Origin of the sequence: Agromyces mariniharenae (assembly GCF_008122505.1) — a bacterium.
Lineage (GTDB): Bacteria > Actinomycetota > Actinomycetes > Actinomycetales > Microbacteriaceae > Agromyces > Agromyces mariniharenae.
This window is the reverse complement of record NZ_VSSB01000001.1, coordinates 294,891-408,224: the sequence shown is the minus strand read 5'-3', so window position 1 is coordinate 408,224 and position 113,334 is coordinate 294,891. Positions and strand designations below refer to the sequence as shown.

The 113,334-nt window shown below is 72.1% G+C and carries 102 protein-coding genes (1 of these 102 cut by a window edge); 60 read left to right on the top strand and 42 right to left on the bottom strand.

What is annotated here, in order from left to right; translation table 11 throughout:
* Nucleotides 1-537: the end of an LCP family protein gene (locus tag FYC51_RS01885; RefSeq protein ID WP_148731998.1), read on the top strand. The gene continues 828 nt to the left of window position 1, outside the view; the window shows 537 of its 1,365 coding nt (coding positions 829-1,365); the start codon falls outside the window, past its left edge; the stop codon is at nt 535-537.
* Between the two features lie 64 nt (nt 538-601).
* Here FYC51_RS01885 and FYC51_RS01880 read toward each other — a convergent pair whose 3' ends face one another.
* Nucleotides 602-1,744, bottom strand: coding sequence for a glycosyltransferase (locus FYC51_RS01880; protein WP_148731997.1), 1,143 nt, complete (start codon nt 1,742-1,744; stop codon nt 602-604).
* 174 nt (nt 1,745-1,918) lie between these two features.
* On the opposite strand from FYC51_RS01880, the gene rffA reads away from it, so the two are divergent.
* The 3 genes from rffA (at nt 1,919) to FYC51_RS01865 (ending at nt 5,348) form a co-directional block, all read left to right on the top strand.
* The gene (rffA, locus tag FYC51_RS01875) at nt 1,919-3,073 is read left to right on the top strand and encodes a dTDP-4-amino-4,6-dideoxygalactose transaminase (protein ID WP_148731996.1); all 1,155 of its coding nucleotides are present in this window, start codon (nt 1,919-1,921) and stop codon (nt 3,071-3,073) included.
* Complete coding sequence (locus tag FYC51_RS01870; protein ID WP_148731995.1) at nt 3,070-4,314, top strand: rhamnosyltransferase WsaF family glycosyltransferase; 1,245 nt, start codon at nt 3,070-3,072, stop codon at nt 4,312-4,314. The genes rffA and FYC51_RS01870 overlap by 4 nt, the downstream gene beginning before the upstream one ends.
* A gap of 71 nt (nt 4,315-4,385) precedes the next feature.
* Nucleotides 4,386-5,348, top strand: a complete 963-nt coding sequence (locus tag FYC51_RS01865) for a glycosyltransferase family 2 protein (RefSeq protein WP_222863190.1) — start codon at nt 4,386-4,388, stop codon at nt 5,346-5,348.
* On the opposite strand, the gene FYC51_RS01860 is transcribed toward FYC51_RS01865, so the two are convergent.
* Nucleotides 5,341-6,300: a glycosyltransferase gene (locus FYC51_RS01860; protein ID WP_148731993.1), complete on the bottom strand. Its 960-nt coding sequence runs from the start codon at nt 6,298-6,300 to the stop codon at nt 5,341-5,343. The two genes, FYC51_RS01865 and FYC51_RS01860, sit on opposite strands and share 8 nt — an antisense overlap.
* A gap of 93 nt (nt 6,301-6,393) precedes the next feature.
* On the opposite strand from FYC51_RS01860, the gene FYC51_RS01855 reads away from it, so the two are divergent.
* Nucleotides 6,394-6,627 carry a hypothetical protein gene (locus FYC51_RS01855; protein ID WP_148731992.1) on the top strand — a complete coding sequence of 78 codons (234 nt, stop codon included), beginning with the start codon at nt 6,394-6,396 and terminating at the stop codon, nt 6,625-6,627.
* Entirely contained in the window at nt 6,624-8,138 is a 1,515-nt protein-coding gene (locus FYC51_RS01850; protein ID WP_148731991.1) for a glycosyltransferase family 2 protein, read from the top strand. Before FYC51_RS01855 ends, FYC51_RS01850 begins: the two co-directional genes overlap by 4 nt.
* A gap of 70 nt (nt 8,139-8,208) precedes the next feature.
* Here the strand turns inward: FYC51_RS01850 and rfbD are convergent, their stop codons facing one another.
* Both rfbD and rfbB read right to left on the bottom strand, forming a co-directional pair.
* Complete coding sequence (gene rfbD, locus FYC51_RS01845; protein WP_148731990.1) at nt 8,209-9,060, bottom strand: dTDP-4-dehydrorhamnose reductase; 852 nt, start codon at nt 9,058-9,060, stop codon at nt 8,209-8,211.
* A gap of 4 nt (nt 9,061-9,064) precedes the next feature.
* Nucleotides 9,065-10,060 (bottom strand): dTDP-glucose 4,6-dehydratase, encoded by a 996-nt coding sequence (rfbB, locus tag FYC51_RS01840; protein WP_148731989.1) that lies wholly within the window; start codon nt 10,058-10,060, stop codon nt 9,065-9,067.
* Nucleotides 10,061-10,186: 126 nt separating this feature from the next.
* Between rfbB and FYC51_RS01835 the strand changes: the two genes are divergently transcribed.
* Complete coding sequence (locus tag FYC51_RS01835; RefSeq protein WP_238476163.1) at nt 10,187-11,137, top strand: class I SAM-dependent methyltransferase; 951 nt, start codon at nt 10,187-10,189, stop codon at nt 11,135-11,137.
* A gap of 6 nt (nt 11,138-11,143) precedes the next feature.
* On the opposite strand, the gene FYC51_RS01830 is transcribed toward FYC51_RS01835, so the two are convergent.
* Complete coding sequence (locus FYC51_RS01830; RefSeq protein WP_148731988.1) at nt 11,144-12,571, bottom strand: hypothetical protein; 1,428 nt, start codon at nt 12,569-12,571, stop codon at nt 11,144-11,146.
* Between the two features lie 115 nt (nt 12,572-12,686).
* On the opposite strand from FYC51_RS01830, the gene FYC51_RS01825 reads away from it, so the two are divergent.
* Complete coding sequence (locus FYC51_RS01825) at nt 12,687-13,295, top strand: dTDP-4-dehydrorhamnose 3,5-epimerase family protein (RefSeq protein WP_148731987.1); 609 nt, start codon at nt 12,687-12,689, stop codon at nt 13,293-13,295.
* Nucleotide 13,296: 1 nt separating this feature from the next.
* The gene (rfbA, locus tag FYC51_RS01820) at nt 13,297-14,163 is read left to right on the top strand and encodes a glucose-1-phosphate thymidylyltransferase RfbA (RefSeq protein ID WP_148731986.1); all 867 of its coding nucleotides are present in this window, start codon (nt 13,297-13,299) and stop codon (nt 14,161-14,163) included.
* Nucleotides 14,164-14,225: 62 nt separating this feature from the next.
* Here the strand turns inward: rfbA and FYC51_RS01815 are convergent, their stop codons facing one another.
* Genes FYC51_RS01815 through FYC51_RS01805 form a run of 3 tightly spaced genes read right to left on the bottom strand, consistent with a single transcriptional unit; the run spans nt 14,226 to nt 17,214 of the window.
* The gene (locus tag FYC51_RS01815) at nt 14,226-15,092 is read right to left on the bottom strand and encodes a glycosyltransferase family 2 protein (RefSeq protein WP_148731985.1); all 867 of its coding nucleotides are present in this window, start codon (nt 15,090-15,092) and stop codon (nt 14,226-14,228) included.
* Nucleotides 15,089-16,288 carry an ABC transporter ATP-binding protein gene (locus tag FYC51_RS01810; protein WP_148731984.1) on the bottom strand — a complete coding sequence of 400 codons (1,200 nt, stop codon included), beginning with the start codon at nt 16,286-16,288 and terminating at the stop codon, nt 15,089-15,091. Before FYC51_RS01810 ends, FYC51_RS01815 begins: the two co-directional genes overlap by 4 nt.
* Nucleotides 16,289-16,299: 11 nt before the next feature.
* The gene (locus tag FYC51_RS01805; RefSeq protein ID WP_148731983.1) at nt 16,300-17,214 is read right to left on the bottom strand and encodes an ABC transporter permease; all 915 of its coding nucleotides are present in this window, start codon (nt 17,212-17,214) and stop codon (nt 16,300-16,302) included.
* Between the two features lie 231 nt (nt 17,215-17,445).
* On the opposite strand from FYC51_RS01805, the gene FYC51_RS01800 reads away from it, so the two are divergent.
* The 3 genes from FYC51_RS01800 (at nt 17,446) to FYC51_RS01790 (ending at nt 23,069) form a co-directional block, all read left to right on the top strand.
* The gene (locus FYC51_RS01800; protein WP_148731982.1) at nt 17,446-19,680 is read left to right on the top strand and encodes an LGFP repeat-containing protein; all 2,235 of its coding nucleotides are present in this window, start codon (nt 17,446-17,448) and stop codon (nt 19,678-19,680) included.
* 133 nt (nt 19,681-19,813) lie between these two features.
* Nucleotides 19,814-21,052, top strand: a complete 1,239-nt coding sequence (locus FYC51_RS01795; RefSeq protein ID WP_187432447.1) for a glycosyltransferase family 4 protein — start codon at nt 19,814-19,816, stop codon at nt 21,050-21,052.
* 82 nt (nt 21,053-21,134) lie between these two features.
* Nucleotides 21,135-23,069 carry a DUF7657 domain-containing protein gene (locus tag FYC51_RS01790; protein WP_148731980.1) on the top strand — a complete coding sequence of 645 codons (1,935 nt, stop codon included), beginning with the start codon at nt 21,135-21,137 and terminating at the stop codon, nt 23,067-23,069.
* A gap of 30 nt (nt 23,070-23,099) precedes the next feature.
* On the opposite strand, the gene lhgO is transcribed toward FYC51_RS01790, so the two are convergent.
* On the bottom strand, nt 23,100-24,341 hold the full coding sequence (gene lhgO, locus FYC51_RS01785; RefSeq protein WP_338014703.1) for an L-2-hydroxyglutarate oxidase: 1,242 nt from the start codon (nt 24,339-24,341) through the stop codon (nt 23,100-23,102).
* A gap of 48 nt (nt 24,342-24,389) precedes the next feature.
* Here lhgO and FYC51_RS01780 point away from each other — a divergent pair, with 48 nt between their 5' ends.
* Genes FYC51_RS01780 through FYC51_RS01770 form a run of 3 tightly spaced genes read left to right on the top strand, consistent with a single transcriptional unit; the run spans nt 24,390 to nt 26,944 of the window.
* Nucleotides 24,390-25,526 (top strand): DegT/DnrJ/EryC1/StrS family aminotransferase, encoded by a 1,137-nt coding sequence (locus FYC51_RS01780; RefSeq protein WP_222863189.1) that lies wholly within the window; start codon nt 24,390-24,392, stop codon nt 25,524-25,526.
* Between the two features lie 57 nt (nt 25,527-25,583).
* On the top strand, nt 25,584-26,510 hold the full coding sequence (locus FYC51_RS01775; protein WP_148731977.1) for an NAD-dependent epimerase/dehydratase family protein: 927 nt from the start codon (nt 25,584-25,586) through the stop codon (nt 26,508-26,510).
* Nucleotides 26,511-26,512: 2 nt separating this feature from the next.
* Entirely contained in the window at nt 26,513-26,944 is a 432-nt protein-coding gene (locus FYC51_RS01770; RefSeq protein ID WP_148731976.1) for an acyltransferase, read from the top strand.
* 84 nt (nt 26,945-27,028) lie between these two features.
* Here the strand turns inward: FYC51_RS01770 and FYC51_RS01765 are convergent, their stop codons facing one another.
* A complete protein-coding gene (locus tag FYC51_RS01765) occupies nt 27,029-27,988 on the bottom strand; it encodes a Gfo/Idh/MocA family oxidoreductase (RefSeq protein ID WP_148731975.1) in 960 nt (319 codons plus the stop codon).
* Nucleotides 27,985-29,088, bottom strand: coding sequence for a DegT/DnrJ/EryC1/StrS family aminotransferase (locus FYC51_RS01760; protein ID WP_148731974.1), 1,104 nt, complete (start codon nt 29,086-29,088; stop codon nt 27,985-27,987). Before FYC51_RS01760 ends, FYC51_RS01765 begins: the two co-directional genes overlap by 4 nt.
* A gap of 148 nt (nt 29,089-29,236) precedes the next feature.
* Here FYC51_RS01760 and FYC51_RS01755 point away from each other — a divergent pair, with 148 nt between their 5' ends.
* The 4 genes from FYC51_RS01755 to FYC51_RS01740 all read left to right on the top strand — a co-directional run bounded on the left by FYC51_RS01755 (nt 29,237) and on the right by FYC51_RS01740 (nt 33,803).
* Nucleotides 29,237-30,262, top strand: a complete 1,026-nt coding sequence (locus tag FYC51_RS01755; RefSeq protein ID WP_187432446.1) for a lysylphosphatidylglycerol synthase domain-containing protein — start codon at nt 29,237-29,239, stop codon at nt 30,260-30,262.
* A complete protein-coding gene (locus FYC51_RS01750) occupies nt 30,255-30,962 on the top strand; it encodes an LbetaH domain-containing protein (protein WP_148731972.1) in 708 nt (235 codons plus the stop codon). Before FYC51_RS01755 ends, FYC51_RS01750 begins: the two co-directional genes overlap by 8 nt.
* Before the next feature lie 77 nt (nt 30,963-31,039).
* On the top strand, nt 31,040-32,653 hold the full coding sequence (locus tag FYC51_RS01745) for a DUF2142 domain-containing protein (RefSeq protein WP_148731971.1): 1,614 nt from the start codon (nt 31,040-31,042) through the stop codon (nt 32,651-32,653).
* Nucleotides 32,646-33,803 carry a glycosyltransferase family 4 protein gene (locus FYC51_RS01740; protein ID WP_148731970.1) on the top strand — a complete coding sequence of 386 codons (1,158 nt, stop codon included), beginning with the start codon at nt 32,646-32,648 and terminating at the stop codon, nt 33,801-33,803. Before FYC51_RS01745 ends, FYC51_RS01740 begins: the two co-directional genes overlap by 8 nt.
* On the opposite strand, the gene FYC51_RS01735 is transcribed toward FYC51_RS01740, so the two are convergent.
* Genes FYC51_RS01735 through FYC51_RS01725 form a run of 3 tightly spaced genes read right to left on the bottom strand, consistent with a single transcriptional unit; the run spans nt 33,790 to nt 36,958 of the window.
* Entirely contained in the window at nt 33,790-34,881 is a 1,092-nt protein-coding gene (locus tag FYC51_RS01735; RefSeq protein ID WP_148731969.1) for a glycosyltransferase family 4 protein, read from the bottom strand. The genes FYC51_RS01740 and FYC51_RS01735 overlap by 14 nt on opposite strands.
* The gene (locus FYC51_RS01730; RefSeq protein ID WP_148731968.1) at nt 34,878-36,089 is read right to left on the bottom strand and encodes a hypothetical protein; all 1,212 of its coding nucleotides are present in this window, start codon (nt 36,087-36,089) and stop codon (nt 34,878-34,880) included. The genes FYC51_RS01735 and FYC51_RS01730 overlap by 4 nt, the downstream gene beginning before the upstream one ends.
* Nucleotides 36,086-36,958 (bottom strand): glycosyltransferase family 2 protein, encoded by an 873-nt coding sequence (locus FYC51_RS01725; protein ID WP_148731967.1) that lies wholly within the window; start codon nt 36,956-36,958, stop codon nt 36,086-36,088. Before FYC51_RS01725 ends, FYC51_RS01730 begins: the two co-directional genes overlap by 4 nt.
* 53 nt (nt 36,959-37,011) lie before the next feature.
* Between FYC51_RS01725 and FYC51_RS01720 the strand changes: the two genes are divergently transcribed.
* Both FYC51_RS01720 and FYC51_RS01715 read left to right on the top strand, forming a co-directional pair.
* Complete coding sequence (locus tag FYC51_RS01720) at nt 37,012-38,187, top strand: glycosyltransferase family 2 protein (protein ID WP_148731966.1); 1,176 nt, start codon at nt 37,012-37,014, stop codon at nt 38,185-38,187.
* Entirely contained in the window at nt 38,187-39,185 is a 999-nt protein-coding gene (locus tag FYC51_RS01715; protein WP_148731965.1) for a glycosyltransferase family 2 protein, read from the top strand. Before FYC51_RS01720 ends, FYC51_RS01715 begins: the two co-directional genes overlap by 1 nt.
* A gap of 10 nt (nt 39,186-39,195) precedes the next feature.
* Here FYC51_RS01715 and FYC51_RS01710 read toward each other — a convergent pair whose 3' ends face one another.
* The 3 genes from FYC51_RS01710 to FYC51_RS01700 are packed head-to-tail and all read right to left on the bottom strand — an operon-like array spanning nt 39,196 to nt 43,064.
* Entirely contained in the window at nt 39,196-40,509 is a 1,314-nt protein-coding gene (locus tag FYC51_RS01710) for an O-antigen ligase family protein (protein WP_148731964.1), read from the bottom strand.
* Complete coding sequence (locus FYC51_RS01705) at nt 40,506-41,861, bottom strand: O-antigen ligase family protein (RefSeq protein ID WP_148731963.1); 1,356 nt, start codon at nt 41,859-41,861, stop codon at nt 40,506-40,508. Before FYC51_RS01705 ends, FYC51_RS01710 begins: the two co-directional genes overlap by 4 nt.
* A 24-nt stretch (nt 41,862-41,885) precedes the next feature.
* Nucleotides 41,886-43,064, bottom strand: coding sequence for an acyl-CoA dehydrogenase family protein (locus FYC51_RS01700; RefSeq protein WP_148731962.1), 1,179 nt, complete (start codon nt 43,062-43,064; stop codon nt 41,886-41,888).
* A 107-nt stretch (nt 43,065-43,171) separates the two neighbouring features.
* Between FYC51_RS01700 and manA the strand changes: the two genes are divergently transcribed.
* Nucleotides 43,172-44,443: a mannose-6-phosphate isomerase, class I gene (manA, locus tag FYC51_RS01695; RefSeq protein WP_148731961.1), complete on the top strand. Its 1,272-nt coding sequence runs from the start codon at nt 43,172-43,174 to the stop codon at nt 44,441-44,443.
* Nucleotides 44,444-44,460: 17 nt separating this feature from the next.
* Here the strand turns inward: manA and FYC51_RS01690 are convergent, their stop codons facing one another.
* Nucleotides 44,461-45,417, bottom strand: a complete 957-nt coding sequence (locus FYC51_RS01690) for a GlxA family transcriptional regulator (RefSeq protein WP_148731960.1) — start codon at nt 45,415-45,417, stop codon at nt 44,461-44,463.
* Nucleotides 45,418-45,501: 84 nt separating this feature from the next.
* On the opposite strand from FYC51_RS01690, the gene FYC51_RS19075 reads away from it, so the two are divergent.
* The 5 genes from FYC51_RS19075 to FYC51_RS01670 all read left to right on the top strand — a co-directional run bounded on the left by FYC51_RS19075 (nt 45,502) and on the right by FYC51_RS01670 (nt 52,156).
* Nucleotides 45,502-45,651 carry a hypothetical protein gene (locus tag FYC51_RS19075; protein WP_187432445.1) on the top strand — a complete coding sequence of 50 codons (150 nt, stop codon included), beginning with the start codon at nt 45,502-45,504 and terminating at the stop codon, nt 45,649-45,651.
* A gap of 159 nt (nt 45,652-45,810) precedes the next feature.
* A complete protein-coding gene (galE, locus tag FYC51_RS01685; protein WP_148731959.1) occupies nt 45,811-46,779 on the top strand; it encodes a UDP-glucose 4-epimerase GalE in 969 nt (322 codons plus the stop codon).
* Between the two features lie 223 nt (nt 46,780-47,002).
* Complete coding sequence (locus FYC51_RS01680) at nt 47,003-47,323, top strand: WhiB family transcriptional regulator (protein WP_148731958.1); 321 nt, start codon at nt 47,003-47,005, stop codon at nt 47,321-47,323.
* Nucleotides 47,324-47,553: 230 nt separating this feature from the next.
* Nucleotides 47,554-50,721 carry a glycosyltransferase gene (locus tag FYC51_RS01675; RefSeq protein WP_187432444.1) on the top strand — a complete coding sequence of 1,056 codons (3,168 nt, stop codon included), beginning with the start codon at nt 47,554-47,556 and terminating at the stop codon, nt 50,719-50,721.
* A complete protein-coding gene (locus FYC51_RS01670) occupies nt 50,705-52,156 on the top strand; it encodes a DUF5719 family protein (protein ID WP_148731956.1) in 1,452 nt (483 codons plus the stop codon). Before FYC51_RS01675 ends, FYC51_RS01670 begins: the two co-directional genes overlap by 17 nt.
* A 79-nt stretch (nt 52,157-52,235) precedes the next feature.
* Here the strand turns inward: FYC51_RS01670 and FYC51_RS01665 are convergent, their stop codons facing one another.
* Entirely contained in the window at nt 52,236-52,604 is a 369-nt protein-coding gene (locus FYC51_RS01665) for a hypothetical protein (RefSeq protein ID WP_338014659.1), read from the bottom strand.
* 117 nt (nt 52,605-52,721) lie between these two features.
* On the opposite strand from FYC51_RS01665, the gene FYC51_RS01660 reads away from it, so the two are divergent.
* The 3 genes from FYC51_RS01660 to ahcY all read left to right on the top strand — a co-directional run bounded on the left by FYC51_RS01660 (nt 52,722) and on the right by ahcY (nt 55,910).
* The gene (locus tag FYC51_RS01660; RefSeq protein WP_148731954.1) at nt 52,722-52,937 is read left to right on the top strand and encodes a DUF3499 family protein; all 216 of its coding nucleotides are present in this window, start codon (nt 52,722-52,724) and stop codon (nt 52,935-52,937) included.
* Nucleotides 52,934-54,367: a phosphomannomutase/phosphoglucomutase gene (locus tag FYC51_RS01655; RefSeq protein WP_148731953.1), complete on the top strand. Its 1,434-nt coding sequence runs from the start codon at nt 52,934-52,936 to the stop codon at nt 54,365-54,367. Before FYC51_RS01660 ends, FYC51_RS01655 begins: the two co-directional genes overlap by 4 nt.
* Before the next feature lie 64 nt (nt 54,368-54,431).
* Nucleotides 54,432-55,910: an adenosylhomocysteinase gene (gene ahcY / locus FYC51_RS01650; protein WP_148731952.1), complete on the top strand. Its 1,479-nt coding sequence runs from the start codon at nt 54,432-54,434 to the stop codon at nt 55,908-55,910.
* Nucleotides 55,911-56,011: 101 nt separating this feature from the next.
* Here the strand turns inward: ahcY and FYC51_RS01645 are convergent, their stop codons facing one another.
* Nucleotides 56,012-56,854, bottom strand: coding sequence for an RDD family protein (locus FYC51_RS01645; protein WP_148731951.1), 843 nt, complete (start codon nt 56,852-56,854; stop codon nt 56,012-56,014).
* 17 nt (nt 56,855-56,871) lie between these two features.
* Here FYC51_RS01645 and FYC51_RS01640 point away from each other — a divergent pair, with 17 nt between their 5' ends.
* Nucleotides 56,872-57,867 (top strand): stage II sporulation protein M, encoded by a 996-nt coding sequence (locus tag FYC51_RS01640; RefSeq protein WP_148731950.1) that lies wholly within the window; start codon nt 56,872-56,874, stop codon nt 57,865-57,867.
* Between the two features lie 18 nt (nt 57,868-57,885).
* On the opposite strand, the gene FYC51_RS01635 is transcribed toward FYC51_RS01640, so the two are convergent.
* The 5 genes from FYC51_RS01635 to FYC51_RS01615 are packed head-to-tail and all read right to left on the bottom strand — an operon-like array spanning nt 57,886 to nt 63,550.
* Nucleotides 57,886-59,223 carry a DUF58 domain-containing protein gene (locus FYC51_RS01635; protein ID WP_148731949.1) on the bottom strand — a complete coding sequence of 446 codons (1,338 nt, stop codon included), beginning with the start codon at nt 59,221-59,223 and terminating at the stop codon, nt 57,886-57,888.
* A 1-nt stretch (nt 59,224) separates the two neighbouring features.
* Nucleotides 59,225-60,199, bottom strand: a complete 975-nt coding sequence (locus FYC51_RS01630) for an AAA family ATPase (RefSeq protein WP_148731948.1) — start codon at nt 60,197-60,199, stop codon at nt 59,225-59,227.
* Nucleotides 60,196-61,494, bottom strand: a complete 1,299-nt coding sequence (locus FYC51_RS01625) for a DUF4350 domain-containing protein (protein WP_148731947.1) — start codon at nt 61,492-61,494, stop codon at nt 60,196-60,198. Before FYC51_RS01625 ends, FYC51_RS01630 begins: the two co-directional genes overlap by 4 nt.
* Nucleotides 61,491-62,147 (bottom strand): DUF4129 domain-containing protein, encoded by a 657-nt coding sequence (locus tag FYC51_RS01620; protein WP_148731946.1) that lies wholly within the window; start codon nt 62,145-62,147, stop codon nt 61,491-61,493. The genes FYC51_RS01625 and FYC51_RS01620 overlap by 4 nt, the downstream gene beginning before the upstream one ends.
* Complete coding sequence (locus FYC51_RS01615; protein ID WP_148731945.1) at nt 62,138-63,550, bottom strand: hypothetical protein; 1,413 nt, start codon at nt 63,548-63,550, stop codon at nt 62,138-62,140. The genes FYC51_RS01620 and FYC51_RS01615 overlap by 10 nt, the downstream gene beginning before the upstream one ends.
* 171 nt (nt 63,551-63,721) lie before the next feature.
* On the opposite strand from FYC51_RS01615, the gene mtrA reads away from it, so the two are divergent.
* From mtrA to secA, 6 genes are all read left to right on the top strand, one after another.
* Complete coding sequence (gene mtrA, locus FYC51_RS01610; RefSeq protein ID WP_148731944.1) at nt 63,722-64,402, top strand: MtrAB system response regulator MtrA; 681 nt, start codon at nt 63,722-63,724, stop codon at nt 64,400-64,402.
* A 10-nt stretch (nt 64,403-64,412) separates the two neighbouring features.
* Complete coding sequence (gene mtrB / locus FYC51_RS01605) at nt 64,413-66,086, top strand: MtrAB system histidine kinase MtrB (RefSeq protein ID WP_148731943.1); 1,674 nt, start codon at nt 64,413-64,415, stop codon at nt 66,084-66,086.
* The gene (locus tag FYC51_RS01600; RefSeq protein ID WP_148731942.1) at nt 66,076-67,752 is read left to right on the top strand and encodes an LpqB family beta-propeller domain-containing protein; all 1,677 of its coding nucleotides are present in this window, start codon (nt 66,076-66,078) and stop codon (nt 67,750-67,752) included. Before mtrB ends, FYC51_RS01600 begins: the two co-directional genes overlap by 11 nt.
* A gap of 115 nt (nt 67,753-67,867) precedes the next feature.
* Nucleotides 67,868-68,659: a ComF family protein gene (locus tag FYC51_RS01595; protein ID WP_148731941.1), complete on the top strand. Its 792-nt coding sequence runs from the start codon at nt 67,868-67,870 to the stop codon at nt 68,657-68,659.
* Nucleotides 68,660-68,682: 23 nt separating this feature from the next.
* Nucleotides 68,683-69,384: a ribosome hibernation-promoting factor, HPF/YfiA family gene (gene hpf, locus FYC51_RS01590; RefSeq protein ID WP_148731940.1), complete on the top strand. Its 702-nt coding sequence runs from the start codon at nt 68,683-68,685 to the stop codon at nt 69,382-69,384.
* Nucleotides 69,385-69,578: 194 nt separating this feature from the next.
* Nucleotides 69,579-72,371 (top strand): preprotein translocase subunit SecA, encoded by a 2,793-nt coding sequence (gene secA, locus FYC51_RS01585; protein WP_148731939.1) that lies wholly within the window; start codon nt 69,579-69,581, stop codon nt 72,369-72,371.
* A gap of 87 nt (nt 72,372-72,458) precedes the next feature.
* Here the strand turns inward: secA and FYC51_RS01580 are convergent, their stop codons facing one another.
* A complete protein-coding gene (locus tag FYC51_RS01580; RefSeq protein ID WP_187432443.1) occupies nt 72,459-72,905 on the bottom strand; it encodes an Rv3235 family protein in 447 nt (148 codons plus the stop codon).
* Nucleotides 72,906-73,080: 175 nt separating this feature from the next.
* On the opposite strand from FYC51_RS01580, the gene FYC51_RS01575 reads away from it, so the two are divergent.
* Entirely contained in the window at nt 73,081-73,677 is a 597-nt protein-coding gene (locus FYC51_RS01575; RefSeq protein WP_148731938.1) for a hypothetical protein, read from the top strand.
* Here the strand turns inward: FYC51_RS01575 and FYC51_RS01570 are convergent.
* Nucleotides 73,674-74,405 carry a 4a-hydroxytetrahydrobiopterin dehydratase gene (locus tag FYC51_RS01570; protein WP_148731937.1) on the bottom strand — a complete coding sequence of 244 codons (732 nt, stop codon included), beginning with the start codon at nt 74,403-74,405 and terminating at the stop codon, nt 73,674-73,676. The genes FYC51_RS01575 and FYC51_RS01570 overlap by 4 nt on opposite strands.
* Nucleotides 74,406-74,459: 54 nt before the next feature.
* Nucleotides 74,460-74,753 (bottom strand): helix-turn-helix domain-containing protein, encoded by a 294-nt coding sequence (locus FYC51_RS01565; protein WP_148731936.1) that lies wholly within the window; start codon nt 74,751-74,753, stop codon nt 74,460-74,462.
* A 119-nt stretch (nt 74,754-74,872) separates the two neighbouring features.
* Between FYC51_RS01565 and FYC51_RS01560 the strand changes: the two genes are divergently transcribed.
* The 3 genes from FYC51_RS01560 to FYC51_RS01550 are packed head-to-tail and all read left to right on the top strand — an operon-like array spanning nt 74,873 to nt 78,292.
* Nucleotides 74,873-75,502: a hypothetical protein gene (locus FYC51_RS01560; RefSeq protein WP_148731935.1), complete on the top strand. Its 630-nt coding sequence runs from the start codon at nt 74,873-74,875 to the stop codon at nt 75,500-75,502.
* Nucleotides 75,502-76,749, top strand: coding sequence for a CpaE/TadZ family protein (locus FYC51_RS01555; RefSeq protein ID WP_148731934.1), 1,248 nt, complete (start codon nt 75,502-75,504; stop codon nt 76,747-76,749). Before FYC51_RS01560 ends, FYC51_RS01555 begins: the two co-directional genes overlap by 1 nt.
* 49 nt (nt 76,750-76,798) lie before the next feature.
* Nucleotides 76,799-78,292, top strand: a complete 1,494-nt coding sequence (locus FYC51_RS01550; RefSeq protein ID WP_148731933.1) for a sensor histidine kinase — start codon at nt 76,799-76,801, stop codon at nt 78,290-78,292.
* A 45-nt stretch (nt 78,293-78,337) separates the two neighbouring features.
* Here the strand turns inward: FYC51_RS01550 and FYC51_RS01545 are convergent, their stop codons facing one another.
* Nucleotides 78,338-78,586 (bottom strand): WhiB family transcriptional regulator, encoded by a 249-nt coding sequence (locus tag FYC51_RS01545; RefSeq protein ID WP_055859573.1) that lies wholly within the window; start codon nt 78,584-78,586, stop codon nt 78,338-78,340.
* Nucleotides 78,587-78,789: 203 nt separating this feature from the next.
* Here FYC51_RS01545 and FYC51_RS01540 point away from each other — a divergent pair, with 203 nt between their 5' ends.
* The gene (locus FYC51_RS01540) at nt 78,790-79,248 is read left to right on the top strand and encodes a hypothetical protein (protein WP_187432442.1); all 459 of its coding nucleotides are present in this window, start codon (nt 78,790-78,792) and stop codon (nt 79,246-79,248) included.
* A gap of 46 nt (nt 79,249-79,294) precedes the next feature.
* Here the strand turns inward: FYC51_RS01540 and bcp are convergent, their stop codons facing one another.
* The 3 genes from bcp to aroA form a co-directional block, all read right to left on the bottom strand.
* Nucleotides 79,295-79,765, bottom strand: coding sequence for a thioredoxin-dependent thiol peroxidase (gene bcp, locus FYC51_RS01535; RefSeq protein ID WP_148731932.1), 471 nt, complete (start codon nt 79,763-79,765; stop codon nt 79,295-79,297).
* A 79-nt stretch (nt 79,766-79,844) separates the two neighbouring features.
* The gene (gene rsgA / locus FYC51_RS01530) at nt 79,845-80,882 is read right to left on the bottom strand and encodes a ribosome small subunit-dependent GTPase A (RefSeq protein WP_148731931.1); all 1,038 of its coding nucleotides are present in this window, start codon (nt 80,880-80,882) and stop codon (nt 79,845-79,847) included.
* A complete protein-coding gene (gene aroA / locus FYC51_RS01525) occupies nt 80,879-82,249 on the bottom strand; it encodes a 3-phosphoshikimate 1-carboxyvinyltransferase (protein WP_148731930.1) in 1,371 nt (456 codons plus the stop codon). The genes rsgA and aroA overlap by 4 nt, the downstream gene beginning before the upstream one ends.
* A 110-nt stretch (nt 82,250-82,359) precedes the next feature.
* Here aroA and FYC51_RS01520 point away from each other — a divergent pair, with 110 nt between their 5' ends.
* From FYC51_RS01520 to FYC51_RS01510, 3 genes are all read left to right on the top strand, one after another.
* The gene (locus FYC51_RS01520) at nt 82,360-83,022 is read left to right on the top strand and encodes a sigma-70 family RNA polymerase sigma factor (RefSeq protein WP_187432441.1); all 663 of its coding nucleotides are present in this window, start codon (nt 82,360-82,362) and stop codon (nt 83,020-83,022) included.
* A complete protein-coding gene (locus tag FYC51_RS01515; protein ID WP_148731929.1) occupies nt 83,019-83,279 on the top strand; it encodes a zf-HC2 domain-containing protein in 261 nt (86 codons plus the stop codon). The genes FYC51_RS01520 and FYC51_RS01515 overlap by 4 nt, the downstream gene beginning before the upstream one ends.
* A 125-nt stretch (nt 83,280-83,404) precedes the next feature.
* Nucleotides 83,405-85,681, top strand: coding sequence for an MMPL family transporter (locus FYC51_RS01510; RefSeq protein ID WP_148731928.1), 2,277 nt, complete (start codon nt 83,405-83,407; stop codon nt 85,679-85,681).
* A 74-nt stretch (nt 85,682-85,755) separates the two neighbouring features.
* Here the strand turns inward: FYC51_RS01510 and FYC51_RS01505 are convergent, their stop codons facing one another.
* Nucleotides 85,756-89,592, bottom strand: a complete 3,837-nt coding sequence (locus FYC51_RS01505; protein WP_148731927.1) for a multifunctional oxoglutarate decarboxylase/oxoglutarate dehydrogenase thiamine pyrophosphate-binding subunit/dihydrolipoyllysine-residue succinyltransferase subunit — start codon at nt 89,590-89,592, stop codon at nt 85,756-85,758.
* A gap of 146 nt (nt 89,593-89,738) precedes the next feature.
* Between FYC51_RS01505 and guaB1 the strand changes: the two genes are divergently transcribed.
* The 4 genes from guaB1 (at nt 89,739) to FYC51_RS01485 (ending at nt 94,337) form a co-directional block, all read left to right on the top strand.
* Nucleotides 89,739-91,178, top strand: a complete 1,440-nt coding sequence (gene guaB1 / locus FYC51_RS01500; RefSeq protein ID WP_148731926.1) for a GMP reductase — start codon at nt 89,739-89,741, stop codon at nt 91,176-91,178.
* A gap of 262 nt (nt 91,179-91,440) precedes the next feature.
* Nucleotides 91,441-92,775, top strand: a complete 1,335-nt coding sequence (locus tag FYC51_RS01495) for a hemolysin family protein (protein WP_148731925.1) — start codon at nt 91,441-91,443, stop codon at nt 92,773-92,775.
* On the top strand, nt 92,772-93,809 hold the full coding sequence (locus tag FYC51_RS01490; RefSeq protein ID WP_148731924.1) for a hemolysin family protein: 1,038 nt from the start codon (nt 92,772-92,774) through the stop codon (nt 93,807-93,809). Before FYC51_RS01495 ends, FYC51_RS01490 begins: the two co-directional genes overlap by 4 nt.
* Before the next feature lie 93 nt (nt 93,810-93,902).
* Nucleotides 93,903-94,337, top strand: a complete 435-nt coding sequence (locus tag FYC51_RS01485) for a VOC family protein (protein ID WP_187432440.1) — start codon at nt 93,903-93,905, stop codon at nt 94,335-94,337.
* A 9-nt stretch (nt 94,338-94,346) separates the two neighbouring features.
* On the opposite strand, the gene FYC51_RS01480 is transcribed toward FYC51_RS01485, so the two are convergent.
* Together FYC51_RS01480 and FYC51_RS01475 are read right to left on the bottom strand one after the other, a co-directional pair.
* The gene (locus FYC51_RS01480) at nt 94,347-95,531 is read right to left on the bottom strand and encodes an NADH:flavin oxidoreductase/NADH oxidase (RefSeq protein WP_148731923.1); all 1,185 of its coding nucleotides are present in this window, start codon (nt 95,529-95,531) and stop codon (nt 94,347-94,349) included.
* The gene (locus FYC51_RS01475) at nt 95,528-96,163 is read right to left on the bottom strand and encodes an HAD family hydrolase (RefSeq protein ID WP_148731922.1); all 636 of its coding nucleotides are present in this window, start codon (nt 96,161-96,163) and stop codon (nt 95,528-95,530) included. Before FYC51_RS01475 ends, FYC51_RS01480 begins: the two co-directional genes overlap by 4 nt.
* Before the next feature lie 23 nt (nt 96,164-96,186).
* On the opposite strand from FYC51_RS01475, the gene FYC51_RS01470 reads away from it, so the two are divergent.
* From FYC51_RS01470 to FYC51_RS01455, 4 genes are all read left to right on the top strand, one after another.
* The gene (locus FYC51_RS01470; RefSeq protein WP_148731921.1) at nt 96,187-97,029 is read left to right on the top strand and encodes an ADP-dependent NAD(P)H-hydrate dehydratase; all 843 of its coding nucleotides are present in this window, start codon (nt 96,187-96,189) and stop codon (nt 97,027-97,029) included.
* Nucleotides 97,030-97,099: 70 nt separating this feature from the next.
* Nucleotides 97,100-98,374, top strand: a complete 1,275-nt coding sequence (locus FYC51_RS01465; protein WP_148731920.1) for a glycosyltransferase 87 family protein — start codon at nt 97,100-97,102, stop codon at nt 98,372-98,374.
* A gap of 69 nt (nt 98,375-98,443) precedes the next feature.
* Complete coding sequence (locus FYC51_RS01460) at nt 98,444-98,764, top strand: thiamine-binding protein (RefSeq protein WP_148731919.1); 321 nt, start codon at nt 98,444-98,446, stop codon at nt 98,762-98,764.
* Between the two features lie 81 nt (nt 98,765-98,845).
* Nucleotides 98,846-100,120, top strand: coding sequence for an MFS transporter (locus FYC51_RS01455; protein ID WP_148731918.1), 1,275 nt, complete (start codon nt 98,846-98,848; stop codon nt 100,118-100,120).
* Between the two features lie 42 nt (nt 100,121-100,162).
* Here the strand turns inward: FYC51_RS01455 and FYC51_RS01450 are convergent, their stop codons facing one another.
* The 6 genes from FYC51_RS01450 to FYC51_RS01425 all read right to left on the bottom strand — a co-directional run bounded on the left by FYC51_RS01450 (nt 100,163) and on the right by FYC51_RS01425 (nt 107,377).
* The gene (locus tag FYC51_RS01450) at nt 100,163-100,813 is read right to left on the bottom strand and encodes a response regulator transcription factor (protein WP_148731917.1); all 651 of its coding nucleotides are present in this window, start codon (nt 100,811-100,813) and stop codon (nt 100,163-100,165) included.
* Nucleotides 100,806-102,074, bottom strand: coding sequence for a hypothetical protein (locus tag FYC51_RS01445; protein WP_148731916.1), 1,269 nt, complete (start codon nt 102,072-102,074; stop codon nt 100,806-100,808). The genes FYC51_RS01450 and FYC51_RS01445 overlap by 8 nt, the downstream gene beginning before the upstream one ends.
* Nucleotides 102,071-103,231: a sensor histidine kinase gene (locus FYC51_RS01440; protein ID WP_148731915.1), complete on the bottom strand. Its 1,161-nt coding sequence runs from the start codon at nt 103,229-103,231 to the stop codon at nt 102,071-102,073. The genes FYC51_RS01445 and FYC51_RS01440 overlap by 4 nt, the downstream gene beginning before the upstream one ends.
* A 122-nt stretch (nt 103,232-103,353) precedes the next feature.
* Nucleotides 103,354-104,559: a homoserine O-acetyltransferase MetX gene (gene metX, locus FYC51_RS01435; RefSeq protein WP_148731914.1), complete on the bottom strand. Its 1,206-nt coding sequence runs from the start codon at nt 104,557-104,559 to the stop codon at nt 103,354-103,356.
* Nucleotides 104,560-104,711: 152 nt separating this feature from the next.
* Entirely contained in the window at nt 104,712-106,037 is a 1,326-nt protein-coding gene (locus FYC51_RS01430; RefSeq protein ID WP_148731913.1) for a bifunctional o-acetylhomoserine/o-acetylserine sulfhydrylase, read from the bottom strand.
* A gap of 116 nt (nt 106,038-106,153) precedes the next feature.
* Complete coding sequence (locus tag FYC51_RS01425) at nt 106,154-107,377, bottom strand: acyltransferase family protein (RefSeq protein WP_148731912.1); 1,224 nt, start codon at nt 107,375-107,377, stop codon at nt 106,154-106,156.
* A 120-nt stretch (nt 107,378-107,497) separates the two neighbouring features.
* Between FYC51_RS01425 and FYC51_RS01420 the strand changes: the two genes are divergently transcribed.
* From FYC51_RS01420 to FYC51_RS01395, 6 genes are read left to right on the top strand one after another with little or no spacing between them, the layout of a single operon-like run.
* Nucleotides 107,498-108,286 carry an SDR family NAD(P)-dependent oxidoreductase gene (locus FYC51_RS01420; protein ID WP_187432439.1) on the top strand — a complete coding sequence of 263 codons (789 nt, stop codon included), beginning with the start codon at nt 107,498-107,500 and terminating at the stop codon, nt 108,284-108,286.
* Nucleotides 108,283-109,287: a potassium channel family protein gene (locus FYC51_RS01415; protein WP_148731911.1), complete on the top strand. Its 1,005-nt coding sequence runs from the start codon at nt 108,283-108,285 to the stop codon at nt 109,285-109,287. Before FYC51_RS01420 ends, FYC51_RS01415 begins: the two co-directional genes overlap by 4 nt.
* On the top strand, nt 109,284-109,802 hold the full coding sequence (locus FYC51_RS01410) for a phosphoribosyltransferase (protein ID WP_148731910.1): 519 nt from the start codon (nt 109,284-109,286) through the stop codon (nt 109,800-109,802). The genes FYC51_RS01415 and FYC51_RS01410 overlap by 4 nt, the downstream gene beginning before the upstream one ends.
* Nucleotides 109,799-110,515 carry a Type 1 glutamine amidotransferase-like domain-containing protein gene (locus tag FYC51_RS01405; protein WP_148731909.1) on the top strand — a complete coding sequence of 239 codons (717 nt, stop codon included), beginning with the start codon at nt 109,799-109,801 and terminating at the stop codon, nt 110,513-110,515. Before FYC51_RS01410 ends, FYC51_RS01405 begins: the two co-directional genes overlap by 4 nt.
* Before the next feature lies 1 nt (nt 110,516).
* The gene (locus FYC51_RS01400) at nt 110,517-111,248 is read left to right on the top strand and encodes a uracil-DNA glycosylase (protein WP_187432438.1); all 732 of its coding nucleotides are present in this window, start codon (nt 110,517-110,519) and stop codon (nt 111,246-111,248) included.
* A 9-nt stretch (nt 111,249-111,257) separates the two neighbouring features.
* A complete protein-coding gene (locus tag FYC51_RS01395; RefSeq protein WP_187432437.1) occupies nt 111,258-111,836 on the top strand; it encodes a GNAT family N-acetyltransferase in 579 nt (192 codons plus the stop codon).
* A gap of 10 nt (nt 111,837-111,846) precedes the next feature.
* Here FYC51_RS01395 and FYC51_RS01390 read toward each other — a convergent pair whose 3' ends face one another.
* Entirely contained in the window at nt 111,847-112,497 is a 651-nt protein-coding gene (locus tag FYC51_RS01390; RefSeq protein ID WP_148731908.1) for a hypothetical protein, read from the bottom strand.
* Nucleotides 112,498-112,545: 48 nt separating this feature from the next.
* On the opposite strand from FYC51_RS01390, the gene FYC51_RS19505 reads away from it, so the two are divergent.
* A partial coding sequence (locus FYC51_RS19505) for an amidase (protein WP_148734061.1) occupies nt 112,546-113,334 on the top strand: 789 nt, incomplete at its 3' end.

The following is a 113,334-nucleotide window of genomic DNA, read 5'->3' as shown; positions in this document are numbered from 1 at the left end:
GCGGAGGGCATCACCGGGCTGCCGATCCAGTACTACGTCCTCATCGACATGGCCGGCTTCCAGCAGCTCATCGACGCCCTCGGCGGCGTGACGATCAACGTGCCCGAGGACGTGCCCATCCACGCCGACGAGACCTTCACGACCGTCGCGGAGTGGATCCCCGCGGGCGAGCAGCACCTCGACGGCTACCACGCGCTCTGGTACGCCCGCTCGCGTCACGGCACGAGCGACTACGACCGCATGGCGCGGCAGCTGCAGCTGCAGGAGGCGGTGCTCGCCCAGTTCAACCCGGCGAACGTGCTGTCGAAGTTCCAGGAGATCGCCGCGGCCGGCTCCCAGGTCGTGAAGACCGACGTGCCGCAGGGCATGCTCGGGTACTTCGTCGACCTCGCGTCGAAGACGAAGGAGCTGCCGATCGTCGACGTCCCGCTCGTGCCCGAGAACGGCGTGGATCCCGAGGATCCCGACTACGACTACATCCGCCAGCTCGTGCAGCAGGCCGTGTTCCCGCCCGAGACCGAGGAGCCGGCGGGATAGCGTCGCCGGGCGGCCTGCGCGGCCGTGCGCGGCTGTTCGGCCGTGGGCGCCGGCCGTCGCGGTGTCAGAGGTCGGCGTGCAGCTGCCAGACCCGCTCGCCGGCGTCGCGCCAGGTGAACGCCCGGCTGCGGTCGTGGCCCGAGATCGCGAGCCGTTCGGCGAGGCCGCGATCGGAGACGACCGACGTGATCGCCGCCGCGAGCCGGTCGGCGTAGCCGTGGTCGGCCATGCCGACGGGCACGCCGAGTCCGGCGCCGGCCGACACCTCGACGTACGCGGGCGCGTCGGAGTGGATCACCGGGACGCCGAGGCTGAACGCCTCGATGAGCCCCGTGCCCGAGCCCTCGTCGTGGCTCGGAGCGACGTACGCCATGGAGCCGCGCAGCACGACCGCGAGGTCGGCCGCGTCGAGGTCGTCGAGGTGCCGGATGCGGGACGCCGCGACGCCCAGCTCCTCGGCGACCTCCGCCACGTGCTGGTCGCCCCAGGACTCGGGGCCGAGCACCACGACGGGGACGTCGGGCACGCCGCGGCGTCCGAGCGCCGTGAACACGTCGACGAGGCCCTTGCGGGGCTCGAGGGTGCCCGGCACCGCGATGTACTCCCGCGGGAGCCCGAGGCGCGCCGCACGCTGCTCGGCGTCGGGCCCGATCACGAGGCCAGATCGCGGCGCGGTGCCGACCACGCGCACCCGGTCGCCGAGGTCGGCGACCTGCTCGAGGCGCTCGGCCAGCGCGTGCGTGGGCACGACGATCGCGTCGGCGTGCCTGCGGGCGCGCTTCATCATGCCCTTCTGCCAGGCGACGGATGCCGCGCTGACCGCTTCGGGGTGGGTCCACGCGAGCACGTCGTGCACGGTCACCACGACCTGGTTGCCGCCCGTCGTGCGGTCGTGCTTGCGCAGCGGCGCGAAGAGGCTCGTGCCGTGGATCATGCCGCTGCCTGGCGAGGTCGTGATGCCGAGCTGCCAGGCAGCCGCGAGCTCGCGGCGGGCGAGCGACGTCTTGTAGAGGCCGGCGAGCCCGGGCACCTCGGCGAGCACCCGATCGTAGTCCTCGGGGAGCGACGACGACACGATCGCCTCGACCTCGCAGCCGCGCGGCGCGGTGGCCACGATCGCGCGTCCGAGGTCGCGGGTGTACCGGCCGATCGGCCCGGGGACCGGAGCCACGATCTGGTCGAGGATGACGCGCAGGGTGGTCGTCACGCTGCTCCTTCCGCACCGACGTCGGTCGGTGACCTGCCCACCCTAGCCGCTCCGCGTCCCGCTTCCGGGGGACTCCGAAGGACACGAGACCCCACGACACCAAACGGAGGCGATCCTCCGATACACTCCGTGGAGTCACCGGCGCGGAGCCGGTCCGGACGGGGGAGTCGCGAGGTGCAGCCAGAGCTCATCCCGTTCTCCCGTCCGTTCCTCGCGCCGGCGTCGCTGGAGCGCCTCACGGCGGTGCTGGGCTCCGACCATGCCCACGGCGACGGCCCGTTCACCCGCTCGGCGAGCGATCGACTGAGCACGATCCTCGATGGCGGCGAGGTGCTGCTGACGACGTCCGGCACGCACGCGCTCGAGATGGCGAGCCGGCTGCTCGAACTGGGACCCGGCGACGAGGTGGTGCTGTCGAGCTTCACCTTCTCGTCGGCTGCCACGGCGATCGCGGCGACCGGCGCGACCATCGTCTTCGTGGACATCGACGCGTCCACCGGCAACGTCGACCCCGATCAGGTCGCCGAGGCGGTCTCGCCGAGGACCCGGGCGATCTCCGTCATGCACTACGGCGGCACGCCGGTCGACATGGCGGCCATCGGGTCGATCGCCGCGGACGCGGGGGGCCTTCCGGTGATCGAGGACAACGCGCACGGGCTGGGCGTCCGCTCGCAGTGGGGCGTGCTGGGTCGGATCGGCACGTTCGGGGTGCAGAGCTTCCACGACACCAAGAACGTCCATGCCGGCGAGGGCGGTGCGCTCGTCCTCAACGACGCGCATCACCGGCTCCGAGCGGAGATCATCCGGGAGAAGGGCACCAACCGCTCGCAGTTCCTGCGCGGAGCCGTCGACCGGTACACGTGGGTGGACTGGGGCTCGAGCTACCTGCCCAGCGAGCTCAATGCGGCGGTGCTCGACGCGCAGCTGGCGGCGTTCGACGAGATCCAGGCCTCGCGGCACGCCGTGTGGGACCGCTACGCCGCAGAGCTCGGCGAGTGGGCCGACCTGGTCGGCGCCACGCTGATGCGGCCGCCGGGCGGCATCCACGCCGCGCACCTGTTCTTCGTGCTGCTCCCGAGCCGGCACGACCAGGCCGACTTCATCGCCACGCTCGCCGCGCAGGGCATCGTCGCGGCATTCCACTACGTGCCGCTCGACTCCAGCCCGGCCGGGCGCCGCTACGGGCGGCCGCTGCGAGAACTCGTGCGGAGCGAGGAATTCTCGCGCAGGCTCGTGCGGCTGCCGCTGTGGGCGGGAATGACGACCGGTCAGGTGGATCGCGTGATCGACGCGGTCACGGCGTGGCGACCAGGGGAAGCGGAGCGATGAACGGACGACTCTCGAGTGCTGTGGCGAGCCTGCGCGACGGGGGGATCCGATCCACCGCGTGGCGCGGCGCAAAGTGGCTCGCCAACCGGCTCGACGCGTTCCGGCCGGAGCCGCTCGCATCGGTCTACGCCGACGACCTCGTCGCCGTCGACTGGTCGACCCCGCGCGCCTTCAACGCGCGCCCGGTGGAGCGGCCGCCGACCGGGTATCGGGTCGCCTGGCTCATCACCCCGCCCGGACGCACGAGCGGCGGCCACCAGAACGCGTTCCGGTTCATGAGCTTCCTCGAGCTGGCGGGGAATCCGACGACGGTCTTCCTCTATGCGCCCGCGCGCTACCCCCGCGCCACGGTCGACGGCGTGCGGCGCATGATGGCGGCGACGAGCGCCTACCCCGAGATCCGCGGCGAGTTCCGCGTCTACGACCCCGGCACGGGCCTGGACGGGGAGTTCGACGCCGTGATCGCCTGCGACTGGGAGACGACCTACGCGGCGTACCGCCACGGCGGCGACGCGAAGCGGTTCTACTTCACGCAGGACTTCGAGCCGGCGTTCTTCCCGGCGGGCAGCGACCACGCCGCGGCCGAGAACAGCTACCGGCTCGGCTTCCACGGCTTCTCGGCGGGCCGCTGGCTCGCCGCGAAGCTGGCCACCGAGTACGGGATGAGCGGCGACGCGTACGACTACGCGGTCGACACCACGCGCTACCGCTACGAGAACACCGCGCCGCGGAACGAGGTGCTGTTCTACGCCCGCCCGCCGACGCCCCGCCGTGCCACCGAGTTCGGGCTCCTCGCGCTGCGCGAACTGCACCGGCGACGGCCCGACGTCGTCGTCAACCTCGTCGGGTGGGACATGTCCGGCTACGACGTGCCCTTCCCGTACGTCAACCACTCCGCGGTCGACATCTCCGCGCTCAACGACATCTACAATCGCTGCGCCGCCGGCCTCATCCTCTCGCTCACGAACATGTCGCTGCTGCCGATCGAGGTGATGGGCGCCGGCGTCGTGCCGATCGTGAACGACGCGCCCAACACGCGCGGCGTGCTCGACAGCCCGCACATCGAGTTCGCGCCGATGTCGCCGGGCGCGCTCGCCGATCGCATGATCGCGGTGCTCGACAGGCCCGACCAGGACGCGCACGCGGCCGCCATCGCGAGATCGGTCGCCGACACGGACTGGGCCGACCCCGGCGAGGAGTTCGTCGCCGCCTTCGATCGCGCGATGCGAGCCGCCCGATGAGCGCGTCGTCCCCGCGGGGTGCGGGTGACGTCCCGGCTCCTGACGGGAGCGGCGGTGCCCAGCCCCTGTCGGTGGACGTGACGGTGGTCATCCCGACCCTGAACGGCGAGCGATTCCTCGCCGAGGTGCTCGACGCGGTGGCCGGGCAGCGGTTCGCGGGCCGCATCGAGACGCTCGTCATCGACTCCGGCTCGACGGATGCCACGCTCCGGATCGTGCGGGACCGGCCGGATGTCCGCCTGCACGAGATCCCGAACGCCGAATTCGGGCACGGACGGACGAGGAACCTGGGTGCGCGGCTCGCCCGCGGGCGGGTCGTCGCATTCCTCACGCAGGATGCCACCCCCGCCCACGATGCGTGGCTCGGCGAACTCGTGTCGCCGCTCGACGAGGCGGGCGTGGAGGCGGTCGTCGGCCGACAGGTTCCGCGGAACACCGCTGTCCCGCTGCTCAAGTACGACATCGAGCGAGTGTTCGACGGACTCGGATCAGCGGACGAGCCGACGATCGTCGATCGGACCGGGCTGGACGGCGCGGACGCCGACGCCGTCGGCTTCTACTCCGACGTCAACTCGGCGGCTCGCCGCGACTTCCTCCTGCGGACCATCCCCTACCGCGACGTGCCGTACTCCGAGGACCTGCTCTTCGCCCGCGACGTGCTCGAGGCCGGGTACCGGAAGGCGTACGCGCCGGCCGGCTCGGTGCGTCACTCGAACGAGGTCGGGATCCGCGAGTACGCGGGGCGCATGTTCGACGAGACCGTGAGCCTGCGCCGCATCGGCCACGACGTCCCGAGCTACTCGCGGATCGGCGCGCTGCTCCGGGCCGGCCGGGGAGCGCTCGTCGACACCGGCCGGATCCTGCGCGATCCCGACTACCGGATGGCAGACCGGGCGAAGTGGCTCGTGGTCAATCCGGCCTATCACCTCGCACGCTGGGCGGGCCTCCGGCGCGGCGGGCGCATCGACCTCGGCGACGCCGCGGGCGTCGCGCGGCGGTCGTGGGAGGCGAGGCAGCGGCGCGGGGTCAGGTGATGAGCGACTTCAGCCAGCCGGGGATCATCCCGCGCCGCCGGACGAGCCCGTGCACGGTGCCGGTGGTGATCGCGAGCACCTGGGCGATGCGCTGCGGCCCGCTCACCATCGACACGATCATGCCGCCCATCTCGCGGCGCAGCACCGCGCCCACCCATCGCGGGCGGCGCAGCACGTTGCGCAGGATGAGGTCGATGTTGTTGCGGGCGATGTAGTACCGACGGAACGGCGAATGGTACTGGTACGTCGCGATCCGGCCGCTCTCGCGGTGGCGCATCGGGATGCCGAACGGGCGGAGCTCGGCGCGACGCCCGATCGAGTGGCGGATGTCGGTGCCCTTCGCCACGGCGATGCGGAACCCGCGGTCGCGCACGCGCAGGCAGTACTCGGTGTCGACGCAGTCGATGACGAGGCGCTCGTCGAACAGTCCGCCGTGCTCGAGGCAGTCGCGGCTGATGACGAAGCCGGTCTGGATCGCCTCGGGCACGAGCCCGAAGCCCTCGGGCGACACCCACGTGGGCAGGGCCGGGGCTCCGTTCACGGCGTCGACGGCGACGATGCCGAGGCGGGTGACCGGGTTGGCCGTCGCGAAGATGCCGAGCGCGATGGCGACGTAGTCCTCGGGCAGGTCGGTGTCCTGGTCGACGTTCACGACGTAGTCGGCGCCGTCGTCGAGCGCGACGCGCACGCCGGTGTTGAGCGCCGCGGCGATGCCCGCGTTGCGTGCGAGCCGGTGCACCTCGACGCCCGATTCCGCCGCGTCGGCGAGCACGGCGTCGGCCGACGGTCCGGAGCCGTCGTCGACGACGATGACGCGGTCGACCTGACGCGTCAGGTCGCGCAGTCGGCCGACGACCCCGTCGTCGGGGTGGAAGGTGGGCACGACCGCGATGACGCGGGGGGCGGATGCTGCGACGGGCGGGCTCTCACGGGGCGGTCTCGTCGAGGGCATTAGGCTAGTTTACGACCGCCGACGAGAGGAACTGGATCCATCGTGACCAACGCCCCGAGCACTCGATGGCCGGACACCCGGCCCGATGCCCGCGTGAGCTCCGAGGCGGAGCTCGCCGAGGAGCGCCTTGCCTTCGCCGATCGCATCATCGGCCTCGAGGAGCAGGTCAGGGAGCTGCAGGCCGCGAGCCGGCTGACTCCGACCGAGACGGTCGCCGCCGAGGCGAACCTCGCAGGGATCAAGTCGTCGCTCACCTGGCGCGCCGGTCGGGTCGTGATGCTGCCGGTGCGCGTGCTCCGGGTCGTCAAGCGCCGAGTCCTCGGATGAGCGTGGCGGACGCCGCCCTGGCGGCTCGCGTCGAGGCGTGGATCGACTCGGCCGGTCACACGGCGGACGAGGTGGTGCGCACCGCTCGCGCCGTGCTCGATGCCGGTTTCGATCCCGCCGGCGTCCGCATCGTGGTCGACGGCGTCGCCCACGAGGACACCTCCGAGATGATCCGCGGAGCCGAGTCGGTGGGCCTCGACGTCCTCTCCGCGGAGTCGGCGGCACTGAACGCCCGCCTCGCCGACACGTCGGCCGAGTTCCTCTTCGTCGTCCGCTGGGGCCTCGTCGCGGGTGACCTGCTCCCGAAGGCGGTCGGGTTCCTCGACCGCTTCCCGACGATCGACGTGGCCTACGGCGACTCGGTGACCGACGCCGGGCTGCCGCTGCTGCGGCCGGCGTTCTCGCCCCTGCGGCTCCGGAGCAACGACTACCTGGGCCCCGTGGTCGGCGTCCGCGTGGCCGCGCTGCGCGCGCTCGGCGGATTCGACCCCGAGGCGCGCCGGGCGCAGGTGCTCGACGCCGTCCTGCGCGCGCACGCCGCGGACCGCCGCGTCGCCCTCGTCCCGGTGATCCTCGCGACCGAGGACCTCGCGCCCGGCGACTTCGCGGGCACCTCGGCCGCGCAGGCCGAGGTGGTGGCGCGCCACCTCGCCCGACGCGGCGTCGAGGCGTCCGTCGAGGAGATCGAGCCCTTCGTGCGCCGCGTGCGCTACGCGATCGTCGACGAGCCGCTCGTGTCGATCGTCATCCCGACGCGCGGTGGCAGCGCTGCGATCGCGGGCGCCGATCGGGTGCTCGTCGTCGAGGCGATCCGGGGCATCGTGGAGCGCTCGACCTACCGGAACCTCGAGTTCGTGGTCGTCGCCGACGCCGAGACGCCCGACGAGGTCGTCGCCGAGCTGGAGGACCTGTGCGGCGACCGCCTGCGGCTCGTGCTCTGGGACGCGCCGTTCAACTTCAGCGCGAAGATGAACCGCGGCGCCGTCGCCGCGCGCGGCGACTACCTCCTGCTGCTCAACGACGACGTCGAGGTGGTGAGCGACGACTGGATCGAGACGCTCCTCGGGCTCGCGCAGCAGGACGGCGTCGGCATCGTCGGCGCACAGCTCTACTTCGAGGACAGCACGGTCCAGCACGCCGGACAGGTGTACACCGGCGGCGTCGCCGGCCACGCCGCGTTCGGGTGGGCCGGCGGCCGCGACGACTCGATCAAGTCCATGACGACCGACCACGAGGTCTCCGGCGTCACGGCGGCCTGCGCCCTGATCGCCCGTGAGCTCTACGTCGAGCTCGGCGGCTTCACGCTCGCCCTCCCCGGCAACTACAACGACGTCGACCTCAACATGAAGGTGCGCGCGACCGGTCGCTCGGCCGTGTTCAGCCCCTGGGCCCGGCTCTACCACTTCGAGTCCAAGACCCGCGACCCGCGCATCCTCGAGAGCGACCTCACGACCCTGCAGGGGCGCTGGTCCCGTCGCATGCAGGTGGAGCTGTACTCCCGCATGCTGTGACGGATCGGGCGGTCGCTCGTGCCGCCCGGAGCCGCGTTCCCGGGCGACCGCGGTCGCCCGGGAGCCGTCGTCAGGACGTGCTGACGGCGCCCGTCGCGATCGCGTCGGCGAGCGCCTCGCGCCATGGTCGCATCGGGTCCAGGCCCGCCGCGGTCCACGCGTCGTGGCCGAGCACCGAGTACGAGGGCCGCGGCGCGGGTCGCACGAATGCGCTGCTGTCCGTCGGGGTGATGCGCTCGGGATCGAGCCCGGAGTCCTCGAGCACCGCCCTGGCGAACTCGAACCAGGTGGCCTGGCCGGAGTTCGTTCCGTGGTAGATCCCCGCGGGGAGGTCGGCGTCGAGCATCGCCACGAGCTGGGCCGCCAGGTCGGCCGTCCAGGTCGGCTGGCCGAGCTGGTCGTCGACGACCGACCACGTGTCGCGCGACGATGCGAGCTGCAGCATGGTGCGGGCGAAGTTCGGGCCGTGCTCGCCGTAGAGCCACGCGGTCCGCACGACGTAGGTCCCGTCGGGATGCGCCTCGAGGGCGAGCTCCTCGCCCGCCGCCTTCGTGCGGCCGTAGGCGTTGATCGGGTCGCGGGGGAGATCCTCGGCGTACGGCGTCGTGGCCCGACCGTCGAAGACGTAGTCGGTCGAGATCGTCACGAGGCGTGCGCCGAGGTCGGCGCTCGCCGCGGCGAGGTTCGCCGGTCCGGTCGCGTTGGCGGCGTAGGCCTCCGACTCGTGCGTCTCGGCGTCGTCGACCTTCGTGTAGGCGGCGCAGTTCAGCACGACGTCGTGGCCGCGCACCGCGGCAGCGACCGCCGCGGCATCCGTCACGTCGAGGTCGGCGCGGCCCAGCGCGGTGACCTCGCGGCCGGCGAGCGCCGCCTGCAGGTCGCGTCCGAGCATGCCGGATGCCCCGGTGATCAGGTAGCGCATCGGGTCACTGCCCCTGTGCCTTGTAGCGGGCCTCGGTCGCGTCCTTCTGGGGCGCCCACCACGATTCGTTGTCGCGGTACCACGCGATGGTGTCGGCGAGACCCGACTCGAAGTCGGAGAACTGCGGCTCCCAGCCCAGCTCGGTGCGCAGGCGCGTCGAGTCGATGGCGTAGCGCAGGTCGTGGCCGGGTCGGTCGACGACGTGGTCGTAGGCGTCGGCCGGCTGCCCGAGCTGCGTGAGGATGAGCTCGACGACGTCCTTGTTGTTGCGCTCGCCGTTCGCGCCGATGAGGTAGGTCTCGCCGATCTCGCCCTTGTCCAGGATGGTGAGCACCGCGGAGGAGTGGTCGTTCGCGTGGATCCAGTCGCGGACGTTCTCGCCCCTCCCGTAGAGCTTCGGCCGCTCGCCGCGAAGCACGTTCGTGATCTGCCGCGGGATGAACTTCTCGACGTGCTGGTAGGGCCCGTAGTTGTTCGAGCAGTTCGAGATCGTGGCCCGCACCCCGAACGAGCGGACCCACGCGCGCACGAGGAGGTCGCTGCCGGCCTTCGTCGACGAGTACGGGCTGGACGGGTTGTACGGCGTCGTCTCGGTGAACTTGGCCGGGTCGTCGAGCTCGAGGTCGCCGTAGACCTCGTCGGTGGAGATGTGGTGGAAGCGACGGTCGTGCCGGCGCGCGGCCTCGAGCAGCGTGTAGGTGCCGATGATGTTCGTGTCGAGGAACGGGCGGGGGTCCTCGAGCGAGTTGTCGTTGTGGCTCTCGGCCGCATAGTGCACCACCGCGTCGGCGTCGGCGAAGAGCTCGTCGACGAGCGCAGCGTCCTGGATGTCGCCCTTCACGAACCGGAAGCGGTCGGCGGGCAGGCCCTCGAGCGAGGCGAGGTTGCCGGCGTAGGTGAGCTTGTCGAGCACCGTGACCGAGTGGTCGGTGTGCTCGAGCAGGTAGTGGACGAAGTTCGAGCCGATGAAGCCGGCGCCGCCGGTCACGAGGATTCTCATGGGTTTCGGATGTCTCCTGACGGTGATTGGGGCCGATCGAGTCTACCGGTTCGTGCCTGGGGGCCATCGGCGAACGATCCCGCCGGCCGCTACGCTGGACTGATACCCGATCGATGGAGCCCGCGTATGACGATGATCGGCGGCAGCACCCATGGCACGCCGGCCCGCACCGCCCTCGAGCCGTCCTGGCTCGGTCCCGCCTCGTACTGGCAGCCCGCGCACATCCCGACGTCGGCGTGGCTCGAGCACGCGCCGTTCGGATTCTGGCTGGTCGACGAACTGCGGCCCCGTGCGGTCGCCGAGCTCGGCACGCACTACGGCTTCTCGTTCTTCGTGTTCGCCGAGGCCGTGCGCAGGCTCGGCCTCGAGTCGCAGCTGTACGCCCTCGACACCTGGCAGGGCGACGACCATGCCGGGTTCTACGGCGAAGACGTCTACGAGAGCGTTCGCACGGTCGCCGACCGTGACTACGCGGGCTTCACCCACCTCCTCCGCGGCTACTTCTCCGATTCGCGTCCGCTCATCGAGGACGCCAGCATCGACCTGCTCCACATCGATGGCCGCCACGGATACGCGGACGCGCGTGAGGACTTCGACGAATGGGCGTCCGCCGTCCGCGACGGGGGAGTGATCCTCTTCCACGACATCGCCGAGCGCAGCGAGGGGTTCGGCGTGTGGCGCCTCTGGGAGGAGCTCGCCCCGCGGCATCCGTCGTTCTCGTTCACGCACGGCCACGGGCTGGGCGTCCTCGGCGTCGGCGACGTGCGCAGCGACGGTCTCACCGCCCTGTTCGAGGCGGATGCCGCCACGGTGCGGGAGGCCCGGGCCACGTACGAGCGACTGGGCGCCGTCGTCTCGCGGCAGGCGACGCTCGAGGCCATGCCCGCGGAGGTGGCGTCGCTGCACGACGTCGTCCACTCGCTGTCGGGCGAGATCGATCGCCTGCACGGCGAGATCGAACGGCGGGAGGCTGCGATCACCGAACTCCGCGCGAGCACGAGCTGGCGGGTGACTCGTCCGCTCCGAGGCCTCGGTCGCGCACGCGATCGACTGCTCGGTCGACGTTCGCGCCCGTAGGCGCGCTCAGAATCCGGCCGCGACCGTCCCGATGGCCGTGATGACGCCGATGACCGTGAGCGGGATGACGAACGCGCGGTTCGGGATGAGCATCACCAGCAGGAGGACGAGCAGCGGTGCGAGGGCGTTCGAGTACCGCTCCACGATCGGGAAGTCGAAGCCGAACGTGAGCCAGTTCGAGATGCGGAGCGCCGGGGGATACAGCACGATCGTCGCGAGCGTGCCGATCGCGAGCAGCCGGATGGTCGTCGACGTCTGCTCGCCGAGGCCGCTCGGAAGCTGCGTCGCCGGGCGTCGCCCGAATAGCCGCCTGACCGTGAACGCGAGCACGAGGACCATCGATCCGAAGACGAGGACGGTGATCCAGACGGGCGCGCCCTCCGAGAACGCGTGCACGACGTTCGCGATGAATCCGGTCGGCGCCGTACGGATGCCGCCGGTCTCCCGCCAGGGGGTGTGCAGGAGGGCGAGTTCCTTCGTCGCACCGATGAGGATGTCGCGCACGCCGCTGGGCGGGATGAAGTCGTAGAGCGCTTCGTCGGGGATGGTGGCGCGCGCGGCGATGATCCTGCCCCACACGATCACGGGCGCCAGGATGATGGCGGCGAGGACCCCGACCTGCCACCAGCGCGGGCGCCAGTCGGGGGCCGGATCCCAGCCGAATCGCCGGCCGACGAGCACGGCGACCATGGCGAGGGCGAATCCGCCGGCCGCGAGGGAGTCGGTCACCGCGATCGCCGCACTGAAGGCGACGGCGAGCGCGAACCACGTGAAGCCGCGTCCGCGCTGCATCCAGAGCAGGCCCGTCCCGCCGATGAGCGCTCCCGCCAGGATCGCGGTCGACGACGGGTTCACGATGGTGCCCGTGAACACGATCATCGAGGAGGCGACGGGGACCGCGGTCGCGGCGAGGAATCGCGCTCCGCGCAGGCCCAGGAGCCAGGCGAACACGGCGCACGCGACGACGCCGAGGATGAGCGTGAAGGCACTGTAGGCGCGGTAGGCGTCGAGGGGGTCGTCGGAGCCCGTGACGGCCTGCCAGAACCCGTGGAACGCCGCGGCCCCGAAGAAGTACGTGGGGTAGTGCGCATAGCCGGTCGAGTACTTCCCCGAGGGGATCGACTCCGGCCCGAGGCGATCGTCACCGCACGGGTACGGGAGGCCGCCGCCCTCGTGGCCGACGCCGCAGGCCCACTCGTCCACGAGCTCGGGGCCGAGCAGCATGCCGCGCCACGGGATGACGCCCTGCTCGGCTCGGACGGCGGTGTCGAAGTGGATGTGCTCGTCGATGACGGAGAGCGAGTGGCCGTCCTGCGAGATGTTGACGAGCCCGAAGCCGAACACGAACACGAACAGGATCCCGCCCACGAGCGCGAACGGGATCGAGCGGATCCAGCTTCGCACCTTGACGGCGGTCGTCTCGGTCTCGGTCACTGCCATCCTCTCTCGGCCCAGCGAGGAACTCTATCAGTCGCGAGCCCGCCCGTCGGGCGGGCCCGGGCCGCCTCGACGAAACGCCCGATCCGAACGGCGACCTAAGATGTAGGGCGTGCAGATCCGCGAACTGAAGATCCCCGACAGCTACGAGATCACGCCTCGGCAGTTCCCCGACGAGCGCGGGGTCTTCCTCGAGTGGTACCGCTTCGATCGCCTCGAGGAGGCCGTCGGCCACCGCCTCGACCTCGCGCAGGGCAACACCTCGGTGTCGAAGCGCGGCGTCGTCCGCGGCATCCACTTCGCGGACGTCCCGCCGAGCCAGGCCAAGTACGTGACGGCGACGCACGGCGCCGTGCTCGACTTCGTCATCGACATCCGAGCGGGGTCGCCCACCTTCGGCCAGTGGGACTCCGTGCTGCTCGACGACGTCGACCGCCGGGCGATCTACATCGCCGAGGGCCTCGGCCACTGCTTCGTCGCGCTCACGGACGACGCCACCGTCAGCTACCTCGTGACCTCGACCTTCAACGCGGAGCGCGAGCACGGCATCGACCCGACCGACCCCGAGGTCGGCCTGGCGTTCACCATCGACGCCGACGAGCTGCTGCTCTCGCCCAAGGACACCGCGGCGCCGAGCCTCGCTGAGGCCGCCGAGTCGGGGCTGCTCCCGACCTGGGCGGCGGCTCGGGCCTACTACGACGAACTCAACGGGAAGGGCTGACATGCGCGGCATCATCCTCGCCGGCGGTTCCGGCACGCGGCTCTGGCCGATCACCAAGGGCATCTCGAAGCAGCTGATGCCGATCTACGACAAGCCGATGGTGTACTACCCGCTGTCCACGCTCATGATGGCCGGCATCAACGAGATCCTCATCATCACGACGCCCGAGTACAACGAGCAGTTCCGTGCGCTCCTCGGCGACGGGTCGGCGCTCGGCATCCGCCTCGAGTACGCGGTGCAGCCCAGCCCCGACGGCCTCGCGCAGGCGTTCATCATCGGGGAGGAGTTCATCGGCGACGAGTCCGTCGCCCTCGTCCTCGGCGACAACATCTTCCACGGCACCGGCCTCGGGTCCGCGCTGCGCAAGCACAACGACATCGACGGCGCGCTCATCTTCGCGTACCAGGTGAGCGACCCGACCGCGTACGGCGTGGTCGAGTTCGACGAGCACTTCAGCGCGATCTCCATCGAGGAGAAGCCGGCGCAGCCCAAGAGCAACTTCGCGGTGCCCGGACTCTACTTCTACGACAACGACGTCGTCGGGATCGCGAAGACCATCGAGCCGAGCGCACGCGGCGAGCTCGAGATCTCGACGGTGAACGAGCGCTACCTCCAGGCGGGCAAGCTGAGCGTCCAGGTGCTCGACCGCGGCACGGCGTGGCTCGACACCGGCACGTTCGAGTCGATGATGCAGGCCTCCGAGTACGTCCGGGTGATCGAGGACCGGCAGGGCTTCAAGATCGGATGCATCGAGGAGATCGCCTGGCGCGCCGGGTGGATCGACGATGCCCGACTCGGTGAGCTCGCGGCGCCGCTCGTGAAGAGCGGGTACGGCGCCTACCTGCGACACCTGCTCGCGCAGGCGTAGCGAGGCCCGTCCGCGGCGACGCGGGCGCGGCGACGCGGGCGGCGATGCGCGGGTCGCGACGGCTAGCGCGCCGCGCGACGCTCCGCGAGCGTCGAGCGGAGCCGCAGGCCCGTGAGCAGCACGATGCGGACCGGCCAGAACAGCGGACGCGAGTACTTCTTCCTGATGAACCGCTCGGCGCTGCGATGGTGCGCGCGGATCATGGCCGCGGACTCCCCGGCGGTCGAGTGACCGCCCGAGTGGGTGACCTCCGCCGTGGGCGTGAACCGGTTGCGCCAGCCCGCCCGCGTGAGCCGGTACCCGAGGTCGACGTCCTCGAAGTACATGAAGAAGCCCTCGTCGAAGCCGCCGATCTCGTCGAAGGCCCTGCGGCGCACGAGCACGCACGAGCCCGACAGCCAGCCGGCGTCGCGCTCGGCGTCGGAGGCGGTCGCGGCGTGGTATCGCCGGGTCCAGGGGTTCGACGACCAGATGTTCGAGAAGAGCGCGTGACCCGATCCGACGCGGATGCCGGGCACCTCGCGAGCCGACGGGTACACGCTGCCGTCGTCGTTGCGCACGACCGGGCCGACCGCGCCGATCCGGTCGTCGATCCCGCCGGCCTCGACCAGGTGATCGATGGCGCCCTCGTGGAACACGACGTCGGGATTGGTGATCATCACCCACTCGATCGCCGGGGGCAGCTCCTTGACGACCTCGTTGATCGCGCCGCCGTAGCCGAGGTTCGAGCGCATCGGCAGGTAGGTGCCGCCGACGCCGGTCACCACCTCGCGCGTCCTCCCGGTGCTGGGAAGGTTGTCGGCGACGACCACGAGCGGTCGATCGGATGCCGCAGCCGGCACGCTCGCCAGCATCGCCGTGAGCTCGGCCTCCGAGCCGTAGCTCACGGAGACGAGGGCGACGGTCGCCTGGTGCGGCCCGGCGGTCATGCGGTGACGGGCGTGACGGAGCCGGATGCCGCGAACTGGACGACGCCGGCTCCGAACGGGTCGTCGGCGAAGTCGAGCACGCCGGCCGGGTCGAGCAGCGCGATCGGTGCGCCGTCGCCGTCGGTCGCTCCGGCGCTGATGACGAGGCGGTTGATGCCGAAGTTCGTCGAGGGAACGTGGAACTGCACGTCGTACCGGCCGGGCGTCGTGGGCAGCTCGATGCCCAGCCCCTCGGTGTTGAGCCGATAGACCGCATGCCCGAGCACGGACTGCATGGTGATCCCCGTGATCCACTCCGTCGGCTCAAGCACCTCGGCGTGGATGGTGAGGCTGAGGTCGGTGCCGCGTTCGATGGTCCGGCCCGCGACCGGGATGCCGGCGGCATCCGTCACGGTCAGTGCGTTGATCTCGACGGCGGGACGATCGCGAGCACCGGACTCGTGCTCCTCACCGGCGATGCGGTCGCGCTCGTAGCCGTCGCGCAGCACGCGGATGCCCTCGCCGACCGCACCGTCGTGCACGATCCGTCCGCCGTCGAGCACGACCGCGCGGGTGCACACGTCGGCCACCTGCTCGGAGGAGTGGCTCACGAGCACGATCGTGCGTCCCTCCTTCTGGAACTGGCGGATCTTGTTCATGCACTTCAGCTGGAACGGCTCGTCGCCGACCGCGAGCACCTCGTCGACGAGCAGCAGGTCGGGATCGGAGTGCACCGCCACGGCGAAGGCCAGTCGCACGTACATGCCGGACGAGTAGAACTTGACCTGGGAGTCGATGAACTCGCCGATGCCCGAGAAGTCCACGATCTCGTCGAAGACGGCGTCGGTCTGGGCGGTGGACATGCCGAGCAGGGCGGCATTGAGGTAGACGTTCTCGCGGCCCGAGAGGTCGGGGTGGAAGCCCGCCCCGAGCTCGAGGAGCGCCGCGACGCGCCCGCGGCGGTACACGTCGCCCTCGCTGGCCTCGACGATGCCGCCGACGACCTTGAGCAGCGTGCTCTTCCCCGAGCCGTTGTGGCCGATGAGCCCGACGGTCTCGCCGAGGCCGATCTCGAGCGACACGTCGTCGAGCGCGTGGAACTCCGTCCGAGACTTCGAGCGCGAGCCCCAGTAGAGGATGCGGTCCTTCAGGGACTTGTCCTTGTGGAGCACGAACTTCTTGGCGACGTGCTCGATCCGGACCAGCGGTTCTGCCATCTGTGCGGTGCTCACAATTCCTGCGCGAAGTTGCTCTGGAGACGGGAGAAGATGCGCTGGGCGACCAGGAGCAGCACCGCGCAGACGACGATGGCGATGAGCATGCGGAGCCAGAGGAGATCGGGCCAGTACTGGGCCGGGTCCTGGGTGCCCGCGACCCACATCGCCTTCTGCATTCCGAGCACGCCGAGCGTCACCGGATTCGCGAGGTAGAGCTGCTCGAGCCACGTGCCGCCGATCGCGTCGTGGACGAACCCGACGGAGTAGACGATCGGCGACGCCCAGAACAGCACCAGGAGCAGGATCTCGACGAGGTGCTGCACGTCGCGCAGGTACACGTTGAGCGCCGACAGCACGAGCGCGAGCGCCGTCGCGAACACGAGGATGAGGATGAGGCTGAGCGGGAGGTAGGCGAGCTCGGCGTGCAGCGGCGGCTGCCCGAGGATGATCGTCGCGAGCAGCAGGATCGCGAACTGGACCACGAAGTTGAACGACGAGGCGCCGACGGTGGCGAGCGGGAAGATCTCACGCGGGACGTAGACCTTCTTGACGAGGCCTGCGTTGGTGACGATCGAGTTCGTTCCCGCGGTCACGATCTCGCTGTAGAGCGCCCACGCGGTCAGACCCGCGAACACGAAGATCGCGAAGTCGGGGATCGAGCGAGCCGCCCCCAGGAACTGCCCGATCGCCACGTAGTAGATGATGAGCTGCGCGAGCGGTCGCATGAGCGACCAGATCACGCCCAGGCTGCTGTTCTTGTACTTGGCGCGCACCTCGCGGCTGACGAGCCGGCCGAGCAGCTCGCGATGGTCGAACACCTCGACGAGCGACATCCAGGTGCCGCGGCCGAGCGAGTTGTCGCGACCGATGCGTCGCAACGGCTCGTTGACGACGCGGGCGCTCTCGGCGCCGCTGCGATCCGGCATGTTCCACGTACTTTCGGTCTCGGGGGATTCGTACGATCCTACCGACTCGCCGGCCGAGTGATCGCCGCGAGCGCGCTCCCGCCGCGCGGTGCGCGCTTGCGACCCCGTCGTCGGCCCTCGCGTCCATTCGCGCCGCGCCCTGTGTCGTTCGTCGGCCCCCGTCCGCCCGTGCCCTACCCTGAGCACGTCGCCCGCGGCCGATGCGGGGGGACCGGATCGGGGGTCGGGCCGATGACCGAAGCACGCGGGGCCTGGCGCGGCCTGCTCGTGGTCGCCTCGCTCGTCGCCGCCCTGCTCGTTCCCGCGATGTCGGCGCCGCAGCCCGCGGCCGCCGCCGACTTCGACGCCGGCAACATCATCTCCGACGCGAACTTCTACAACGGGTCGGCCATGACCGAGGCAGAGATCCAGCAGTTCCTCGAGGCGCGGGTGGGGTCGTGCCAGAACTCCAACTGCCTCGCGGTCTACCGAGCCGACACGCCCACGCGGACCTGGTCGTTCGGATCGTGCTCGACGTACGCGGGAGGGGCCGCCGAGTCGGCGGCGCGCATCATCTTCAAGGTCCAGCAGGCCTGTCGGCTGAGCGCGAAGGTGATCCTGGTGACGCTCCAGAAGGAGCAGAGCCTGCTCACCAACCCGGCTCCCTCGGACGGGATCATGCGCAAGGCCATGGGCTACGGATGTCCCGACACCGCCGCGTGCGACTCGACCTACTACGGCTTCTTCAACCAGGTGTTCGCCGCCGGCCGGCAGCTCACGTGGTACGGCGACCCGGCCGGATCGTTCACGTGGATCCGGGTCGGCCAGGTCAACGCGATCCAGTACCACCCGAACGCGGGTTGCGGCACGAAGGACGTGCTCGTGCGCAATCGCGCGACGGCCGCGCTGTACTACTACACGCCGTACACCCCCAATGCGGCGGCACTCGCGAACCTCGGCGGGATCGGCGACGCGTGCAGCGCGTACGGGAACCGCAACTTCTGGGTGTTCTACAACACCTGGTTCGGTCCCACGGTGGGTGCGGACCCGCGCGCCATGATCGACGCCGAGCATGCCGCGCAGGGTGGCGCGGCCGGCCCACTGGGGACCCCGGTCTCCGACGTGATCGCGATCCCTGAGAACGGCGGCGGGTACGGCCGCGCCTACCAGGGCGGCTCGATCTACTGGTCGCCCGCCTACGGGGCGAAGACCGTGCTCTCAGGGCCGATCCGCGACTACTACTTCGCCCGGGGCGGCGCCGCGGGCTGGCTGGCGTGGCCGCAGTTCAACGCCGGGCGGATCGACGCCGGCACCGCCGGCATCGGGCAATCGTTCTCGGGAGGCTCCGTCTACAGCTCGAACGTGGGCACCTTCGCGGTTCCCGAGGCGCTGCGTCCGCCGTACTTCGCGGTGGGCGGCGCCCTCGGCGTCCTGGGCTGGCCGAGCGCCGACGCGGTCGCGCGACCGGAGGGCGGCGGCGGAACGGAGCAGCGGTTCCAGGGCGGCGCGGTCTATCGTTCCGGCGCGGGCGCGTTCGCGGTGCCGCAGCAGATCTCCGCGGCGCACGACGGCGCGGGCGGCGTGGGCGGGCGCCTCGGATGGCCGACGAGTGCCGCTGCGGGCATCGCGGCGAACGGCGGCGGGATCGCCCAGGCGTTCGGCGGCGGATCCGTGTACGCGTCGCCGGCCGGTGCCTTCCCGGTCGAGGGCGCGGTGCGCGACGCGTACTTCACCGTCAACGGATCGGCCGGCCGGCTGGGCTGGCCGATCGGGGCGGCTGCATGCGCGTCCGGGTCCTGCCGCCAGGACTTCCAGTACGGCTCGATCATCGCGGGCGCGACGGGGGCGAAGATCACCTCGCCCGAGATCGATGCCGTGCACGCCGGGCTCGGCGGGAACGGCGGCGTCCTCGGTGCGGCCACCACGGGGCTGCTGCGTCTCGACATCGCCGGAGGCGGCATGGCGGTCGCGTACCAGAACGGCTCCATCTACTTCAAGCGCTCCCTCGGCGCGTTCGCGGTGACCGGACCCGTGCTCGTCCGCTACTTCGCGACGGGTGGCGCGGCCGGTCCATTCGGCTGGCCGGCGTCGTCGGAACAGTGCGACGGCGGGGGCGCCGCGTGTCGCCAGGCCTTCGAGGGCGGCCGGCTCTACCGCAGCTACGACGATGCCGCGCGCCTCAGCACCGACGCCATCTTCGCCGTCTACGGGCAGTCCGGGGGAGCCCGAGGCGTCCTCGGCCCGACCGCGACCGACCTCCTGTCGATCCCGCAGAACGGCGGAGGCGTGGCGCAGGCCTTCGCGGCCGGGTCGATCTACTCGAAGGCGGCTGCCGGGACCTTCGCGGTGTCGGGCGCGATCCGCGACCGGTACTTCCAGCTGGGCGGCGCGGCCGGGACGCTGGGCTGGCCGACCACCGCCGCGTCATGCGCCGGCGGTCGATGCTCCCAGTCGTTCGAGGGCGGCGCGATCGACGTGCCGGCCTAGCCGTCCGGCCTCTCCCGGGCCTCTGCGATCGCCGACGTGGGGCGGTCGTCGCTCGGCGCTGATCCCCGGGTACCGTTTGCTACACTCGTACGGCTGTCCGGCAGGTGGGCAGGAGAGGAAGCAAGCTGCCCCGGTGAGAATCGCTGTCGTCAACAACTTCTTCCCCCCGCGACCAGGCGGTTCGTCGCATCTCGCCGACCACCTCGCGAAGCGCTACGCCGAGCAGGGCCACGAGGTCCTCGTCCTCACCGCGGCATACGGGGGCGCGCCGGCCGACGAGGAGCGCGATGGGTTCCGCATCCGGCGGGTGCCGTCCTGGACGCTCCCGAAGACGAGATTCGCCGCGAACTTCGACATCGGCTTCACGATCTCGCCGCGCGCAAAGCGCGTGGTCTTCGACACGCTCGACGCGTTCGCACCCGACATCGTGCACCAGCACGGACAGTTCTTCGACCTGACGTGGCTGTCGGGCTACTGGGCACGGCGTCGCCGGGTACCCACGCTGCTGAGCATCCACACGCGGCTCGAGAGCCCGCTGAGCCGCTTCAACAGCATGGTCTACGGGCTCGGCGACCGCTGGCTCGTGGCGCCCATGATGCGCTTGCACCGGCCGACGCTCGTCGTGATGGACAAGCTCATGGACGAGTACATCCAAAAGCGCTACCGTCGCGTCATCCGGGGGACGGTCGCCATCCCGGTGGGCGTCGATCCCGAGAAGATGCGGGGCGGCGACGGAGCGGTGACGCGCTCGAGCCACGACCTCGGCGACCGGCCGGTCATCCTCTCGATCGGCCACGTGATCCCGCAGCGCAACCGGATCGCCCTCGTGAAGGCCCTGCCGAGGATCCTCGAGCGGCATCCCGAGGCCGTCGTCCTCGTCGTGGGCGGCGTGTACCACGACGAGTTCCTGCATCTCGCCGATCGGATGGGCGTCCGCCACGCGGTGCTGGCCGTCGGCGCCCAGCCGCAGTCGACCATCCCCGACTACCTCGCCGCCGCGAGCATCGAGGTGCACGAGCTCGAGGGCGAGGGATTCGGAACCGCGAGCCTCGAGGGCCTGGCGTCGGGCGTGCCGATCGCCGCGGCCATCGACGCCGACAACTTCATCGGCCTCGAGCTCGTCGACGGCCGCGAGCTGTACCTCGTCCCGTTCCGCGACGGGACGACGAGTGCGGATCCCGTCGCGCTCGCCGACACCGTCAACCGCGTGCTCGAGGATCCCGCGGGCGCACGGGCGGCCGTGGGAGGCCCGGCGCGAGAGCTCATCGAACGTCATTTCACCCTCGAGCGGGTCGCCGCGCGGCACCTCGAGGTGCTCGCCGACCTCGTCGGAGGCACGGTCCCCGATCGCGACGCCCGTGTCGACCGCTGAGTCGTCGGGCTCGCGCCCGTCCGTCCTCGAGCGATATCGAGCCATCGTCGCGCCTGCCGCAGACGGACTTCCGAGCCTTCGCGTGCTGCTGTGGCCGCTCGCGCTGCTGGCGATCGTCCTCGTGGTCTTCGTCTCGCTCGGGCTGACCGGGTCCTCGACCGGCGTGCTGCGCCCGTCGTTCGACACGGGCGCCGACCCCGACCTGCTCGCCAACCAGCCGCTCCCGATCCGCAGCGACGAGTGGTACGTCCAGACGTCGTGGACGATCTCGCAGGTGGAGCAGGGCCTCCCGATCGAGAACCGATCGTTCCCCGGCGGCATGGACGCGACCGTGCAGCACGACCTCCCGAGCTGGGACTGGTCGATGGTCTTCCGACCGCACCTGCTGGGCTTCTGGTTCCTCCCCCTCGACCAGGCCATGGCCCTGAAGTGGTGGCTGCCCGGCTTCGCCCTCATCGCGGCCGTCTACGTGCTCGCGGTGACACTGCTCCCGAGGCGCCCGCTCACGGCCGCGCTGTTCGGCGTCGGGTTCTTCTTCGCGCCGTTCTTCCAGTGGTGGTACCTCTCGATCACCTTCTTCCCCGCGGTGTGGGCGGCGCTCGTGATGGCCGCGGTGATCTGGATGCTGCGTCGACCGCGTGGGCCGGCGAGATGGGTGCTGGCGGCCATCGTGGCCTACGTCACGGTCACGGTCGGAACGGGGATCTACGTGCCGTTCATCGTGCCGGCGGTGTACGTGGTCGCAGCGTTCGCGATCGGGGCCACCCTGACGGCGTCGACGACCCCGCTCGTCGGCGTGGTCCCACGACTGCGCGCGCTCGTCCCGCTGCTCATCGCCGGCGCCGCGGGTGCGCTGGTCATGGTGCTCTGGCTCGTCACGAGATGGCAGACCATCGAGGTGTTCACGGGCACGGTGTATCCCGGCGAGCGCCTCGAGTCGACGGGAGCGGGAGGCTTCGATCAGCTGAAGTCGCTCCTGAGCGGACCGTTCCAACGCAACCTGGAACTGTCCGACGGCGCACCGTTCGGCACGAACCAGTCCGAGGCCTCGTCGTTCCTGCTGCCGGGGCTGTTCCTGGTGATCCCGCTCGTGTGGCTCTTCGTCCGGAGCGTCCGCGAACGGCAGCGGGACTGGCTCGCGCTCGGGCTCCTGGTCGTGGGCGTGGTGTTCGCCGCGTTCATGCTGATTCCCGGCTGGGATGCGATCTCGCACCTGCTGCTCCTCGACCGGACGACGGTCGGTCGACTGCGTCTCGGCTGGGGACTCCTCTCGCTCATCATGATGCTGTTCGTCCTCTGGCGCGTCGATCGACGACGCACGACCGCGGCGGCGCGCATGCCGTGGTGGGTGGTGCTGTCCGCCGTCGTCCCGGCCGCCGCGTGGACGGCCTACATCGCGTGGAGCCTCGTGCGGAACAACGCCGTCATCGCGACCGGCGACTACACGTGGATCCTCCTCGCCATCGGGTTCGTCGCGATCGTCGCGTGCAACGCCTACGGGTGGGCGCTCGTCACCGCGGTGCTGTTCGCCGCGATCTCGATCGCCTCGTCGTCCTCGGTGAACCCGCTCTACCGGGGGGTCTTCGACCTCAACGAGACGCAGACCGTGCAGACCATGAAGGAGATCTCGGGCGACGGGTCCGAGCGATGGGTCGGGGTCGGCGAGACGTCCCTGCCCACGGTCATGCTCGTCCAATCCGGGCTGCCGTCGTTCAACGGCTTCCAGAGCTCCCCGTCGCAGGAGATGTGGGACGCGATCGATCCCGACCTCGACGAGCGCGTGTGGAACCGCCTCGCGAACGTGTCGTGGGGTCCCGGTGACGGACCGCCCGATGCGCGCAATCCAGCGCCCGACCAGATCAGGCTGACCTTCGACTCGTGCGCGTCGTTCGCCCAGGAGAACGTCGAATGGGTGCTCGCCGACGAGTCGCTCGACCAGCGGTGCCTCGAGCCCGTCACCACGATCGACGAGGGTCCGAGCACGTTCTGGATCTACGAGGTCGTCGAACAGCGGTGACCCCGGGCGGCGCCGCGGAGGGGCGCGTCGCTACTCGAGGTCGGCGAGTCCGACGATGTGCGCGGCGATCTCGAGGGACGCCGTCGCGGCGGGCGAGGGCGCGTTCAGCACGTGCACCTGGTTCGGAGCCCGCTCGATGAGGAAGTCGTCGACCAGCGATCCGTCCCTGCGGATCGCCTGGGCGCGAACGCCCGCCTCGGCGGGCACGAGGTCCTCCTTGCCGAGACCGGGCACCAGTCGCGCGAGGCTCTTCGCGAAGAGCCCCTTCGACCAGGACCGGCGGACCTCGGCGATGCCGACGCCGACGTTCTTCGACGCCATGCGGAGGAACCCGGGATAGGTCAGGTCGCCGAGCGCCTCGCCCGGCCGGATGTCCCGCCAGCGGTACCCCTCGCGGGCGAGGGCCGTGACGGCGTTCGGGCCGGCGTGCACCGACCCGTCCATCATGCGCGTGAGGTGGACGCCGAGGAACGGCAGCTCGGGGTCGGGCACGGGGTAGATCAGGCCGCGGACGAGGTCCCGCTGCTCGGGCACCAGCTCGTAGTACTCGCCGCGGAACGGGATGATCCTCGCCGACGGCGTGAGGCCGGCGAGCCGGGCGACCTTGTCGCTGTGCAGTCCGGCGCAGTTGACGAGGACATCGCCGCGGAACTCCTCGGTCGCGGTCGAGACGACGACGCCGTCGGGGGTGCCGGCGATCGACACCGCCTCGCTGTCGGTCCGGAGCTCGCCGCCGCGCTCGGCGACCATCTCGGCGAGGCGCCGGCTCACGGCGCCGTAGTCGATGATGCCGGTCGATTCGATGCGGAGGGCGGCGACGCTCGCGACGTGGGGCTCGTAGGATCGCGCCTCGTCCGCGTCCAGCACGCGGAAGGGGACGCCGTTCGCCTCCGAACGGCGGCGGAGCTCCTCGAGGGCGGGGAGCTCGTGCTCCGCCGTCGCGACGATGAGCTTGCCGGTCGCCTGCCACGGGATGCCCTGATCCGTCGCGAAGGCCTTCATCGAGCGGTTGCCCGCGGTGCACAGCTGCGCCTTCAACGAGCCGGGCCGATAGTACGGTCCGGCGTGGATGACCCCGGAGTTGCGCCCGGTCTGGTGCTGCGCCCAGCCCGATTCCTTCTCGAGCACGGTCACCCGATGTCCCAGCCGGCTCGCCCGTTCCGCGACGGCGAGTCCGACGATTCCGCCGCCGATGATGATGACGTGCTTGGGCATGGGTTCCTTCCGGCTGGGCTCGCGACAGTGGCGATCGCGGCCTCGGCTACTATAGATGAGGCCTCGCCTGGAGTGGTCGTGGGCCGACGACGAGAGAGGTTGAGCTTGCCCGAAACGATCACCCTCGGTCAGCCCACTGTGGGCGACGAGGAGCTCGAGGCCATCCGTGCCGTCTTCGAATCCGGATGGCTCTCCGGTGCCGGCCCCACCTGCCAGGCGCTCGAAGCGAGATTCGCCTCGGAGGTCGCCGGGACGGCGCACGCCCTCGCGACGAGCAATTGCGGTTCCGCCCTGCACCTCGGACTGCAGGTCCTCGGTGCCGGTCCCGGCGACGAGGTGATCGTCGGCGACTACACCTTCCCCGCGACCGGCCACTCCGTGGCGTGGACGGGTGCGAAGCCCGTCTTCGCGGACATCAGGCCCGACATCTGGAGCGCCGATCCGGCGGCCGTCGAGGCGGCGATCACGCCGCGCACGGTCGGCATCGTCGCGGTCGACGTGTTCGGCCAGCCGGCGGACTTCGACGAGCTGCGTGCCATCGCCGACCGTCACGACCTCTGGCTCATGGAGGATGCCGCGTGCTCGGCCGGTGCCACGTACAAGGGCCGCCCGGCCGGCAGCCTCGCCGATGTGGCCACCTTCAGCTTCCACGGTCGCAAGGGCATCACGGCGGGCGAGGGCGGCGCCCTCACCACCGATGACGCCGAGCTCGCGGCCCACGCCCGCAAGCTGCACACCTACGGGATCGCCCCAGCCATCTCCCGAGAGGGCAGCACCGACCTCCCGCTCCCCGAGTTCGACGAGTTCGGCTACAACTACCGCCTGTCCGACCTCGCGGCCGGCGTCATGCTGGCCCAGCTCGACCGGCTCCCGACGCTCCTCGCGAATCGGCGACGAGTGGCGGGATGGTACGCCGAGCTGCTCGCCGACGTCGACCAGGTGACGGCGCCCGTCGCGCTCGACGATCGGGAGCACCCGTGGCAGTCCTATGTCGTGACGCTCGACCACGGCGTCGATCGCGGCGCGGTCGCCTCGCACCTGCGATCCAACGGGGTCCAGTGCAACTTCGGCACCTACGCGTCGCACCTGCAGCCGGTCTACGGCTTCTCCGGGACGCTCCCGGTCTCCGCGGACCTGTTCCGCCGGCATCTCGCCATCCCGATGCACGCGAACCTCACCGAGGGTGAGGTCGAGCGCGTCGTCGCGACGCTGACGGACGCACTCGCGGCCGCACGCGGCTGAGCCGCGCCCGCCACTCGCACGTCCACATCCCCGCACCATTCGAGTTAGGAAACACCTGTGTCAGAGAAGAAGGTCTTGGTCGTCGGCGGTGCCGGCTTCATCGGTTTGCACGTCGTCGAGCGGCTCCTCGAAGAGGGGTGGACCGTCCGCATCTTCGACAACATGGTGCGCGGCGACCGCGATCGCGCCAACCAGCTCGTGGCCGACGGGCGGGTCGACGTCGTCGACCAGGACACGCGCAACGGCGCGGCCGTCTACGCCGCGATGAAGGGCTACGACCACGTCATCCACCTCGCCGCGGACTCGATCAACAAGAGCGTCGCCGACCCCTATTCATCGATCGACATCAACATGGTCGGGTCGCACAACGTCTTCGCGGCGGCCGCCGACCTCGGCGTGAAGCGGCTCGTCGCCGCGTCCAGCGCGTCGGTGTACGGCGACCCCGAGAAGCTCCCCATGCACGAGGACGACACGCTGAACCCGCTGACGCCGTACTGCATCGGCAAGCGCACGAACGAGGACCTCCTCGGCTACTACGGCCGTTCGAAGGGCCTGCCCTGGATCGCCCTGCGGTTCTTCAACGTCTACGGCGAGGGCCAGAAGACCACGGCGTACTACACGTCCGTCATCAACCACTTCGTCAACCGCTTGAAGAACGGCGAGGCGCCGGTGATCGACGGCGAGGGCAAGCAGTCGATGGACTTCATCCACGTCAAGGACATCGCGCGCGCCGTGGTGCTCTCCCTCACCTCCGAGCGCTCGAACATGCCCATCAACGTCGGCACCGGTATCGACACGACGGTCGCCGAGCTGGCCGAGATCCTCATCGACGCCGTCGGCGTCGACGTCGAGCCCCAGTTCAACCCGCGTCCGGTCCTCGTCACCCGCCGCGCCGCCGACATCACGCGCGCCCGCGACGTCCTCGGGTTCGTCGCCGAGATCCCCGTTCGCGAGGGCATGACGGCGCTCGTCCGGAACTCCTGACGATGTCGGCGGCCCTCCCCGAGAACCCCTACAACGAGCACGCCTGGATCATCGGCGCGCCCGCGATCGGGTCGGGGACCTGGATCGGAGCGTTCACGCTCATCGACGGCTCCGGTGGGCTCACCATCGGGGAGGGCTGCGACATCTCGTCGGGTGTCCACATCTACACCCACTCCAGCGCGATGCGCTGCGTCTCGGGGCGCCGGTACGACACCGTCGATCGCGGGCCGGTGCACATCGGCGACCGCGTCTTCATCGGCGCCAATGCCGTCGTGAACATGGGGGTCACGATCGGCGACGAGGCGATCATCGGCGCAGGCGCCGTCGTCACGAACGATGTCCCGGCGCGCACCGTCGTGGTCGGCGTGCCGGCGCGCGCGGTGGCGAGGGTGGACCTGTCGGACCCCACGTCGCCTCGCACCGTGCCGCTCTGACGTGCGGAACGCGGCTCCCGTCGAACGCGGCTGACCCGCGACCCGCGACCCGCGGGACGCGTCTCACCGCGGGAACGCGGCGGCTCAGGCCGCCGCGTTCTTCAGCGCCTCGACGATGCTGTGCGCGGGGATGAGCGAGCGTCGTTCGGCGTCCGCATCCACGCGTCCGTCGACCAGCTCGACGAAGTGCTCGAGCTGAGCTGCCAAGGGCTCCTTGCCGGACATGAGCTCGGGGATCTCGATCACCGTCTGCTGGCGGTACCCGCGGCCCTCCGCATCGGCGGGCTGGTCGGACACGTGGCGGTACACCGTGACGTCCCGTCGCAGGAGGTCCACCTCGATGAGCTTGTCCAGGTCGTGGATGCTCATCGTCCGGATCTTCCGCTGGCCGACCCGGCTCGCCGAGACGTGCGCCACGCGACCGCCGTCGAACGCGAGGACCGCCTCGGCGACGTCCTCGGCACCGGGCACGGACATCGGGTGGAACTGCCCGAGGATGCCCCGCACCACGGTCGGCTCGCCACCGAGCATCGTGCTCGCGAGATCGACGTCGTGGACGAGCAGGTCCCAGCTCACGCCGGTGCGGATCCGGGGCGCGTACGGCGAGTGGCGGGTGGCCGTGATGAACTTGGGGTCGTCGACGAGGGCGCGCGCGGTGACGACCGCGGGGTTGAACCGCTCGAGCAGGCCGCACGTCATCGGGATGCCTCGCGATTCGGAGACGCCGATGATCTCGAGCGTCTTCTGCAGCCCGTCGGCGACCGGCTTCTCGACGAGGAGCGGGCGGTCGTGCTCGAGGACGGCGAGCGCCAGGTCGTAATGCGCCTCCGTCGAGGCGGCGATGACGACCGCATCCACGTCGGACAGGTCGCCCAGCTCGGGGGACCAATCCGCGTCGTAGCGCTCGGCCAGGGCGCGCCCGGCATCCTCGCGTCCGTCCACGACCCGCGCGAGCGTGGCCGACGCCGATTGGGCGATCACGCGTGCGTGGAGTGAACCCATCGAGCCGGCGCCGACCAGCAGGATGCGCGGCGCGGCGCTCATGCCTCGTCCACGATCGACGAGACGACGGAGATGATGCGATCGAGGTCGTCGCGGGTGAGGTGGGTGTGCACCGGGAGCGACACCACCTCCTGCACGATCCGCTCCGCCACGGGGTACTCGTCGATGATCACGTCGTCGCGGTCGCGGTAGGTCGGGTAGTCGAAGACCAGCTTGGGATAGTAGATCCCGGCGCCGACGCCTCGTTCGCCGAGCTTCGACACGAACTCGTCGCGGCTGATGCCGGATTCGGGCGTCACGCGGATCGTGTACTGGTGCCAGACGTGGCGCCGGTCGCGCTGCTGCCTCGGGACGACGATGCCGGGGACCTCGGCCAGGCCGGCGCTGAGGTACTCGGCGTTGGACTGGCGGGTTTCGACGACCGTGTCGTAGGCGCCGAGCTGCGGGAGGCCGACGGCGGCCTGCAGGTCCGTGAGTCGCCAGTTGTGACCCGCGACCTCGTACTGGTACCGGGCGCGCATGCCCTGGTTGCGCAGGACCCGGAGGCGATCGGCGAGCACGTCGTCGTCGGTGGTGATCATGCCGCCCTCACCGGTCGTGATGTTCTTCGTCGCGTAGAACGAGAACGAGCCGAGTCCGTAGGTGCCGGCGTGACGACCCGCGAGCGCCGAGCCGTGGGACTGGGCGGAGTCCTCGACGATGGCGAGGCCGCGCTCGGCGGCGAGCGCGGCGATGCCGTCCATGTCGGCGATCTGGCCGTAGAGGTGCACCGGCATGAGCACGCGCGTGCGATCGGTGATGGCGCCTGCGAGGTTCTCGGCGGTGACGTTGAAGTCGTGCTCCGAGATGTCGGCGAACCGCGCGGTGGCGCCCGCCTCGAGGATCGCGTTCAGCGTCGCGACGAACGTGAAGGGGCTCGTCACGACCTCGTCGCCCGGCTCGAGGTCGAGCACGCTCAGGGCGGCGACGAGCGACGTGGTGCCGTTGTTCACCGCGATGGCGTGCTTGACGCCGATCATCTGCGCGAATCGATCCTCGAACTGCTTCACGAGGGGTCCTTGGGCGACGCTGCCCGATCGGAGGACCTCGAGCACGAGGCGTTCGGCGTCCTCACCGAATTCGACGACGGTAATCGGTATCATGAAACCTGCTTCAGTCACGGGCGTCCAGGATCGACGCATCCACAACGACCCATCCTAGAGCGAAGCGGACGCCATGCCTGACACGGCCCTGCAGCGTCGAGGGCCGACGCGCTGTCCGGCGCGCAGGGCGAACGACAGTAGAGATCGAATGAAGAGAATCAAAGCCATAGCCCCCCGTGCGCTCACGACGCTCAGGTACATCCTGCTCGTCGTCGTCGTGGGCTTCGCCGTCTACTACCTCATCGCGCAATGGGGCGCGATCGAGGCCGCCCTCCGCCTGATCTCGTGGCAGTCGTTCGCGATCTCGTTCCTCCTCGTGCTCGTCGGCCTCGCGTGCGGCACCATGAGCTGGGTCGCGGTCCTCAACGGCCTCGGTCCGCGCGTGCCGCTCCTCCGGGCGGCGCAGGTCCTCCTCGTGGGGCAGCTCGGCAAGTACGTGCCAGGATCCGTCTGGTCGTACGTGATGCAGATGGAGCTCGGGCGTCAGTACGGCATCCTCCGCCCGAGGGTCCTCGTGACGGCGCTGTACGCGGCGGGCATCGGCGTCGTCTCGTCGCTGATGCTCGGGGCACTGGCGCTGCCCGTGGTGATCCAGGGCCACCCCGAGCTCATCTGGCTGTTCCTCCTCCTGCCCGTCGGGCTGGTCTGCCTGCATCCGCGCGTGATGACGTTCCTCGCGTCGACGGTGCTGAAGCTCTTCCGACGACCGCCGCTCGAGCACGAGGTGACCTTCCTCGTCGTCGGCAAGGCCGTGGGCTGGTCGCTCCTCTCGTACGTCGCGTACGGATTCCACCTGTGGATCCTCGTGAACTCGCTCGTCGACCCCGACTTCGGCACGCTCGTGCTGCTGACCGGTGCGGTCTCGCTCGGCTTCACCGTCGGGCTGATCGCGTTCATCTTCCCGTCGGGCTTCGGCGTCCGCGAGGCGATCCTCATCGGTGCGATGACCCTGCTGCTCACGGTGCCCCAGGCCACGGCGGTCAGCCTGATCTCGCGCGCGATGTTCACGGCGGCCGACCTCCTCGCCGCCGGCATCGCGATCCTGTTCGTGGTCATCTGGCGACGTCGCCTCGAGCGCGAGACCGTCGCGTACCTCCGCGAGGAGATCGCGTACGAGCACTCCGCCGACCCGGCACCGATCCCGGCGGCGCAGCGCGAGGACGGACATGAATGACATCCACCCGTCGGCCGTCATCGAAGGCGACGTCCGGCTCGGCTCGGGGAACGTGATCGGTCCGAACGTCGTGATCTACGGGCCGGTGACCATCGGGGACGGCAACTGGATCGGCGCCGGCGTGGTCATCGGGGCGCCGCCGGAGGTCAGGTCGTTCGATCATCCGCGGCCCGGATCGGGCGACTCGTCCGGCGCGGGCGTGCGGATCGGCGACCGCAACGTGATCCGCGAGTACGCGCAGGTGCATCAGGGCTGGAAGCGCGCAACCGTGATCGGCCATGACGCGTTCATCATGAACCAGGTGTACGTGGCCCACGACTGCAGCCTCGACGACGGGGTGACGCTGGCGTCCAGCGTCCTGCTCGCCGGCCATGTCCACGTCGGCGCCCTGGCCAACCTCGGACTCGGGACGACGGTGCACCAGGGGCGGTACATCGGCCGCGGAGCCATGGTCGGCATGAGCTCGGTCGTGACCCGGGACATCCCGCCCTTCGCCAAGGCGTACGGCAGCCCGGCGCGGGTCGCCTCCGCGAATGCGGTGGGGCTGCGTCGCATGGACGTTCCCGAGGACGAGATCACCACGCTCGTCGATGCCTACGAATCCGGCGCGGATCCTGACGCGCTGCCCGAGTTCGGGCCGATGTCCGGCATCGCCTCGGCCTTCGTCGAGTGGCGGGCGCACCTCGTCCGTAACGAGTGAATCACCACGCCCCACATGCCCGACGTCGCTCGATATCCTCGTGAGGTGACCACTCAGCTGACCGCGACGGCCCGCCCTTGACGGCGCCGTCCAGGCGCGTTCGGGCGACCCTCTTCCTCGCCCCGTTCGCCGTGTTCGCCCTGCTCGGCATCCTCTGGTCCCTCGCGTCCCCCGTCTTCAGCGTCCCCGACGAGAACGCCCACGCGACCAAGGCGATCGCGCAGGTGCGCGGGCAGGTCATCGGCTACACGCTGCCCGATGTCCGCCACATCGTGGTGGACCTGCCCGACGGGTACCACTACACCCAGGACACGCTCTGCTACGCCACGCATCCCGATCGCTCGGCCGAATGCGCGGTGGACTTCGGCAGCGAGACCGGCCAGTCGTGGTTCAACACCTGGGTGGGCGCGTACAACCCGGTGTACTACTACCTCGTCGGCTGGCCGAGCCTCCTGTTCGACGGCAACGCGAGCATCTACGCCATGCGCATCGCGAGCTCGCTGGTGGGCGCGGCGCTGCTCGCGTGGGCGTTCCTGGCCGCGGCATCCGGCAGCCGTGCCCGATGGATGCCGGCGGGCATCGCCTTCGCGGCCGCGCCCATGGGCATGTACCTCATCGGCGCGGTCAACCCGAACGGGGCCGAACTCGCCGCGGCCGTCGCGGTCTGGGCGGGCGTGCTCGGCCTCCTCGAGACGTATCGGGTCGAGCGAGCGGCCGACCGGGCCGACCACGCCGACGGTGCCGTCCCTGCGGGGCCGGCGACGCCCTTGCTCTCGAGGACCGCGCTCTGGGCGGGCGTGACCGTGGCATCGATCGTGCTCGTGAATGCGCGGGCGCTCGGGCCGCTCTGGCTGGTGATCATCGTGGCCCTCTGCTTCCTCGCGAGCGGCTGGCTGCCGGTGAAGCGCCTCTTCACCACGGCCTCGAGCTACTGGTGGCTGGGGGCGATCGCGGTGGGCGGCCTCTTCTCGCTCGGCTGGACGCTCTCGGGCGGGAGCCTGTCCAACCAGGCCGACGTCTCCGACGGACCGCTCGTCAACGGCACGTTCCTCGAGGGCTTCGGCTACGTCATCCGCCTGACGCCCCACTACCTGCAGCAGGCGATCGGCTACTTCGGCTGGTTCGACACCCCGCTGCCGGTGTGGACCTACTGGCTCGTCGTCGCGGCCCTCGCGGTGATCCTGGTGCTCGCGTTCATCGCCACGCGCCGCCGCAGCGTGCTCGTCCTCTCGGTCGCCGTGCTCGCTGCATTCCTCGTCCCCGCGCTCGTCCAGGGCTACAGCGTGCACCAGACGGGCATCATCTGGCAGGGACGCTACGCCCTCTTCCTCTACGTCGGCGTCGTGATCCTCGCCGCGTGGCTGCTCGGCCGCGACGCGCCCGAGGTCGCCTTCCTCGCACCGCGCGCCGCCTGGGTGACCACCTCGCTCCTGGGCGCCTACGGCGTCCTCGCGTTCGTGCTGGTGCTCGTCCGCTACGTCATCGCGAAGGCGGGCCTCGGGCAGATGTTCACCGCCCCGCAGTGGCAGCCGCCGCTCGGCTGGATGGCGCTGACCGCCGGCTACGCGCTCGCGTCGCTCGGCCTCGTCGCGCTCGTCGGGCTCACGACGCGCTGGATCCTGCGCCGCGAGTCGATCGGCGCTCCCGACGACGAGCCGCGTCCACTGGCGGAGGCGCCGACGCGTGGCTGAGCCGCGGGTCGCGATCGCGTACGACTGCCTGTTCCCCATCGACGCGGGCGGGGGCGAGCGCGTGTACCGCCGCATGGCCGAGCTGTTCTCGGAGCGTGGCAGCGCGGTCGACTACGTGACCCGCCGCGGCCGCGACGCGGGCCCCGACGCGGGCTTCGACGTCGTCGGCGTGTGGAGCGGCGACATCGCCGACGCCTCGGGCACCCGGAAGATGTCGAGCGCCGTCGGCTTCGCCCTCGCCGTGTTCCGCCACTTCGTGCGCCATCGTCGCGAACACGACCTCGTGGTCGTCGCGGCGCTGCCGGTGCTCAACGTGTTCGCGGTGCGATTCGCGCTCCTCGGCACGCGCACGGTCGTCGCGACCGACTGGCTCGAGATCTGGACGTGGCGCAAGTGGCGCGCGTACTCGGGCGCGCTCGTGGGCACCGTGGCGTTCGTCCTCCAGTCGCTCGGCGTGCACGTCGGCCGCATCCAGACCGTGAACAGCGGCTTCACGCGCGACCGGCTGCTGCGGTACCGGCGCCGGGCCGACCCGATCGTGCTCGGCCTCGTCGACCTCGTCGGCGAGGGCACGGATGCCGCGGGCGAATCCGCGACGCCGCCCTTCGCGCTCTTCGTGGGCCGGCACATCCCCGACAAGCGGCTCGAGGCGCTGCCGCCCGCACTCGCCGCCGCGCGCCTCGCCGTGCCCGGGCTCGCCGCGGTCGTCGCGGGCTCCGGCCCCGAGACCGATGCGGCCCGACGCGCCGCCGAGGCCGCGGGCGTGGCCGACGTCGTGCGCTTCGCGGGTCGCGTGCCCGACGACGAGCTCGAGCGGCTCATGGGCGACGCGGCGGTGCTCGTGAACCCGTCGGCGCGCGAGGGCTTCGGCCTGGTGGTCGCCGAGGCGGCGTCGCACGGCACGCCGTCGGTGGTCGTCGCCGGGGAGGACAACGCGGCGGCGGAACTCGTGGTCGACGGCGAGAACGGGTACGTCGCGGCATCCGTCGCACCCGACGTGCTCGGCGCGGCGATCGTGCGCGCCGTCGAGGGCGGCGAGCCGCTGCGGCGGTCGACGGCGGCCTGGTTCTCTCGCGAACGTCTGACCCGCTCGCTCACGGGCTCGGTGGCTGAGCTCGTCGAGCGGTGGCGGGCGGTCAGCTCGCGCTGAGGGCGTCGAGGAGCGCTGCACGCGTGGCGGCGGCGGTGGCGTCCCACGAGAACTCCGCGGCGCGGGCGAGGCCGGCGCGCGACATCCGCTCGCGCTCGGCGGGGGAGTCGAGGAGCGACCGGATCGCCCCGGCGATGGCGCCGGGGTCGGTCGGGTCGACGTAGACGGCAGCGTCGCCCGCGACCTCGTGCATGACGGGGAGGTCGGAGACGATCACGGGGCAGCCACGGGCCATCGCCTCGAGCGGCGGGAGGCCGAACCCCTCGAAGCGGGTGGGGAACACGAGCGCCGTCGACTGGGCGTAGAGCTCGTCGAGCTCGTCGCGCGAGAGCCAGCCGCGCAGGGTCACCGCGTCGCCGAGGCCGAGCCGGTCGACGACGGGCGCCAGCGGGTCGTCCCCGTGGCTGCCGGTGACGACGAGGTGCGGCCGCTCGTCGGCGTCGAGCCGGGCGATCGCCTCGAGCAGCGTCTCGAAGCCCTTGTGCGGCATCCGATTGCCCACCGCGAGGAGACGGTCGTCGCGCCGTGTCGCGCCGCCCGCGTCGGCCACGACGCGCGACCCCGCGAGCGGGGTGACCACGACCCGGTCGGCCCGGACGCGCAGGAACCCGACGATGTCGTCGCGCGAGGCCCGGCTCACCGTGAGCACCCGGGTCGCGGCACGGGCGGCGAGGCGGATCATGGTGCGCAGGATGCGCGAGTAGGCGCCGGGCACGTACTCGGGATGCCGGAACGCGAGCAGGTCGTGCACGGTCAGCACGACCGGCACGCGTGAGCGCCAGGGGCCGAAGTTCGCCGGGCAGTGCAGGAGGTCGGCTCCGAGCCGGCGCGCGGCGCCTGCGATGGCGAAGAGCTCGCCGCGCGCCCAGGCGACGCGGTCCTCGCCGCTGATGCCCGAGTCCACCACGCGTCCGGGGAACCACGACGTGTCGGTCGCGGCGAGCTCGGTCGACGCCCACCCGACGAACTCGAGGTCGGGGTCGTCGGCGGCGAACCGCGAGTAGACCTCGCGCACGTACGACTCCATGCCGCCCTTCGTGCCCGTGTAGAAGAGCAGGTCGACGAGCACGCGCCTCATGCGTCGCCGCCCGGTTCGACGGCAGCGGCGTCGGTGCTCGTGTCGCCCGCTGCCGCTGCCGCTGCGGCTGCGCGGATGCCGCGGGCCAGCCGTCGCCGTCGCGCGACCTCGTACACCACGGCCGACGCGAGCTCGGCGACGAGCAGCCCGAGGAACACCGCCGACAGGCTCTGCGCGGCGAGGCCGAGCGCCGCGAGCCCGAACGTGAGCACCGACACGGCCGCGCGCAGCCCGGTCACGAGCCGCACCTCGCCTGCGCGCCGCAGGGCCGCGAACGGGATCGTCGTGGCCAGCGACGCCGCGCGCCACGCGCAGGCGAGCAGCAGCGGCACGAGGGTCGCCGACTCGGTCCACGCCTCGCCGAAGACGAAGGCGAACACACCCGTGAACTCGAGCACCAGCAGCGCGACGACGGCGGCGAGCACCGACGCGCCCGAGACGACGATGTCGAGCCGCGAGTGCTCCTTCAGGAGTCGCAGCCGCATGAAGTTCAGCGGGATCGCGAGCAGCCCCGACACGGTCGAGATCGAGGTGAAGAGCACCGCGTCGGCAGAACCGAGGAACGCGAGGATCATCGTGTTGAGCAGCGGGTAGATCGCGCCGGTGATCGCCGTGTCGGCGACCACCCAGCCCATGACGGCCGGCTCGGGCCGGCTCGCCCGGTGCGTGACCGGGAGGCACCGCACGCACGTGGCGACGGCGATGCCCGCGACGAGCGGGATGAGCGCCCACTGCTGCTCCGCGAACCCGGCGAGCACGCCGATGAGCGCTCCCAGGCCGACGGCGACGGATGCCGCGATCTCGCGCCGGTCGAGCCGCTCGGCGACCGAGACGCCGCGACCGACCTCGAGCGCGGCGATGAGGATCGGCAGCCCGATCGCGAGCGCGATCGCGTTCGGCGGGATGATCGCGAGCACGAGCGCCGTGAGCACCGAGATCGCGGCGAGCCAGAGCGGGAAGACCACACGTCGCTCGGTCGCCGCGGAGCTGAGCCGCGACTCGACGACCACCGCGAAGGTGAGCTGCCCCGCGAACGTCGCCACGAGCACGGCCACGGCGAGCACGCCCTGCTCCTCGACCGTGAAGAGCCGGGACGAGATCGACACCGTCGCGGCCGGGATGACGGCCAGAGAAATGCCGCCGAGCAGCGTGATGAGGCTCATCGCGGCGCGTCGCATCCGGATCGGTCCCGGCATGGGCTCGGTCACCGCGTCACCGCCTCGGTGGATCCGCCGAGCGTGCGCCCGAGCGTCCCCTCGGCGCGGCCGAGGAACACCCACCAGCCGTCGCCCACGGTGTTGGTCGCGCGATGGCGCAGCCCGAAGGCGAGCCCGCCGGACACGAACGCGAGGCGCCACCACCACGGGTACCGGTGGCGTACGACGAGGCGCCCGAGCCCGCGTCCGTACGCGCGCAGCTTCCGGCGCCGTTCGCGCGTCGAGAGTCCCGACGGGTCGGCGATGCCCCCGACGCTCACGTCGGAGGGCAGCCACGTGAACGCGGCGGCGAGGTCGGGCCGCCGCTCCGCCATCCGCAGCAGCAGATCGGTCGCCTCGCCGGCCTGCCATGGCGTGGGCGCCCCGGTGCCGAGGTCGGGGTCGAACCCGCCCACCTCGTCGAACACGGACCGGCGCATGAGGAGCCCCATCTCGATGACGCTCCACACGTTCCACCGGTCGAGGGGCGTGCCGGCCGCGGGCAGCGCGAACTTCGGGCCGTGCTCGTCGACGACGGTGAGCGCGCCCGCCGTGACCGACCCCGACGCGGCACGGATCGCCGCGACGCTCCCGTCGGGGAACCACGTCGTGTCGTTGGGGAAGTGGAGGAGCCGCTCGCCCGGAGGAAGCGCGGCGACGCCGGCGTTGCGGCCCCGGGACGCACCGCGCTCCGACGTGGTCACGTCGATGGCGACGTCGGCGCCGCGGAAGCGCTCGGCGAGGCGCTCGACGGCCTCGCGATCACCCTGCGCGACGAGCACGATCCGGTCGTCGGGGCCGACCTGCGGGGCGAGGGATCGCAGCAGGCGCTCGAGCGGTTCGACCCGACCGAGCGTCGAGACCACGAGACCCAGATTCATCGCACCCATTCTGTACGATGGTGAGGCTGCCCCGCGTACGAAGGACCCCTCGCATGCCGACTTCCACCGAGGCGATCGAACTCTCGATCGTCATGCCGTGCCTGAACGAGGCCGAGACGCTCGCCACCTGCATCGACAAGGCCCAGGGCTACCTGGCGCGCAGCGGGGTCGTCGGCGAGGTCGTCGTCGCCGACAACGGGTCCACCGACGGCTCGCAGGACATCGCACGCGCGCACGGCGCGCGGGTCGTCGACGTGCCCGCGAAGGGCTACGGCAGTGCGCTGCTCGGCGGCATCGAGGCCGCCCGCGGCGAGTACGTCATCATGGGCGACGCCGACGACAGCTACGACTTCTCCCGGCTCGACCCGTTCGTCGAGCGGCTCCGTGCGGGCGACGAGCTCGTCATGGGCAACCGCTTCAAGGGCGGCATCGCCGAGGGCGCCATGCCGCCGCTGCACAAGTACCTCGGCAACCCGGTGCTCTCCTGGATCGGGCGTGTGCTGTTCCGCTCGCCGATCGGCGACTTCCACTGCGGTCTCCGCGGGTTCAACCGCCGGTCGATCCTGAACCTGCACCTCCAGACCACGGGCATGGAGTTCGCGAGCGAGGTCGTGGTGAAGTCGACCCTCGGCGGCCTCCGCGTCTCCGAGGTGCCGACCACGCTCGACAAGGACGGCCGCAGCCGCCCGCCCCACCTGCGCAGCTGGCGCGACGGCTGGCGTCACCTGAGGTTCCTCCTCATCTTCAGCCCGCGCTGGCTCTTCCTCATCCCGGGCGCGGTGGCGTTCTTCATCGGACTCCTCGGCACCCTGTTCATCAGCTTCGGGCCGATCATCCTCGGCGACGTCGGCTTCGACGTGTCGAGCCAGGTGTACCTCGCCGCACTCACCGTCGTGGGCTACCAATCCGTGCTGTTCGCGATCCTCACGAAGATCTACGCGCAGCACGAGGGCTTCCGCATACCGAGGTCGCGCAACTTCGACCGGCTCGAACGGCGCATCAGCCTCGAGAGCAGCGCGCTCGTCGGCCTCGCGATCTTCGTGATCGGGCTCGCGATCGCGATCTGGCAGTTCTCGATGTGGGCGGCGAGCGGCTTCGGCGCGCTCGATCCCTCGACCACGCTGCGGACCGCCGTCCTGGCCGCCCTGCTCATGATGCTCGGCGCGCAGACGATCATGGCCGGCATGTTCCTCGGCGTGCTCAACGTGGGCCTCAAGCGGAATCGCTGATGTCCGACACGCCCCGGGCGCGCGTCTCGGTCGCGCTCGGCACGCACAACGGCGCGCGCTTCCTCCGCGAGCAGCTCGAGAGCATCCTCGCGCAGTCGCACCCGGTCGACGAGATCGTGCTCTCCGACGACGCCTCGGGCGACGGCACGGTCGAGCTCGCCGAGCAGGTCCTCGCCGAGCACCGGCCCACGGATGCCGCGACGCCCGCGCTCGTCGTCGAGCGCAACCCAGTGGCGCTCGGCGTGACGCCCAACTTCGAGCAGGCGCTGCGCGCGGCATCCGGCGACCTCATCGCCCTCAGCGACCAGGACGACGTCTGGCACCCCGACCGCGTGGAGCGCGCCGTGGCCGCGTTCGACGCACGTCCCGGGCTCGACCTCGTCGCGGCCGAGGCGCGCCTCGTCGACGAGTCCGGCGCGCCGCTCGGCTCCTCGCTCCTCGAGACGCTCGGGGTCGACGACGCGACGCGCACGAGGCTGGGCACGGATGCCGCGTTCGCCGAGCTCCTCAAGCGGAACCTGCTGACCGGCGCGACCATGATGGTCTCGCGGTCGCTCGTCGAGCGCGCCGCACCGTTCCCCGCCAGCTGGGTGCACGACGAGTGGCTGGCCGTCGTCGCGTCCGTGGGCGGGGGCATCGCGGTCATCGCCGAGCCCGTCATCGACTACCGCCAGCACGGGGCCAACCAGATCGGCGTCTCGCGCCTCGGCGCCGGCGGCAGGCTCGCGCGCCTGCGGGAGCCCCGCACCGCGCGGAACGCGCGCCTGCTCGCTCGCGCGCGGGATCTCGCCGACCGCCTCCCCGCGATCGCCGGCGGCGACGCGACGGTGGATGCCGAGGTGCGCGCGAAGCTCGACCACGAGCACGTGCGGCAGGGGATCCCCGCGTCGCGGCTGCGTCGCCTGCCGTCGGTCTGGCGGGAGTGGCGATCGGGCGCCTACGGCCGCTACGGCCTCGGCGCGCAGGACGTGCTGCGCGACCTGGTGCAGCCGGTATAGGCCGCTCCGCCTACGCCAGCTCCTCGTGCGTCGGCGCGGGCGGCCGCCCGGCCGCGAGGGCGTCGCGCCAGCTCATGTCGCGCGCGGCCTTGACGGCGCAGACGACGAGCAGCATCCAGCCGCCCTCGCCGAGGGCGAAGCTCTCGGCGAAGCTCGTGACCGCGATGACGACGAGCATGAGGGCCGGCCACACGTACACGACGCTGCGCCGGCTCGACGCGAGCAGCCACGCGCGCACGAGCGCGACCCCGACGAGCGCGATGAACAGGGCCGCGCCGATGACCCCGACCTGGAAGTACACGTCGATGTAGGCGCTGAGGGCGGACGAATGCGGCCGACCGGTGGCGAGCTCGATCCACGTGTAGGGCGCCGTGTCGGGCCAGGTGCCGACCCATCCCCAGCCCTGCAGGGGGTTCTGGTTGAGGTACCGCGACAGCTCGCGCCAGACGTCGAGCCGCACGTCGAACTCGGCTCGCGCGTCGAGGAGCTCGATGATGCGGATCCGCAGGATCCACGCGGTCACGACCGCCGCGAGCCCGGCGACGAGCAGCACGAGCTGCCACACCCAGCGCGTCGCGGGCGCCGCCCGGCGCAGGCCGTAGAGCGCGCCGAGCGCGAGGAGGGAGGCCCCGAGCGCGACCCACGTGGTGGGCGAGCCCGAGAGCAGGATGCACAGCGCCGCCAGCACGATCGAGGCGATGGCTCTCCCGCGCTGCACGATCTTCGTGCGCCACTCGACGATGAACGTGAGCAGCGCGATGAGCGCCACGAATCCGAGCACGTTCCGCGACCCGAAGACGCCCTGGATCGGGCCGAGCTGCGCGATGTCGCCCCGGATGCCGAGCACGGCGATGGGGGCGTCGATGAGGATGCCGGCGAGCACCTCGAGCCCGATCGAGACGCCGAGGAGCACGCGCATGACGTCGCCGAAGGCGCGCACGATCTGGATGGTGTCGCGCATCAGCGCCACGTAGACGCCGATGACGGCGAAGGCCACGAGGTAGAGCACCCGCAGGGCGGTGGCGCCGGGCGTGCTGCTCCAGAGCACGGATGCCGCGCACCACCCGACGAACACGAGGATCGTGATCGGCAGGATGCCGTACCACTCGACGGCCCGCCACCGGGCGACGAGCGAGAGTCCGCAGAGCACGAGGAGGCCGACGAGCGCGGCGACGAGCCCGGGCCAGCCGATGAGGCTGCGCACCGCGTGCGTCGAGAAGGCGAAGCCCACGGCGAGCAGCGTGAGGGCTTGCGCGAATCGGGCGGAGCCCGCGAACTCGCGCAGCGCGCGGCTGAGGTGCGCGCCGGCGGCGGGACCCGTCATCGGGCGGGCTCCGACGGCGGCATCCGTGACGCCGGGATCGGCGGGGGCTCGGCGGGCAGGGGCTCGGGCGCCCACTGCCGCCGCTTGGTCGACCAGGCGATGGCGATGAGCAGCAGCCAGCCGCCCTCGACGAGGATGCGGCTCTCGGCGAGGCTCTGGCCCACGAGCGCGACGAGCACGAGGAGCGGCACGAGCGACGCCGCGGAGTGGGGGAGCGGCCGGCCGGACTCGTCCTTCGGGCGGTCGACGGCGAGGAACCACGAGCGCCACAGCGCGCCGATCACGATCGAGGCGAACGCGATGAGCCCCACGATCCCGAGCTGCATCCACACGTCGAGCCAGGCGTTGTGCGCCTGCAGGTACTCCACGCCGTTGCGCACCGCGAGCCCCTGGAACGGCTCGACCCACGGCTGCCAGTAGCCGATCCAGCCCCAGCCGAACCACGGACGCTCGGCGGCCAGGCCGATCACCGACGACCAGATGTCGAGTCGGCCGGTGAGGTCCTCGCTCTTGCCGAACAGGTCGAGCAGTGCGCCCCAGAACACGACGAGCAGCGCGACGGATGCCGCGAGCACGCCGGCGGCGGCCCAGTACACGCCACGGCGGCGGTCGGGCCCGACTCGACGCGCCCAGGCGACGAAGCCGAGCGCGACGAGCACGACCACGCCCACGAGGATGACGGTCGCCGACCGGGTGAGCAGCATGACGGCGCCCGACACCACGAGCCATCCGATGCCCTGCGCCCGGCGGATGCTGCCCGCCGCGAGCCGCGCACCGAACACGATGAGCCCGAGCAGCGCGATCATGCCGAGCAGGTTGCGGCTGGCGACGATGCCCTCGATCGGGCCGCCCTGGAAGAGCAGGTCGCGCGACCAGAAGAACGCGGCCGGCGCGTCGTCGCCGTAGTCGGTGAAGTTCGGCGGCAGCGGCTCCTGCACGAAGATCGCCACCCACAGCTCGAACGCGATCGAGAGCCCGAGCACCCACTTGATCGCCGAGGCGAGGGCGCGCTCGATCCGCGTCCACGTGAGGCACAGCGCGAGCGCGACGCCGGTGAACGTCGTGACGAGCGTGATGACGACGCCGAGCACGGATGCCGCGGGGTAGAACGACCACGCGATCGACAGCACCGCGAGCCCGACGAACGCGATCGTCGACTTCGGAACCCGGCGCCACCGCCACGTGGGCTTCTCGGCGACGATCAGGATCACCGCCCCGACGACGACCGCGAGCGCGACCGCCGTGAAGCCCCACCAGCCGAGCAGGTTGCGCCAGAACTGGCCGGCGAGGACGGTGAACAGCGCGAACGTCGCGTACGCGCCGATGAGCGTGCGGCGTCGGCCGGTGGTCATGCGTCCAAGGCTATCGCGCGAGTCTCAGACGAACGCGGCGGTCCCGGTGATCTTCCGGCCGACAATGAGGGTGTTCATCTCGCGTGTGCCCTCGTAGGAGTAGAGGGCCTCGGCGTCGGCGAAGAACCGGGCGGCGTCGTGGTCGAGCACGATGCCGTTGCCGCCCATCGCCTCGCGCGCCCATGCCACGGTCTCGCGCATGCGGGAGGTGGCATACGCCTTGGCGAGGGCGGAGTGCTCGTCGCGCTGCTCGCCGGCGTCGAGCAGCTCGGACACGCGCACCACCATGCCGATCGAGGCGGTGATGTTGCCCAGGCACTTCACGAGCAGGTCCTGGATGAGCTGGTGGGAGCCGATCGTCCGGCCGAACTGCACGCGCTCGCCGGCGTACCTCACGGCGGCCTCGTAGGCGCCGATCGCCGTGCCGACGGCGGCCCAGGCCACCTCGGCGCGGGTCAGGCGCAGGACGCTCGCCGTGTCGCGGAACGAGTCCGCGCGCTGGAGCCGGAGCGACTCGGGCACCCGCACGTGGTCGAGGGTGATGTCCGCGTTCTGCACGGGGCGCAGGCTGATCTTGCCCTCGATCTTCGTGGCGGAGTAGCCGGGAGTGGACGTCGGGACGATGAAGCCCTTGACGTGTCCGTCCTCGACGTCCTTCGCCCAGATGATCGTGAGGTCCGAGAACGTGGCGTTGCCGATCCAGCGCTTCGCGCCGGTGAGCACCCACTCGTCGCCGTCGCGCGTCGCGGTCGTGCGCAGGCCCTGCGCCGAGTCGGAGCCCGACAGCGGCTCGGTGAGGCCGAAGGCGCCGACGAGCTCGCCGCTCGCGAGCTTCGGGATCCACTCCGCGCGCTGCTCGTCGGAGCCGCACCGCGAGAGGGCACCCGTGACGAGGCCGTTCTGCACGCCGACGAAGGTCGCGATCGACGCGTCGACGCGCGCGAGCTCCATCGCCACGAAGCCCCGGAAGACAGCCGAGTTCGGGAAGGGCCTCGTCTCGTCCCACGCGTACGACAGGACACCGAGGTCGGCGAGCGGCTTCACGAACTGCGTCGGGAACTCCGCACGCTCCCAGTAGCCGTTGATGACCGGCCGCACCTCGGCCTCGAGCCACTCGCGGAGCTCGGCGATGGCGGCCCGCTCCCGGTCGTCGAGGAGGGATTCGTACGAGTAGAAGTCGCTGGCGAGCGGCTCGAACGGCATGACTGCTCCAATGCGTCGGGTGGGATGGCCCGAGCCTACGGACCGCCCCCGGCGCCGCCCGAACCCGTTGGTAGTTTGGACCCAAAGGCGGAAGGGGAGCACCGAGGATGTTTGTGGCCATCGGCAACACGCCGCGCGACTACGCGTGGGGTTCGACGAGCGCGATCGCCGGGTTCCGCGGCGTCGAGCCGTCCGGCTCGTCCGAGGCCGAGCTCTGGCTCGGCGCGCACGCGGGGTCGCCCGCACGGGTGCTCGACGCGGCATCCGTCGGCCATGCCGACCTCGCCGCGTGGATCGCGGCCGATCCCGAGCGCGCGCTGGGACCCGAGCTCGCCGCGCACGGCGCCCGGCTGCCGTTCCTGCTGAAGCTCCTCGCGGCCGCCGAGCCGCTCTCGCTCCAGGCCCACCCCACGCCCGAGCAGGCCCGCGCGGGCTTCGCCCGCGAGGAGGCCGAGGGCATCCCGCTGAACGCGTACGACCGCAACTACCGCGACGCGTTCCACAAGCCCGAGCTCGTCGTGGCCGTCAGCGACGAGTTCGACGCGCTGTCGGGCTTCCGCTCGCTCGACGAGGTCGCGGGAGTGCTCGCGGTGCTGCGGTCGGCGGATGCCGCGTCCGACGAGCCGCAGGCCGGCGCGCTCGACCTGCTGGCCGCCCGCCTCGGCACCGCGGACCCGCTCCGCGACACCGTCGAGTGGCTCCTGCGCGACGGACGTGGCGAGGACACGGGCGAGGCCGCCTGGGTCGTCGAGCGGATCACCGCGCTCGCCGCGACCGACCCCGCACGCGCATCCGAGTACGCGGCGTCCTTCGAGACGGTGGAGCGCCTCGCCGAGGTGTACCCGGGCGACCCCGGCATCGTGATCTCGCTGCTGCTCAACCGCGTGCGCCTGCGCCGCGGCGATGCGCTCTACCTCCCGGCGGGCAACATCCACGCCTACCTCTCGGGGCTCGGCATCGAGCTGATGGCGGCGAGCGACAACGTGCTGCGCGGCGGGCTCACGCCGAAGCACATCGACGTGGGCGAGCTGCTCGACGTGCTCGACTTCACGCCGATCGCGCCGCCGCGGCTCGAGCCGGAGCCGGTCGCCGCGTCGGTCGTGGCGTTCCGTCCCGACGTGCCCGACTTCGTGCTCTACCGCGCCGAGCCCGGCGACGGGGCGGATGCCGCGCGGGTGCCCATCACCGGACCGGCCATCGTGCTCGCCGAGGGCGGGCCCATCCGCCTCCGGGGCGCGCACGACGAGGCGGAGCTCGCCATGGGCGAGGCGGCGTACGTCACCCCCGACGAGGGGACGCTCGACGTGACCGGGCCGGGCATCGCGTGGGTGGCGACCACCGGGGAGCCGCGGCATCCGTCGCCTGACCCCGCTCCCTGAGCCGGGAGTCGCCTCGGTCAGCCGACCGCGCGCAGCCCGAACAGGCGCCGGTACTGGGTGGGGGTCGTCTGGAGCACCTTCAGGAAGTGGTGCCGCATCACGGCTGCGGCGCCGAATCCGGTCTCGCGGGCGATCTCCTCGAGCGAGAGCGACGTCTCCTCGAGCAGCTGCTGCGCGCGCAGGAGCCGCTGGCGGTTGAGCCAGGCGTTCGGCGTCGTGCCGGTCTCGGCGCGGAACCGCCGCGCGAACGTGCGGGGCGACATCAGCGCCTTGCGTGCCAGCAGGTCGACCGTGAGGTCGTGGTCGAGGTGCTCGAGCATCCACTCGGTGACCTTGGCGAACGAGTCGCTGTGGCACTCGGGCACCGGCGTCTGGATGAACTGGGACTGGCCGCCGTCGCGCTGCGGGGGCACGACCATGCGGCGGGCGACGATGTTGGCGGCGCCGGCGCCGAGCTCGGTGCGCACGATGTGCAGGGCGGCGTCGATGCCGGCGGCGGTACCCGCGCCGGTGACGACCTTGTCGTCCTGCACGAAGAGCACGTCGGGGTCGACCTCGGTGTCGGGGAACATCTCGGCGAGCCGGTCGGTGTACATCCAGTGCGTCGTGGCGCGGCGGCCGGCGAGCACGCCGGCGTGGCCGAGCGTGAAGGCACCCGAGCACACCGACAGCACCCACGCGCCCCGCTCGACGGCCGCGCGGATGACCTCGAGCACGCGCTCGTCGGGCGCCGTGTCGATGAGCGAGGCCGGCACCGCGACGAGATCGGCCTCGTGCGCGAACTCGAGGCCCTCGTGCACCACGACGTCGAAGCCGAGCTTCGTGGAGATGGGGCCGGGGTCGGCGGCGACGACGTGGAAGTCGAACGTGGGGCCGCCGTGCTCACGGCGGTCGATGCCGAACACCTCGCAGATCACGCCGAACTCGAACGGCGCCATCTGGGGCATGGCGATGCAGGCGATGGTCTGGAGCACGGGATCCTCCGAGTGGCAGGAATATGTCGTTCACTGTCACTCTGCCACTACCGGCAGGATCTTGCAAGGAGTAGAATTTCTGCCATGACCACCATCGTGTTCCTCGTCATCGCGGGGCTCGCCGTCTGGGGAGTGCTCGCCACCGTGCTGCGCCTCGAAGGCGACGGTTACGGTCGTCCTGAGATCCGGGACCGCAACCGCCACATCGAGAACCTGCCCACCCGCACCGTCTGATCCCGCCGGTGGGAGCGCACGCGCGGCGATCGACGCTGCGCGTGCGAACGCTCGGGCCCGTCGCGGGTGACCGGCGATGACTCCCGACCCGCGCCGTCCCGTCGCCCCTCGATAGCATCGGGGGAGCACGTGGACCGCCCGCGTGCGGGAGGCGGGAACATGAGCTGGCTGGTCACCGGAGGTGCCGGGTACATCGGGTCGCACGTCGTACGGGCGTTCGCCGAGCAGGGCATCGACACGGTCGTCGTCGACGACCTCTCCTCGGGTCGCCACGCGTTCCTCCCGACCGGTGCCCGCTTCGTGCAGGGCACGATCCTCGACGGGCCGCAGCTCGAGAACACCATCGAGCGGTTCGACGTCCACGGCGTGGTGCACCTCGCCGGCTTCAAGTACGCCGGCGTCTCGGTCTCCCGCCCGCTGCACACCTACCAGCAGAACGTCACCGGCACGGCCACGCTCCTCGCCGCCATGGCGGCCAAGGGCGTGGACCGCATCGTGTTCTCGTCGAGCGCGGCCGTCTACGGCACGCCCGACGTCGACCTCGTGACCGAGGACACCGAGCAGCGTCCCGAATCGCCCTACGGCGAGTCGAAGCTCGTCGGCGAGTGGCTCATCGCCGACCAGGGCCGGGCGGCCGGACTGCGGCACACGAGCCTGCGGTACTTCAACGTCGTCGGATCGGGCACCACGGAGGTGTTCGACCCGAGCCCGCACAACCTCTTCCCGCTCGTGTTCGAGGCGCTCCTCGAGGGCCGCACGCCGCGCATCAACGGCGACGACTACCCGACGCCCGACGGCACGTGCGTCCGCGACTACATCCACGTGGCCGACCTCGCGGCCGCGCACGTGGTCGCGGCGAAGCGGCTCGACGCGGGCGAGCCACTCGAGCCCGTCTACAACCTCGGCTCGGGGGACGGCTCGTCGGTCGGCGAGATCATGCAGACCGTGGCGGCCGTCACCGGCATCGAGTTCACGCCCGAGATCGCGGCGCGACGCCCGGGCGACCCCGCCCGCATCGTCGCCTCCGGCGAGCTCGCGGCGCGCGACCTCGACTGGAAGATGCGGCATACGCTGTCGCAGATGGTCGAGAGCGCGTGGGAGGCGCGGCGCGCGGCATCCGAGGAGTGAGTCGAGCCCGACAGTGGACGCGAACGGAGGTCGGCCTCCGGAACGAGGGACGCCCGTCCCGACTCCGTAACGTCTGGCGAACACGTCGGCGTGTCGCGGTCGCGATGAAGCCTCGACGGCCGGTTGAGGGTTTACGATTCCCGACTTGACTCCCGCGAATTACACCGGTGTAATTGTCATGACACACCCTCTGGGTGGTCGGTACAACTGGGTGGGAGACGATATGGGCAATCCTGAATATCGTTCTGGAGTACCTGACGATTGGTTCATCGATCCGGTGAGGCTGGGCGTTCCGGGGGTTCGCTCGGGGGTCGGCGACGACAATCCGCTGGCATGGCAGAGCGACGCACTGTGCGCGCAGACCGATCCGGAGGCGTTCTTCCCCGAGAAGGGCGGCTCCACCCGCGACGCGAAGAAGATCTGCACCGGCTGCGAGGTCCGTGGCGAATGCCTCGAGTACGCGCTCGCCAACGACGAGCGGTTCGGCATCTGGGGCGGACTCTCCGAGCGTGAGCGGCGCAAGCTGCGCAAGCGTGCGGTCTGACGTCCTCGCGGATCTGGAGCGACTGAAGCGACGTCTCGGAACCCGCGTCCGTGGGCGCGGGGGTTCCGGGACGTCGCTTCGCTCGTCCTCGATCCGCTCGACGGTCGTCTCGCCCGATCCGCGGCATCGCCGCGCCGATCCTCGATCCGCTCGACGGTCGTCTCACGGTTTCATGGCACGCCCGGACTCATGCCCCGATGCCGCAGCGGGAGCCGCTTAGGCTGGCCCCGATGTTCCCCAGAGTCACCGCCGTCCTCGTCGTGCGTCACGGCGGCGACCACCTCGAGCGGACCCTCGACGCGATCCGCTTCCAGGATCGCGCGCCCGACGCGCTCGTCGCCGTGCTCGCCCAGGCCGACGCGCGCGCGCGCGAGCAGGTCGCCGGCGCGGCCCCCGACCGCATCGTGGAGCTGCAGGAACCACTCTCGTTCGGCGAGGCGCTGCGCGCGGGGGAGCGCGTGCTCGAGGCGCCGGCGTCCGACGCCGACGCGCTCTGGCTGCTGGCCGAGGACTCCGAGCCCAGGCCCGGCGCGCTGAGGAGCCTCATGGCGACGCTCGAGACGGCGAGGTCCGTCGCGGTGGCGGGGCCGAAGCTCCTGGAGTGGGACGAACCCGACCGCATCGCCGGCCTCGGGCGCACCATGACCCGGCTCGGACGCGCCGTCCCGATCGTCGCCGACGAGCTCGACCAGGGCCAGCACGACGGGTTGAGCGACGTGCTCGGACTCGACCCGGCGGCGATCCTCGTGCGTCACTCGGTGTGGCAGGCGCTCGACGGCTTCGACCCGGCCCTGCCCACGGTGGACGACGGACTCGACCTGGGCGTTCGCGCCCGGTTGGCCGGTCATCGCGTGGCGGTCGTCCCCGAGGCCGAGGTGCTGTTCGCCGCGGACGGCGTCGCGGGGCCGCCCGGCGACGGACGCAGTCGTTCGCGCCGCCGACGCGCCCGCGCGGCCCGTGCCGCAGCGTTGCACCGGCGGCTCGCCTACGCGCCGGCGCCCGCCGTGCCGCTGCACTGGATCACCTTCCTCCCGCTCGCGGTGCTGCGCTCGGTGCGGCTCCTGCTCATCAAGCGGCCGGGCGAGATCCCCGGCGAGTTCGCCGCGGCGCTCGGGACGATGTTCTCCGGCATGCGCGTGCCGCGCGCCCGGCGGGTCCTGGCGTCGTCGAAGCAGGCCAAGTGGTCGGCCATCGCGCCGCTCCGCCTGCAGCCCGACGAGCAGCGGCGGCGTCGCGAGGCCGCCGCGGAGGCGCGCAAGGCGCGAGCGCGCGGGCGGTCGAACGAGCTGCAGTTCCTCGGCACGGGCGGAGGCTGGGTGCTGCTCGCGACCGCCGCGGCATCCGTCGGGCTGTTCTCGTGGCTCATCACGGCGAGCGGCGTGGGCGGCGGCGGACTGCTGCCGCTGTCGGGCTTCGCCGAGCTGTGGCGCAACGCCGCCTACGGCTGGCGCGACGTCGGCACCGGATTCGTCGGCGCAGCGGACCCGTTCAGCGGCGTGCTCGCCGTGCTCGGCTCGCTGACGTTCTGGGCGCCCTCGTACGCCGTGCTCCTCCTCTGGCTCGTCGCGATCCCGGCCGCCGCGATCGGCGCCTGGTTCGCGGCATCCCGCCTCACCGAGCGCGGCTCGCTGCGTGCGGTCGCCGCGCTCGTGTACGCGTTCGCCCCGCCGTTCCTGACGGCCCTCGCCGAGGCGCGGCCGGGGGCGGTGATCGCGCACGTCCTGCTCGGATGGCTCGCGTTCGCCGTGTTCGGCGCGGCCTCGTCGTGGGCCGCGGCGGCGACCGCATCCCTGCTGTTCGCCGCGGTCATCGCCGCGGCCCCCAGCCTCGCCCCGGCGCTCATCGTCGGCTGGATCGTCGCGGTCGCGGTGAGCGGGCGCGCGGCCGTGCGGCTGGCGGGACTGCCCGTCCCGGCCCTCGTGCTCGCGCTGCCGCTCATCGTCGAGCAGGTGGGCCGCGGCACGCCGTTCGGGCTCCTCGCCGACCCGGGCGTCCCCGTCGGCGGACCCGTGCCGACCCCGTGGCAGCTGGCCGTCGGACTGCCGAGCGGCGGCTGGGGCGGATGGGACGAACTCGTCGGCTCGTTCGTCGAGGTCGATCCGAAGCTGGTCGCGAGCATCCTCGCCGTGCCGCTCGTGCTCGCGGCGCTCGCGGCGGTGCTCGCGCCGGGCTGGCGCCGCGCGACCCTCACCCTCGGGACGGTGCTCCTCGGCTACGCCACGGCGGTCGCCGCCACGCACGTCGCCGTGGCGGTCGTCGGACCCGACGTCGTCGCCGTCTGGGCCGGGGCCGGACTCAGCCTCGCCTGGCTCGGGCTCGTGCTCGCATCGGTGAGCGCCCTCGACGCGCTCCGCCGCGGACCGGCGCTCCTCGGCGCAGTGGTCGCGGTCGTGTCGCTCGTCGCGGTGGTCCCGACGATGATCGCCATCGCCGCGGACGCCGTGCCGCTCGGACCCGCCGGCGAACGGACCCTGCCGGCGTACGTCGTCGCCCAGGCGGACACCGACCCGCGCGTCACGACGTTGTGGATGGAGCCCGAGGTCGACGGCGGCCTGCGCGCGACGCTCGAGCACGGCACGGGCGAGACGCTCGACGACCAGTCCACGCTCGACCAGACGCGCACGGTGCTCACCGACGAGCAGGTGCAGCTCGCGACCGTCGCCGGCAACCTCGCGTCGCGCAGCGGGTTCGACCCCGAGGCCGCCGTGCGGGACTTCGGCGTCTCGTTCGTGCTGCTCGCCCCCGCATCCGACGAGGGGCGCGAGGCGGTGCAGACCGAGGCGCGGGCGCGCGCGGCGCTCGACGGCAATCCCGCCCTCATCGCCGTGGGGGAGACCGACTTCGGCGCACTCTGGCGCTTCGCGGCCGCCGAGCCCGACGCCGAGGCGGCGCAGATCCCGCCCGACGCCGGCGGGTGGCTCGCGGTGCTCATCACGATCGTGCAGGTCGTCGTCATCGGCGCGGCCGTGCTGCTGTCGATCCCCACGGGTGCCGGCCGCGAGGTCGATCGCCGTCCGACGCGGGTACGTCGCCGCGCCGCCGCCGCCGCGGCCGCGCGAGCCGCCGCGGCCGGCGGGGGAGCTGCGGCCGCCGCCGAGGCCGAGGACGCGGATGCCGCGGCAGCCGACGACGAAGAGGCAGAAGAGCCGGATGCCGCGGCATCCGACGAATCGGCCGACGAGCCGGATGCTGCGGCCGCCGATGACGGGACGATGGACGACACGGGAGCCGCCGACGAGGAGCCGCATGCCGCGGCATCCGATGACGAGACGGCCGAAGATGGATCGGCCGAAGACGCTGGAGCCGCCGACGAGGAGTCGGGCGATGATGCCGCCGAGGCCCAGCGAGACCGCACCGCAGACGAGTCGAAGGGAGACGACGATGGCCGTGCGTCGTAGGACCCTCATCCGCGTCGGCCTCCGCTCGCTCGCGCTCGTCGGCGCCGCCGCGCTCGCCGTCGGCACCGTCGCCGCGGCGACGTTCGTGCCGTGGCCCGACCACCGCATCGAGGCCCCGTCCGAGCTCGTGCAGCCGGCGGAGAGCCGTCAGCTGCGCGTGTGCCCCGGGCCGTTCCTCACGCTCGGCGAGGACGCGGCGGCCGCGACCACGGCGTCGTCGGTCGGATCGGCGAGCCTCGTCACGGCCGCGGAACCGGCCGACGCGGCCCTCGAGCAGGTGCCGCTGGAGGCGCCCGAGAATCCGAACGCCGCGCAGGACGGCACGCCCGTCGCGATCGCGGCCGAGCCGGGCGGCGTCGACGCGGGCATGCTCGCCGGCGCGCAGTCCCAGTCGATCTCGACCGAGACACTCGGCGGGTTCGCCGCAGCGGCGTGCGGCGAGGCCGTCGCCGACGTATGGCTCGTGGCCGGTGCGACGAACCTGGGCCGCAGCGGGATCGTGCTGCTGTCGAACCCGACCCCCGTGGCCGCGACGGTCGACGTGCGCGTGTCCGGCGAGGCCGGGGCCGTGGATGCGCCGTCGGCCCTCGGCATCATCGTGCCGCCGGGCAGCCAGCGCGTGCTCTCGCTCGCGGGCCTCGCGCCGAACCTCGTGTCGCCGGTCGTGCACGTCACGAGCACGGGCGGCGCGATCGCCGCGAGCCTCGAGCAGTCGACGATCGTGGGGCTCGCGCCCGCCGGGGCCGAGCTGACCGGCGCGACCGCCGCGCCGGGCACGACCCAGGTGATCCCGGGCCTGGTCGTGCCGCAGGCGGGCGGCGTCGAGGCGCTCGAGGACCACGCCGACGGCGACGACTTCCCCGCGGTGCGCCTCTTCGCGCCGGGCAACGCCCCCGTGGCCGTCTCGATCGGCATCGTGCCCGAGTCGGGCGCGGGCGGCACCACGCTCGACGTCTCGCTCGAACCCGGTCGCGTGCTCGACGTCCCCCTCGGCGTGCTCGACGCGGGAACCTACACCGTGCGCGTCGAGGCCGACGCGCCGGTCGTGGCCGCGGCGAGGGCCTCGGTCGGCGGCAGCGAGGGCCAGACGGATGCCGCGGCCCCCTCGGACTTCGCCTGGACCGTGGCCACCGCGCCGCTGCTCGACAGCGCGGTCGTCGCCGTGCCGCCCGGGCCCTCGGCGACGCTGCACCTCGTGAACCCCGCCGGCGCCGACGCCCAGGCGACCCTGAGGCTGGACGGGCAGGAGCGCACGGTCGTCGTGCCGGCCGCGGGCGCGGTGTCGGTGCCGCTCGGCGGCGCCACGTCGGTCGTGCTCTCGGGCACGCAGGGGCTGCACGCCGGCGTCTCGTTCGACGCCGCCGACGAGCTCGCATCGTTCGGCGTGCAGCCGCCCGGGCCGCTCGACTCGCCGATCCTCGTCTACCCGAACTGAGCACTCGGCCGCGGTGCCGAACCGGCCACGCCGAGCGGTACATCGAACGCGCGGCGGAGCCGGTGCCCGTCGTCGCGCGTCAGAAGTGCCGGTAGCGCCCCGGAGCGAGCTCCCACGGGTCCTTGTCGAGCAGTTCGGCGACCGCTCGGAACACGCAGCTCTCGACGAGCAGCTTCTCGTCGCGGTCCTCGCCCTCCTGGAGGCGGAGGAACCGCACGATCGGCAGCCGGTAGAACGTGATGCGGCGCTCGTCGTGCACGACCTTCCACCGGTCGACGTGGTCGCCGTGGATCGCCTCGGCGGGCCCCTGCGCCACCTCGAAGACGACGCCCTCGAGCTCGGGCCAGAGCCCGCGCAGGTACGCGGCCGTGGTGGCGACCGTGAAGTCGAACTCGTCGAGGCGCGTGCGCAGCGGCTCGAGGTGCGGCCCCGTCACGGCGGAGCGCATGCCGCGCCCGTGCCGGTCCCGGGCCAGCCGCCGAGGGGAACGAGGTGTGGCGACACGACGGGATCGGGGCATACCCTCCATCGTAATGTCCGCCCCGGTCGCTACTCTGGTGGAGCCATGAGACGTTGCTCGCGCACCGCATGCGCCGCCGAGGCGGTCGCGACACTGACGTTCGACTACGCCGACTCCATGGCCGTCCTGGGGCCGCTCTCCCTCACCCCCGAGCCGCACGGCTACGACCTCTGCAGCCGCCACGCCGAGCGCACCTCCGCGCCGGTCGGCTGGCAGATCGTCCGGCACGTGCGGATGGGTGAGGTAGGTTTCAAGGCATGACTCCCGCTGAAGGCCCTGACGTTCGCGCGCGCCTCGACGCCATCGTGAAGGCCTACGACGTCCGCGGGATCGTGGGCGAGGGACTCACCGCCGAGACCGTCGAGGCGCTCGGCGCGGGCTTCGCCGACGAGGTCGTCGCGCCGGGCGGCCGCATCGTCGTCGGGCACGACATGCGCGACTCGTCGCCCGGGTTCGCCGCCGCGTTCGCGCGCGGTGCGACCCGCCGCGGCGCCGACGTCGTGGCCATCGGGCTCTGCTCCACCGACGAGTCGTACTTCGCGTCGGGCTCGATCGACGCACCCGCGGCGATGTTCACGGCGAGCCACAATCCGGCCGCCTACAACGGCATCAAGTTCTCACGAGCGGGCGCGCAGGGCATCTCGCTCGACACCGGGCTGGCCTCGATCCGCGACCGCGCGGCCGACTACCTCGAACAGGGCATCACCGACGTGCCGGCCACGGGCACGGTCACCACCGCCGACGTGCTCGCCGACTACGCGGCGCACCTCCGCTCGCTCGTCGATCTCCGCGGCATCCGACCGCTGAAGATCGTCGTCGACGCCGGCAACGGCATGGGCGGCCTCACGGTGCCGGCGGTGCTCGGCGAGGCCGCCGGCCTGCCCGCGCTGCCGCTCGAGATCGTGCCCCTCTACTTCGAGCTCGACGGGACGTTCCCCAACCACGAGGCCAACCCGCTCGAGCCGGCGAACCTCGTCGACCTGCAGCGCGCCGTGGTCGAGCAGGGCGCCGACCTGGGCCTCGCGTTCGACGGCGACGCCGACCGCTGCTTCGTCGTCGACGAGCGCGGCGGCGCGGTGAGCCCCTCCGCGGTCGCCGCGATCGTGGCGGTCCGCGAGATCGAGCGCGTCCGTGCGACGGGTGAAGAGGAGGTGGCGGTCATCCACAACCTCATCACCTCGCGGTTCGTGCCCGAGACCATCGAGAACGAGGGCGCGATCGCCGTCCGCACGCGCGTTGGCCACTCGCTCATCAAGGACCGCATGCGGGAGACGGGCGCGGTGTTCGGCGGCGAGCACTCGGCGCACTACTACTTCCGCGACTTCTGGGGCGCCGACAACGGCATGCTCGCCGCGATGCACGTGCTCGCCGAGTTCGGTGCGCAGGAGGCGCCGCTCTCCGAGCTCGCCGCGCGCTTCACGCCCTACTCGCTGTCGGGCGAGATCAACTCCGTCGTCGACGACGTGCCCGCCGCCTACACGCGCATCGTGGAGGCGTTCACGGGTCGCGCCGACTTCGACGAGCTCGACGGCCTCACCGTCACGGGCATCACCGCCGAGAGCGAGCCGTTCTGGTGGTTCAACGTGCGGCCCTCGAACACCGAGCCGCTGCTGCGCCTCAACGTCGAGGGTGCGGATGCCGCGACGATGGCCGCGGTGCGCGACGAGGTGCTGGCGCTGATTCGCACCTGACGTGGGCGTCGCGGCATCCGGCTCGCTTCGCCATCGACGCGACCGCCCTGTCACAATGGTGGGCATGGATGCGCCCGTCACCACCGCCCTGCCCTTCAAGGTCGCCGACCTCTCGCTCGCCGAGGCCGGCCGCCATCAGCTCCGCCTCGCCGAGAACGAGATGCCGGGCCTCATGGCGCTCCGCGCCGAGTTCGGGGCGTCGAAGCCCCTCGCCGGCGCCCGGATCGCGGGCAGCCTGCACATGACCGTGCAGACGGCGGTGCTCATCGAGACGCTCGTCGCGCTCGGCGCGCAGGTGCGCTGGGCGAGCTGCAACATCTTCTCCACGCAGGACGACGCGGCCGCGGCCGTGGTCGTCGGCCCCGACGGCACGGTCGACGACCCGAAGGGCGTCCCGGTCTTCGCCTGGAAGGGGGAGACGCTCGAGGAGTACTGGTGGTGCACCGACCGCATCTTCGACTGGAGTGCCGAGGCCGCCGACGCGGGCGCCGACTGGATCGGCCCCAACATGATCCTCGACGACGGCGGCGACGCGACCCTGCTCGTGCACCACGGACGTGAGTTCGAGGCCGCCGGCTCCGTGCCGCAGGCGACGGATGCCACGAGCCACGAGTTCCGCGTCGTGCTCGACACGCTCCGCCGCTCCCTCGAGCTCTCGCCCGACCGGTGGACCCGCATCGCCGCCGAGATCCGCGGCGTCACGGAGGAGACCACGACCGGCGTGCACCGCCTCTACGAGCTGCACGCGCGCGGGGAGCTGCTCTTCCCGGCGATCAACGTGAACGACTCCGTCACCAAGTCGAAGTTCGACAACAAGTACGGCATCCGGCACTCGCTGCCCGACGGCCTGAACCGCGCGACCGATGTGCTCATGGGCGGCAAGGTCGCGTTCGTCGCGGGCTACGGCGACGTCGGCAAGGGCGCCGCCGAGGCGCTGCGCGGCCAGGGCGCCCGCGTCATCGTCTCGGAGATCGACCCGATCAACGCGCTGCAGGCGGCGATGGACGGCTACCAGGTCTCGCGCCTCGAGACCGTCATCGGCGAGGTCGACATCCTCGTCACCGGCACGGGCAATAAAGACGTCGTGCGCCTCGAGCACCTGCTCGGCCTCAAGCACCTCGCGATCGTGGCGAACGTCGGCCACTTCGACAACGAGATCGACATGGCGGGCCTCGAGTCCCTCGAGGGCGCCGAGCGCATCGAGATCAAGCCGCAGGTGCACGAGTGGCGCCTGCCCAACGGGCGCAGCGTGCTCGTGCTCAGCGAGGGCCGGCTCATGAACCTCGGGAACGCGACGGGGCATCCGTCGTTCGTCATGTCGAACTCGTTCACGAACCAGGTGCTCGCCCAGTTCGAGCTGTGGACGCGCCCCGACGCCTACCCGGTGGGCGTGTACGTGCTGCCGAAGCACCTCGACGAGAAGGTCGCGCGGCTGCACCTCGACGCGCTCGGCGTCGAGCTGACCGAGCTCACGCCCGAGCAGGCGGCCTACATCGGCGTGCCGGTCGAGGGCCCGTACAAGGTCGACCACTACCGCTACTGACCGAGCGCGTCAGGCGTCGAAACGGCGCGGATGCAGGGTTGCACCACGCATCCGCGACGTCTCGATCGACGGATGCCGCGAGCCCGCGGCATCCGGTCGGCTCATCGGTCGGGGAAGCCGACCGGCGTCGCCGTGAGCACCGGCGCGAGGGAGGCAATGCGCGCGTCCTCGAGGCGGAGCGCCGTGAGGTCGCGGTCGCGCCGGAGCGCGACGACGGCGGCGAGGAACCGCTCGGGTTCCGCGTGGGGCAGCGGCGACACGAACGGCGCCACCTCGGCGGCGAGCGACCCGGCCAGCCGCGCGCGGCTCTCGGGCACGAGGTGGCGCAGGTTCGCGAAGAACGACGCGATCCGGCGCGCGAGCGGGTCGGGCAGGCGCGCCACGTCGGCGGTCGAGGCCCAGGCGACGAGCTCGGGCGGCACGCCGAACGCGTTCGAGGGCACCTTGGGAACCCGCTCGACCTGGGCGTGCGTGCCGGCGAGGATGTCGCCGAGGCGCTTGGACGACGGGTTCAGGAAGCCGACGAGCACCCCGAGTCCGCCGAACGTGAGGTAGATCTCGATCACGCCCGTGAGCGCGCGGATGAACGCGTGGCGGAAGCCGGTGCCGCCGCCGTCGTCGCGGACGACGCGCAGGCCCATGACGAGCTTGCCGAGCGAGCGCCCATGCGAGGCGGTCTCGATGGCGGTCGGCAGCACGACGATGGCGAACACGAGCGTCGCGACCATGATCGCGCGGAACGCCGCCTCGTCGAGCGAGAGGCCGGCGAGGGCCAGCAGCATCGCGACGATGATGAGCACCGTGAGCAGCACGTCGAGGGCTGCGCCGCCCGCACGGATGAGGGCGCTCGCGGGCCGCAGGTCGAGGGCGACGGCCTCGCCCGTGACGAGCGACTCGTCGTCGAATCGGGCCGCCCGGCTGCGGGATTCGCGCGGATCGGCCATGGGTAGTATTCAAGCAGATGGACCTCGACGCGCTCGCCTCCGCCCGCCACGACGAGTGGGATCGGCTCGACGCGCTCTCGCGGTCCCCGCGGCTCGACGGCCCCGGCGCCGACGAGCTCATCGAGCGGTACCAGCACGCGGCATCCGACCTGTCGCTCGTGCAGACCACCGCCGGGTCGACCGCGCTCGGCGACCGCCTGTCGGTGAGCCTCGCCCGGGCGCGGCTGCGATTCACCGGCGCCCCCGAGAACCCGCTGCGCCAGTTCACGCGCTTCGCGCTCGTGAGCCTGCCCGCCGCGCTGTACCGCCTGCGATGGATCACCCTCGCGGTCGCCGTGGTCACCATCGTCGTGGCCGGGCTGTACGCGTGGTGGGTGTCGGGCGACCCGCGCGTGCTCGCGAACCTCGGCACCGAGGAGGAGCTGCGGCAGCTCGCCGACGAGGGCTTCGCCGCGTACTACTCCGAGAACCCCGCCGCGTCGTTCGCCGGTGCCGTCTGGACGAACAACGCGTGGATCGCCGCGCAGTGCGTCGCGTTCGGGATCCTGGGCGTCTGGGTGCCGTTCGTCATCCTGCAGAACGCGCAGAACCTCGGCCTCACGGCGGCGATCATGTTCGCCTACGACGAGGCCGACACGTTCTTCCTCTACATCTCGCCGCACGGGCTGCTCGAGCTCACGTGCGTGTTCGTCGCGGCCGCCGCCGGCCTCCGGATCTTCTGGGCCTGGGTCGCGCCGGGTCCGCGCACCCGCGGCGTCGCGCTCGCCGAGGACGCGCGGTCGCTCTTCACGGTCGCGATCGGCCTCGTGTTCTTCCTCTTCGTCTCGGGCCTCATCGAGGGCTTCGTGACGCCCGCGCCCTGGCCGTGGCCCGTGAAGATCGGCATCGGCGTGCTCGCGCTCGGCGGGTTCCTCGCCTATATGCTCGTGCTCGGCGGCCGGGCGTGGCGGGCCGGCGAGACGGGCGACCTCGTGGAGTTCGACGCGGGCGCGAGCCGCATCGTCGCCGGCTGAGATCGAATCGGCGCGCGGCTACAGCCGGCCGGCCGCCTTCAGCTCGAGGTAGAGGTCGGCGAGCGCGGGCGGCAGCTCCTGCGGCGGGGCCGAGACGGTGAGCGCGCCGAGGCGCCGGATCGCCGCGGCGACGCGGTCGCCGTCGAGGAGGCTCCGCTCGGCCGCCGCGGCGCGGTAGGCGTCGTCGAGCGAGCTCCGCTCCCGGGCGGCGCCGACGACGTCGGGGTCGGCGACCGAGGCGACGACGACGACGTGCCGCGTGGTGAGCTGGGGGAGCACGGTGAGCAGGCTCCGGGCGCTGCCGGGGGAGTCCGCGGCGGTGAGGAGCACGACGAGGGCGCGTCGGCTCGTGGTGCGTCGGATGTGGCCCGGCACCGCCGCCCAGTCGGCCTCGATGAGCTCGGCCTCGATGTCGGCCATCGTGTCGACGAGCCGCGCGAGCAGCTCGGCGCCGCTCGCGCCGTGCACCCGGCCGCGCACGCGCCGGTCCCACGCGAGGAAGTCCACGCGGTCACCGGCGTGCGAGGCCAGGGCGGCGAGCAGGAGCGACGCCTCCCAGGCCGTGTCGAGGCGCGGCTCGTCGGCGATGCGCGCGGCGGCCGTGCGTGAGGTGTCGGCCACGATCACGATGCGGCGGTCGCGCTCGGGACGCCACGTGCGCACCATGAGGCGCGCGCTGCCGGGCACCTCGAGGTTCGCGTGGCGGGCGGTCGCGCGCCAGTCGATCGAGCGCACGTCGTCGCCGCGCACGTACTCGCGGATCGAGTCGAACTCGGTGCCCTGGCCGCGGATGAGCAGCGGCGTGCGACCGTCGAGCTCGCGGAGGCGCGTGAGCCGCGACGGCAGGTGCGCACGGGAGTGGAACGGCGGGAGCACACGGATCCGGCCGGGGGCGGCGAGCGTCGCCTGACGCGACCACAGACCGAGCGGGCCGGCCGAGCGGATCGTCACGTGCTCGGCGCGGCGGTCGCCCCGGCGCCACGGCGTCAGCTGCAGCGTCATCCGACGCCGCTCGCCGGACGGGATGCGCAGGCGCGTGCGGTTCGGCCCGGCGACCCCGGCCGAGGGCTCCCAGCCGTCGCGGACGGTGGCCCGCAGCATCCGCGGGCCCGTGTGCTGCACGGCCAGCTCGGACGTCACGGTCTCACCGAGCCGCACGCGCTCGGGCAGGCTGCGCTCGAGGACCACGCGTCGCGGCGACGCCGCGAGCGAGACGTCGACGATGCCCGCGACGAGCGCGAGCGCCAGCCAGGCCACGAGCGCGAGCCACGCCGCACCGGCATCGCCGATGCCCGCCGCGACGACGGGGACCACCCCGAGTGCGACGAGCAGCGCGAACCGACCGGACACCGTCATGTCAGAGGGGCACCTGCACCTGCTGGACGATCGAGCGCAGCACGGCGTCGACGGCCACGCCCTCGAGCTCGGCCTCGGGTCGCAGCTGCACCCGGTGCCGCCACACGGGCAGGAGCATCGCCTGCACGTGGTCGGGCGTGAGCGAGTCGTAGCCCGTGAGCCACGCCCACGCCTTCGACGCGGCGAGCAGGCCCGTGGTCGCGCGGGGGCTCACGCCGAGCCGCATCGACGGGCTCCGGCGCGTGGCGCGCGCGAGATCGACGACGTACGCGAGCACGTCGTCGGAGACGCGGACGGATGCCGCGGCGGCGCGTGCCGCGGCGAGCTCCTCGGCCCCGAGCACGGGCGTGACGCCCGCCGCCGCGAGGTCATGCGGGTCGAACCCGTCGGCGTGGCGGCGCAGCAGGGACACCTCGGCGTCGCGCTCGGGCACGTCGAGCACGAGCTTCAGCAGGAACCGGTCGAGCTGCGCCTCGGGCAGCGCGTAGGTGCCCTCGTACTCGATGGGGTTCTGGGTCGCCGCGACCATGAACGGGTCGGGCAGCGGCCGGGTCACGCCGTCGGCCGAGACCTGTCGCTCCTCCATGGCCTCGAGCAGGGCCGACTGCGTCTTCGGCGGCGTGCGGTTGATCTCGTCGGCGAGCAGGATGTTCGTGAACACCGGCCCCTCGCGGAACGCGAACTCGCCGGAGCGCGGGTCGTAGGCGAGCGAGCCGGTGACGTCGCCCGGCATGAGGTCGGGCGTGAACTGCAGGCGACGGGTGTCGAGCCGCAGCGTGCGGCTGAGCGTGCGCACGAGGAGGGTCTTCGCCACGCCCGGCACGCCCTCGAGCAGCACGTGGCCGCGCGTGAGCAGGGCGATGATGAGGCCCGTGACGGCGCCGTCCTGGCCCACGACGGCTTTGCCCACCTCGGTGCGCACGCGGTTCAGCGCGGCGCGCAGCTCCTGGTCGGTGGTCGCGATCGCGTCGGTCATGGTCGCCTTCCTGTCTGGTCGGGTCGGTCGCCGGGGCGGGTGTCGGGGCCGGTCGGGCCGGGGCCCGTCGTGCCGGCCGGTGCCGGTCGCACGGAGACCGCGACGTCGTGCTCCAGTCGGTCGAGCTCCACGGCGAGGTCGACGAGCTCGCGGTCGCCGGAGGGCTCGGGGCCGATGAGCAGCCGGCCGACGGATGCTGCGTCGCGCCCGGTCGCGACCGCTGCGGCATCCGCGACGACGTGCGCGGGGGCCGACCGCGGCAGCTTCAGCACCGCGGCGATGCGGCCGACCGCGCCGATCCGGAGCTGGTCGAGCGCGTGCCCGCGCGCCGAGCTGCGCGCGTAGAGCCGCGCCCGTCCCTCGCTCGTCTCGCCGGCGGGCACCTGCACGGGCAGCCGCTCGACGACGAGCGGCCCGAAGCGGCGCCCCTGCCAGATGCCGGCCACGACGGTCACGACGACGGCCAGCACGAGCACGGGGCTCACCCAGCCGGGCGTCAGCTCCGCGAGCGTCGGTGCGGTTCCGGCGTCGGCGTCGGCCGGGCCGGGGAGGTACCAGGCGAGCTCCTCGGATGCCCCGAGCAGCCCGATCGCGAGCGCGGCGTTGCCCGCCTCGTCGACGTGCTCGTTCTCGAACACGGTGGTCGCGGCGACGATCGTCAGCTCGGCGCCCGACGGCCCCGGACCCGCCGCGACGGCGAACGCCTCGCCGTCGCGGAAGCATCCCCGCCACCCCTCGGCCGCGGCCTCGTCGTCGACTGTGACGAGCCGCTGCCCGTCTGACAGCTCGCCGGCTCGCTCGGCGGCGCGCACGTCGCAGGCCACGTCGTCGAGGGCGCCGCTCGCGACGCCACCGAGCCGCACCCCGGGCGCGAGCGTGCGCAGGGCGTCGAACGCGGGCTCGACGACGACGAGCCGCTCGGATGCCGCGGCGAGCTCATCGAGGGCGTCGGCGTCGAGGATGCCGAGCTCGTCGAAGAGCAGCACCGTGGCGCCGCCGCGCGCGAGGTCGGTCGCGGCGTCGAGCGTGGAGGCCTCGGTGACGTCGACACCCTGCCGGCGCAGCACCTCGACGAGGGCCTTCGACCCGGCGGGGGCCGCGTTGGCGGGACCGAGCAGGGGACCGGGCGCACGGAACCCGCCCTGGATGACGAGGAGCGCGATCGCGCCCACCACGAGCACGATGGCGATGACGATCCAGGGACGACGGCGCCGCAGCTGCTCGCGGACGGTCGGCGTGAGCGCCTCGGCCGTCGCCGGGCCGTCGATGCGGGCGCGGGGCGCGGTGAGGGTCATGCTCCGGCTCCCACCGGCTCGGCGTGCACGGGCACCGTCGCCTCCACGGCGAGGTCGAGCCCGACGATCGCCTCGTAGCGCTCGCGCGACCCCGCGCGGCCCAGGTACCGCACCGCGTCGAAGTCGGCGGCGGCTGTTCGCAGCGCCTCGGCGTGCGCGGGCAGCGGGCGGCTCGCGGCATCCGCGAAGCCGTGGGCGGTGGTGCCGGGATGCACGCGCACGAGGTCGCGGTCGACGACGCCGCGCACGATCGCGCGGAACCGCTCCTCGATCGCCAGCGCCCAGTCCTCGCGCGCCGCGGCCGCCTCCGCCGCGCGGCGCAGCGTCGGCAGGTCGCGACGGTCGTGGTCGTCGAACAGCGGCGCGACCGCTCGCCGGCGCCGGCGCAGGCGGGGCAGGCCGAACACGAGCAGCCCGACGACGAGCAGGACGGCGACGACGAGCACGGCGAGCAGCGCGAGCAGGGGGCCGGGAACGCCCGTGGCGCCCTCGAACAGGCTCGCGATCCAGTCGCGGATCGCCTGCATCGCGAGGTCGAACGGCGTCGGCTCGGCACTCGCGTACTCGGGATTCGAGAGCTCGTCGACGACCCAGCGTCGCGCCTCGGGCGCGTCGGGATCGAGCGGGATCTCGAGACGGGGCTTCAGGACCACGACGCCGGCTGCTCGCTTCCGGCCGTCGGCGCCGCGGCAGCGGGTGCACGGTACGGGTCGTCGCTCGGCTCCCCGGCCTCGCGGCGCTCGACGAAGCGCTGCAGTTCGAGGTCGAGGCCCTCCTTGCGCATGCGGAGGTCGATGTAGACGACCGCGACGAGCGCGGCCTGCACGACGGCCGTGATCGCGCCGATGAGCAGCGAGAGCACGGTGGTGACCACCGTCGTGATGATCGTGATCGTGAGGTAGGCGCCGGTCGCGTTGGGATCGATGACGATCCCGAGGAGCGTGCCGACGATCGAGACCGGCTGCACCACGACCTGCGCCGCGAAGTTCAGGATCACCGCGACGAGCAGGAGCACGCCGAACGTGCGCCAGAAGAAGCCGTCGGTGAGACGCCACGACCGCGCGATCGCCTGGCGGATGCCCGACCGCTCGAGCACGATGACGCTCGGCACGAGCGCGAGCTTGACGCCGACCCACGCGCCGACGACGACGAGACCGAGGCCGAGCACCAGGGCGATGACGATGCCCACGACGAGGCCCGTCGTCGAGACGGATGCCGCGAGCACCACGACGAGCACCAGGAACGCCACGGCGACGACGAGCGCCAGCGCGATGAGCAGCGTCCAGCCGATGAGGGGGCCGATCCGCTTCGCGGCGCGCTTCCAGAGCGCCCCGAACCCGAGCCGATCGCCGACCGTGCCGGTCGCGACGTCGACCACCATGACGCCCTGCAGGAACGCGCTCGCCACGAGCGAGATCCCGACGGGCACGAGGAAGAGCAGGAGCAGCGCGCCGACGGCGCCCGACATGATCGCGTCGACGTCGGCCGTCGTCGCGCCCTCGACCCGGGAGAAGGTGAAGACGAGGAACGGGACGAACACGGCGGCCGTCGCGACGACGGACACGAGCTGCACGATGAGGCCGCTCCCGAACGTGGGTGCCGGATTGCGCCGGAGCGTGCGGAACGGCGCCCAGAGCAGCGTGCCGAACCCGAGGGGCCGGAGGGGGAGCAGGCCCGGCTTCGGGGGCGGGGTCCACCCGCCGGCGGCCGGGGCCGGGTACGTGCCGGGAGCGGCATACGACGGCGGGCCGTACGTCGGCTGGCCGTACGTCGGCTGGCCGTACGCGGGCTGCCCATGCGCCGGTTGCGCCGGCGGCGGGAATGCCGGCTGGCCGTACCCGGGCTGGGCGGGCGGCGGAGACGCGGGCTGCCCGTACGTCGGCTGCGCGGGCGGCGGCGGCGCAGCGGGTCCGGGCGGGACCACGGGGGGCACGGATCCGCCGTCGGGCGCGGTGCCCGCGGCATCCGATTCGTTCGAGCGCGGCGCCGGTGCGCCGGGTGCCTGCCAGTCGTGATCGGACACCTGCATGCGCTCCTTCCGGCGGGGTGTCCCCATGCTCGCATACTTCCCGTCGGCGAGGGCCGTCGTCGGGCGCCGGGACGCGCTTCGACGCGGGTACGGCGCGCAGGCGACGTCCAGCGCGCTTCCGGGCGACGCACGGGTGGGAACGGATACAGTGGAGCCACCAGCGGCCCGCCATCGCGGGCCCAGACGGAGACCGGACGGATGACCCCACGCGTACTCGTCGTCGACGACGACACGGCCCTCGCGGAGATGATCGGCATCGTGCTGCGCACGGAGGGCTTCGAACCGGTGTTCTGCGCCGACGGCTCGGGCGCGCTCAGCGCGTTCCGCGAGTCGAAGCCCGACCTCGTGCTGCTCGACCTCATGCTGCCCGGCATCGACGGCATCGAGGTCTGCGGGCGCATCCGTGCGGAGTCCGGCACGCCCATCATCATGCTGACGGCGAAGTCCGACACCGCCGACGTCGTGAAGGGCCTCGAGTCCGGTGCCGACGACTACATGGTGAAGCCGTTCAACCCGAAGGAGCTCGTCGCCCGCATCCGCACGCGCCTGCGGCCGGCGCCCGAGCCGGTCGTCGAGACGCTCGCGGTCGGCGACCTCACGATCGATGCGGCCGGACACGAGGTGCGCCGCGGCGACGAGCGCATCAACCTCACCCCGCTGGAGTTCGACCTCCTCCTCACCCTCGCCTCGAAGCCGCAGCAGGTGTTCACGCGCGAGATGCTGCTCGAGCAGGTCTGGGGCTACCACTACAAGGCCGACACCCGGCTCGTGAACGTGCACGTGCAGCGGCTCCGCGCGAAGGTCGAGCACGACCCCGACAATCCGCGCATCGTCATGACCGTGCGCGGCGTCGGCTACCGGGCCGGCGCGACGACCTAGGCCGGACCCGATGTCGGCGGCCGAGACCTCCAAGCTCCCCGCCGCGGGTCCGTGGCGGGAGGTGCCGCGTCGCCTCTCGGCGCTGTGGCGGCGCTCGCTGCAGTTCCGCACGGTCATCATAACGCTGGGCCTGTCGGGCCTCGCGATCCTCGTGATCGGCCTCTACATCTCGTTCAGCGTCGCGTCGAACCTGTTCCAGGCCCAGCGCGACAGCGTGCTCGAGGCCTCGAACAACGCGACCGCCGCGGCGCAGAGCATCCTCGACTCGTCGGATGCCACGGACCGGGCGTCGCTGCAGTCGCTCATGGGCTCGGCGGTCTCGACGATCACGAGCATCTCGGGGAGCTCCGACTACGCGATCTTCCGGGCCCCCGGGCAGCCCGCGAACTCCAGCGCACCGCCCGACCAGCTCAGTCGCGGGCTCGGCGGCGTCATCACGCCCGAGCTGCGGGCGCAGGTGCAGGAGAACCCGGGCGGGCAGTACTGGCAGTCGGTCGCGCTCACCGACACGGACGGCGGCACCGACCCCGGCATCGTCGTGGGCAGCACGCTGGACGTGCCGGCGGCCGGCCGCTACGAGCTGTACCTCGGGTACAGCCTCGCCGAGGCCGAGGAGACCCTCGCCTTCATGCAGGTCACCGGGATCGTCGGTGCGGCCGCCCTGCTCGCCCTGCTCAGCGCCATCACGCTCGTCGTCGTGCGCGGCGTCATCGAGCCGATCCGCGAGACCGCCGCGACGAGCCGCCGACTCGCGGCCGGCGACCTCGGCGTGCGGATGCCCGAGCGCGGCGAGGACGAGCTGGCGACGCTCGCCGCCTCCTTCAACGGCATGGCCGACAGCCTGCAGGCGCGCATCCGCGAGCTCGCCGAGCTCTCGGTCATGCAGCAGCGCTTCGTGTCCGACGTGTCGCACGAGCTGCGCACCCCCCTCACGACGATCCGCCTCGCGGGCGACGTGCTCTACGGGCAGCGCGAGGACTTCCCGGGGCCGACCTCGCGCACGGTCGAGCTCCTGCACACCCAGACCGACCGGTTCGAGCGGCTGCTCGCCGACCTGCTGGAGATCAGCCGCTACGACGCCGGCAGCGTGACGCTCGCGACCGAGCCGACGAACCTGGTGCACCTCGCGGGCGACGCGATCGAGTCGATGCACGAGCTCGCGTTCGAGCACGGCAGCGAGCTTCGCCTCGTCGCGCCCGGCGGGCACCTCGACGCCGACGTCGATCCGCGCCGCATCAAGCGCATCGTGCGCAACCTCATCGGCAACGCCATCGAGCACGGGGAGGGCCGACCCATCGTCGTCGCGGTCGACAGCAACGAGACGGCCATCGCGCTCTCGGTGCGCGACTACGGGATGGGGATGAGCGAGGAGGAGACGGCCCGCGTCTTCGACCGCTTCTGGCGCGCGGACCCGAGTCGCACCCGGACGATCGGCGGCACCGGCCTCGGGCTCGCGATCTCGCTCGAGGACGCCGTCGCCCACGGCGGCAGCCTCGACGTCTGGTCGAAGCCCCGACAGGGCACGGTGTTCCGCCTCACCCTGCCGCGCACCCCCGATGCCGCGGCGGTCGTCTCACCGCTGCCGCTCGAACCCGACGACCCGTCCGCCGACGCGCCGCCGCCCACCGGGGCGACGGGCGCGATCGAGGCGGAGCTCGCCGAGCGGGAGGTGCATGATGCGTAGGCGGCTCGCCGCGGCATCCGTCGCCCTCGTCGCCCTGCTGCTCGCGGGGTGCGCGTCGATCCCGACCTCCGGTCCGGTGCAGGCGGGGGACCCGCAGTCGGCCGACGCCGCGAACGACGTCGACATCCTCGTGCCCGGCCCCGCCGACGGCGCGACCCAGTCGGAGATCCTCGAGGGGTTCATCACCGCCGCACTGAGCCCACGCAACAACTACCAGGTGGCACGCGAGTTCCTCACGGCGGAGTTCGCCGACGAGTGGCAGGCCGACGCCGGGGCGACCATCGACGTGCTCGCCGATCGGGAGCTCGTCGCCGTGAACGAGACCACGATGCGCGTCGACGCGACCCCGGCCGCGGCGCTGCTCGAGAACGGGCAGTACGAGGAGCCCGACGTGCGCACCCCGATCCCGCTCGACTACCGGTTCGAGCAGGTCGACGGGGAATGGCGCATCTCCAGTGCGCCGACGGGGATCCTCATCGACCGGATCGGGTTCACGCAGGTGTTCCGCGAGTACCCCCTCTACTTCCTCGACCCGACGTTCGAGTACTTCGTCCCCGACGTGCGCTGGTTCTCGGGGCCCGAGTCCGCGCAGACGAGCATCGTGCAGGCGATCCTGGCGGGACCGGCCGAGTGGCTCGCCCCCGGCGTGGTGTCGGCCTTCCCCGAGGGCGTCGAACTCGACCCGGCCGCCGTGCCCGTGTCGGGCGGCGTCGCGAGCGTCTCGCTCGTCGGAGCGGCGTTCGAGGACCTGTCGACCGTGCAGCGCATGCAGGCCCAGCTCGACGCGAGCCTCGTCGGCGTGCGCAACATCGACTCGGTCGCGCTCACGCTGAACGGCGTCGATCCCGCCGCGCCGCCGCTGACGCCCGAGCCCGTGCGGAACCCCCGCGTCGACCCGCGCAGCGTCGTCTACGACGGCGAGACGTTCGGGTACCTCGCGACCTCGGGCGAGGGGATCGATCCGATCGCGGGCATCTCCGACACGGTCGCGACGCTGGCGCCCACCGGCGCGTCGCTCGGGCTCGACGCCGAGGCGGTCGCCGTGCGGAACGAGAACGGCGTCTGGGTGGTGCGCTCCGACGAGGAGGCCGTGCTCCTCGACCCGCGCGACGGGCTCGTCACGCCGGCGATCGACGGGCAGGGCGTCGTGTGGTCGGTCCCCGCGAACCTGCCCGACCAGCTGGCGTGGTTCGCCCCCGACGGCGACACCGCGCAGGTGCCGGTGCCGTGGTCGGGCTCCACGATCGCCGCGATCGAGGTGTCCCGCGACTCGACGCGCATGGCGGCGCTGCTCTCCGACGGCGGGCGGACGCACTTCGTCGTCGCCTCGATCGAGCGGGGGGCCGACGGCCGGCCGGTCGGCCTCGGGCCGACGGTGCTCGACCTCGCCGACGTGCCGGGCACGGCGCTCGACGTGGCGTGGCTCGACTCGCGGAGCGTCGCATCGATCACCGGGATCGACGGGGGCGCGACGCGCATCGTCACGCAGGAGCTCGGCGGCTTCGCCCGCGACCGCGACGGCCCCGCGAGCGGCGTGCTCATCGACGGCGGCAACAACGACCTGCGGGTGCTCACGGCCGCCGGCGACCTCGACGTGGCGAGCGGCGTGGGCTGGCAGGTCCGCGCGGGCGGCATCCGGTTCATCGCGTCGCAGCAGCCCGGCTGACGCCGCGCGTCGGCGTCACGGCGACCCGTCCTCCACATCAGCGGAACGCCGGGCGGTCGGATTCAGCGGGGTCCGGTGCTTCCGCGCGGCCCGACCACGGCGGCGAGACTGGGGCATGCCCTCGGATGCTGCGCCCGGCCGCGTCGTCACCGGCGCCCGGTCCCCGTTCGCGACGATCCGCCGTTCGGCGCTCGACGCGCTCGCCCTGCTCGTGCCGGTCGCATGCGCGGGATGCGGCGAACCCGACCGCTCGGTGTGCCCGGCGTGCGTCGCCGCCCTGCGCCCTGCGCCGCGTCTCGTGCACCGCGATGCCGTCTCGGCCTGGGCGGCCCTCGACTACGCGGAGGTCGCCGCCCGCGTGATCGGCGCGTACAAGGACGGGGCGCGAACGGATGCCGCGGCGCCGCTGGCCACCGCCCTCGCCGCGTCGATCTGCGCCGCGCTCGACGGCCTGCCCGCCGGCTCGATCGAGGTCTGCACCGTGCCGTCGACCCGGGCCGCGATGCGGCGGCGCGGGTACGCGCCCGTGGAGGCGCTGCTCGCCCGCCGCGGCATCCGATCATCACGCGTGCTGCGGCCCGCCCGGGCCCGTGACGACCAGGCCGGGCTCGGCGCGGACGCACGCCGGCTCAACGCGGACGGCGCGCTGGCCGCCCCCGCCGACCTCCGCGGGCGGCGCTTCCTGCTCGTCGACGACATCCTCACGACGGGTTCGACGCTCGCCGAGACGGCCCGCGCGGTGACCGCGGCAGGGGGATCCGTGGCGGCCGCGGCGGTGCTCGCGCAGACCCCGCTGCGTCGTGCGGGACGCTTGGCCGCTTCTCAGGAGACACCCCGTGACATCCCGAGCGCGGCAGACTACGGTGGCAGGACAGGCGTGGTCGATCCACCCTTCAGATCCGGGTGACACGCCGGTGGATGGAGGTCGTCATGGAACTGAACATCGTTGGACGAAACCTGGGAATCACCGATCGCTTCCGCTCATATGCAGCGGAGAAGGCCGAGAAGGTGACCCATCTCGCCGAACGGGCGATCTCCCTCGACGTCAAGCTGAGTCGTCACAACGAGAAGAACGGCAACACCGGGCTCGACCGCGTCGAGCTCACCCTGGTCGGCAAGGGGCCCGTCGTGCGGGCGGAAGCCGACGGTTCCGACAAGTACGCCGCGTTCGACGTCGCCCTCGGCCGACTGCTCGAACGCATCCGCCGCGCGAAGGACCGCCGCAAGGTCCACCGCGGCCAGCGCCGGCCCACCTCGCTCCGCGAGGCGACCGACATCGGCTTCGCCGAGGTCGGCGTGCAGGCTGCAGCGCCCGAGGTGCTCGAACAGGTGCGCACGGGCAGCATTCCGGTCGTCGAGGAACAGCCCCAGGCGACCGAGGAGGACGACGTCTACTGCCCGGTGGTCATCCGCCGCAAGGTCTTCGCGTCCACCCCCATGACCGTCGACGACGCGCTCTACTTCATGGAGCTCGTCGGCCACGACTTCTACCTCTTCGTCGACTCCGAGTCGGGCCGGCCCAGCGTCGTCTACCGCCGCAAGGGCTGGGACTACGGCCTGATCGGCCTCGATGACCGAGCGGATGCCACGTCCGACGCATCCGTCGACGAGTACGAGCGCGCCACGGCCTGACACCGGGCGCCGTCGCGGGCCGGACGCGAGCCGAGGGCTCGCCTCCGGCCCGCGCTCCATGCAGCGGGCTCCCCGTCGGCACCCAGCCTCCAGCCCGCTAGCATGGCTATGATGACCGTCTGCACGGCGGTGACGGGCGTGCCCTGCGGTTCCGAACGAGGAACACGACGCCCGACGACTACAGGAGACAATTCGTGGCTTCGATTCTGGAAAGGGTCCTCCGCGTCGGCGAGGGCCGCACACTCCGACGACTCGAGAACTACGCGGCGGCGATCAACGCACTCGAAGACGACTTCGCGGCCCTCAGCGACGAGGAGCTGAAGCACGAGACGGTCGAGCTCCGCGAGCGCTACGGCAACGGCGAGTCCCTCGACGACCTGCTGCCCGAGGCGTTCGCGGCGGTCCGCGAGGCGAGCCGTCGCACGCTCGGCCTGCGTCACTTCGACGTCCAGCTCATGGGCGGCGCGGCGCTGCACCTCGGCAACATCGCCGAGATGAAGACCGGTGAGGGCAAGACCCTGGTCGCGACCACGGCGGCCTACCTCAACGCGCTGACCAGCCGCGGCGTGCACGTCGTCACGGTCAACGACTTCCTCGCGAGCTACCAGTCCGAGCTCATGGGCCGCGTGTTCCGCGCGCTCGGCATGACCACCGGATGCATCGTGGCGGGCCAGACGCCCGCCGTGCGCCGCGAGCAGTACGCGGCCGACATCACCTACGGCACGAACAACGAGTTCGGCTTCGACTACCTGCGCGACAACATGGCGTGGCAGGCGGCCGACATGGTCCAGCGTGGACACCACTTCGCGATCGTCGACGAGGTCGACTCGATCCTGATCGACGAGGCCCGCACCCCGCTCATCATCTCGGGCCCGGCCTCGGGCGAGGCGAACCGCTGGTTCACCGAGTTCGCGCGCCTCGCGCAGCGCCTCGTGTCCGGCGAGGACTACGAGGTCGACGAGAAGAAGCGCACCGTCGGCGTCCTCGAGCCCGGCATCGAGAAGGTCGAGGACTACCTCGGCATCGAGAACCTGTACGAGTCGGCGAACACCCCGCTCATCTCGTTCCTCAACAACTCGATCAAGGCGAAGGCGCTCTTCAAGCGCGACAAGGACTACGTCGTGATGAACGGCGAGGTGCTCATCGTCGACGAGCACACCGGCCGCATCCTCGTGGGCCGCCGCTACAACGAGGGCATCCACCAGGCGATCGAGGCGAAGGAGGGCGTGCAGGTCAAGGCCGAGAACCAGACCCTCGCCACCGTCACGCTGCAGAACTACTTCCGCCTCTACGAGAAGCTCTCGGGCATGACCGGCACCGCCGAGACCGAGGCGGCCGAGTTCATGTCGACGTACAAGCTCGGCGTGGTGCCGATCCCCACCAACAAGCCGATGGTGCGCATGGACCAGCCCGACCTCGTCTACAAGAACGAGGAGGCCAAGTTCGCGCAGGTCGTCGAGGACATCGTCGGCCGGCACCAGAAGGGCCAGCCCGTGCTCGTCGGCACGACGAGCGTCGAGAAGAGCGAGTACCTCTCGCGGCTCCTCGCGAAGAAGGGCGTCCGCCACGAGGTGCTCAACGCGAAGAACCACGCCCGCGAGGCCGCGATCGTGGCGCAGGCCGGCCGACTGGGCGCGGTCACGGTGGCCACCAACATGGCCGGGCGCGGCACCGACATCATGCTCGGCGGCAACGCGGAGTTCATGGCCGTGCAGCAGATGCACGAGCGGGGCCTCAGCCCGGTCGACACTCCCGATGAGTACGAGGCGGCCTGGGACGGCGTCTTCGACGGCGTCAAGGCCGAGGTCGAGAAGGAGGCCGACAAGGTCATCGGCGCGGGCGGGCTGTACGTGCTCGGCACCGAGCGCCACGAGTCGCGCCGCATCGACAACCAGCTGCGCGGTCGCTCCGGCCGTCAGGGCGACCCGGGCGAGAGCCGGTTCTACCTGTCGCTGACCGACGACCTCATGCGCCTGTTCAACGCCGGCGCCGCCGAGAGCCTGATGTCGCGCGGCGTGCCCGACGACGTGGCGATCGAGTCGAAGGTGGTCACCCGCGCCATCCGCTCGGCCCAGTCGCAGGTCGAGGCGCGCAACGCCGAGATCCGCAAGAACGTGCTGAAGTACGACGATGTCCTCAACCGGCAGCGCGAGGCGATCTACTCCGACCGCCGCCACATCCTCGAGGGCGACGACCTGCACGAGCGCACGCAGAACTTCCTCGAGAACGTCATCGACGAGGTGCTCGACCAGCACACCGCCGACGGCAACCCCGACGAGTGGGACTTCGACGCGCTCTGGACCGAGCTCAAGACCCTCTACCCGATCGGCATCACGATCGACGAGGTCGTCGCCGAGGCGGGGGAGAAGGGCCGGATCAACCGCGAGTTCATCCGCCGCGAGATCATCTCCGACGCCAAGCACGCCTACCAGCGCCGCGAGCAGCAGCTCGGCAGCCCCGCGATGCGCGAGCTCGAGCGCCGCGTCGTGCTCTCGGTGATCGACCGCCGTTGGCGCGACCACCTCTACGAGATGGACTACCTGAAGGACGGCATCGGCCTGCGCGCCATGGCCCAGCGCGACCCGCTCGTGGAGTACCAGCGCGAGGGCTACGCGATGTTCCAGCAGATGATGGGCTCCATCCGCGAGGAGACGGTCGGCTTCCTCTTCAACCTCGAGGTCGAGGTCGCCGCCCAGGGCGCGACCGGAGCGACGATCGAGGCGAAGGGCCTCGGCCGCCAGGGCGCCTCCGACGACAGGCTGAGCTACTCCGCGCCCAGCGACTCGGGCGGCGTCGAGGTGCGCAACCAGCGTGGGCAGGTGCAGCAGGCGGCGACGCAGCGCGCCCGTCGTGCGGTCGCGCAGCAGCAGGCGCCGCAGCAGGTCGAGGCAGCCCGGGGTGCATTCGGCCAGCGCACCGAGGGTGACGGCCAGCCCGCCCCGCAGAACCGCGCCGAGCGACGCGCCCAGGAGCGCAAGGGCCGCTGAGCTCGAAACCGACGCGCCGCGCCCCGATCACGGGGCGCGGCGCATCCGTCGTTGCACGGGAAGGCACGCGGCGTGCGACGAGGACCGTTACAGCACGCTGATGGCGCTGGCGCGCCAGCGCTGGTCGAGGCCCTCGAGTCGGATCGCGACCGCGCGTGAGCGAGCCCGCTGGTGCACCATCACGACGGCCTCGACCACGCCGTCGACCGGTTCGCAGGTGCGCACCCGGCCGACCGTGAACGCCGGGCGCTGCGGCGCCTGCCCTTTCACACGTCGTGCGCGGGCGGCGAGGACGACGCGCTTCGACAGGTTGCGGTAGACATCGTCGGTCACCCAGCGCGCGAGCTGCTCGAGGTCGCGCGCCCCGGCGAGCACCTCGATGACGCAGTGCGTGAGGTTGCGGAGCAGTTGCTCGGGATCGGGGAGGTCTCTGCGGCGAGCGGGCTGACGACCGAAGTACTCGTCGTCATCGTCGAGGAACTGGCGGGCAGGACCTCGCGCCAGGGCGTGGCCGGCGGCAGGGCGTGCGGTCATCTCGGCTCCATGAGGGGTGGCCGCGGCCTCTCGACCGGCGGCAGGATCACCCCCGATCGGGGGTGATGAGGGATCCTTGAGTGAACCGTATTGAGCGGCCCCGAGGCGTGTCAAGGAAATTCCCGGACTGTGGAGAATCGAGGGCTGCGCGGGTCCTGCGGGGTAACGTTCGTGCATGCGCTGGGACCTGCTGTTCGACGATCTCGAGTCCCAGCTCGACCAGGAGCAGCGCGACGAGGAGCGGGCGCTCGCGCTCGAGGAGGAACGCCTGCGGCTCGCGCGCCTGACGCTCCGCGACCGGCTGATCGCCCTCTCGCGCGCGGGCGACGGGGGGTCGATCGCGGTCCGCGTGGAGCTCATGGGCGGAACGGAGCTCCAGGTCCGACCGCTCGCGTTCGGCCGCGACTGGATGAGCGCGACCGTCGCCGAGTCCGGCCGCGGCCCCGGGCAGTGCCTCGTCCCGTTGGGCGCGATCGCCGCGGTGCTCCCGTCGCGCTCGCAGGTCGGGCCGAGCCTGGAGCCCGGAACCCAGGGGTCGGGCCGCCTCTCCGAGCGCATCGGGCTGCCGTTCGTGCTGCGCGACCTGTGCCGTCGTCGCACGCCGATCCACCTCACGACCAAGGACGGCCGCGTGCACGGCACGATCGATCGCGTCGCGCGGGATCACCTCGACCTCGCGGTGCACGAACCGGGAACCGCACGACGGGACCGCGATGTCCGCGGTATCCGCATCGTGCCGATCGGCCGGATCGTGCTCGTCGCGTTCGACTAGGGCGTGTCAGGCCGGTCGGGGGATCGATCCTTCGCGGCGGACACGTCGACGCAGACGACTCCCGTGTTGCCGTCCTGGTCGGCGATCACGGTGAGCCCGGGCGAGTCGCTGTCGTCGACCAGGGTCCCACCCGCGGCGAGGGCGGCGGCGATCCGTTGCTCGGCCACCTCGGCCGCCACGTAGACCTCGACGTGGAACCGCCGACTCGGGGCGCCGGGCTGGTCGGCGTCCCCGAACCACAGGTTCGGCACCCGTCGGGTGGCGTCCCGGATCTCGTCGCTGGGGGACCCTCGGCCCTGGGATGCGGCGCTCCCGGTCAGCAGGGCGGCCCACACCGGTGCGATGGTCGCGGAGCGGGTCGTGTCGAGCCCGAGCTCGATCTCGCTGACCGAGGCCGGGTCGGCGGTGAGCCGGTGGTCCGCGGCGATCTCGGTGATCCGCCGCGCGAGGTCGACGTCCTGCTGGGTCACCCATTCGACGACGTGTTCGGTGCCCTCGTCGTCGCGGTAGATGGCATCGTCGCTGACCAACTCGAGGTCGACGTGGCCCGTGCCGATCGACACGCGCGGATGGTGGCCGAGCGCGTCGCCCGCCTCACCCACCGCGACGACGAACCGTGCGCCGGTGCCGAAGTCGTCGACCACGTACCGGGCATGCAGTCCCTGGGCCAGCTTGCGCCAGTCGGTCAGGTCGGCCGCGGCGATCTGCTCCCCCCTCAGCATGTCCATAGTCGGGGAGGCTATCGCGAATCCGGCCGCAGCGGCATCATCGCGGGACGCGCCCTAGTCGACCGGACGCAGCCGGGCGGTGCGCGCCCCGGAGAGCTCGACGATGTTCGCGAACTCGCCCTGCTGCCACGCGGAGTGCCGGCGCGTGAGCTCGTACTGCTCCTCGATCCACACCTCGAGCTGCGTGCGCTCGATGCGCCATGGACCCGAACTGCCCACGCGGATGGCCGGGAGCTCGCCGGATCGGATCAGCTCGTCGACGGCCGCGACGTCGACGGCGAGGATCTCGGCCGCGTCGGCGACGGTGAGGAACCGGCCGATCTGGTCGCCCGAACCTGGAGCGGTCATGCATCAAGTATCGACCCGGCGCCCTCGGGCGGACGCCGGTGTGGATAACTTCGCGGCGTCCTCACGGATTCGCGCCACGATGATCCCGGCGCCGGAGCGCCCCGACCGGAAGGATCCCGATGCCCCGTCGACCGGAACGCTCGGAGCGCGGCGCGCTCCGGCTCGACCCGCGTCTCGTCATCGGCGTGGTGCTCGTGGCGGCGTCGACCACGGGCGTCTGGGCGCTCGTGACCGGGCTCGACGACTCGATCGACGTGTACGCGGTACGCGACACCGTCGTGCCGGGCACCCGCGTCACGGTCGACGATCTCGCCGTCGAATCGGTGCGGCTCGGGCCGCTCGCCGACGCCTACCTCGCGCCGGGCGACGTGCCCGACGACGGCCTGGTCGTCGTCAGGACGGTCGAGTCGGGCGAACTGGTCCCGGCGACCGCGGTCGACGACGCCGACCGCACGGGGCTCGCCACCGTGGTCGTGCCGAGTCGCGGCGCACTCCCGAGCGGGCTCGGCACGGGCTCGACCGTCGACGTCTGGTCGGCCCGGCTCATCGAACGCGGCGCATACGAGCCGCCCGCCGTGCTCGTCGCGGCCGCCGAGATCGCCGCGATCCACGAGCCGGAGGGCATGGTCGAGTCGGGCGGTCCGGCCGTCGAGCTCCTCGTGCCGCGCGAGAAGGTCGCCGCCCTGCTCGAGGCGCTCGCCGCGGGCGACGCCATCGACCTCGTGCCCGCCCGGCCGAGCGGAGACTGATGGCACGGCTCGCGCTGGCCCTCGACCCGTCGACGGAGGATCGCCTGCTGGCCGACGTCGTCGAGCACGGCCACACCGTCGTCGCCCGGCTCGTGGGCTGGCGCGACCTCGTCGAGAGCCTCGACGTGCTCGCTCCCGAGGTCGTGCTGGTCGGAGCGGCGCGCGTGAGCCTGAGCGCCGACCTGCTCGCCGCGTGCGACGAGCGCGGCATCCGTCTCGTCGCCCTGGCCGCGAACGATGCGGAACGCGCACATGCCGCACAGCTCGGACTGCACGAGGTCCTCGACCGCTCGGCGGCCTGGCGCGACATCGAGGAGCTCGTGAGCGGCGGGGTTCCGGTGCCCTCGCGGCTCGGCGACGCCCGGCGCGCCCCCCGCCGCACCGGAGAGCTGGTCGCGGTGTGGGGACCGGCGGGCGCACCGGGCCGTACCACGATCGCCGTGAACCTCGCCGCCGAGATCGCGGCCGCGGGTCACTCGGTCGCGCTGGTCGACGCCGATCCGTACGGCGGTGCCGTGGCGCCGTCGCTCGGCCTGCTCGACGAGGCGCCCGGCTTCGCATCCGCATGCCGGCTCGCGGGCGGCGATGCGCTCGACCGCTCGGAGCTCGAGCGCATCGCCCAGCGCTACTCGGCGCCGCGCGGCTCGTTCGACGTGTTCACCGGACTCGTCGGGCCGAGCCGCTGGCCCGAGCTGGCGCACGACCGGGTGACCGCAGCCCTGCAGGCCATCGCCGCACGGAGCGAGTTCGTCGTCGTCGACACGGGCTTCAGCCTCGAGCGCGACGAGGAGCTCACGAGCGACCAGTTCGCACCACGGCGGAACGCCGCGACGTTCGCCGCGCTCGCCGCCGCCGATCGGGTGGTTGCCGTCGGGCTCGCCGATCCGGTCGGCCTGTCCCGCCTCCTGCGCGGCCACGCCGACCTCGTCGAGGTGGTCGAGCCCGACCGCATCGACGTGATCGTCAACCGCGTGCGGTCGGCGGCCCTCGGCATCGACGCCCACGCGCAGGTTCGCCAGACGCTGCGCCGGTTCGCGGGCATCGGCGATGCCACGCTGCTGCCGCACGACGGTCGGGCGACGGATGCCGCGACCCTCACCGCGCGCACCCTGCGCGATGCGGCGCCACGCAGCCCGCTGCGCACCGCGCTCCGCGAGTACGCGCTCGAGCACCTCGTGCCCGTGCCCGAGCCGGTGAAGCGTCGCGGATTCGGGTTCGCCCCGGGCCGTCGTCCCGTCGCGAGCTGAGCGTTTCCGCCCGGCAGGCCGCACGGGAGGCACGCACTACGCTGGGTCTGTGTCGACCCTCAGTGAACTCGTCCTCGCCCAGGGCCGCAGCAGTCAGGCCGACGTCGACTGGCTGCACATGCTCGTCGGCGACCTGCAGCTGCTCGCCGACCTCGCCTTCGCCGACATCGTGCTGTGGGTGCCGTCGGGCGACGACGACTTCGTGGCGGTCGCGCACTCGCGGCCGTCGAGCGCTGCGACGCTGTTCTACCGGGACTTCGTCGGCCAGCCGATCAAGTCGCAGTGGCGCGACCTCGTCACGCAGGCGTTCGAGACGGCCGCCATCGCCGACTCCTCCGCGCCCGACTGGTACGAGGAGATGCCCACGCGCGTGCGCGCCGTGCCCGTGATGCGGCGGCTCTCGGCCACCGGCACCGAGCTCGCGCCCGAGCCGGTCGCCGTCATCACCCGCCACACCAACCTCGGGGCGACGCGCACGCCGAGCCGGCAGGAGCTCACGTTCAACGAGTGCGCCGAGGAGCTCTTCCAGATGATCGCGTCGGGGGACTTCCCCGACCTGGGTGCGCCCACCGGGCCTCGTCGCGGTGCGCCCCGCGCCTCCGACGGCCTCATCCGCCTCGACGTCGACGGCATCACGACGTTCGCCAGCCCGAACGCGCTCTCGGCCTTCAACCGCATGGGCTTCGACGACGAACTCGAGGGGGAGTCGCTCGCCGAGGTCACCACGCGCCTGCTCAGCGGAAAGCTCGTCGTCGACGAGTCGCTGCCGCTCGTCGTCACCGGCCGTGCGCCGTGGCGCACCGACGTGGAGTCGCGCGGCGTGACCGTGTCGCTCCGGGCGATCCCGATCCGCCGCCGCGGCGAGCGGGTCGGCGCCATCGTGCTGAGCCGCGACGTCACCGAGCTCCGCCACCAGGAGCAGGAGCTGATCACGAAGGACGCGACGATCCGCGAGATCCACCACCGCGTCAAGAACAACCTGCAGACCGTCGCCTCGCTCCTGCGCATCCAGGCACGGCGCACGCACTCCGACGAGGCGCGCGACGCGCTCACGCAGGCCATGCGCCGCGTCGGCGCCATCGCGGTCGTGCACGACACGCTCTCCGAGGGACTCACGCAGAACGTCGACTTCGACCAGGTGTTCGACCGGGCGCTGCTGCTCGTCGCCGAGGTCGCCTCGGCGCACAACACGACGGCGCACCCGAAGCGCTCGGGCTCGTTCGGCGTGCTGCCGAGCGAGTACGCGACCCCGCTCGCGCTCGCCCTCACCGAGCTCGTGACGAACGCGGTCGAGCACGGGCTCGCGGGTCAGGAGGGTGACGTGGAGATCATCGCCGACCGTTCGCCGACCATGCTCACCGTGCAGGTCCGCGACACCGGGTCGGGCCTGCCCGAGGGCAAGGTCGGCGAGGGCCTCGGCACGCAGATCGTGCGCACCTTGATCCAGGGCGAGCTCGGCGGCACGATCGACTGGCACACGGTCGTCGGTCGCGGCACCGAGGTGACGATCGAGGTGCCGCTGCGGTGGATCACGGCGGAATAGGGCTGGTGCGGCGGATGCCGCGCGGGCGATGCCGCCCGCCGGCGATCAGCCTGCGCGACGCGCGCGGGCCGCGCGACGCTTGAGGGCGCGACGCTCGTCCTCGCTGAGGCCGCCCCACACGCCCGAGTCCTGTCCGGTCTCGAGGGCGTACTGGAGGCAGATCTCGGTGACGGTGCACCGGGCGCAGACAGCCTTCGCCTTCTCGATCTGGTCGACGGCGGGACCAGTGTTGCCGACGGGGAAGAAGAGTTCCGGGTCAGCGGTGAGGCAGGCGGCTTTGTCGCGCCAATCCATGGAGATGCTCCTTGTGGTTACTTCGTTCGCAGACGCGCACGATTGCGCGAAGCCCGAGTCGGGCTTGTGCTGCAGGGGGAAAGCCGAATCTCGGGAAGTAGGATCATGACTGATCGGCTCACGTCCCTGTGAGCATCAACTCGGCCTCATAAATGGTCGCATAGCGGAGAGATCGAATCAATAGTCGTGCTTGGGATAACCCTGTGAATCGGGATCGCGCCGAGGGAGACATGCCGCCCGCGGCATCCGCTTCAGGAGGCGTGAAGGTCGCCCTCGTGGTCGTCTCGGCGATCCTCGTCCTCGAGGCGCTGGCGCTCATCGCCGTCGTGGTGTGGCTGGTCGTCGACCTGCTGGCGCTGCAGCCGTCTTCGTACGCCACCGCGATCGCGCTCATCGTGCTCGTGCTGGTCGGTGCGGCCTGGGTCTCGGCGGTGGCGATCGGCTCGCTGCGCCGCGCGCCGTGGACGCGGGCCGGTGCGATCGTGTGGCAGGTGCTGCAGGTCTCGATCGCGGTCGGCGCGTTCCAGGGGCTGTTCGCGCGTCCCGACGTCGGCTGGCTGCTGCTCGTGCCCGCGGTCGTCGTGATCGGGCTGCTGCTCTGGACCCCGGTTCGGCTCGCCTACACCCGCCCCGAGCACGAATCGGCGCCCGGCGCCGACTGACGTCGAGCTCCGGGCGCCGGGAGGAACGAGGCGCGAGTCGAGGTGGCTACAGCCCGAGCTCGCGGCCCACGCGGGCGACGTGGCCGGTCGCCTTCACGTTGTACCAGGCCTTCTCGATGCGCCCGTCGGCGCCGATGACGAAGGTCGAGCGGATGCTGCCGACGACGACCTTGCCGTAGAGCGACTTCTCGCCCCACACGCCGTAGCGCTGCTGCACGGCGAGGTCGGCGTCGGAGAGCAGGGTGTAGTTCAGGCGGTCGCGCTCGGCGAAGGCCTTGAGCTTCGACACGTCGTCCTTCGAGACGCCGACCACTCGCACCCCGGCGCCGGCGAACGAGTTGAGGTTGTCGCGGAAGTCGCACGCCTCGGTGGTGCAGCCGGGGGTCATCGCCTCGGGGTAGAAGTACAGCACCACGCGCGAGCCGCGCAGCGAGGAGAGGGTCATCGGGTTGTCGTCCTGGTCGTGGAGCGTGAAATCGGGAGCGAGATCGCCGGGGGCGAGACGTGCTTCGGTCATCCGTCCATGCTAGGCAGCGACCCTGAGTGCGACGTGCGACGGGCACCCTCGAACGAGGCGGGCGCGCGGCATCCGTTGCTCAGGCGAAGGTCGCGAGCAGCCGCTGCAGCGAGTCGAGCCGGGCCCGCCCGGTGTCGCCGAGCTCGCCCGCCTCCACCGCCTCGATGATGGCGCAATCAGGGGAGTCGGGCAGGTGGGTGCAGCCGCGCGGGCAGTCCTCGGCGATGCGCGCGAGGTCGGTGAATGCGCCGAGGATGTTCGCGGGGTCCACATGCCCGAGGCCGAACGAGCGGACGCCCGGGGTGTCGATGACCCAGCCGGTGCCGCCGGCTCCCTCGACGCGCAGCGACACCGTGGACGACGAGGTGTGGCGGCCGCGGCCGGTCACCTCGTTGACGCGGCCGATCGCGCGGTCGGCGCCGGGGACGAGGGCGTTGACGAGCGTCGACTTGCCGACGCCCGAGTGCCCCACGAACACCGTGCGATGGCCGATGAGGGTGCGCGTGATCTCGTCGAGCGGCATGTGCTCGGTGCTCGAGCGGAACACCGGGAGGTCGAGGCCGGCGAAGTTCTCGAGGAACTCCGCGGGGTCGGCGAGGTCGGTCTTCGTGATGCACAGGATGGGGCGGATGCCGGCGTCGTACGCCGCGACGAGGTAGCGGTCGACGAGCCGGATGCGCGGCTCGGGGTTCGCCGCGGCCACGACGATGAGCATCTGGTCGGCGTTCGCGACGATGATGCGCTCGACCTCGTCGGTGTCGTCGGCGCTGCGTCGCAGCAGCGTGGAGCGCTCGCCGATCCGCACGATGCGGGCGAGCGTTCCCGGCTCGCCGCTGGTGTCGCCCACGAGGTCGACGCGGTCGCCGGTGACCACCGACTTGCGGCGCAGCTCGCTCGCCCGGGCGGCCGTGATGTCGCGCTCGTCGGGCTCGCCCTCGTCGACGAGCACCGCGTAGCGCCCGCGATCGACGCCGAGGACGGTTCCGGAGACGGCATCGGCGTGCTCGGGGCGCACCTTGGTGCGCGGTCGGCTGCCGCGACGGTTGGGACGCACGCGCACGTCGGACTCGTCGTACTCGGGCTCGTCCTCGTCGTCGTCCGCGTCCCACCAGCTCATGCCAGCATCTGCTCCCAGAGCTTCGTGAACTGCGGCAGCGTCTTCGAGGTGGAGCCGATGTCGTCCACGACCACGCCGGGCACCGCGAGGCCGATGATCGCGCCCGTGGTGGCCATCCGGTGGTCGGCGTAGGCGCGCCAGGGACCGCCCGTGAGCGCGACGGGCTCGACGCGCAGCCCGTCGTCGAGCTCGGTGACCCGGCCCCCGAGGCCGTTGAGCTCGGCGGCGAGGGCCGCGAGCCGGTCGGTCTCGTGGTGGCGGATGTGGCCGATGCCCGAGAACGTCGAGGGGCCGTCGCCGAACGCGGCCAGCGCGACGAGGTTCGGCACGAGCTCGCCCGCCTCCGAGAGGTCGAGGTCGACGCCCCGGATGCCGCGACCGCCGTCGGCGGCGGGCTCGGGCGCGTGCACGGTGAGCCGGTCGTCGTCGAGCGAGACGCGGGCGCCGAACCGGGGGAGGAGCTGGGCGAGCTGCGCGCCGACCTGCGTGGTCTGCGCGGGCCAGCCGGTGATCGTGACCTGTCCGCCGGCGACGAGCGCGGCCACCAGGAACGGCGCGGCGTTCGACAGGTCGGGTTCGATCGCCACGTCGACGGCGGCGATGGCACCGGGCTCGACGACCCACCGACCCGGCTCGGGGCTGGCGACGTCGACCCGGCGTGCGCGTAGGGTCTCGATCGTCATCTCGATGTGCGGCAGGCTCGGAAGCCGCTCGCCGGTGTGCCGGAGGTCGAGCCCGCGCTCGAAGCGGGCCGCGGAGAGGAGCAGCCCCGACACGAACTGGCTCGAGGCCGAGGCGTCGATGGCGAGCTCGCCGCCCTCGACCCGCCCGGTGCCGTGGACGGTGAAGGGGAGTGCGCCGCGGCCGTCGTCGTCGAGGTCGACGCCGAGCGCCTGCAGGCCATGGATCGAGCCGCCCATGGGGCGACGCCGGGCGCCCTCGTCGCCGTCGAACGTCGTCGGTCCCAGCGCGAGCGCCGCGACCGGCGGCAGGAAGCGCATCACGGTGCCGGCGAGTCCGCAGTCGATCGTGGTGGAGCCGAGGAGCTCGTCGGCCGGGATGACGCGGAGGTCGTCGCCGAATCCGCCGGTGCCCGGCATCCGCTCGAACCGGGTGCCCAGGGCACGGAGCCCCTCGACCATGAGCTCGCTGTCGCGCGACCAGAGCGGCGCGTGCAGCGTGGACGGCCCGTCGGCGAGGGCGGCGAGCACGAGCTCGCGGTTCGTGAGCGACTTCGATCCCGGAATGGCGACGACCGACTCGAGCGGTGCCGTCGCGGTCGGCGCGAGCCACCCCGCGTCGGGCTCCTGCTGGCGGTTGTCGCCGTAGGGGTCGAACTCGGGTGCGGAATACCTCGAAATCTGCATCGGTTATCAACAGTAGCGTCCGAGGAGAAAAGAAGGAGTTGGTGCGCGTGACGGTGGCGATGCTCGAGCGCCCGGCGGTCGTCGAGAGAGACGATCTAGGATGGCCGGTGATGACTGGCGACGAGATCGAGACCACGTCCGACGACGCGGCCACCCCTGCCGACGAGCGCAGCCTGGGCGAGCTCTTCGAGGAGCAGGCGCTGCCGTTCCTCGACCAGCTGTACGCCGCGGCCCTCCGCATGACCAAGAATCCCGCCGACGCGCAGGACCTCGTGCAGGAGACGTTCGTGAAGGCGTTCGCCGCGTTCGGGCAGTTCAAGCAGGGCACCAACCTGAAGGCCTGGCTGTACCGCATCCTCACGAACACCTTCATCAACAGCTACCGCAAGAAGCAGCGCGAGCCCTATCAGGGCACGATCGACGACCTCGAGGACTGGCAGCTCGGCGGAGCCGAGTCGACGACCGCGCGGTCGAGCCGATCGGCCGAGGCCGAGGCGATCGACCACCTGCCCGACAGTGCCGTGAAGGACGCCCTGCAGGCACTGCCCGAGGACTTCCGCCTCGCCGTGTACTTCGCCGACGTCGAGGGCTTCTCCTACCAGGAGATCGCCGACATGATGAACACCCCCATCGGGACCGTGATGAGCCGCCTGCACCGTGGCCGGCGGATGCTTCGCGAGTCCCTCGCCGACTACGCCAGCGAGCAGGGGTTCGCGGGCGCGACGGCGCAACCAACCACCAGGAGGCAGAGCATGCCCAGGAGCGCGAGATGACCGACTGCGGCTGTGAGAAGGCACGGGCGGAGCTCGAGGAGTACCTGCACCACGAGCTGTGCCGTGAGGATGCCGCGGACATCCGCGAGCACATGGAGAACTGCGCCGACTGCCGTGGCGAGTACCGCGTCGGCATCGCGATCACCGAGGTCGTGCAGCGCGCCTGCAAGGAGAGCGCTCCCGAGGAGCTGCGCACCGTCGTGCTCGCGCGCATCCGCGACATCCAGTCGGACCACGGCGTCCTGCTCGTCGACTGAGGGCCCGAGCCTGAGCGGCTGAGCGCCCATCCCGCTCGCGTCGCGTTGCGCGCGGCAGGACCGGCGGGCGGTTCCGTCTTTCGGTGGAAGTGAGCCGGCGGCACCCGTCCGTAACGTCGGTCGGGATGGAACCCTCGAACCGCACCCGTCCCGAATCGACGCCCTCCCGCGTGCCCACGTGGCTGCGGGCCCTGATCCCCGCCGTCCTCATCCTCGTCTGGTTCGGCGCCTTCGGCGCCGGCGGCGCATCGTTCGGGGCGCTCAGCGACCTCGTCGAGAACGAGCAGGCGCAGTTCCTGCCGGCCGACGCCGAGTCGACGCGGGCGCAGGACCTCCAGGCGGCGTTCCGGTCGGCCGACGTGATCCCCGCGATCGTCGTGTACGAGCGCGACGGCGGCATCACCGCGGCCGACGAGCGTGCGATCGAGGCCGACGCGGCCGCCTTCCAGGACGTCGAGGGCGTCGTCGACGACGGGGTCTCGCCGCCGGTCGCGTCCGACGACGGCGAGGCCGTCGAGGTGTTCGTGCAGCTCGACGCCGGCGCCGAGACCGATGTCGTGGTCGGCGAGCTGCGCGACCGCGTCGCCGGGACATCGGGCGACGGGCTGCAGGCCGCCGTGACCGGACCGGCCGGATTCACGACCGACCTCGTCGCGGCCTTCGCGGGCATCGACGGACTGCTGCTCCTCGTCGCGTTCGCGGCCGTGTTCGTCATCCTGGTGATCGTCTACCGATCGCCCCTGCTGCCCGTCATCGTGCTCGGCACCAGCCTCACCGCGCTCTGCGCGTCCGTGCTCGCGGTCGTCGCGCTCGCCCGTGCCGACGTGCTCGTGCTCAACGGGCAGACGCAGGGCATCCTGTTCATCCTCGTCATCGGGGCCGCGACCGACTACTCGCTCCTCTACATCGCTCGATACCGCGAGGCGCTGCACGTGCACGAGCGGAAGTGGGACGCCACGTGGGCCGCACTGCGCGGATCGTGGGAGCCCATCCTCGCGTCGGGGGGCACGGTCATCGCCGGGCTGCTCATGCTGCTCGTCTCGGAGCTCACGAGCAACAAGATCCTCGGCCCCGTGTCGGCCATCGGCATCCTGTTCGCCCTGCTCGCCTCGCTCACGCTGCTGCCCGCCCTCATGCTCTGGGCCGGACGCGCGGCGTTCTGGCCGGTGCGGCCGCGGTTCGGCGCCCACGTCGAGTCGGACGACGTGGTCGGCCGGCGCGGGGTGTGGCAGAAGGTCGCGCGCCTCATCGCGCGGCGCCCTCGCGTCACGTGGATCGCGTCGACGCTGCTGCTCGCCGTCATGGCGATCGGCATGACCCAGCTGAAGGCCGACGGGGTGCCGTCGAGCGAGTTCGTGCTCGGCGAGTCGCAGGCCCGCGACGGGCAGGCGCTGCTGAGCGCGCACTTCCCGGGCGGATCGGGCACCCCGGCGGTGGTCTTCGCGCCCGAGGACGACCTGCAGGCGGTCGCCGACGTGCTGCTCGCCACCGACGGCGTCGAGGCCGTCGCCGTCGTGTCGGACGACTCGCCGAGCGGCTCCCTGCCGGTGACCGACGAGGGCATCCAGCCGCTCGGACCTCCCGGCACGCCCGCGGGCGAGCCGACGGTCGTCGACGGGCGGGTGCAGCTCGATGCCACACTCGCCGACGCGAGCGACTCCGACGCGGCCGAGCAGGTCGTGGCGACCCTGCGTGCCGAGCTCGCCGACGTCTCGCCCGAGGACTCCGTCCTCGTCGGCGGCACGACGGCCGTGGCGCTCGACACGAAGGACGCATCGATCCGGGATCGGAACCTCATCATCCCGCTCGTGCTCGCCGTGATCCTCGTGATCCTCATGCTGCTGCTGCGGGCGATCGTGGCGCCGCTGCTGCTCATCGGCACGGTGGTGCTCTCGTTCGCGGCCGCCCTCGGGGTCTCGGCGCTCGTCTTCGACGGCGTCTTCGGGTTCCCCGGTGCGGATCCCGTCGTGCCGTTGTTCGGCTTCGTCTTCCTCGTCGCGCTCGGCGTCGACTACAACATCTTCCTGATGACCAGGGTTCGGGAGGAGAGCGCGCGGCACGGCACCCGCGACGGCGTGCTGCGCGGGCTCGTGGTGACCGGCGGCGTCATCACCTCGGCGGGTCTCGTGCTCGCCGCGACGTTCGCGGCGCTCGGCGTGCTGCCGATCCTGTTCCTCGCGCAGATCTCGTTCATCGTCGCGTTCGGCGTGCTGCTCGACACGTTCCTGGTGCGGTCGCTGCTCGTGCCCGCGCTCTCGTACGACCTCGGCCGCGTGATCTGGTGGCCGTCGCGGCTGTGGCGTTCGGGCGCCGCCGAGCCGTCGCGGGGCGATGCGGTGGAGTCGATCGAGTCCGAGGCGGCCGACCTCGCCGAGCACCGCGAGCCGGTGCACCGCGCCTGACCGGACGCGGGCTGCGCCCGACATGCGAAGAGCGGATGCCGCGAGGCATCCGCTCTTCGTCGTTCGAGGTCGGGCTACAGCTCGAGCGCCCGGCGCACCAGCTCGGCCTGCTCGGCGGCGTGGCGCTTGGCCGACCCGGTCGCCGGCGACGCGGCCGACGGACGGGCGACGACGGAGACCGGACGCGGTCCGAGCTTGTTCGTCTCGATGATGAAGAACGGCCAGGCGCCCTGGTTCTCGGGCTCCTCCTGGGCCCACATGAGCTCGGCGTTCGGATACGAGTCCGCGACGGCCTTCAGCTCACGAGCGGGGAGCGGGTAGAACTGCTCGAGGCGCACGACCGCGATCTCGGGGTTGGGGTTCTTCTCGAGCCCGGCGATGAGGTCGTAGTAGAACTTGCCCGAGACGAACACCGCGCGCTTGACGGCGGCCTTGTCGGTGATGCGGGCGTCGTCGATGACCGGCTCGAACCGGCCGCTCGTGAAGTCGGACACCTCGCTCGTCGCACCGCGCAGTCGCAGCATCGCCTTCGGCGTGAAGACCACGAGCGGGCGGCGGGGCCGAGCATACGCCTGGCGGCGCAGCAGGTGGAAGTACGACGCCGGCGTCGACGGGCGGGCGACGGTCATGTTGTCCTCGGCGCACATCTGCAGGTACCGCTCGATGCGGGCGCTCGAGTGGTCGGGTCCCTGTCCTTCGTAGCCGTGGGGGAGCAGGAGCACGACGCTGGAGCGCTGGCCCCACTTCTGCTCGGCCGAGGAGATGAACTCGTCGACGATGGTCTGCGCGCCGTTGGCGAAGTCGCCGAACTGCGCCTCCCACAGCACGAGCGCGTCGGCCCGCTCGACGGAGTAGCCGTACTCGAAGCCCATCGCGGCGTACTCGCTGAGCAGCGAGTCGTAGATCCAGAACTTGGCCTGGTTCTCCGAGAGGTTCTGCAGCGGCAGCCACTCCTGGCCGTTCACGCGGTCGTGGAGCACCGCGTGGCGCTGCACGAAGGTGCCGCGGCGGGCGTCCTGGCCGGCGAGGCGCACCGGAGTGCCCTCGAGCAGGAGGGAGCCGAGCGCGAGCAGCTCGCCGAAGCCCCAGTCGATCTTGCCGTTGCGGCTCATGTCGAGGCGCTTCGTGAGCAGCTGCTGGATCTTCGGGTGCACGGTGAAGCCGGCGGGCTTGTTCTCGAAGGCGTCGCCGACGGCGTGCACGACGTCGAGCGAGACGCCCGTGGTCTCGAGCTCGCCCGAGGCGGGCTCGGGTTCGCGGGTCGACTCGGTGGCGCCGATGATCGGGATCGCGCCGGTCTGCGCGGCGTGGGTCTCGGCGAAGGCGCGCTCCATGCGGTCCTGGAAGTCGCGGTGCGCCTCCTCGTACTCCTCCTCGGTGATGTCACCGCGGCCGACGAGGGCCTCGGTGTACAGCTTGCGCACGGAGCGCTTCGCCTCGATGAGGTTGTACATGAGCGGCTGCGTCATCGACGGGTCGTCGCCCTCGTTGTGGCCGCGGCGGCGGTAGCAGACGAGGTCGATGACCACGTCGCGCTTGAACTCCTGGCGGTAGCGGAACGCGAGCTCCGCGACGCGCACGACGGCCTCGGGGTCGTCGCCGTTCACGTGGAAGATCGGGGCCTGGATCGTCTTCGCGACGTCCGTCGAGTAGATCGACGACCGCGCGTCGCCCGGGACGGTGGTGAAGCCGACCTGGTTGTTGATGTTGACGTGGATCGTGCCGCCCGTGCGGTAGCCGCGCAGCTGCGACATCTGCATGGTCTCGACCACGATGCCCTGGCCGGCCATGGCCGCGTCGCCGTGGATGAGGATCGGCAGGGTCGAGAACGTGCCGATCGGCTTGCGGTCCTGCTTGGCGCGCACGATGCCCTCGAGCACGCCGTCGACCGCCTCGAGGTGCGAGGGGTTCGCGGCGAGCGACACGGGCACCTGGTTGCCGTCGTCGGCGGTGAAGGTGCCCTCGGTGCCGAGGTGGTACTTCACGTCGCCGGAGCCCGAGGAGGCCCTCGTGTCCTGGGTGCCCTCGAACTCGCGGAACACCTGGCCGTAGGTCTTGCCCGCGATGTTCGTGAGCACGTTGAGCCGGCCGCGGTGCGCCATGCCGATGGCGACCTCGTCCATGCCCTCCTTGGCCGCGCCCTGGAGGATCTCGTCGAGCAGGGCGATGACGGACTCGCCGCCCTCGAGGCTGAACCGCTTCTGGCCGACGTACTTCGTCTGCAGGAAGGTCTCGAACGCCTCGGCCTCGTTGAGCTTGGCGAGGATGCGCATCTGCTCGTCGTGCGACGGCTTCTCGTACTTGCGCTCGACCTCGCCCTGGATCCACTTGCGCTGCACCGGGTCCTGGATGTGCATGTACTCGATGCCGATGGTGCGGCAGTACGAGTCGCGCAGCACGCCGAGGATGTCGCGCAGCAGTGCCGTGCGCTTGTCGCCGAACCCGCCCGTCACGAACTCGCGGTCGAGGTCCCAGAAGGTGAGGCCGTGGCTCGCGATGTCGAGGTCGGGGTGCGAGCGCTGCACGTACTCGAGCGGGTCGATGTCGGCCATCATGTGGCCGCGCACGCGGAAGGAGTTGATGAGCTCCTGCACGCGGGCGGTCTTGTCGATCGCGCTCGCGATGTCGACGGAGATGTCGGGCGCCCAGCGGATGGGCTCGTAGGGGAGGCGGAGCGCGGCGAACAGCTTCTCGTAGAAGTCGCGCTGCCCGATGAGCAGCTCGTGGACCTTCTTCAGGAACTCGCCCGACCCGGCGCCCTGGATGACGCGGTGGTCGTAGGTCGACGTGAGGGTGATCGTCTTGCCGATCGCGAGGTTCGCGAGGGTCTTCTCCGACGAGCCCTGGAACTCCGCCGGGTACTCGAGGGCGCCGGCGCCGATGATGCAGCCCTGGCCCTTCATGAGGCGCGGGACGGAGTGCACGGTGCCGATGCCGCCCGGGTTGGTGAGCGAGATCGTCGCGCCCTTGAAGTCGTCGGCGGTGAGCTTGTTCGTGCGGGCGCGGGTGACGAGGTCCTCGTAGGCGGTGAGGTACTCGTTGAAGGTCATCGTCTCGGCGCGCTTGATGGCGGGCACGAGGAGGGCGCGGGTGCCGTCGGGCTTCGGGATGTCGATCGCGATGCCGAGGCCGATGTGGGCGGGCTTCACCATCGCCGGCTTGCCGTCGGTCTCGGTGTAGTAGACGTTCTGGCTCGGGAACTCCTTGAGCGCCTGGATGAGCGCCCACCCGATGAGGTGCGTGAACGACACCTTGCCGCCGCGGGTGCGACGGAGGTGGTTGTTGATCACGATGCGGTTGTCGATCATGAGCTTCGCCGGCACGGTGCGCACGCTGGTCGCGGTCGGCACGGTGAGGCTCTGGTCCATGTTGGCCGCGAGCGTCTTGGGGAGGCCCTTGAGCACGACGACCTCGTCTTCGAGGATCGCGTCGGCGACGACGGGCTGCGGGCTCGTGATCGGCACGTCGGCCGGGACGGGCGCCGTGCGCGGCGCGACCGACGTGGTGCGCGCCTCGGGGGCCTGGCCGATGACCGGCGAGGGCGCCGTGGCCGGCGCGGGCTCGACGGCGGCGGATGCCGCGGGCGGCGCGGCCTCGGACGCCGGAGCCTGGGGAGCGGCGGGCGCCGCCGGTGCGGCGGGAGCCGCCTGCGCCGGTGCGGCCTCTGCGGCCGGGGCGGGTGCGGCTGCTTCGGCGGGGGCGGCCTCGGGAGCCGCCGCCTGCTCGGTGGCGGCGCCGTCGCCGCCGGCGCGGACCTGGCGGTAGTGCTCGAGGACCGGCCACCAGGTGCGGTCGACGGACTCGGGATCGGCGACGTACTTCTCGTACATCTCGTCGACGAGCCATTCGTTGGCTCCGTACTCGCCCGCGGTCTTCTCCTCGGACCCCGACCCGGTCAATTGGCTCGACACAGCCTCTCGCCCACTCTCTCCGTTGATGCTGGATTCCTCTGCCGGCGATCGGCCCGTGCGCGCACGCACCCGTGCCCGATCACCCACACAAGCCTAAACCCCCTGCGGAGGCTCGGGTGCCCCCTTGCGGCGGTAGCGTGGGGCGCATGGAGTTCTACCGGACGACCCCGCGCCACGACCTCACGTACTCCGACGTCTTCCTCGTGCCCAGCCGGTCGGGCGTGACGAGCCGCCTCGACGTGTCGCTGGCGCCCGACGACGGCTCCGGGGCATCCGTGCCCATCGTCTCGGCGAACATGAACTCGATCACCGGGCCGCGGCTGGCGGCGACGCTCGCCCGGCGCGGCGGGATCGGCGTGCTGCCGCAGGACCTGCACCTGCAGGAGCTCGACGAGGCGATCCGGTGGGTGAAGGTGCAGTCGCCGCGGTTCGACACCCCCCACGACTTCTCGCCCGACGACACGGTCGCCGACGCCCTCGCGGTGCTGCCGCCCGTGGCGGGCCACGGCATCGTGCTGCACGACGCGCGCGGAACCTACGTCGGCACCATCACCGCCGAGCGCCTCGCGACCGCGCTCTCGGACGCGCGGCTCGGCGACCTCGTGCACGGCGGCCTCGCGTCGATCGACGCCGACGACGTCGACTCGCCGCGGCGGGCCTTCGACCTCATGGTCGACGCCGACCTGGACTTCGCCCCGGTCATGGAGCACGGTCGCGTGGTCGGGACGCTGAGCCGGCGCAGCGCGCTGCGCGGCACGCTCTACCAGCCCAACGTCGACGCGTCGGGCCGTCTCCGGGTCGCGGCGGCGGTCGGCATCAACGGCGACGTGGCGTCGAAGGCGAAGGCGCTCGTCGGCGCCGGCGTCGACATGCTCGTCATCGACACCGCGCACGGCCACCAGGAGGGCATGCTCCGCGCGGTCGGCATCGTGAAGGACCTCGACCTCGGCGTGCCGATCGTCGCGGGCAACATCGTGACCGCCGACGCGGTGGGGGACCTCGTGGCGGCGGGCGCCGACGTGCTGAAGGTGGGCGTCGGCCCGGGCGCGATGTGCACGACGCGCATGATGACGGCAGTCGGGCGGCCGCAGTTCTCCGCGGTGCTCGAGACCGCTGAGGCGGCGCGAGAGCTCGGCGCGAAGGTCTGGGCGGACGGCGGCGTCCGGTACCCGCGCGACGTGGCGCTCGCCCTGGCGGCGGGCGCGGCATCCGTCATGATCGGCTCGTGGTTCGCCGGCACGATCGAGGCACCCGGGACGCTCCGGCGCGACGCCTCGGGCCGGCTCTTCAAGGAGAGCTGGGGCATGGCGTCGACGAAGGCGGTGCGCGAGCGGTTCGACCGGCTCTCGCCGTACGAGCTCGCGCGCAAGGAGCTCTTCGCCGAGGGCATCTCGTCGTCGTCGATCTACCTCGACCCGCTGCGCCCGTCGCTCGAGGACCTGCTCGACATGATCACCTCGGGCGTGCGCAGCTCGTTCACCTACGCGGGCGCGCGCTCCATCGAGGAGTTCCGCGAGCGAGCCCTGGTTGGCGTGCAGTCGGCCGCCGGCTACGAGGAGGGCAAGGCGCTGCCGGTCAGCTGGTAGCGGATGCCGCGGCTCGCCTCGGCGCTCGCGCAGAGCCGCTGCGCCACTTCGACGCGGACTGCGCCAGCAGGAGTGGCGCGGACGGCGCGGAAGTGGCGCAGCGGCGGGCGGATTCGGCGAGCCACCGCGGCGTGTGACGGGGGCGTTACCACTCGGAAGGTGCGCGGACGCCGCCGATATACTGGGCGGACAATGGACGATCCTCCCTCTGCGAATACGCCCGACCATAGACCCTCGCCCGTGACCGAACGGGGTGGTGGAGATGTCTGAGTGGATCCTGCTCGGCATCGGACTCCTCCTCACGATCGGCACGGGCTTGTTCGTTGCGAGCGAGTTCGCGCTCGTCAACCTCGACCGCGCGGAGCTCGAAGCCCGCAAGGCACGGGGCGAGACGCGACTCGGTCTCACCATCTCGGCGCTGAAGATCACGTCGACGCACCTCTCGAGCGCGCAGCTCGGCATCACCCTCACGACGCTGCTCACCGGCTACACGATGGAGCCCGCGATCAGCTCCCTCCTCGCCGGGCCGCTCACCGCGATCGGCCTGCCCGAGGGCATGATCCGGCCGGTCGGCGCGACCACGGCGATCGTGATCGCCACCCTCCTCTCCATGGTGCTCGGCGAGCTCGTGCCGAAGAACTTCGCCCTCGCGCTTCCGCGGCAGACCGCGATCGTCGTGATGCCGTTCCAGACGGCGTTCACGTGGGTGTTCCGCCCCGCGATCGCGGTGCTCAACGGCAGCGCCAACGCGCTGCTGCGCGCCGTCGGAATCGAGCCGAAGGAGGAGCTCTCCGCCGCGCGCTCGGCCGAGGAGCTCTCGTCGCTCGTGCGCCGCTCGGCGAGCGCGGGCCTGCTCGAGCAGGACACCGCCACGCTGCTCGGCCGCACGCTGCGCTTCGCCGACCACGACGCATCCGACGTCATGACCCCCAGGCCGCGCGTGGCGGCCGTGCAGCGGCAGGAGCCGGCCGAGGCGGTGCTCGAGCTCGCCCGGCAGACCGGGTTCTCGCGCTTCCCGGTCTACGACGAGAACCTCGACGACATCGTCGGCGTCGTGCACGTGAAGCAGGCCGTGGCCGTGCCGCGTGAGCGGCGGTCGGATGTCCCGAGCTCGGCCCTGCAGTCCGAGGCGCTGCGCGTGCCCGAGACGATGAAGCTCGGCATGCTCCTCGGTGAGCTGCGCGGCCGCGGGTTCCAGATGGCGGTCGTCGTCGACGAGTACGGCGGCACCGCGGGTGTCGCGACGCTCGAGGACCTCGTCGAGGAGCTCGTGGGCGAGGTCGCCGACGAGCACGACCGCACCCGCGCGGGCATCGTCCGCCGCGGCGACGAGGTCAGCTTCCCCGGCATCCTGCGGCCCGACGAGCTCGTCGACCGCACCGGCATCCGGGTGCCCGAGAACGGCGACTACGAGACCGTCGCCGGCTTCGTCATCGCGCGGCTCGGCCACCTGCCGGCCGTGGGCGACGAGGTCGAGATCGACGAGGGCACGCTCGTCGTGCGCCGCCTCGACGGACGCCGCATCGACCGGCTCCGATTCGTGCCGAAGCCGCCGCCCGAACCCGACAGCCTCGACGAGCGGGAGGAGGAGCGATGAGCGACTGGGCCGGAATCGTCTGGCTGTTCGTGCTGCTCCTCGCGAACGCCTTCTTCGTCGGCGCGGAGTTCGCCGTCATCTCGGCGCGCCGATCCCAGATCGAGCCGCTCGCCGAGCAGGGCAGGCGGAGTGCGAAGACCGCCCTCTGGGCGATGGAGCACGCGACCCTCATGCTGGCCATGAGCCAGCTCGGCATCACGATCTGCTCGCTGCTGATCCTGAACGTGTCGGAGCCCGCCATCCACCACCTGCTCGAGGTGCCGCTGCACCTCACGGGATGGCCCGAGGGCGTCGTCTCCACGATCGCGTTCGTCATCGCGCTCCTGCTCGTCTCGTACCTGCACGTGGTGTTCGGCGAGATGGTGCCGAAGAACCTCTCGTTCTCGGTGCCCGACCGCGCCGTGCTGCTGCTCGCGCCGCCGCTCGTGTTCATCGCCCGGATCTTCCGCCCGATCATCGTGGCCCTCAACGCCACGGCGAACGGGGTGCTGCGCCTCGTGGGCGTCGAGCCGAAGAACGAGGCGAACTCGACGTTCACGCTCGAGGAGGTGCAGACGATCGTCGACCAGTCGCGTCGCGAGGGCGTGCTCGAGGACGCCAGCGGCACGCTGACGGCGGCGTTCGAATTCACCACGAAGCGCGTGCACGACGTGGCCGTGCCGATGTCGGGGCTCGTGAGCCTGCCGCCCACGGCCACTCCCGGCGACGTCGAGCGCGCCGTGGCCCGCCACGGGTTCTCGCGCTACGTGATCCTCGGCGACGACGGCGAGCCCGACGGCTACGTGCACCTCAAGGACGTGATCGACCTCGACGACGACGAGTTCGACGACCCGATCCCCGCGAAGCGCGTGCGCCGCCTGGTGTCGATCTTCGACGGGACCGACCTCGAGGACGCCCTCGCCACCATGCGCCGGCTCGGCACGCACGTCGCCCGGGCGTTCGACGAGGAGGGCGCGACGACCGGCGTGATCTTCCTCGAGGACATCATCGAGGAGCTCGTCGGCGAGGTGCAGGACGCGACCCGTCGCGGCTGACCCGGAGGCCGCCGAACCACCCGGAAACGGGTGACGCGGCCATCCTCGGGTCGGCGTAGAATTTGCGCCGACCCGAGGAACCGAGGAAGCATCATGTTCGACAAGATGATGGCCACGGCCGTGCTCGCCGCATCCGATCTCGCCCGTGCGAAGGCATGGTGGCACGACGTGCTCGGTCGCGACCCGGTCTACGAGGACATGGAGGGCGAGGCGCTCTTCTTCGACATCGGCGGAACCGGGGTGATGGTCTACCGGAGCGACTTCGCGGGCACCGCGAAGAACACGGTCCTCAACCTCCTGACCGACGACCTCGACCGCGACATGACGATGCTGCGGACGCACGGCGTCATGTTCCACGACTACGACATGCCCGGCCTGAAGACGATCGACGGCGTCGCCCAGCTCGGCGACGAGCGCAGCGCGTGGTTCAGCGACAGCGAGGGCAACATCTTCGCGATCGGCCAGACGTCCCCGCAGATGATGGAGATGGCGATGAAGATGCGCTCCGCGGCGGCCGGGATGGGATGATCCGGGCGATCACCACTCGCCGTCGTTGACCTCCGGTCGCGCCCGGAGGTACTGCGGCGGCCACATCGAGGAGTCCGCACCCAGTTCGTACGCGGCCCGCAGCGCGAAGTGCGGGTCGCGCATCATCGCCTTGCCGAACATGACCGCGTCGACCTCGCCGTCGGCGACGAGGCGTTCGGCCTGCTCGGGCATGGTGATGCGGCCGACCGCGGACACCGGCACGTCGGCGCGGTCGCCGACGTACTCGGCGAGGTGGGCCTGGTAACCCGGGCCCACTGGGATGCGCGCATGCGCGACGAGGCCGCCCGTGGAGACGTCGAAGAAGTCGGCGCCGGCCTCCTGCGCCCAGCCCGCGACGATCGCGGTCTGCTCCTCGTCCCAGCCGCCCTCGGCCCAGTCGGTCGCGGAGAAGCGCACGAAGAGCGGCATCCGCTCGCCGACCTCCAACCGCACGCCGCGCACGAGCTCGAGGAGGAGCCGTGCGCGGTTCTCGAGGCCGCCGCCCCAGCGGTCCTCGCGCCGGTTCGACAGCGGGGAGAGGAACTGGTGCACGAGGTAGCCGTGCGCGGCGTGGACCTCGACGACATCGAAGCCGGCCGCGACCGCGCGCCGGGCGGCGCTGCGGAAGTCGTCGATGACCTGCTGGATGCCCGCCTCGTCGAGCGCGGTCGGCTCGCGGAGCCCGTCGAACGCCACGGCCGACGCCGACACGGTCGGCCAGCCGCCGTCCTCGAGGGGCTGCGAACCGGGGCGGCGCAGCGGTTCGGGCCACACCGAGGCCTTGCGACCGGCGTGGGCGAGCTGGATGCCGGATGCCGCGCCCTGCGACCGGATGAACCGGGTGATGCGGCTCCACGCCTCGGCCTGCTCGTCGTTCCAGAGCCCGGTGTCGTGGTCGGAGATGCGGCCCTCCGCGCTCACCGCCGTGGCTTCGGCGACCACGAGCCCGGCGCCGCCGGCGGCCATCGCCCCGAGGTGCACGAGGTGCCAGTCGTGCGGCACGCCGTCGCGGTCGGTGACCGAGTACTGGCAGAGCGGCGGCACCCACACGCGATTGCGCATGGTGAGTCCGCGGATGGTGATGGGGCGGAACAGCGCCGGCTGCCCGGCCGCCGTGCCGGGCGCCTCGACGGCGTCGGACGTCGCTCGGGCGTCGGGCGACGTACGGTCGGTCGGGGTCGGGTTCGCGCTCATGCCGCGAGGCTCCGCAGCCAGGCCTCGAGTGCCGCGGCATCCGTGAACACGAAGCCGTCGCCGCCCACGGCGCGCGCGCCCTCGACGTTCTCGGACCTGTTGTCGACGAAGAGCAGCTCTGCGGGCGTGATGCCGAGCTCGGCGATGACGTGCTCGTAGATGTCGGCGTTCGGCTTCACGAGTCCGAGCTCACCGCTCACGAACACGCGCTCGAAGAGCGGTGCGAAGGATCCGGAGCGCAGCCAGCCCGAGAAGTCGGCGCCGGCGTTCGAGAGCAGCGCGAGGCGCGTGCCGCCGTCGGCGAGGGCGTGCAGCACCCGCAGCGTGCCGGGGTCGACGCTGAGCCAGCCGCGGTGGTCGAGCGCCCAGAGCTCGTGCACGTCGACCGCGTCCCATTCGACGCCGAGATCGGATGCCACGGAGTTCCAGTAGTCGGCGATCGACAGGGTGCCCTGGTCGAGCGGCTCGCGATGCGCCCAGTACGCGGTCCAGAACGGCTCGGCGTCGACGTCCGCGCGGGCGACGAGCGCGGCGCGGTCGGCGTCGGTCGGCTCGAGCGAGATGACCTCGCCGTAGTCGAACACGACGACGCGCGGGGCGAGGCTGATGGGGGCTGGGGCTGTCCGAGGCATCCATCCCAACCTATCGTTGGAGCATGACGACGGGGTGGCAGGAGTGGACCGCCGAGGACGCGGCGGAGTGGATCACGGCGCCCGGCGCCGGCGACGACAAGTACACGCGCGGCGTGCTCGGCGTGGTCACCGGCTCGCAGGACTACCCGGGGGCGGCGGTGCTCGGCGTCGAGGCCGCGCACCGCGCGGGCGTCGGCATGGTGCGCTTCACCGGACCGCGCGCGCTGCGCCAGGCCGTGCTGGCCAGGCGACCCGAGACCGTCACCGTGTCCGGACGGGTGCAGGCGTGGCTCATCGGGTCGGGCATCGACCAGAACCGCCGCTCGTTCGTGCTCATCGGCGACCTCGAGCACGCACTCGCCGACAAGGTGCCGGTGGTGCTCGACGCAGGGGCGCTCGACCTGGTCGGCACGCATACCGCGCCGACCGTCATCACCCCGCACGCGCGCGAGCTCGCCGGCGTGCTCACCTCGCGGGAGATCCGCACGACGGTCGAGGAGGTCGCCGCCGACCCCGCGACGTGGGCCGAGCGCGCCGCCCGGGAGCTCGGCGTCGCGGTGGTGCTGAAGGGCGCCGTGACCCACGTGTGCGATCCCGACGGCGACCGCTACACGGTGACCGCGCCGACGCACTGGCTCGCGACCGCCGGCAGCGGCGACGTGCTGGGCGGCATCCTCGGCGCGCTCGTGGCCACGCACCACGTCGCGCTCGCGTCGGACGCGCACGTGCTCACCGCGCTCGCCGCGACGGCTGCGTGGGTGCAGGGCGAGGCTGCACGCCGGGCGAGCGCCGAGGTGGGCGGCGGACCCGTGACGGCGCTCGACATCGCCCAGGCGGTGCCCGGCGTCATCGGTTCGCTCATCTGAGCTCTCACGGCGGCGACCGCGCCGGTCTCGGCGAGCCCCATCGAGGTGTCGCTCGGCTAGGCTCATCGGCATGACGGCGGAGGACGTGCGCGAGGCATCCGCGCCCGGCCGAAGCCGCGTCCGCCGCGTGCTCGGCGGCCGCGCGGCCCTCTGGGTCGCGTTCCTCGTGGTGCACGCCGGCCTCGTGGTGCTGAACCTCTACGGCCAGGGATGGCCGCTCGGCGACGTGGTGGCCGTCTACAAGGTCTGGGCCGAGAACGCGGCCGAGGGCTATGTGCGCATGGGCATCGACGTGCCGTGGGTGTACCCGATCCTCGCGTTCGCCCCGATGGCGGCCGCGCTCGCGTTCGGCTCGGCCTGGTACGCCCAGACGTGGCTCGCGATCGTCGTGCTGCTGGATGCCGCGGCCTTCTCGATCCTGCTCGGCCGGCGCCGGCTCTCGCGCACGCGCCGGATCGCCGCGTGGTGGTGGCTGGCGTTCCTCGCGCTGCTCGGCCCGATCGCGCTCGCACGCATCGACGCCGTCACGGTGCCGCTGGCGCTCGCGGGCATGCTGTGGGCGGCGACGCGTCCGCGCGTGGCCGCCGTGCTGCTCACGATCGGGATGTGGGTGAAGGTGTGGCCCGCGGCGGTGCTCGCCGCGCTCGTCGTCGCGTCGCGCAAGCGCTGGGAGGTCGTGACGGTCGCCGTTGCGCTCAGCGCCGGCATCCTCGGTGTCAGCCTGCTCGCGGGCTCCGGGCTCAACGCGGTCGGATTCGTGGCGGAGCAGGCGGGCCGCGGCCTCCAGATCGAGGCGCCGCTCGCGGTCGCCTGGCTCTGGCGGATCGTCGGCGGCGACCGGGCCGTCGAGGTCGTCTACGACCGCGAGATCCTGACGTTCCAGATCTCGGGGCCCGGGGCGGAGGTCGCGGCATCCGTCACCACGCCGCTCATGGCGCTCGGCGTGGTCGCCGTCCTCGTGCTCGGGATCCGCGCCGTGCGCCGCGGCGCCGCGTTCGGGCGGCTGTTCCCGCCGCTCGCGCTCTCGTTCATCGTCGTGCTCATGCTCGCGAACAAGGTCGGGTCGCCGCAGTTCGTGACCTGGCTCGCCGCACCCGTCGTACTCGGCCTCGTGCTGAACCCCCGCCGGTTCCTCGTGCCGGCCGCGCTCGCCACCGCGATCGCGCTGCTCACGCAGGTCATCTACCCGTACTGGTACGGGTGGCTCATGGCGGCGGACCCCGGGTTCGTGCTCGTGCTGACGGTCAAGGTCGCGCTGCTCGCGGTGCTGCTGGCGTGGGGCATCCGGGCGCTGTGGCAGGCTGGGAGGGCCCGAGACCGCGTCGAGGTCGCGTCGGACGCCTGACCAGCCTGATCACCCGAGGCCGCGCCGCATGCCACCGGATGCCGCGGTCCGACCATCCGAGGAGGGACCATGCTCGTCGCATTCTCCGTCGCCCCGAGCGGCACGGGCCGCGCCGACGGATCCGTGCACGACGCCGTCGCGGCGGCCGTGAAGATCGTCCGCGAATCGGGGCTGCCGAACCGGACGACGTCCATGTTCACCGAGCTCGAGGGCGAATGGGACGAGGTCTTCGACGTCGTCCGCCGCGCGACGGAGGCCGTCGGGGAGTACGGCTCGCGCGTGTCGCTCGTGCTGAAGGCCGACATCCGTCCGGGCTACGCCGGAGAGCTCGACGCGAAGGTCGAGCGGCTCGAGACGGCGATCGAGGCGGCGGGCGAGGGCGCCGAGTAGCTCGGCCGACTCGGACGGGCCGGGTCGAATCGTTGCGAGGCGCGCTTGTCGAATCGATTCGATCCGTGCGAGAATCGACGGGTGACCCACCCCATCGACGGGCCGACGACGTTGTCGCCGGCCCGTATCCGTTTCGCGCTGCTGGCGCTCGCCCTCGGCGGCTTCGGCATCGGCTCGACCGAGTTCGTCGCGATGGGGCTGCTGCCGAACATCGCCGCCGACCTGATGCCCGGCCTGTACGCGCAGTCGCCCGACGAGGCGAACGCGGCCGCCGGATGGATGATCTCGGCCTACGCGCTCGGCGTCGTCGTCGGAGCGCCGACCATCGCCGCGGCTGCGGCGCGCTGGCCCCGCAAGCGGCTGCTGCTCGCCCTCCTCACGGCGTTCGCGCTCGGCACGCTCGCCTCGGCGCTGCTGCCGTCGTTCGGGCTCGTGCTCATCGCCCGCTTCATCGCGGCGCTGCCGCACGGCGCCTACTTCGGCATCGCGTCGCTCGTGGCCGCGAGCCTCATGGGCCCCGGCAAGCGCGCCCGCGGCGTCGCGCTCGTGCTCTCGGGCTTGACGATCGCGAACGTCATCGGCGTGCCGGCGATCACCTGGCTCGGCCAGGCCGCGGGCTGGCGCGTCGCGTACGTGGCGGTCGCGGGCATCTTCGCACTCACGTTCCTCGCCGTCGCGCTCGCGGTGCCGTGGCAGGCGGGCGACCCGCACGCGACCATGAAGCGGGAGCTGAGGGCCTTCAGCCGCGTGCAGGTGTGGTTCGCGCTCGCCATCGGCGCGATCGGCTTCGGCGGCCTGTTCTCCGTGTACAGCTACGTCGCCCCGCTCGCGACGAACGTGACCGGGCTCCCCGAAGGGGTCGTTCCGCTCGTGCTCGTCATGTTCGGCATCGGCATGACCGTCGGCAACCTCGTCGGCGGGCGGCTCGCCGACTGGAGCGTGCGGCGCAGCATGTACGTGTTCTTCGGCATCCTCGCCGCAGCGCTCGTGCTCCTCGCCTTCACCGCCTCGAACCCGGTCGGCCTGTTCGTCGGCGTGTTCCTCATCGGCGGCTCGTCGGCCGCGCTCTCGCCGACGATCCAGGCCCGCCTCATGGACGTCGCCCGCGACAGCCAGTCGATCGCCGCCGCGCTCAACCACTCGGCGCTCAACCTCGGCAACTGGCTCGGCGCGTTCCTCGGCGGGCTCGCGATCGCGGGCGGCCTCGGCTACGTCGCGCCGATCTGGATCGGGCTCGTGCTCACGATCGCGGGCGTGCTGCTCGCGCTCGCGACGTTCGCGCTCGACCGTGCGCGCGGGCGCCGCGGCGTGACCGTGCCCTACGCGACAGGCGCGGTCGAGGTCGTGGAGCCGTAGTCGTGACGGGTCCGGCGGCCGGCGCGCCGTCGCGGCATCCGCTCAGTCGGACTGCAGCAGGATGCCGTCGAGGATCGCGCGCTTGCGCAGTGCGACCTTGGTGCCGACGTCGAAGCCGGCGACCCGGTACTTCTCGCGGATGCGCTTGAGGTAGCTCTTGGCCGTCTCTTCGGAGATGCCGAGCTGGAACGCGACCGCCTTGACCGGCTGGCCGGCGCCGTAGAGCGCCATGACCCGGCGCTCCTGCGCGGAGAGCTTGGGCACCGCGCCCTCGTCGGCCAGCGCCACCTCGAGCTCGGGCGTGAGGTAGGAGCCGCCGGTGCGGGCCGCGCGGATGGCCTCGATGATGTTCTCGACGGGCTCGGACTTCACGAGGTAGCCGAGCGCGCCCGACCCGAGCGCCTCGCGCACGACCGCGGGCTCGGAGTAGGTGCTCATGAGCATGGTCTGCACGCCCGCGGTCTTCAGCATCGACAGCTTCAGCGAGATCGGGATGTTGTCGCGCAGGTCGAGGTCGAGGAGCACCACGTCGACCGGGAACTCGGGATGCGCGAGGAGCTCGGACCACGACGGCACCGCCGCGACGAGCTCGATGTCGGGAGCCGCACCGCGGATCCACTCGGTGAGCGCGCCCAGCAGCATGCGGTGGTCGTCGACGATCGCCAGCCGGATCGGTTGATCGGTCTCAGCCATTCAGCGTCCCCCTCGGTCGAGCGGCCCCACGGGCCGACGGGCCCCCGCCGTGCGCGTTCGGTTGCACCCGGCAGGTGATGTCGATGCGGAAGCCGTCGGCCCCCGTGATCACGTTGTGTTCTCCGACACTACCGATAGCGTCCCATGTCCCGGGGTCCACACGGCGTCGTGAGACGCCCGACACGTCGATGGACATCTCGAATGCGGGTTCGGCGAGGGTGTCGTCGGATGCCTCGCGGCAGGTGACCTGCACGCCGAGGGGCGGTCCGGAGCCCTTGGGGTGCTCGGCGACGAGCAGCCAGAGGGCGAGCAGGAGCCCGTCGCGCTGGGACTGCGAGAGGAGCCCGGCCGACCCCGTCGGGTCGTCGACGGTGACCCGGTCGCTCAGGTACGCCGACTCGGTGACGGCGTGGCGCAGCCAGGTGTCGGTGCGCCCCTCGATGAGGCGCACGCGCAGCCGCGCGGCCAGCGAACCGGCGCGCTCGGCCGCGTCGGGCGGAACGGGGATCGCGATGCGCCCCGAGCCGACGTCGTCGAGCAGCGTCTCGGCGTCGAAGTCGAGCTGCGCCAGCTCCTCGGAGGCGCGCATGCCGACGGCGGAGCGGAGGGTGCCGACGGTGCTCTGCACGAGCGACAGGTCGAGCTCGCGTCCGACGAGCCGGCGAAATCCGGTGAGCGCGAGCATCACGAGCATGGTCGGCACGACGGCGGATGCCGCGACGGCGAGCCCGGGCACGACGTACGACCCGGCCGTGCCGAGCTGTACGACGGCCTCGACGGCGAGGATCGCCGCGATGACCGAGGCGACGAGCAGGGGGATGCGGCTGCCGCGGATCGCGGCGACCGGCATCAGCACCGCCCCGGCGGCGGCCGCGGCGGTCGGCGTGACGCCGAGGTGCAGCAACCCGGCGGTCGCCGAGACGTCGAGCCAGACCGGGGCCGCGAGCCCGGCGAGCAGCACGACGTAGAGCCAGTCGGGCAGCTGTCGCGAGACGAACCGCGCGATGACCCCGACGCCGACCACGCCGCCGAGCGCGATCCACGCCGGCCAGGGGCCCGGCACGGTCGGCGAGTAGAACGGAGCGAGCGCGATCGCGTGCACGAGGTGCGCCGCGATGACCAGGGCCGCCGCGATCGTGATCCCCGTCGCGAGCTTCCGTCCGCCGTGGCTGTCGCGCACATCGCCCGCGGCCCTGGCCGACCGGGCGGGTCGCCGGAATCCACGGTCCCGCAGGACGGCCATGTCGCGGCGCGTGCTCATGGCTTCGGCACCTCCAGCATGACGGTCGTGCCCGAGCCGGGGGAGGAGAAGATCCGGGCGCGGCCGCCGACGGTGTGCAGGCGGCCGACGACGGACTCCGCGTAGCCGAGGCGTCCGTGGTCGACGGCATCGGGCTCGAACCCGCTGCCGGCGTCGGTGACCATGGCGCGAACCGTGTGGTCGTCGTCGGTCACCGTGACATCCGCCTCGCTGACGCCCGAGTGGCGCCGGACGTTCTCGAGGCACTCGCCGAGCGCGCCGAGGAGGGCGTCGAGCGTCTCGCGCGGCAGGGCGAGCTGGCCGGCGCCGTGCCAGTTCACGTCGAGGCCCATGCGGGCGAACCGCTGCCGCACCGACTCGAACGTGGTGCTCAGCTCGCTGTCGTCATCGGTGTCGGGAGAGAAGATCGCGGTGGAGCCGGCGTCGAGCGGGGCGCCGAGGCGCAGCTGGCGCAGCAGCCGCGCGTCGTCGCCGGCCTGCTGGCGCAGGGCGCTGACGCCGACGCCCACGCCCGAGTGGGCGAGGAGCGAGAGGGTCGCGAGCACAGTGTCGTGCAGCACGCGGGCGTCCTGGCGCTGCTGCGACTCGAGCTCCGACGCGATGCGCTCCGCCTCGTGCGCCCGGCCGACCTCGGCGATGCGGTCGGCGGCGTCGGCGATCGCGCGGTCGATCCAGGCGCCGATCACGGCGCAGGCGCCCCAGCCGGCGGCCGTGGCCACGGCGGGCGCACGCAGGTCGTGCCCCCACGCCGAGGCGATCCACGTGGTGGCGAGCACGGAAGCGAGCAAGCCCGCGACGAGCAGGACGCCCCGACGGCGCACGACGAGCGGGATGGCGACGGATGCCGATGCGACGCCGCCGATGATGCACATCGCGGTCACGGTGGGCGGGTCGAGCACGGACGCCGCACCGAGGAGGGCGATGAGCACGATCGTGGCGGCGACCACGCCGAGCGCCGGGAGCACGGCGCCCCGCGAGGTGTGCAGGGCGACGAGCACCGCCATGGCCAGGCAGAGGACGACCCCGACGACGAGCTCGCCCGAGGTGGCCGCCCCCGGCCACAGCAGGCACGCGAGTGCGCCACCGGAGCCGACGAGCCCGGCGACGCGTGCGAGGCGACGCAGGAGCCGATCGCGTTCCTTGTGGATGCGCTTCACGCCACCCCCAACCGCACGTCCGGGCACCGCGACACGCGGGTGCCGTCCCTCGAACTGTAGCGGAGTCGAGGCGGAAGTCGCGTACCTCGTGTACGAAGGGCTCCCGATCGGTCGGGAGGGCGTCACGCCTCGAGGAGCAGCCGGAGCGCGTCGCCGACGACCGCGTGCTCGATGAGGAACGCGTCGTGGCCGTACTCCGAGTGCACGAGCACGGGCTCGGGCCCGTGCACGCTGTGCCGCAGGGCACGGGCGATCTCGACCTGCCCGTCGAGCGTGAAGTAGCGGTCGCTGTCGATGCCGAGCACGAGGCTCTTCGCCCGCACCGACTCGAGCGCCGCACCGACCCCGCCCCTTCCGCGGCCGATGTCGTGCGAGTTCATGGCCTCGGTGAGCACCAGGTAGCTGTTGGCGTCGAACCGCCGCGTGAACTTGTTGCCGTGGAAGTCGAGGTACGACTCGACGGCGAACCGGCCGCCCCCGCCGAGCGGGTCGAGGTCGGACTGCCAGTGCCGCTCGAAGCGCCCGTTGAGCTCGGCCGCGGTGCGGTAGTTGAGCATCGCCATGCGGCGGGCGAGCGCGAGGCCGCGTGTGGGCCCTTCGCCGTCGGGGGCGTCGTAGTACTCGCCGCCGCGGAACGCAGGGTCGGTGCGGATGGCCTCGACCTGCACCGAGTTGAGCGCGACCTGGTCGGCGGTGGCGGCGGCGGGCGCCGCGAGCACGGCGATGCGGTCGACCGCCTCCGGCGCCATGATCGCCCACTCGAGCACGTGCATGGCGCCCATCGAGCCGCCCACCACGGCCTGGAACCGGTCGATCCCGATCGCCTGGGCGAACTCGAGCTGCGCCCGCACCTGGTCGCGGATGGTGAGGAACGGGAAGCGCGTGGCCCACTCGACCCCGTCGGGCGCGAGCGAGGCGGGACCGGTCGACCCCTGGCATCCGCCGACGACGTTGGGGGCGACCACGAAGTACCGGTCGGTGTCGATCGGCAGGCCCGGGCCGACCACGCCCGGCCACCACCCTGCGCTCGGATGCGCGGGACCGGCCGGCCCGATGACGTGGCTGTCGCCCGTCAGCGCATGCAGCACCAGGATCGCGTTGTCGCGCTGCGGCGAGAGCGTGCCCCAGGTCTCGTACGCGATGCGCGCATGGGGGAGGACCGCACCCGACTCGAGCGCGACGTCGCCGATGCCGACGAACCGGCGGTCGCCCACGGGATCGCCCTCGCGCCAGGCGCCCGTGGCGGGGGCGCGGCCCTGCAGCGACTGGGCACGCGCCTCCGAGACGATGCGTGCGGGCACCGCGTCGGCCGTCGTCTGCCAGTCCATGTTCCGATTCTCTCGAAGGTGCGCCCGCGGCACCCGTTTGTTACACGACGTGAGCCCGCGTGATGGATGCCGCGACGCGGCAGTGCATCGAAGAGACGACGGATGCCGCGAGCCCGTGCGGCCCGCGGCATCCGTCATGCATCGGTCGGTCGTCAGACCCGGGCCGCCTCCGTGGCCGCGCGGGCGGCGGCGAGCCCGGCCTCGAGGTCGGCCTTCAGGTCGTCGATGTTCTCGATGCCCACCGAGAGGCGCACGAGGCCGGGCGTGACGCCCGTCGTGAGCTGCTGCTCGGGCGTGAGCTGCGAGTGCGTCGTCGACGCGGGGTGGATGACGAGCGAGCGCACGTCGCCGATGTTCGCGAGGTGGCTGAAGAGCTGCAGGTTGTCGACGAGCGCGCGGCCGGCGTCGACGCCGCCCTTGAGCTCGAACGACAGCACCGCGCCGACGCCCTTGGGGGCGTACGTGTTGGCGGCCGCGTACCACGGGCTCGAGGGCAGGCCCGAGTAGTTCACGCTCGCGACGTCGGGGTGGCTGTCGAGCCACTCGGCGATCTCCTGCGCGTTCTGCACGTGGCGCTCGATGCGCAGCGAGAGGGTCTCGATGCCCTGGATGAGCAGCCAGGCGTTGTTCGGCGCGATGGCGGCGCCGAGGTCGCGGAGCAGCTGCACGCGCGCCTTGATGACGTAGGCGAGCGCGTCGCCCACGGCCGCCGTGTAGCTCGCGCCGTGGTACGACGGGTCGGGCTCGGTGAGGCCGGGGAACTTCTCGACGTTCTTCGACCACTCGAACCTGCCGCCGTCGACGATGACGCCGCCGATGACGGTGCCGTGGCCGCCGAGGAACTTCGTGGCCGAGTGGATGACGATGTCGGCGCCGTGCTCGAACGGGCGGATGAGGTAGGGCGTCGCGATCGTGTTGTCGACGATGAGCGGGATGCCGGCCTCGTGCGCGACGCCCGACACGAGCCCGATGTCGAGGATGTTGATCTTCGGGTTGCCGATCGTCTCGGCGAAGAAGAGCTTGGTGTTCGGGCGCACCGCACGGCGCCACTCGTCGGCGTCGTCCTGGTTCTCGACGAACGTGGTCTCGATGCCGAGCTTCGCGAGCGTGTACTTGAACAGGTTGTAGGTGCCGCCGTAGATGGACGACGACGAGACGATGTGGTCGCCCGCCTGCGCGATGTTCAGCACGGCGAAGGTCTCGGCAGCCTGGCCCGACGCGACGAGGAGGGCGCCGGTGCCCCCCTCGAGCGCGGCGATGCGCTCCTCGACGACGGCCTGGGTCGGGTTCATGATGCGCGTGTAGATGTTGCCGAACTCGGCGAGCGCGAAGAGGTTCTGCGCGTGCTGCGCGTTGTCGAACACGTAGGACGTGGTCTGGTAGATCGGGGTGGCCCTGGCGTTGGTCACCGGGTCGGGGGCGGCGCCTGAGTGCACCTGCTTCGTCTCGAAGCGCCAGTCGGCGGCGTGCTCTGCCATGAGGTCTCCTTCTCGGTCGGGTGTGCGGACCCGCCGCAACCGCGAGACACGTTACGACCGCGCCCTGGGAGGGGCAACGGATGCCGACACACGGCGTCATCGTGGGCGACGCGCCGTCACGCGGGGGGCTTCGGCCCCTCCGGGGCGGGCGGATCCTCGGGCGCCGAGGGCGATGCGGCGGATCCGGCGGACCCTTGCGACGCGGCGGATCCGGGCGACCCGTCGGGTGGGCTCGGCGGCAGGGGCGGCATCGCCCCCGGGGGCAGCACGAGCGTGCCGGTCGCGGTCGACGGCTGGGGCCGGAAGAGCCAGCGGGCGCGCGGCTCCACGAGCGGGCGGAACACGCGGCGCACGGGCTTCAGCGAGAGCACGACGGAGATGCCGATGCAGAACAGGATCATCGCCGGGAGCACCCAGAACGGCTGCTCGCCCGCGAGGAACCCGGTCTCGCGGAAGGGGAAGAGGACGAACGTGTGCAGCAGGTAGATGTACATCGTCGCCGTGCCGAACGGTGTGAACCAGGTGGACCGGCGCGGCATGAGCACGAGGAACGCCACCGAGAGCACCATCGCCGAGGCGAGCAGCAGCAGTCGGATGGCGCCCGACCACGGCTCGTCGTACCCGATCGCGACGTACGACTCGTCGTAGAGCATGAACCGGCGGAGCTTGAGGTCGCGCCACGTCTCGATGGCGATCGGCATCAGCACGAGCACGGCCGCGAACAGGGCGATCGCCCCGGCGCGCCATCGCCAGGCGACCCGGGACGGCAGCGCCAGCCATCGGCCGGTGAGCTGCCACTGCCGGAGCTTCCAGCCGAACACGAAGAACGGCAGCATGCCGAGCGTGCGCGAGAGCGCGAGGGTCGAGTCGATCGTCTCCGTGTACCCGGCGCCGATCGAGATCGCGATCGCGATGAGCAGCGGGAACCGGAGCAGCACGAGGTAGGGCAGCACGATGCGCCAGATCGCGAGGGCGATGAGGAACCACAGCGTCCACGACGCGGTCGTGTAGTCGAGCGAGAACCCGCCGCCGAGGATCCAGCGGATCACGGTCCAGATCGTCTCGAAGATGAAGAACGGGAAGACGATGTCGGTGAGGATCTGCCGCAGCGCCCGCGCGTTCGGCGGCCCCGACTTCGCGAAGTACCCGGCCACGGTCACGAACACCGCGACGTGGAACGAGTAGATGAACAGGTAGACGCTGTACGCCGCGTCGTCCTCGGAGATGAGCGGCAGGATGCCGTGCCCGATCACGACGAGCGTGATCGCGATCCACCGGGCGTTGTCCCAGAGCGGCACGCGTCGCCTCGTCGCGGTCGTCGCGTGCGGCGTCGTCTGCATCGCTCCATTCAACCGCACCCGGTCGGCCGGGTGCACGGCGGGCGGATGCCGCGGGCGGCGCGGGTGCGGCCACGGCACGGCGCTCGCGGCATCCGCCACCGGCGCGGCACAATGGGCGCCATGGGAGTGCTGCGGGTGGTCGTGACCGGTGCGAGCTCGGGGATCGGAGCGGCGACCGTGCGCGCCTTCCGCGCCGCCGGGTGGGACGTGGTGGGCGTCGCGCGCCGCGAGGACCGGCTGCGCGGGCTCGCCGCGGAGACCGGGGCATCCGTCTTCACCGCCGACCTCACGAAGCAGGAGGACGTCGACGCGCTGCGCGACCACCTCGAGACGACCGGCCCCGTGCACGCGCTCGTGAACAACGCCGGCGGCGCGAAGGGCCTCGACTCGGTCGAGCACGGCTCGGTCGAGGACTGGATCTGGATGCTCGACGTCAACGTGATCGCGCTGAAGCGCGTGACGAGCGCGCTGCTGCCGCTCCTGCGACGCGGCGCGGTCGATCGCGGCGTCGCGGACATCGTCAACGTGACCTCGGTGGCCGGCCACGAGCCCTACGTCGGCGGGGCGGGCTACAACGCCGCGAAGTCCGCCGCGCACGCGGTGACGGCGGTGCTCCGGCTCGAGCTGAACGGCGAGCCGCTGCGCGTGGTCGAGGTCGCGCCGGGCATGGTGCGCACCGACGAGTTCGCGCTCGTGCGCTTCGGCGGCGACCGCGAGCGCGCCGACAAGGTCTACGACGACGTGCCCGAGCCGCTCGTCGCCGACGACGTCGCGGCGGTCATCGCGGACGCGGTGCTGAAGCCGCGCCACGTCGATCTCGACCTCATCGTGGTGCGGCCCGTCGCGCAGGCCGCGGCCACCCGGCTCGCCCGAGGGCCGCTCGAGGTGCGGGAGGACGGGGGACGATGAGCGACAAGCCGCTGGGCGCGCCGGCGAAGAGCCCGACGATCCCGGCCTCACCCAGACGGGACGCCTGGGAGCGCGTCACCACCGTGCCGCTCGTCGTCCTCGGCATCGGCTTCGTGGTCGGCTACTCGATCTTCGTGCTCGTCGACTCGTCGGAGGGCTGGCTGGAGCCGACCCTCGTCTCGGTCCTCGCGCTCGTGTGGCTGACGTTCCTGGTCGATGTCGTCGTGCGGATCTCGCTCACCCCGCGTGGATATCGCGCGCACTTCATCTTCACGCACCCGATCGACATGTTCTCCGTCATCCTGCCGCTGTTCCGCGCGTTCCGGGTGCTGGAGCTCCTGCGCCAGGTGCCGTACGTGAGCGGGCGCACGGCCACCGCGGTGCGCACGCGAGTCGTGATCTACGCGGCCTCGTACGCCGTGTTCTTCGTCTACTTCATCGCCCTCGTGGTGCTGAACGCGGAACGGGATGCTCCCGGTGCGACGATCACGTCCTTCGGCGAGTCGATCTGGTGGGCGTGCGTCACGGTCGCGACCGTCGGCTACGGCGATGCGTACCCGGTGACCACGTGGGGCCGCATCTACGCGGTCATCCTCATGGCGGGCGGCATCGCGATCGTCGGCACGGCCTCGGCGACCGTCATCTCGCTGCTGAACGAGCAGATCGCCAAGGCGAGGGCGCAGGGGCACGCGGCGCTCGAGGCGGCGCAGCGGGCGGAGGAGGTGGCGAGGGCGGCAGGAGCGGACGCGCAGCAGGCGCAGGCGGCGGGCGATGCCGCGGCCGGACGGGCGATCGGCGCCGGCCCCGCGGCGGGCCACGCGGCCGTGAAGGAGCAGGCCGCCTCGGAGGAGTACGTCGATCCTGCCGAGGATCCCGCTGTCACCGGGGTCCAGGCGACCGAGCAACCGCTCATCGCCGGCACGCAGCCGCTCGAGGATCCGGGCAAGGGACATCCCGAGCTCGAGGAGGGCCCGCCGCCGCCGACTACCCTGAATCCATGACCTTCGACGCGAATGACGCCGGCCTCGACGAGCCCCGGCGCGAGGTGCTCACCTGGGACGACTTCGAGGGCGCGTCGCGCTCGCTCGCGAGCGAGGTGCTCGCCTCGGGCTTCCGGCCCGACGTGGTGATCGCGATCGCGCGCGGCGGGCTGCTGCTGGCGGGCGCGATCTCGTACGCCCTCGGCACCAAGCAGTGCGGCTCGATCAACGTGGAGTTCTACACCGGCGTCGACGAGCGGCTGCCCGAGCCGGTGCTGCATCCGCCCATGCTCGACGTGCCCGCCGTCGCGGGCAAGTCGGTGCTGCTCATCGACGACGTCTCCGACTCGGGCCGCACGCTCGCGAAGGTCGTGGACCTGCTCGCCGAGGCGGGCGCCGAGGTGCGCACCGCGACGCTCTACGTGAAACCGCGCACCGTGCTCGTCCCCGACTTCGCCTACCGCGAGACCGAGGACTGGATCGTGTTCCCGTGGTCGGCGCGTCCGCCCGTGACGGTCGCGGAGGGCGCCGCGTGAGCGTGCACCTCGTCGGCGGCGGGTGGCCCGAGCGGCCCGACGGCGTCGTCTACCGCGCGTTCCTCGACGAGGCGCGCACGCGGGCCGCCGCCGCGGGCCGCGAGGAGCCGCGCGTGGCGGTGCTCGCTATCGGCGACGGCGCCCTCGAACACGCCGAGTCCCTGCTCGCCGCCGCGGCGCCCGCCGGACCGTTCGACGTGCACGTGACCGCGGTCGCGCACGACGGGGACGTGCCCGCCTCGGCGTTCGCCGACGTCGACGGCATCCTCGTCGGCGGCGGGCTCACCCCGCGCTACCGCGACCTCATCGAGCCGCACTTCGGCGAGCTCCGACGCCAGGTCGCTTCGGGCGTGCCGTACCTCGGGTTCTCGGCGGGGGCGGCCATCGCCGCCGAGCGCGCGCTCGTCGGCGGCTGGCGCATCGGCGGCGTCGCCGTCGCGCCCGAGGCGACGGGCGAGGACCTCGAGGAGCTCACGGTCGCGCCCGGGATCGGGCTCGTCGACGTCGCGATCGACGCGCACGTCGCGCAGTGGGGCACGCTCTCCCGACTCGTCGCGGCCGTCGAGGCCGGGCTCGTCGACGGCGGGCTCGGCATCGACGAGGACACGGTGCTCATCGTCGGCGAGGGCGGCCTGCAGGTCGCCGGGCGGGGGAGCGTCTGGCGCGTGCTGCCTTCCGACCAGGGCGTGCTCGTCTCCACGATCGGGGCCTGACGTGGCGATGACGCTCGACCAGCTCGCGGGGGCCGGCCTCATCGACCCCGGCTGGGCCGCCGCGCTCGCGCCCGTCGGCCCCCGGATCGCCGAGTTGGGCGACTTCCTCCGCGCCGAGACCGCGGCGGGCCGCGGCTACCTCCCGAGCGGCGACCGCGTGCTCCGCGCGTTCGGTGCGCCGATCGAGGACGTCCGGGTGCTCATCGTGGGGCAGGACCCGTACCCGACGCCGGGGCATCCGATCGGCCTCTCGTTCGCGGTCGACCCGCACGTGCGCCCGGTGCCGCGGAGCCTCGCGAACATCTACCGCGAGCTCGGCGACGACCTCGGCGTTCCGACGCCCGACCACGGCGACCTCACCTCCTGGAGCGACCACGGCGTCATGCTGCTCAACCGCGTGCTCACCGTGCGCCCCGGCACGCCCGCCTCGCACCGCGGCAAGGGGTGGGAGGAGGTGACCGACCACGCCATCCGCACGCTCGTCGCGCGCGGGACGCCGCTCGTCGCGATCCTGTGGGGCCGCGATGCGCAGAACCTGAAGCCGCTGCTCGGCGCGACGCCCGTCATCGAGTCGGTGCATCCGAGCCCGCTGTCGGCGAGCCGCGGGTTCTTCGGCTCGCGGCCGTTCAGCCGGGCCAACGCGATGCTCGAGGCGCAGGGCGGGCGGCCGGTCGACTGGCGCCTGCCCGCGACGCCCGCACCGCGTCATCCGGCTGTCATCTCCGCGGAGTAGTCTGGCGCGATGCTCGAGGAGGAATACCAGGAGCGCCGGGTGCTGCCCCGGCACCTGCGCAAGGCCGAGGCGCCCGAGGCGCCCTTCGAGTACGCCATCCGTGCGGCCCGTCCGGCCGACATGCCCGCGGTGCGCGAGATCTACAACTACTACGTCGCGAACTCCACCGTGACCTTCGACGAGGACGCCATGACGCTGCGCGAGTGGAAGGCGAAGTTCGCCTACCTCGAGCGCCTGGGCATGCCGTTCATCGTCGCCGAGTCGCCGTCGGGCCAGCTGCTCGGCTACGCGCTCGTCGCGCCGTGGAAGCAGAAGCGCGCCTACCGCTATACCGTCGAGAACTCGATCTACCTCGGGCCGGCCGCCGCAGGCAAGGGCCTCGGCCGCGCGCTCCTCGGCGAGCTCATCACCCGGTCGAAAGCCGCCGGGCTCAAGGAGATGATCGCGGTCATCGCCGACCAGGGCGCCGACGCGTCGATCGCGCTGCACGAGAAGTTCGGGTTCACCGAGATCGGGCGCATGGGTCGGGTCGGCTTCAAGTTCGACCGGTGGCTCGGCACGGTGCTGCTGCAGAAGTCGCTGAAGTAGCGGCATCCGCTCAGAGGACGAGCGTCACCTCGCCCTGGGGCGCGAACAGCGCCGTGACACCTGCGACCAGGCCGACCGCGAGGAGCAGCCCGGGGTGCGCGAGCCCGATCGCCACGCGGCGCAGCGCGGGACGGTGGGCGAGCAGCCTCGCGGGCACCTCGCTCGCGGCGGGCGCCCCGCCCCAGCCGCGCAGCCGGCCGAGGAACCACGCGCAGCGCACCACGAATCCGAACCAGAGCAGCGCGACGACGACCGGGGTGAGCGTCGCGAGCAGCTGCAGCCCGAGGCCCACGATCTCGTCCTCGTCGCCGCGGGCGGCGGCCTGGATCGACGTCGAGATCGCCGCGCCCAGGACGATCGAGACGGCCCAGGTCAGGAAGGCGAACACGAGCGCGAGGTACCGCACGAAGAAGTGCCCGAACACGCTGGACCGGGAGTGCAGGTGATCGCGCGGGGTGCCGGTCAGCACGACGATCGTCGCGACCAGGCACGGGGCGATGAGCAGCGCGGCGAGCACGATCCACGCCCAAGCGGGCCACGCCGCGACGACGGCGGCGATCGCGGCGGCGGCGAACACCGCCGACCACGCAGCGCCCCACCACAGCGGATGCGCCACGATCGACGCCCCGACCCCCGACCCGCCGCTCCCGCCCGCGCGCATGCCCTCACGATAGCGGCGACCCTCGCCCGGCGGTCCTAGGCTCGGAGGATGAGCGAGCTGCACGAGTACACCGCCCTCGAGCTCCACCAGCTGCTGCAGCGACGCGACGTCTCGCCGGTCGAGCTGGCGCGGCACTACCTCGATCGCATCGAACGCCTCGACCCCGCGATCGGGGCGTTCGCCACGGTGACGCCCGAGGCCGCGCTCGAGCGCGCCCGCCACGTCGAGGAGCACGTGCCGACGGCCGCGCCGCTCTGGGGCCTGCCGCTCGCCGACAAGGACCTGCACCGGCGCGCGGGCGTGCCCGCACGGTTCGGCTCGCGCGCGTTCGCCGACTTCGTGCCCGACGACTCCGACGAGCTCGTGCGGGCCGTCGACGCCGCAGGCGCCGTGAGCCTCGGCAAGACCGCGACGCCCGAGTTCGGGCTGCCGTCGTACACCGAGGGCCTCGTGGGCCCGCCCACGCGCAACCCCTGGGACCCGTCCCGCGGCGCCGGCGGGTCGAGCGGGGGAGCGGCCGCCGCCGTGGCCGCCGGGATGCTGCCGTTCGCGCCCGGCACCGACGGCGGCGGCTCGATCCGGATCCCCGCCGCGGCCTGCGGGCTCGTGGGCGTGAAGCCCTCGCGCGGTCGCGTGCCGGCCGGGCCGGGGCTCGCGACGCTCGCCGGCCTCGGGGTCGCCGGGCCCATCGCGCGCACCGTCGCCGATGCGGCGCTGCTGCTCGACGGCCTCATCGCCCCGGCCGGCTACCCGGCGGGGGGGCGCGGCGCGGGGGGCGCGCCCCCCGGCCCCCCCCCCCGCCCCCCGGGGGGGCGCCCCGGGGGGGGGGGGGGGCCG

Bases quoted from the DNA above. Each gene is read 5' to 3' on its own strand.
- FYC51_RS01870 (WP_148731995.1), top strand. From the start codon at position 3,070: ATGAACGGACGACTCTCGAGTGCTGTGGCGAGCCTGCGCGACGGGGGG.
- FYC51_RS01860 (WP_148731993.1), bottom strand. From the start codon at position 6,300: ATGCCCTCGACGAGACCGCCCCGTGAGAGCCCGCCCGTCGCAGCATCC.
- FYC51_RS01850 (WP_148731991.1), top strand. From the start codon at position 6,624: ATGAGCGTGGCGGACGCCGCCCTGGCGGCTCGCGTCGAGGCGTGGATC.
- rfbD (WP_148731990.1), bottom strand. From the start codon at position 9,060: ATGCGCTACCTGATCACCGGGGCATCCGGCATGCTCGGACGCGACCTG.
- rfbB (WP_148731989.1), bottom strand. From the start codon at position 10,060: ATGAGAATCCTCGTGACCGGCGGCGCCGGCTTCATCGGCTCGAACTTC.
- FYC51_RS01835 (WP_238476163.1), top strand. From the start codon at position 10,187: ATGACGATGATCGGCGGCAGCACCCATGGCACGCCGGCCCGCACCGCC.
- rfbA (WP_148731986.1), top strand. From the start codon at position 13,297: ATGCGCGGCATCATCCTCGCCGGCGGTTCCGGCACGCGGCTCTGGCCG.
- FYC51_RS01815 (WP_148731985.1), bottom strand. From the start codon at position 15,092: ATGACCGCCGGGCCGCACCAGGCGACCGTCGCCCTCGTCTCCGTGAGC.
- FYC51_RS01810 (WP_148731984.1), bottom strand. From the start codon at position 16,288: ATGGCAGAACCGCTGGTCCGGATCGAGCACGTCGCCAAGAAGTTCGTG.
- FYC51_RS01805 (WP_148731983.1), bottom strand. From the start codon at position 17,214: ATGCCGGATCGCAGCGGCGCCGAGAGCGCCCGCGTCGTCAACGAGCCG.
- FYC51_RS01800 (WP_148731982.1), top strand. From the start codon at position 17,446: ATGACCGAAGCACGCGGGGCCTGGCGCGGCCTGCTCGTGGTCGCCTCG.
- FYC51_RS01770 (WP_148731976.1), top strand. From the start codon at position 26,513: ATGTCGGCGGCCCTCCCCGAGAACCCCTACAACGAGCACGCCTGGATC.
- FYC51_RS01765 (WP_148731975.1), bottom strand. From the start codon at position 27,988: ATGAGCGCCGCGCCGCGCATCCTGCTGGTCGGCGCCGGCTCGATGGGT.
- FYC51_RS01760 (WP_148731974.1), bottom strand. From the start codon at position 29,088: ATGATACCGATTACCGTCGTCGAATTCGGTGAGGACGCCGAACGCCTC.
- FYC51_RS01755 (WP_187432446.1), top strand. From the start codon at position 29,237: ATGAAGAGAATCAAAGCCATAGCCCCCCGTGCGCTCACGACGCTCAGG.
- FYC51_RS01750 (WP_148731972.1), top strand. From the start codon at position 30,255: ATGAATGACATCCACCCGTCGGCCGTCATCGAAGGCGACGTCCGGCTC.
- FYC51_RS01735 (WP_148731969.1), bottom strand. From the start codon at position 34,881: ATGAGGCGCGTGCTCGTCGACCTGCTCTTCTACACGGGCACGAAGGGC.
- FYC51_RS01725 (WP_148731967.1), bottom strand. From the start codon at position 36,958: ATGAATCTGGGTCTCGTGGTCTCGACGCTCGGTCGGGTCGAACCGCTC.
- FYC51_RS01720 (WP_148731966.1), top strand. From the start codon at position 37,012: ATGCCGACTTCCACCGAGGCGATCGAACTCTCGATCGTCATGCCGTGC.
- FYC51_RS01715 (WP_148731965.1), top strand. From the start codon at position 38,187: ATGTCCGACACGCCCCGGGCGCGCGTCTCGGTCGCGCTCGGCACGCAC.
- FYC51_RS01710 (WP_148731964.1), bottom strand. From the start codon at position 40,509: ATGACGGGTCCCGCCGCCGGCGCGCACCTCAGCCGCGCGCTGCGCGAG.
- FYC51_RS01705 (WP_148731963.1), bottom strand. From the start codon at position 41,861: ATGACCACCGGCCGACGCCGCACGCTCATCGGCGCGTACGCGACGTTC.
- FYC51_RS01700 (WP_148731962.1), bottom strand. From the start codon at position 43,064: ATGCCGTTCGAGCCGCTCGCCAGCGACTTCTACTCGTACGAATCCCTC.
- manA (WP_148731961.1), top strand. From the start codon at position 43,172: ATGTTTGTGGCCATCGGCAACACGCCGCGCGACTACGCGTGGGGTTCG.
- FYC51_RS19075 (WP_187432445.1), top strand. From the start codon at position 45,502: ATGACCACCATCGTGTTCCTCGTCATCGCGGGGCTCGCCGTCTGGGGA.
- galE (WP_148731959.1), top strand. From the start codon at position 45,811: ATGAGCTGGCTGGTCACCGGAGGTGCCGGGTACATCGGGTCGCACGTC.
- FYC51_RS01680 (WP_148731958.1), top strand. From the start codon at position 47,003: ATGGGCAATCCTGAATATCGTTCTGGAGTACCTGACGATTGGTTCATC.
- FYC51_RS01675 (WP_187432444.1), top strand. From the start codon at position 47,554: ATGTTCCCCAGAGTCACCGCCGTCCTCGTCGTGCGTCACGGCGGCGAC.
- FYC51_RS01670 (WP_148731956.1), top strand. From the start codon at position 50,705: ATGGCCGTGCGTCGTAGGACCCTCATCCGCGTCGGCCTCCGCTCGCTC.
- FYC51_RS01665 (WP_338014659.1), bottom strand. From the start codon at position 52,604: ATGCGCTCCGCCGTGACGGGGCCGCACCTCGAGCCGCTGCGCACGCGC.
- FYC51_RS01660 (WP_148731954.1), top strand. From the start codon at position 52,722: ATGAGACGTTGCTCGCGCACCGCATGCGCCGCCGAGGCGGTCGCGACA.
- FYC51_RS01655 (WP_148731953.1), top strand. From the start codon at position 52,934: ATGACTCCCGCTGAAGGCCCTGACGTTCGCGCGCGCCTCGACGCCATC.
- ahcY (WP_148731952.1), top strand. From the start codon at position 54,432: ATGGATGCGCCCGTCACCACCGCCCTGCCCTTCAAGGTCGCCGACCTC.
- FYC51_RS01645 (WP_148731951.1), bottom strand. From the start codon at position 56,854: ATGGCCGATCCGCGCGAATCCCGCAGCCGGGCGGCCCGATTCGACGAC.
- FYC51_RS01640 (WP_148731950.1), top strand. From the start codon at position 56,872: ATGGACCTCGACGCGCTCGCCTCCGCCCGCCACGACGAGTGGGATCGG.
- FYC51_RS01635 (WP_148731949.1), bottom strand. From the start codon at position 59,223: ATGACGGTGTCCGGTCGGTTCGCGCTGCTCGTCGCACTCGGGGTGGTC.
- FYC51_RS01630 (WP_148731948.1), bottom strand. From the start codon at position 60,199: ATGACCGACGCGATCGCGACCACCGACCAGGAGCTGCGCGCCGCGCTG.
- FYC51_RS01625 (WP_148731947.1), bottom strand. From the start codon at position 61,494: ATGACCCTCACCGCGCCCCGCGCCCGCATCGACGGCCCGGCGACGGCC.
- FYC51_RS01615 (WP_148731945.1), bottom strand. From the start codon at position 63,550: ATGGGGACACCCCGCCGGAAGGAGCGCATGCAGGTGTCCGATCACGAC.
- mtrA (WP_148731944.1), top strand. From the start codon at position 63,722: ATGACCCCACGCGTACTCGTCGTCGACGACGACACGGCCCTCGCGGAG.
- mtrB (WP_148731943.1), top strand. From the start codon at position 64,413: ATGTCGGCGGCCGAGACCTCCAAGCTCCCCGCCGCGGGTCCGTGGCGG.
- FYC51_RS01600 (WP_148731942.1), top strand. From the start codon at position 66,076: ATGATGCGTAGGCGGCTCGCCGCGGCATCCGTCGCCCTCGTCGCCCTG.
- FYC51_RS01595 (WP_148731941.1), top strand. From the start codon at position 67,868: ATGCCCTCGGATGCTGCGCCCGGCCGCGTCGTCACCGGCGCCCGGTCC.
- hpf (WP_148731940.1), top strand. From the start codon at position 68,683: ATGGAACTGAACATCGTTGGACGAAACCTGGGAATCACCGATCGCTTC.
- FYC51_RS01580 (WP_187432443.1), bottom strand. From the start codon at position 72,905: ATGACCGCACGCCCTGCCGCCGGCCACGCCCTGGCGCGAGGTCCTGCC.
- FYC51_RS01575 (WP_148731938.1), top strand. From the start codon at position 73,081: ATGCGCTGGGACCTGCTGTTCGACGATCTCGAGTCCCAGCTCGACCAG.
- FYC51_RS01570 (WP_148731937.1), bottom strand. From the start codon at position 74,405: ATGGACATGCTGAGGGGGGAGCAGATCGCCGCGGCCGACCTGACCGAC.
- FYC51_RS01565 (WP_148731936.1), bottom strand. From the start codon at position 74,753: ATGACCGCTCCAGGTTCGGGCGACCAGATCGGCCGGTTCCTCACCGTC.
- FYC51_RS01560 (WP_148731935.1), top strand. From the start codon at position 74,873: ATGCCCCGTCGACCGGAACGCTCGGAGCGCGGCGCGCTCCGGCTCGAC.
- FYC51_RS01555 (WP_148731934.1), top strand. From the start codon at position 75,502: ATGGCACGGCTCGCGCTGGCCCTCGACCCGTCGACGGAGGATCGCCTG.
- FYC51_RS01545 (WP_055859573.1), bottom strand. From the start codon at position 78,586: ATGGATTGGCGCGACAAAGCCGCCTGCCTCACCGCTGACCCGGAACTC.
- bcp (WP_148731932.1), bottom strand. From the start codon at position 79,765: ATGACCGAAGCACGTCTCGCCCCCGGCGATCTCGCTCCCGATTTCACG.
- rsgA (WP_148731931.1), bottom strand. From the start codon at position 80,882: ATGAGCTGGTGGGACGCGGACGACGACGAGGACGAGCCCGAGTACGAC.
- aroA (WP_148731930.1), bottom strand. From the start codon at position 82,249: ATGCAGATTTCGAGGTATTCCGCACCCGAGTTCGACCCCTACGGCGAC.
- FYC51_RS01520 (WP_187432441.1), top strand. From the start codon at position 82,360: ATGACTGGCGACGAGATCGAGACCACGTCCGACGACGCGGCCACCCCT.
- FYC51_RS01515 (WP_148731929.1), top strand. From the start codon at position 83,019: ATGACCGACTGCGGCTGTGAGAAGGCACGGGCGGAGCTCGAGGAGTAC.
- FYC51_RS01510 (WP_148731928.1), top strand. From the start codon at position 83,405: ATGGAACCCTCGAACCGCACCCGTCCCGAATCGACGCCCTCCCGCGTG.
- guaB1 (WP_148731926.1), top strand. From the start codon at position 89,739: ATGGAGTTCTACCGGACGACCCCGCGCCACGACCTCACGTACTCCGAC.
- FYC51_RS01495 (WP_148731925.1), top strand. From the start codon at position 91,441: ATGTCTGAGTGGATCCTGCTCGGCATCGGACTCCTCCTCACGATCGGC.
- FYC51_RS01490 (WP_148731924.1), top strand. From the start codon at position 92,772: ATGAGCGACTGGGCCGGAATCGTCTGGCTGTTCGTGCTGCTCCTCGCG.
- FYC51_RS01485 (WP_187432440.1), top strand. From the start codon at position 93,903: ATGTTCGACAAGATGATGGCCACGGCCGTGCTCGCCGCATCCGATCTC.
- FYC51_RS01480 (WP_148731923.1), bottom strand. From the start codon at position 95,531: ATGAGCGCGAACCCGACCCCGACCGACCGTACGTCGCCCGACGCCCGA.
- FYC51_RS01475 (WP_148731922.1), bottom strand. From the start codon at position 96,163: ATGCCTCGGACAGCCCCAGCCCCCATCAGCCTCGCCCCGCGCGTCGTC.
- FYC51_RS01470 (WP_148731921.1), top strand. From the start codon at position 96,187: ATGACGACGGGGTGGCAGGAGTGGACCGCCGAGGACGCGGCGGAGTGG.
- FYC51_RS01465 (WP_148731920.1), top strand. From the start codon at position 97,100: ATGACGGCGGAGGACGTGCGCGAGGCATCCGCGCCCGGCCGAAGCCGC.
- FYC51_RS01460 (WP_148731919.1), top strand. From the start codon at position 98,444: ATGCTCGTCGCATTCTCCGTCGCCCCGAGCGGCACGGGCCGCGCCGAC.
- FYC51_RS01450 (WP_148731917.1), bottom strand. From the start codon at position 100,813: ATGGCTGAGACCGATCAACCGATCCGGCTGGCGATCGTCGACGACCAC.
- FYC51_RS01445 (WP_148731916.1), bottom strand. From the start codon at position 102,074: ATGAGCACGCGCCGCGACATGGCCGTCCTGCGGGACCGTGGATTCCGG.
- metX (WP_148731914.1), bottom strand. From the start codon at position 104,559: ATGGACTGGCAGACGACGGCCGACGCGGTGCCCGCACGCATCGTCTCG.
- FYC51_RS01430 (WP_148731913.1), bottom strand. From the start codon at position 106,037: ATGGCAGAGCACGCCGCCGACTGGCGCTTCGAGACGAAGCAGGTGCAC.
- FYC51_RS01425 (WP_148731912.1), bottom strand. From the start codon at position 107,377: ATGCAGACGACGCCGCACGCGACGACCGCGACGAGGCGACGCGTGCCG.
- FYC51_RS01420 (WP_187432439.1), top strand. From the start codon at position 107,498: ATGGGAGTGCTGCGGGTGGTCGTGACCGGTGCGAGCTCGGGGATCGGA.
- FYC51_RS01415 (WP_148731911.1), top strand. From the start codon at position 108,283: ATGAGCGACAAGCCGCTGGGCGCGCCGGCGAAGAGCCCGACGATCCCG.
- FYC51_RS01410 (WP_148731910.1), top strand. From the start codon at position 109,284: ATGACCTTCGACGCGAATGACGCCGGCCTCGACGAGCCCCGGCGCGAG.
- FYC51_RS01395 (WP_187432437.1), top strand. From the start codon at position 111,258: ATGCTCGAGGAGGAATACCAGGAGCGCCGGGTGCTGCCCCGGCACCTG.
- FYC51_RS01390 (WP_148731908.1), bottom strand. From the start codon at position 112,497: ATGCGCGCGGGCGGGAGCGGCGGGTCGGGGGTCGGGGCGTCGATCGTG.